Origin of the sequence: Pantoea sp. LMR881 (assembly GCF_027157825.1) — a bacterium.
Taxonomy (GTDB): Bacteria; Pseudomonadota; Gammaproteobacteria; order Enterobacterales; family Enterobacteriaceae; genus Pantoea; species Pantoea haifensis.
This window is the reverse complement of the sequence record NZ_JAPVOK010000002.1, coordinates 1,787,404-1,902,746: the sequence shown is the minus strand read 5'-3', so window position 1 is coordinate 1,902,746 and position 115,343 is coordinate 1,787,404. Positions and strand designations below refer to the sequence as shown.

Annotated in this window: 87 protein-coding genes, 2 tRNA genes and 15 pseudogenes (2 of these 104 only partly in view); 59 read left to right on the top strand and 45 right to left on the bottom strand. The window is 53.3% G+C overall.

What is annotated here, in order from left to right; all coding sequences use genetic code 11:
- Nucleotides 1–144 (bottom strand): annotated as a pseudogene (locus tag O3W44_RS10775) (glutamate synthase-related protein); it reaches 5,387 nt to the left of the window's first position.
- Between the two features lie 888 nt (nucleotides 145–1,032).
- Here O3W44_RS10775 and arcB point away from each other — a divergent pair.
- Together arcB and mtgA are read left to right on the top strand one after the other, a co-directional pair.
- Nucleotides 1,033–3,376 (top strand): annotated as a pseudogene (arcB, locus tag O3W44_RS10770) (aerobic respiration two-component sensor histidine kinase ArcB).
- Nucleotides 3,377–4,245: 869 nt separating this feature from the next.
- A pseudogene (mtgA, locus tag O3W44_RS10765) lies at nucleotides 4,246–4,967 on the top strand (monofunctional biosynthetic peptidoglycan transglycosylase).
- On the opposite strand, the gene npr reads toward mtgA, so the two are convergent.
- From npr to O3W44_RS10710, 11 genes and pseudogenes are all read right to left on the bottom strand, one after another.
- Complete coding sequence (gene npr, locus O3W44_RS10760; protein WP_269293062.1) at nucleotides 4,968–5,240, bottom strand: PTS phosphocarrier protein NPr; 273 nt, start codon at nucleotides 5,238–5,240, stop codon at nucleotides 4,968–4,970. It abuts the pseudogene before it with no gap.
- Nucleotides 5,237–6,091, bottom strand: a complete 855-nt coding sequence (rapZ, locus tag O3W44_RS10755; RefSeq protein ID WP_269293060.1) for an RNase adapter RapZ — start codon at nucleotides 6,089–6,091, stop codon at nucleotides 5,237–5,239. The genes npr and rapZ overlap by 4 nt, the downstream gene beginning before the upstream one ends.
- Nucleotides 6,092–6,138: 47 nt before the next feature.
- Complete coding sequence (ptsN, locus tag O3W44_RS10750; protein ID WP_269294419.1) at nucleotides 6,139–6,618, bottom strand: PTS IIA-like nitrogen regulatory protein PtsN; 480 nt, start codon at nucleotides 6,616–6,618, stop codon at nucleotides 6,139–6,141.
- A gap of 154 nt (nucleotides 6,619–6,772) precedes the next feature.
- The gene (hpf, locus tag O3W44_RS10745; protein ID WP_269293059.1) at nucleotides 6,773–7,060 is read right to left on the bottom strand and encodes a ribosome hibernation promoting factor; all 288 of its coding nucleotides are present in this window, start codon (nucleotides 7,058–7,060) and stop codon (nucleotides 6,773–6,775) included.
- Between the two features lie 21 nt (nucleotides 7,061–7,081).
- Nucleotides 7,082–8,515 (bottom strand): RNA polymerase factor sigma-54, encoded by a 1,434-nt coding sequence (rpoN, locus tag O3W44_RS10740; RefSeq protein WP_269293058.1) that lies wholly within the window; start codon nucleotides 8,513–8,515, stop codon nucleotides 7,082–7,084.
- A 48-nt stretch (nucleotides 8,516–8,563) separates the two neighbouring features.
- A complete protein-coding gene (gene lptB, locus O3W44_RS10735; RefSeq protein ID WP_269293057.1) occupies nucleotides 8,564–9,289 on the bottom strand; it encodes an LPS export ABC transporter ATP-binding protein in 726 nt (241 codons plus the stop codon).
- A gap of 5 nt (nucleotides 9,290–9,294) precedes the next feature.
- Nucleotides 9,295–9,849, bottom strand: coding sequence for a lipopolysaccharide ABC transporter substrate-binding protein LptA (lptA, locus tag O3W44_RS10730; RefSeq protein WP_269293056.1), 555 nt, complete (start codon nucleotides 9,847–9,849; stop codon nucleotides 9,295–9,297).
- Nucleotides 9,818–10,396, bottom strand: a complete 579-nt coding sequence (gene lptC, locus O3W44_RS10725; protein WP_269293055.1) for an LPS export ABC transporter periplasmic protein LptC — start codon at nucleotides 10,394–10,396, stop codon at nucleotides 9,818–9,820. The genes lptA and lptC overlap by 32 nt, the downstream gene beginning before the upstream one ends.
- Entirely contained in the window at nucleotides 10,393–10,959 is a 567-nt protein-coding gene (gene kdsC, locus O3W44_RS10720; RefSeq protein WP_269293054.1) for a 3-deoxy-manno-octulosonate-8-phosphatase KdsC, read from the bottom strand. The genes lptC and kdsC overlap by 4 nt, the downstream gene beginning before the upstream one ends.
- A 13-nt stretch (nucleotides 10,960–10,972) precedes the next feature.
- A pseudogene (kdsD, locus tag O3W44_RS10715) lies at nucleotides 10,973–11,952 on the bottom strand (arabinose-5-phosphate isomerase KdsD).
- A gap of 15 nt (nucleotides 11,953–11,967) precedes the next feature.
- Entirely contained in the window at nucleotides 11,968–12,948 is a 981-nt protein-coding gene (locus tag O3W44_RS10710) for a calcium/sodium antiporter (RefSeq protein WP_269293052.1), read from the bottom strand.
- Nucleotides 12,949–13,174: 226 nt separating this feature from the next.
- Here O3W44_RS10710 and mlaF point away from each other — a divergent pair, with 226 nt between their 5' ends.
- The 7 genes from mlaF to murA all read left to right on the top strand — a co-directional run bounded on the left by mlaF (nucleotide 13,175) and on the right by murA (nucleotide 17,975).
- Nucleotides 13,175–13,990 carry a phospholipid ABC transporter ATP-binding protein MlaF gene (mlaF, locus tag O3W44_RS10705; protein WP_269293051.1) on the top strand — a complete coding sequence of 272 codons (816 nt, stop codon included), beginning with the start codon at nucleotides 13,175–13,177 and terminating at the stop codon, nucleotides 13,988–13,990.
- Between the two features lie 4 nt (nucleotides 13,991–13,994).
- Nucleotides 13,995–14,777: a lipid asymmetry maintenance ABC transporter permease subunit MlaE gene (mlaE, locus tag O3W44_RS10700; protein WP_269293050.1), complete on the top strand. Its 783-nt coding sequence runs from the start codon at nucleotides 13,995–13,997 to the stop codon at nucleotides 14,775–14,777.
- A gap of 4 nt (nucleotides 14,778–14,781) precedes the next feature.
- Nucleotides 14,782–15,324: an outer membrane lipid asymmetry maintenance protein MlaD gene (gene mlaD, locus O3W44_RS10695; protein WP_269293049.1), complete on the top strand. Its 543-nt coding sequence runs from the start codon at nucleotides 14,782–14,784 to the stop codon at nucleotides 15,322–15,324.
- Between the two features lie 15 nt (nucleotides 15,325–15,339).
- A complete protein-coding gene (gene mlaC / locus O3W44_RS10690; protein WP_269293048.1) occupies nucleotides 15,340–15,969 on the top strand; it encodes a phospholipid-binding protein MlaC in 630 nt (209 codons plus the stop codon).
- Between the two features lie 2 nt (nucleotides 15,970–15,971).
- A complete protein-coding gene (gene mlaB, locus O3W44_RS10685) occupies nucleotides 15,972–16,277 on the top strand; it encodes a lipid asymmetry maintenance protein MlaB (protein WP_269293047.1) in 306 nt (101 codons plus the stop codon).
- 113 nt (nucleotides 16,278–16,390) lie between these two features.
- A complete protein-coding gene (ibaG, locus tag O3W44_RS10680) occupies nucleotides 16,391–16,648 on the top strand; it encodes a BolA family iron metabolism protein IbaG (RefSeq protein WP_193405205.1) in 258 nt (85 codons plus the stop codon).
- Between the two features lie 67 nt (nucleotides 16,649–16,715).
- Nucleotides 16,716–17,975 (top strand): UDP-N-acetylglucosamine 1-carboxyvinyltransferase, encoded by a 1,260-nt coding sequence (murA, locus tag O3W44_RS10675; protein ID WP_269293045.1) that lies wholly within the window; start codon nucleotides 16,716–16,718, stop codon nucleotides 17,973–17,975.
- A 102-nt stretch (nucleotides 17,976–18,077) separates the two neighbouring features.
- Here the strand turns inward: murA and O3W44_RS10670 are convergent, their stop codons facing one another.
- Nucleotides 18,078–18,338: a helix-turn-helix domain-containing protein gene (locus O3W44_RS10670; RefSeq protein WP_269293044.1), complete on the bottom strand. Its 261-nt coding sequence runs from the start codon at nucleotides 18,336–18,338 to the stop codon at nucleotides 18,078–18,080.
- Between the two features lie 240 nt (nucleotides 18,339–18,578).
- Nucleotides 18,579–19,550, bottom strand: coding sequence for an octaprenyl diphosphate synthase (ispB, locus tag O3W44_RS10665; protein WP_269293043.1), 972 nt, complete (start codon nucleotides 19,548–19,550; stop codon nucleotides 18,579–18,581).
- Nucleotides 19,551–19,805: 255 nt separating this feature from the next.
- On the opposite strand from ispB, the gene rplU reads away from it, so the two are divergent.
- The 3 genes from rplU to cgtA all read left to right on the top strand — a co-directional run bounded on the left by rplU (nucleotide 19,806) and on the right by cgtA (nucleotide 21,802).
- A complete protein-coding gene (rplU, locus tag O3W44_RS10660; protein WP_269293042.1) occupies nucleotides 19,806–20,117 on the top strand; it encodes a 50S ribosomal protein L21 in 312 nt (103 codons plus the stop codon).
- A gap of 15 nt (nucleotides 20,118–20,132) precedes the next feature.
- Nucleotides 20,133–20,390, top strand: coding sequence for a 50S ribosomal protein L27 (rpmA, locus tag O3W44_RS10655; protein ID WP_017349604.1), 258 nt, complete (start codon nucleotides 20,133–20,135; stop codon nucleotides 20,388–20,390).
- A gap of 242 nt (nucleotides 20,391–20,632) precedes the next feature.
- Nucleotides 20,633–21,802, top strand: coding sequence for an Obg family GTPase CgtA (gene cgtA / locus O3W44_RS10650; RefSeq protein ID WP_269293041.1), 1,170 nt, complete (start codon nucleotides 20,633–20,635; stop codon nucleotides 21,800–21,802).
- 37 nt (nucleotides 21,803–21,839) lie between these two features.
- On the opposite strand, the gene O3W44_RS10645 is transcribed toward cgtA, so the two are convergent.
- Genes O3W44_RS10645 through O3W44_RS10625 form a run of 5 tightly spaced genes read right to left on the bottom strand, consistent with a single transcriptional unit; the run spans nucleotide 21,840 to nucleotide 26,696 of the window.
- Nucleotides 21,840–22,259 (bottom strand): hotdog fold thioesterase, encoded by a 420-nt coding sequence (locus O3W44_RS10645; protein ID WP_269293040.1) that lies wholly within the window; start codon nucleotides 22,257–22,259, stop codon nucleotides 21,840–21,842.
- A 3-nt stretch (nucleotides 22,260–22,262) separates the two neighbouring features.
- Entirely contained in the window at nucleotides 22,263–23,021 is a 759-nt protein-coding gene (gene dhbA, locus O3W44_RS10640) for a 2,3-dihydro-2,3-dihydroxybenzoate dehydrogenase (protein ID WP_269293039.1), read from the bottom strand.
- Nucleotides 23,018–23,872 (bottom strand): isochorismatase family protein, encoded by an 855-nt coding sequence (locus O3W44_RS10635; protein ID WP_269293038.1) that lies wholly within the window; start codon nucleotides 23,870–23,872, stop codon nucleotides 23,018–23,020. The genes dhbA and O3W44_RS10635 overlap by 4 nt, the downstream gene beginning before the upstream one ends.
- 18 nt (nucleotides 23,873–23,890) lie before the next feature.
- The gene (locus O3W44_RS10630) at nucleotides 23,891–25,507 is read right to left on the bottom strand and encodes a (2,3-dihydroxybenzoyl)adenylate synthase (protein WP_269293037.1); all 1,617 of its coding nucleotides are present in this window, start codon (nucleotides 25,505–25,507) and stop codon (nucleotides 23,891–23,893) included.
- Between the two features lie 10 nt (nucleotides 25,508–25,517).
- Nucleotides 25,518–26,696 carry an isochorismate synthase gene (locus O3W44_RS10625; protein ID WP_269293036.1) on the bottom strand — a complete coding sequence of 393 codons (1,179 nt, stop codon included), beginning with the start codon at nucleotides 26,694–26,696 and terminating at the stop codon, nucleotides 25,518–25,520.
- Between the two features lie 219 nt (nucleotides 26,697–26,915).
- Between O3W44_RS10625 and fepB the strand changes: the two are divergent.
- Nucleotides 26,916–27,841: pseudogene (gene fepB / locus O3W44_RS10620) on the top strand (Fe2+-enterobactin ABC transporter substrate-binding protein).
- On the opposite strand, the gene entS reads toward fepB, so the two are convergent.
- Entirely contained in the window at nucleotides 27,836–29,086 is a 1,251-nt protein-coding gene (gene entS / locus O3W44_RS10615) for an enterobactin transporter EntS (RefSeq protein ID WP_269293035.1), read from the bottom strand. The pseudogene fepB and the gene entS sit on opposite strands and share 6 nt — an antisense overlap.
- Before the next feature lie 127 nt (nucleotides 29,087–29,213).
- On the opposite strand from entS, the gene fepD reads away from it, so the two are divergent.
- The 3 genes from fepD to O3W44_RS10600 are packed head-to-tail and all read left to right on the top strand — an operon-like array spanning nucleotide 29,214 to nucleotide 31,995.
- Nucleotides 29,214–30,221 carry a Fe(3+)-siderophore ABC transporter permease gene (gene fepD, locus O3W44_RS10610; protein WP_269293034.1) on the top strand — a complete coding sequence of 336 codons (1,008 nt, stop codon included), beginning with the start codon at nucleotides 29,214–29,216 and terminating at the stop codon, nucleotides 30,219–30,221.
- Nucleotides 30,218–31,198 carry an iron-enterobactin ABC transporter permease gene (gene fepG, locus O3W44_RS10605; RefSeq protein ID WP_269293033.1) on the top strand — a complete coding sequence of 327 codons (981 nt, stop codon included), beginning with the start codon at nucleotides 30,218–30,220 and terminating at the stop codon, nucleotides 31,196–31,198. Before fepD ends, fepG begins: the two co-directional genes overlap by 4 nt.
- Entirely contained in the window at nucleotides 31,195–31,995 is an 801-nt protein-coding gene (locus O3W44_RS10600) for an ATP-binding cassette domain-containing protein (RefSeq protein ID WP_269293032.1), read from the top strand. The genes fepG and O3W44_RS10600 overlap by 4 nt, the downstream gene beginning before the upstream one ends.
- Before the next feature lie 61 nt (nucleotides 31,996–32,056).
- On the opposite strand, the gene O3W44_RS10595 is transcribed toward O3W44_RS10600, so the two are convergent.
- From O3W44_RS10595 to fes, 3 genes are read right to left on the bottom strand one after another with little or no spacing between them, the layout of a single operon-like run.
- A complete protein-coding gene (locus O3W44_RS10595) occupies nucleotides 32,057–35,980 on the bottom strand; it encodes an enterobactin synthase subunit F (RefSeq protein ID WP_269293031.1) in 3,924 nt (1,307 codons plus the stop codon).
- Nucleotides 35,973–36,194 (bottom strand): MbtH family protein, encoded by a 222-nt coding sequence (locus O3W44_RS10590; RefSeq protein WP_269293030.1) that lies wholly within the window; start codon nucleotides 36,192–36,194, stop codon nucleotides 35,973–35,975. Before O3W44_RS10590 ends, O3W44_RS10595 begins: the two co-directional genes overlap by 8 nt.
- 40 nt (nucleotides 36,195–36,234) lie before the next feature.
- Nucleotides 36,235–37,452: an enterochelin esterase gene (gene fes, locus O3W44_RS10585; protein WP_269293029.1), complete on the bottom strand. Its 1,218-nt coding sequence runs from the start codon at nucleotides 37,450–37,452 to the stop codon at nucleotides 36,235–36,237.
- Between the two features lie 242 nt (nucleotides 37,453–37,694).
- On the opposite strand from fes, the gene O3W44_RS10580 reads away from it, so the two are divergent.
- Nucleotides 37,695–39,956, top strand: a complete 2,262-nt coding sequence (locus O3W44_RS10580; RefSeq protein ID WP_269293028.1) for a TonB-dependent siderophore receptor — start codon at nucleotides 37,695–37,697, stop codon at nucleotides 39,954–39,956.
- A 54-nt stretch (nucleotides 39,957–40,010) separates the two neighbouring features.
- On the opposite strand, the gene dacB is transcribed toward O3W44_RS10580, so the two are convergent.
- Nucleotides 40,011–41,444, bottom strand: coding sequence for a serine-type D-Ala-D-Ala carboxypeptidase (gene dacB / locus O3W44_RS10575; protein WP_269294418.1), 1,434 nt, complete (start codon nucleotides 41,442–41,444; stop codon nucleotides 40,011–40,013).
- Between the two features lie 247 nt (nucleotides 41,445–41,691).
- Between dacB and greA the strand changes: the two genes are divergently transcribed.
- Nucleotides 41,692–42,168, top strand: a complete 477-nt coding sequence (greA, locus tag O3W44_RS10570; RefSeq protein WP_269293027.1) for a transcription elongation factor GreA — start codon at nucleotides 41,692–41,694, stop codon at nucleotides 42,166–42,168.
- Between the two features lie 106 nt (nucleotides 42,169–42,274).
- Here greA and yhbY read toward each other — a convergent pair whose 3' ends face one another.
- Complete coding sequence (gene yhbY / locus O3W44_RS10565; RefSeq protein ID WP_269293026.1) at nucleotides 42,275–42,568, bottom strand: ribosome assembly RNA-binding protein YhbY; 294 nt, start codon at nucleotides 42,566–42,568, stop codon at nucleotides 42,275–42,277.
- Between the two features lie 127 nt (nucleotides 42,569–42,695).
- Here yhbY and rlmE point away from each other — a divergent pair, with 127 nt between their 5' ends.
- The 17 genes and pseudogenes from rlmE to O3W44_RS10485 all read left to right on the top strand — a co-directional run bounded on the left by rlmE (nucleotide 42,696) and on the right by O3W44_RS10485 (nucleotide 60,650).
- Nucleotides 42,696–43,325 (top strand): 23S rRNA (uridine(2552)-2'-O)-methyltransferase RlmE, encoded by a 630-nt coding sequence (gene rlmE, locus O3W44_RS10560; RefSeq protein ID WP_269293025.1) that lies wholly within the window; start codon nucleotides 42,696–42,698, stop codon nucleotides 43,323–43,325.
- Nucleotides 43,326–43,438: 113 nt separating this feature from the next.
- Nucleotides 43,439–45,367: an ATP-dependent zinc metalloprotease FtsH gene (gene ftsH, locus O3W44_RS10555; protein ID WP_269293024.1), complete on the top strand. Its 1,929-nt coding sequence runs from the start codon at nucleotides 43,439–43,441 to the stop codon at nucleotides 45,365–45,367.
- Nucleotides 45,368–45,446: 79 nt separating this feature from the next.
- A complete protein-coding gene (folP, locus tag O3W44_RS10550) occupies nucleotides 45,447–46,280 on the top strand; it encodes a dihydropteroate synthase (protein ID WP_269293023.1) in 834 nt (277 codons plus the stop codon).
- Nucleotides 46,281–46,286: 6 nt separating this feature from the next.
- A pseudogene (gene glmM, locus O3W44_RS10545) lies at nucleotides 46,287–47,619 on the top strand (phosphoglucosamine mutase).
- Nucleotides 47,620–47,836: 217 nt separating this feature from the next.
- Nucleotides 47,837–48,172, top strand: a complete 336-nt coding sequence (gene secG, locus O3W44_RS10540) for a preprotein translocase subunit SecG (RefSeq protein ID WP_269293022.1) — start codon at nucleotides 47,837–47,839, stop codon at nucleotides 48,170–48,172.
- A 49-nt stretch (nucleotides 48,173–48,221) separates the two neighbouring features.
- Nucleotides 48,222–48,308 (top strand) — tRNA-Leu (locus tag O3W44_RS10535).
- Nucleotides 48,309–48,367: 59 nt separating this feature from the next.
- Nucleotides 48,368–48,444 (top strand) — tRNA-Met (locus O3W44_RS10530).
- Nucleotides 48,445–48,653: 209 nt separating this feature from the next.
- Nucleotides 48,654–49,106 carry a ribosome maturation factor RimP gene (rimP, locus tag O3W44_RS10525; protein WP_269293021.1) on the top strand — a complete coding sequence of 151 codons (453 nt, stop codon included), beginning with the start codon at nucleotides 48,654–48,656 and terminating at the stop codon, nucleotides 49,104–49,106.
- Nucleotides 49,107–49,130: 24 nt separating this feature from the next.
- A complete protein-coding gene (nusA, locus tag O3W44_RS10520) occupies nucleotides 49,131–50,618 on the top strand; it encodes a transcription termination factor NusA (RefSeq protein WP_269293020.1) in 1,488 nt (495 codons plus the stop codon).
- 17 nt (nucleotides 50,619–50,635) lie between these two features.
- Nucleotides 50,636–53,326 (top strand): translation initiation factor IF-2, encoded by a 2,691-nt coding sequence (gene infB, locus O3W44_RS10515; RefSeq protein WP_269293019.1) that lies wholly within the window; start codon nucleotides 50,636–50,638, stop codon nucleotides 53,324–53,326.
- A 64-nt stretch (nucleotides 53,327–53,390) separates the two neighbouring features.
- Nucleotides 53,391–53,798 (top strand): 30S ribosome-binding factor RbfA, encoded by a 408-nt coding sequence (gene rbfA, locus O3W44_RS10510; protein ID WP_269294417.1) that lies wholly within the window; start codon nucleotides 53,391–53,393, stop codon nucleotides 53,796–53,798.
- Nucleotides 53,798–54,742: a tRNA pseudouridine(55) synthase TruB gene (truB, locus tag O3W44_RS10505; protein WP_269293018.1), complete on the top strand. Its 945-nt coding sequence runs from the start codon at nucleotides 53,798–53,800 to the stop codon at nucleotides 54,740–54,742. The genes rbfA and truB overlap by 1 nt, the downstream gene beginning before the upstream one ends.
- Nucleotides 54,743–54,867: 125 nt before the next feature.
- Nucleotides 54,868–55,137: a 30S ribosomal protein S15 gene (gene rpsO, locus O3W44_RS10500; RefSeq protein WP_269293017.1), complete on the top strand. Its 270-nt coding sequence runs from the start codon at nucleotides 54,868–54,870 to the stop codon at nucleotides 55,135–55,137.
- Between the two features lie 292 nt (nucleotides 55,138–55,429).
- Nucleotides 55,430–57,565, top strand: a complete 2,136-nt coding sequence (pnp, locus tag O3W44_RS10495) for a polyribonucleotide nucleotidyltransferase (protein ID WP_269294416.1) — start codon at nucleotides 55,430–55,432, stop codon at nucleotides 57,563–57,565.
- 129 nt (nucleotides 57,566–57,694) lie between these two features.
- On the top strand, nucleotides 57,695–58,579 hold the full coding sequence (gene nlpI, locus O3W44_RS10490; RefSeq protein WP_269293016.1) for a lipoprotein NlpI: 885 nt from the start codon (nucleotides 57,695–57,697) through the stop codon (nucleotides 58,577–58,579).
- Between the two features lie 105 nt (nucleotides 58,580–58,684).
- Nucleotides 58,685–58,741, top strand: a complete 57-nt coding sequence (gene yrbN / locus O3W44_RS24970; protein ID WP_100229640.1) for a protein YrbN — start codon at nucleotides 58,685–58,687, stop codon at nucleotides 58,739–58,741.
- 16 nt (nucleotides 58,742–58,757) lie between these two features.
- Nucleotides 58,758–60,650 (top strand): DEAD/DEAH family ATP-dependent RNA helicase, encoded by a 1,893-nt coding sequence (locus tag O3W44_RS10485; protein WP_269293015.1) that lies wholly within the window; start codon nucleotides 58,758–58,760, stop codon nucleotides 60,648–60,650.
- A 73-nt stretch (nucleotides 60,651–60,723) separates the two neighbouring features.
- Here O3W44_RS10485 and O3W44_RS10480 read toward each other — a convergent pair whose 3' ends face one another.
- Entirely contained in the window at nucleotides 60,724–61,470 is a 747-nt protein-coding gene (locus tag O3W44_RS10480) for an SDR family NAD(P)-dependent oxidoreductase (RefSeq protein WP_269293014.1), read from the bottom strand.
- Nucleotides 61,471–61,650: 180 nt separating this feature from the next.
- Here O3W44_RS10480 and O3W44_RS10475 point away from each other — a divergent pair.
- Nucleotides 61,651–62,552, top strand: a pseudogene (locus tag O3W44_RS10475) (AraC family transcriptional regulator N-terminal domain-containing protein).
- A gap of 18 nt (nucleotides 62,553–62,570) precedes the next feature.
- Here O3W44_RS10475 and O3W44_RS10470 read toward each other — a convergent pair.
- From O3W44_RS10470 to ubiU, 3 genes are all read right to left on the bottom strand, one after another.
- Entirely contained in the window at nucleotides 62,571–63,542 is a 972-nt protein-coding gene (locus O3W44_RS10470; RefSeq protein ID WP_442954667.1) for a luciferase-like monooxygenase, read from the bottom strand.
- Nucleotides 63,543–63,692: 150 nt separating this feature from the next.
- Entirely contained in the window at nucleotides 63,693–64,577 is an 885-nt protein-coding gene (locus tag O3W44_RS10465; RefSeq protein ID WP_269293012.1) for a U32 family peptidase, read from the bottom strand.
- Between the two features lie 9 nt (nucleotides 64,578–64,586).
- A complete protein-coding gene (ubiU, locus tag O3W44_RS10460) occupies nucleotides 64,587–65,582 on the bottom strand; it encodes a ubiquinone anaerobic biosynthesis protein UbiU (protein WP_269293011.1) in 996 nt (331 codons plus the stop codon).
- Nucleotides 65,583–65,831: 249 nt separating this feature from the next.
- Here ubiU and ubiT point away from each other — a divergent pair, with 249 nt between their 5' ends.
- Together ubiT and O3W44_RS10450 are read left to right on the top strand one after the other, a co-directional pair.
- Complete coding sequence (gene ubiT, locus O3W44_RS10455) at nucleotides 65,832–66,308, top strand: ubiquinone anaerobic biosynthesis accessory factor UbiT (RefSeq protein ID WP_442954666.1); 477 nt, start codon at nucleotides 65,832–65,834, stop codon at nucleotides 66,306–66,308.
- The gene (locus tag O3W44_RS10450; RefSeq protein WP_269293009.1) at nucleotides 66,302–66,808 is read left to right on the top strand and encodes a GNAT family N-acetyltransferase; all 507 of its coding nucleotides are present in this window, start codon (nucleotides 66,302–66,304) and stop codon (nucleotides 66,806–66,808) included. Before ubiT ends, O3W44_RS10450 begins: the two co-directional genes overlap by 7 nt.
- Here the strand turns inward: O3W44_RS10450 and O3W44_RS10445 are convergent.
- Entirely contained in the window at nucleotides 66,801–67,079 is a 279-nt protein-coding gene (locus O3W44_RS10445; protein WP_269294415.1) for a GIY-YIG nuclease family protein, read from the bottom strand. The two genes, O3W44_RS10450 and O3W44_RS10445, sit on opposite strands and share 8 nt — an antisense overlap.
- Nucleotides 67,080–67,173: 94 nt before the next feature.
- Between O3W44_RS10445 and O3W44_RS10440 the strand changes: the two genes are divergently transcribed.
- Complete coding sequence (locus O3W44_RS10440; RefSeq protein WP_442954625.1) at nucleotides 67,174–67,677, top strand: YhbP family protein; 504 nt, start codon at nucleotides 67,174–67,176, stop codon at nucleotides 67,675–67,677.
- Here O3W44_RS10440 and O3W44_RS10435 read toward each other — a convergent pair.
- Nucleotides 67,640–68,161 (bottom strand): type 1 glutamine amidotransferase domain-containing protein, encoded by a 522-nt coding sequence (locus tag O3W44_RS10435; RefSeq protein WP_269293008.1) that lies wholly within the window; start codon nucleotides 68,159–68,161, stop codon nucleotides 67,640–67,642. The two genes, O3W44_RS10440 and O3W44_RS10435, sit on opposite strands and share 38 nt — an antisense overlap.
- A gap of 144 nt (nucleotides 68,162–68,305) precedes the next feature.
- Here O3W44_RS10435 and O3W44_RS10430 point away from each other — a divergent pair.
- A pseudogene (locus O3W44_RS10430) lies at nucleotides 68,306–68,940 on the top strand (NAD-dependent epimerase/dehydratase family protein).
- On the opposite strand, the gene nrdG reads toward O3W44_RS10430, so the two are convergent.
- From nrdG to galR, 3 genes are all read right to left on the bottom strand, one after another.
- A complete protein-coding gene (gene nrdG, locus O3W44_RS10425) occupies nucleotides 68,932–69,399 on the bottom strand; it encodes an anaerobic ribonucleoside-triphosphate reductase-activating protein (protein WP_269293007.1) in 468 nt (155 codons plus the stop codon). The pseudogene O3W44_RS10430 and the gene nrdG sit on opposite strands and share 9 nt — an antisense overlap.
- Nucleotides 69,396–71,534, bottom strand: coding sequence for an anaerobic ribonucleoside-triphosphate reductase (gene nrdD, locus O3W44_RS10420; RefSeq protein ID WP_269293006.1), 2,139 nt, complete (start codon nucleotides 71,532–71,534; stop codon nucleotides 69,396–69,398). Before nrdD ends, nrdG begins: the two co-directional genes overlap by 4 nt.
- A 228-nt stretch (nucleotides 71,535–71,762) precedes the next feature.
- A complete protein-coding gene (galR, locus tag O3W44_RS10415; protein WP_269293004.1) occupies nucleotides 71,763–72,764 on the bottom strand; it encodes an HTH-type transcriptional regulator GalR in 1,002 nt (333 codons plus the stop codon).
- Between the two features lie 189 nt (nucleotides 72,765–72,953).
- Here galR and O3W44_RS10410 point away from each other — a divergent pair, with 189 nt between their 5' ends.
- From O3W44_RS10410 to lplT, 12 genes and pseudogenes are all read left to right on the top strand, one after another.
- On the top strand, nucleotides 72,954–75,227 hold the full coding sequence (locus O3W44_RS10410) for a molybdopterin guanine dinucleotide-containing S/N-oxide reductase (RefSeq protein WP_269293003.1): 2,274 nt from the start codon (nucleotides 72,954–72,956) through the stop codon (nucleotides 75,225–75,227).
- 277 nt (nucleotides 75,228–75,504) lie between these two features.
- Nucleotides 75,505–77,232 (top strand): penicillin-binding transpeptidase domain-containing protein, encoded by a 1,728-nt coding sequence (locus tag O3W44_RS10405; protein WP_269293002.1) that lies wholly within the window; start codon nucleotides 75,505–75,507, stop codon nucleotides 77,230–77,232.
- A gap of 425 nt (nucleotides 77,233–77,657) precedes the next feature.
- Nucleotides 77,658–77,846, top strand: coding sequence for a toxin-antitoxin system HicB family antitoxin (locus O3W44_RS10400; protein ID WP_269293001.1), 189 nt, complete (start codon nucleotides 77,658–77,660; stop codon nucleotides 77,844–77,846).
- 173 nt (nucleotides 77,847–78,019) lie between these two features.
- A pseudogene (locus tag O3W44_RS10395) lies at nucleotides 78,020–79,154 on the top strand (efflux RND transporter periplasmic adaptor subunit).
- Nucleotides 79,155–79,163: 9 nt separating this feature from the next.
- Nucleotides 79,164–82,292, top strand: coding sequence for an efflux RND transporter permease subunit (locus O3W44_RS10390; protein ID WP_269293000.1), 3,129 nt, complete (start codon nucleotides 79,164–79,166; stop codon nucleotides 82,290–82,292).
- Nucleotides 82,282–83,685, top strand: a complete 1,404-nt coding sequence (locus O3W44_RS10385) for an efflux transporter outer membrane subunit (protein ID WP_269292999.1) — start codon at nucleotides 82,282–82,284, stop codon at nucleotides 83,683–83,685. Before O3W44_RS10390 ends, O3W44_RS10385 begins: the two co-directional genes overlap by 11 nt.
- 140 nt (nucleotides 83,686–83,825) lie before the next feature.
- Complete coding sequence (locus O3W44_RS10380; RefSeq protein ID WP_269292998.1) at nucleotides 83,826–85,043, top strand: MdtA/MuxA family multidrug efflux RND transporter periplasmic adaptor subunit; 1,218 nt, start codon at nucleotides 83,826–83,828, stop codon at nucleotides 85,041–85,043.
- A pseudogene (locus tag O3W44_RS10375) lies at nucleotides 85,040–88,260 on the top strand (efflux RND transporter permease subunit). Before O3W44_RS10380 ends, O3W44_RS10375 begins: the two are co-directional and overlap by 4 nt.
- Nucleotides 88,257–91,355 (top strand): annotated as a pseudogene (locus O3W44_RS10370) (efflux RND transporter permease subunit). The pseudogenes O3W44_RS10375 and O3W44_RS10370 overlap by 4 nt, the downstream one beginning before the upstream one ends.
- Nucleotides 91,356–91,358: 3 nt before the next feature.
- Complete coding sequence (locus O3W44_RS10365; protein ID WP_269292997.1) at nucleotides 91,359–92,753, top strand: efflux transporter outer membrane subunit; 1,395 nt, start codon at nucleotides 91,359–91,361, stop codon at nucleotides 92,751–92,753.
- A 64-nt stretch (nucleotides 92,754–92,817) separates the two neighbouring features.
- Entirely contained in the window at nucleotides 92,818–94,968 is a 2,151-nt protein-coding gene (gene aas / locus O3W44_RS10360) for a bifunctional acyl-ACP--phospholipid O-acyltransferase/long-chain-fatty-acid--ACP ligase (protein ID WP_269292996.1), read from the top strand.
- Nucleotides 94,965–96,167 carry a lysophospholipid transporter LplT gene (gene lplT, locus O3W44_RS10355; RefSeq protein ID WP_269292995.1) on the top strand — a complete coding sequence of 401 codons (1,203 nt, stop codon included), beginning with the start codon at nucleotides 94,965–94,967 and terminating at the stop codon, nucleotides 96,165–96,167. Before aas ends, lplT begins: the two co-directional genes overlap by 4 nt.
- A 52-nt stretch (nucleotides 96,168–96,219) precedes the next feature.
- On the opposite strand, the gene ridA is transcribed toward lplT, so the two are convergent.
- The 5 genes and pseudogenes from ridA to argF form a co-directional block, all read right to left on the bottom strand.
- On the bottom strand, nucleotides 96,220–96,606 hold the full coding sequence (ridA, locus tag O3W44_RS10350; RefSeq protein WP_269292994.1) for a 2-iminobutanoate/2-iminopropanoate deaminase: 387 nt from the start codon (nucleotides 96,604–96,606) through the stop codon (nucleotides 96,220–96,222).
- Between the two features lie 73 nt (nucleotides 96,607–96,679).
- Nucleotides 96,680–97,144 (bottom strand): aspartate carbamoyltransferase regulatory subunit, encoded by a 465-nt coding sequence (pyrI, locus tag O3W44_RS10345; RefSeq protein WP_269292993.1) that lies wholly within the window; start codon nucleotides 97,142–97,144, stop codon nucleotides 96,680–96,682.
- 12 nt (nucleotides 97,145–97,156) lie between these two features.
- The gene (gene pyrB, locus O3W44_RS10340; RefSeq protein ID WP_269292992.1) at nucleotides 97,157–98,092 is read right to left on the bottom strand and encodes an aspartate carbamoyltransferase; all 936 of its coding nucleotides are present in this window, start codon (nucleotides 98,090–98,092) and stop codon (nucleotides 97,157–97,159) included.
- Entirely contained in the window at nucleotides 98,085–98,276 is a 192-nt protein-coding gene (locus O3W44_RS10335; RefSeq protein WP_269292991.1) for a hypothetical protein, read from the bottom strand. The genes pyrB and O3W44_RS10335 overlap by 8 nt, the downstream gene beginning before the upstream one ends.
- Nucleotides 98,277–98,362: 86 nt before the next feature.
- A pseudogene (gene argF, locus O3W44_RS10330) lies at nucleotides 98,363–99,369 on the bottom strand (ornithine carbamoyltransferase).
- Nucleotides 99,370–99,531: 162 nt separating this feature from the next.
- Between argF and rraB the strand changes: the two are divergent.
- Complete coding sequence (gene rraB, locus O3W44_RS10325) at nucleotides 99,532–99,948, top strand: ribonuclease E inhibitor RraB (protein WP_269292990.1); 417 nt, start codon at nucleotides 99,532–99,534, stop codon at nucleotides 99,946–99,948.
- A 56-nt stretch (nucleotides 99,949–100,004) separates the two neighbouring features.
- On the top strand, nucleotides 100,005–100,766 hold the full coding sequence (miaE, locus tag O3W44_RS10320; RefSeq protein WP_269292989.1) for a tRNA isopentenyl-2-thiomethyl-A-37 hydroxylase MiaE: 762 nt from the start codon (nucleotides 100,005–100,007) through the stop codon (nucleotides 100,764–100,766).
- Nucleotides 100,767–100,840: 74 nt separating this feature from the next.
- Here the strand turns inward: miaE and O3W44_RS10315 are convergent.
- From O3W44_RS10315 to pepA, 4 genes and pseudogenes are all read right to left on the bottom strand, one after another.
- Nucleotides 100,841–101,346, bottom strand: a pseudogene (locus O3W44_RS10315) (GNAT family N-acetyltransferase).
- An 80-nt stretch (nucleotides 101,347–101,426) separates the two neighbouring features.
- Entirely contained in the window at nucleotides 101,427–104,282 is a 2,856-nt protein-coding gene (locus tag O3W44_RS10310; protein WP_269292988.1) for a valine--tRNA ligase, read from the bottom strand.
- A gap of 5 nt (nucleotides 104,283–104,287) precedes the next feature.
- Entirely contained in the window at nucleotides 104,288–104,746 is a 459-nt protein-coding gene (locus O3W44_RS10305) for a DNA polymerase III subunit chi (protein WP_269292987.1), read from the bottom strand.
- Between the two features lie 175 nt (nucleotides 104,747–104,921).
- Nucleotides 104,922–106,433: a leucyl aminopeptidase gene (gene pepA, locus O3W44_RS10300; RefSeq protein WP_269292986.1), complete on the bottom strand. Its 1,512-nt coding sequence runs from the start codon at nucleotides 106,431–106,433 to the stop codon at nucleotides 104,922–104,924.
- A 265-nt stretch (nucleotides 106,434–106,698) separates the two neighbouring features.
- On the opposite strand from pepA, the gene lptF reads away from it, so the two are divergent.
- Both lptF and lptG read left to right on the top strand, forming a co-directional pair.
- Nucleotides 106,699–107,799, top strand: a complete 1,101-nt coding sequence (gene lptF, locus O3W44_RS10295) for an LPS export ABC transporter permease LptF (protein ID WP_269292985.1) — start codon at nucleotides 106,699–106,701, stop codon at nucleotides 107,797–107,799.
- Nucleotides 107,799–108,875 carry an LPS export ABC transporter permease LptG gene (gene lptG, locus O3W44_RS10290; protein WP_269292984.1) on the top strand — a complete coding sequence of 359 codons (1,077 nt, stop codon included), beginning with the start codon at nucleotides 107,799–107,801 and terminating at the stop codon, nucleotides 108,873–108,875. The genes lptF and lptG overlap by 1 nt, the downstream gene beginning before the upstream one ends.
- Before the next feature lie 60 nt (nucleotides 108,876–108,935).
- Here the strand turns inward: lptG and O3W44_RS10285 are convergent, their stop codons facing one another.
- Both O3W44_RS10285 and O3W44_RS10280 read right to left on the bottom strand, forming a co-directional pair.
- Nucleotides 108,936–110,207 (bottom strand): DUF445 domain-containing protein, encoded by a 1,272-nt coding sequence (locus O3W44_RS10285; RefSeq protein WP_269292983.1) that lies wholly within the window; start codon nucleotides 110,205–110,207, stop codon nucleotides 108,936–108,938.
- A gap of 25 nt (nucleotides 110,208–110,232) precedes the next feature.
- Nucleotides 110,233–111,735 (bottom strand): helicase HerA-like C-terminal domain-containing protein, encoded by a 1,503-nt coding sequence (locus O3W44_RS10280; protein WP_269292981.1) that lies wholly within the window; start codon nucleotides 111,733–111,735, stop codon nucleotides 110,233–110,235.
- Between the two features lie 803 nt (nucleotides 111,736–112,538).
- Here O3W44_RS10280 and O3W44_RS10275 point away from each other — a divergent pair.
- The 3 genes and pseudogenes from O3W44_RS10275 to O3W44_RS10265 all read left to right on the top strand — a co-directional run.
- Nucleotides 112,539–113,267, top strand: coding sequence for a gluconate 2-dehydrogenase subunit 3 family protein (locus tag O3W44_RS10275; RefSeq protein WP_269292980.1), 729 nt, complete (start codon nucleotides 112,539–112,541; stop codon nucleotides 113,265–113,267).
- 38 nt (nucleotides 113,268–113,305) lie between these two features.
- Nucleotides 113,306–115,074, top strand: a pseudogene (locus O3W44_RS10270) (GMC family oxidoreductase).
- 4 nt (nucleotides 115,075–115,078) lie between these two features.
- Nucleotides 115,079–115,343 (top strand): annotated as a pseudogene (locus O3W44_RS10265) (c-type cytochrome); it runs 1,000 nt beyond the window's last position.

Sequence of the window (115,343 nt, the reverse complement as noted above, 5' to 3'; positions counted from 1 at the left end):
TACAGTACAAAGGGCACTATGCGCCATCTGCAGGATCTCATGGGTCTGCTCGCCGTCCTTACGGGTAATGAAACCTACACCACAGCTATCACTCCCTGCTGCTGGGTTATACAAGCCATAGGATTCAGGTTTTTGAATGGACATTGAGGGTCTCCTTAAACTGCTTTTGACATTACCTGCATTGTTTTAAGCACTGAGCGCCACCAGGCGCAGTTCATTTTCATTACCGCGCGCTATGTCGCGGGCGGCGTCACACCGAGCAAATCACGCCAGACATGGGTAAAACGTCCATGATTGAGCTGCTCTTTTATTTCCGTTCTCTTAAAGGAGATGACTTACACCATGCGGGAGTCTTCTTGTTGCATAGATATGCCGAGAGACTGGCCCGTCAGGAAAGCTTTCAGCGGATTCCCAACTTATCGGGAAAGTGTAAAGAGGTCAAATAACGAGACTTGTCAGGGTTATTAGGGCTGTTTTGAATATAATTGCATGAATTTTATGGTTTTTTAGCTTTAATTTGTTGTGGTTAACCGCAACGTTTCCTCCCAGGAAATGTGAACTGTCTCACTGTAGTGCAGCGGCCTGATCTCTGCACCATGCTGGTGATAGCCCCTTTAACAGCATGAAATGCTGTTCAGGACAATTCATGCGCAGGATGTATCTGTTTTTCTTATGTCAGCTTATTTGAATAAAACAGGGGGACGTTATAAGTAAAATTAATCAACAGCGACATGCTTAAAACTGCGCTTAATATGAATGGATATGCAAAAATAAGAGTGAGCCTGTGCAACAGACCGTTGCCAGGGTATTGAATAAACGACAAGCAAATGTAGTGCCATTGAACAGGCGGCCCTACAGATTATTCAGTTAGCACAATTAGTCAAGGGTTTTAATACTCTTGTCATAAACGTCGGCGAACAGCGCGACTGATGCACCAAAACAGAGCATTAGCAGCGATATCTTCCCTGTTCACGGCTTCGCCCACAGGGTATTTACGCTATCATGAGCCTGTTTCTCATTCAGGGAGCTTTTATGAAACAAATTCGCCTGCTGGCGCAATATTACGTTGATCTGATGGTCAAGCTTGGACTGGTGCGCTTTTCGCTGCTTCTGGCCTCGGCATTAGTCGTATTAGCCATGATTGTTCAAATGGCGGTCACAATGGTGCTGCGAGGTCACGTAGAGAGTATCGATATGGTTCGATCGGTATTTTTCGGTCTGCTGATCACGCCGTGGGCCGTTTATTTTCTCTCTGTAGTTGTCGATCAGCTGGAAGAGTCGCGCCAACGGCTGGCGCGGTTGGTCGATAAGCTGGAAGAGATGCGCACCCGCGATCTGGAGCTGAATCAGCAAATGCAGGAGACCATTTCACAGCTCAATCAGGAAATCGCCGACCGTAAAAAAGCGGAGCAGGCGCGCGAGCAGGTAATGGATAAATTGCGCGAAGAAGTTGCCCGACGTGAGCAGGCACAAATCGAACTGGAACAACAGTCATCTTTCCTGCGCTCATTTCTGGACGCCTCGCCCGACCTGGTATTCTATCGCAATATTGATAAGCAATTTTCTGGCTGCAACCGCGCCATGGAATTGCTGACTGGCAAAAGCGAGAAACAGCTGATTGGCCTTACACCGCGCGATATTTATGACGAAGATGCCGCCACCAAAGTATTAGAAACTGACGAAAAAGTATTCCGGCACAACGTCTCGCTGACGTATGAACAGTGGCTGCAATATCCGGATGGACGCAAAGCCTGTTTTGAGATCCGCAAAGTGCCTTATTACGACCGCGTGGGTAAACGCAGTGGGCTGATGGGTTTTGGACGCGATATAACCGAGCGTAAGCGTTATCAGGACGCGTTAGAGAATGCCAGCCGGGAAAAGACGACCTTTATCTCAACAATCAGCCACGAGCTGCGTACGCCGCTTAACGGCATCGTCGGATTAAGCCGCATCTTGCTGGATACCGATCTGAATCAAGAACAGCTCAAGTACCTCAAAACCATCCACGTTTCGGCTATCACGCTCGGTAACATCTTTAATGACGTCATTGAAGTCGACAAAATTGAGCGCCGAAAAGTGCAACTCGATAATCAGCCTCTCGACTTCACCAGTTTCCTGGCCGACCTGAAAACCTCTCTGGCTTGCTGGCGCAGCCGAAAGGACTGAAATTTGTTATGGCGCCTCAGTTACCGCTGCCACATAAAATCTCTACGGATGGCACGCGGCTGCGTCAGATTTTATGGAATTTGATCGGCAATGCCGTGAAGTTTACCCAGCAGGGTGAAATTGTCGTGCGCGTTGCTTATGAGCAGGATGGAACATTGCGTTTCGAGGTGCAGGATTCCGGCCTCGGTATCCGCCAGGAAGAGCAGGATAAAATTTTCGCTATGTATTATCAGGTAAAAGATCAGCATGGTGGAAAACCGGCGACCGGCACAGGTATCGGCCTGGCGGTTTCGCGTCGGCTGGCGCAAGCCATGGGGGCGATATCAGCGTCAGCAGCGCACCGGGTAAAGGTTCCTGCTTCACCGTGGTGATAAAAGCGCCACGTGTTGCCGAAGAGGTTGAAGATGACAGTGTAGATAACAGCCTGCCACTGCCTGCGTTACATGTGCTGCTGGTTGAAGATATTGAACTGAATGTCATTGTGGCACGCTCGGTGCTGGAAAAACTGGGCTGTAGCGTTGAGGTGGCCATGACCGGTAGCGAGGCGCTGAACCTGTTTGATCCATTCGAGTTCGATCTGGTTCTGCTGGATATTCAACTGCCCGATATGACCGGACTGGATGTATCACGCGCTATCCATAAAAAGTACCAAAGCAGCGCGCTGCCACCGCTGGTTGCGCTAACAGCCAACGTGCTTAAAGACAAAAAAGAGTATCTCGATGCCGGGATGGATGATGTGCTGAGTAAGCCACTGGCTGTGCCGGCGCTGACGGCAATTATCAAGAAATTCTGGGATCATCAGGAAGAGCCTGGTGATGAGGTGGAGCGCCCGACAGAAGATAAAACGAGCACGCTGTTGGATGTGCCGATGCTGGAGCAGTATCTCGAATTGGTTGGCCCGGGCCTTATTACCCAGAGTCTGACAATGTTTGAACAAATGATGCCAGGTTATCTGGATGTTTTAGACTCTAACCTGATGGCACGTGACCAAAAGGGCATCGCAGAGGAAGGACACAAAATTAAAGGCGCAGCGGGTTCGGTGGGTTTGCAGCACTTACAAATGTTGGCGAAGCAGATCCAGACACCAGAATTGCCTGCATGGTGGGACAATGTAGTGGAGTGGATTGACGAGTTGAAGCATGAGTGGCGTCACGATGTGCAGGTATTACGTGACTGGGTAGCTGAAAAAGAACGGGCTGGAAAAAAATGACCCCAGCCGAGGCCGGGGTGCGCGAATACTGCGCCAACACCAGGGAAAAAGATACTGCTGCTATGCTTAGCGTATTTGAGTGCAACAGTAGGGTATTGGTTAACACTGACATCACCTTAGCAAATTCGTCTTAACTTGCGACAAGATTCATTAAATTGTGTGATGTTGAGCAGCGTTTAAATACAGAAAACATTAATTTGACAACACAGTCAAGCAAGGAATTAATTTCCGCGATGTATTGCGGAAATTTTGTACAGATGTTCTGTTTTTTGCGCGCTTTTACATCAGAAAGAGAGCTTTGCAGGAAAACCCATCGTGTAAAAAAGCCCTCACAAGAAAAACAGGGCTTTTTTACTATCTAACTTAATGAAAAATAAAGGACTATAGTCATTTATTGGCTTGTTATCCAAAACGTTTTGGAAACGTGAAAGAGAAAATTCGGATCTCAGGCCTTACCAATCAAAACAGGAAAAATAATTGGTTAAATCTTAGACTGTAGACGCTGCAAATTGTAAAGATTGAGTTAAGAAACTGTATGTTACTTAGATTAATCCGATCTCTCAGTGAAAAAGAAATGAGGCGCTCTTTTTTTATAGTTAAATAATGTGAAACATTCAAGGGAGGGCTTATCACGAATCGTTAAGTGTTTATTCGTAAATTATCTTAGTGATACGCATCACTGGAACCGATTCCTTTTCGACGGAAGTGCTTGATGTCATTCGATCTGTTGACGACCCGAATCAGACAGTTAAGGCGCACCGCGTAAAATTCACACAATAAGCGTGTTACTTTTTTCGGCGTAGATAAAATTTTAAGCCGCGGCTGCGAGAACAATTGATTAATGCTTAAAACGAGTAAGAGAAAATTGCATGAGCAAGCATAAAGGAAGCTTTGGGCAACGCATTAAACGTATTGTTATGCGAGGGGTTTTAGCCGTAGCAGGAATCTGGCTGGCAGGTATCGTACTTTTCTCTTTTTGCCGGTGCCCTTTTCGGCGGTCATGGTTGAGCGCCAACTGGGTGCCTGGTTGAGTGGCCGCTTTGATTATGTGGCGCACTCAGATTGGGTAGGGCACGACGCGATCTCGCCGTGGATAGCCTTAGCGGTGATTGCATCTGAAGATCAAAAATTTCCAGAGCATTGGGGTTTTGATGTCGCAGCGATTGAATCTGTACTGGATAACAGCAACGAGAAAATGCGTGGCGCATCAACGTTGTCTCAGCAGACGGCAAAAAACCTGTTTTTATGGGATGGCCGCAACTGGGTACGTAAAGCACTGGAAGCAGGTCTGACGGTGGGTATTGAAACGGTATGGAGTAAACGTCGCATCCTGACGGTTTATCTCAACATCGCCGAGTTCGGCGCTGGCACATTTGGCGTAGAAGCCGCATCACAACGCTATTTTCACAAACCGGCCAGCCGACTTACGATGTCAGAAGCCGCGCTGTTGGCGGCGGTATTACCTAACCCGATTCGTTTTCGGGCTGATGCGCCTTCAGGCTACATCCGACAGCGTCAACAGTGGATCATGCGACAAATGCGCCAGTTGGGCGGTGAAGAATTTCTTCAGCGCAATAAACTGATGATGTAGTTAATCTTCGTCAAAACCCGCTTCAAACAGTTCGATAACGGCTGCCAGTGCCTGGCGTTCTTCCGGGCCGCTGGCCTCAATTTCAATATGGCCGCCCTTAGCAGAATCCAGCATCAATAGCGCGATAACGCTGCTGGCTTCCGCTTCAGTGCCGCTCTCGTTCCGCAGCAGCACTTCAGCATCAAAACTCTGTACCAGCTCAAACAGTTTCATTGCCGGACGTGCATGCATACCCAGCTTATTTTTGATCTCTACAGTTTGTTTGACAGTCATGATTTGCGTTTTTCCAGCGTACGATGACGGGACTGCACATTTTTGCCGCGCGAGCGGAAATAGTCGGCTAACTGTTCCGCGATATAGACCGAACGGTGTTTACCACCGGTACAGCCGATGGCGACGGTCAGATAGCTGCGATTATTGGTTTCAAGCATTGGCAGCCATAGTTCGAGATAGCTGCGTGTCTGATAGATAAAATTATGCACTTCGGTATGGCGATCAAGAAACGCCGCGACAGGGCGATCGAGGCCGGTCATAGGGCGCAGTTTGGGATCCCAGTGTGGATTAGGTAAAAAGCGCACATCAAAGACGTAATCGGCATCAATAGGTATGCCGTGCTTGAAGCCGAACGATTCAAACACCATGGTTAATTCGCGTTCACGTTTACCCAGCAAGCGAGTCCGAAGCATCTCTGCCAGTTCATGAACCGACATTTCAGAGGTATCAATGATCAGATCGGCACGCGAGCGCAGCGGCTCCAGCAGATCATTTTCTTCATCAATCGCACTTTCGAGCGACAAATTTTTGCTGGAAAGAGGATGCAAACGGCGTGTATCGCTGTAACGGCGAATTAGAGTGTTACGGTCAGCGTCAAGAAACAGCAGCTGAGGCGAAAATGCATCAGGCAGATTGTTCAGCGCGGTTTCGAAGATTTCCGGTGACTCTGGCATGTTGCGCACATCAATACTGACGGCCGCAGAGATATTGCGTTCTGCCAGAGAGTTAGCCAGTTCAGGCAACAACACCACCGGCAGATTATCAACGCAGTAAAATCCCATGTCTTCCAGGGCGCGAAGCGCCACTGATTTTCCTGAGCCTGACCGACCGCTAACGATCATCAGCACCATGACCTTCTCTCCCGTTTTAAAACCGGCACGCGGCCGGTAATGACGCTTTAGTGTTCTGGCTGGCCTTCCATGATAATACCGTAGAGTTCTTCATTACTCTGAGCCGCGCGCAGGCGGCGGCAGACGGTTTTATCTGCCAGTCGCTTTGCCACCAAAGAAAGGGTATGCAAATGCGTTTTGCACTGATCAGCGGGGACCAGAAGAGCAAACAACAGATCCACTGGCTGATTATCGACTGCATCAAAGGCAATAGGCTGTTCGAGGCTAATAAATACGCCAACGGCGCGCAGCGTGTCCTCCTCCAGCTTGCCATGAGGAATCGCAATTCCATTGCCTATGCCAGTACTTCCCATACGTTCGCGGGTAAGAATGGCTTCGAAAAGCGTTTGGTGTGGCAGATTGAGCTGCTTCGCCGCCAGTTCGCTGATAATTTCCAGCGCACGTTTTTTGCTCTGGCAGTGTACGCCGCTGCGGGTGCAGTCAGGCGAAAGTACTGAGCTCAATTCCAGTGTCAGATCGTTGTTCATCATCGTTTCACTTGCGAGTTCACATAGCCATTGACGAAAACAGCACGCGTGCGCTGACGTCAGATGACGCTGGCTTAGATGACAAAACGGGGCGGTTAAGTCCGCCCCATCCTGTCCGCTTTAGCGCGACAAGCGCGCCCAGCTAGCATGAAGGTTAGTGTTTTTTCAGCTTGTCTTTATGCTTGTTCAGTTGACGGGTGAGTTTATCAATTAACCCGTCAATGGCCGCATACATATCTTCCGCCTCCGATGTGGCGTGCAGCTCGCCCCCGTTGACGTGTAAAGTCGCTTCGGCAATTTGAGTGACCCTCTCGACTTTCAGAACAATATAAACCTGATTGATACGATCAAAGTAGTGTTCCAGTTTGGCAAATTTACCGCTGACGAAATCACGTAGTGGTTCAGTAACTTCGACGTTTTGCCCAGTGAGGTTTAGCTGCATAGGTCTTCCTTCTCATTTCTGTCAAACCAGCTGTTTACGCTGATTTGATGGCGGGATAGATAAAGACTCGCGGTATTTAGCGACGGTTCGACGCGCCACCATGATCCCTTGTTCAGATAACATGGAGGTGAGTTTACTGTCACTCAAGGGTTTGGCTGGATTTTCCGCCGAGATTAATTTTTTTACCAGTGCGCGAATCGCGGTAGAGGATGCTTCACCGCCACCTTCAGTATTGACGTGACTGGAGAAAAAATACTTCAATTCGAAAATGCCACGCGGACTGTGGAGATATTTTTGCGTGGTAACACGGGAAATCGTGGATTCATGCATTTCTACAGCCTGCGCAATATCTGCCAGTACCATTGGGCGCATGAACTCCTCGCCCTGTTCAAAAAAAGCTTGTTGTTGTTCAACAATACAACGAGTCACTTTCAGCAACGTATCGTTGCGACTTTCCAGGCTTTTAATAAGCCATTTTGCTTCCTGCAAATTGCTGCGAATGAACTGATTATCGCTATCGTTACGCGACGATCCACCCATTGCTGCATACTGCTGATTGATCTTTAAGCGTGGCACGCTATCTGCATTGAGATCAACCGTCCAGCGTGTGCCGACTTTACGAACCAACACATCAGGAATGACATACTCCGGCTCGCCGGTATTCACTGACTGGCCTGGTCGTGGATCAAGAGACTGAATCAATAGCATAGCCTCTTTTAACACGTCTTCTTTGAGCCGCGTCACGCGCATCAGGCTACGAAAATCATGGTTAGCCAGCAAATCAAGATGATTGCTGACAATTAAACGCGCCTCTGCCAGCATCGGCGTCTCCGGAGCGTATTGCGATAACTGAACCAGCAGGCAGTCACGCAGGTCGCGGGCGCCGACACCAATAGGATCAAAGCGTTGGATGCGTTTTAATACTGCCTCAATCTCATCGATTTCCAGTTCTTCATTACCGATACTGTCGAGAATTTCTTCAAGCGAAACGGTTAAATACCCGGTATCGTCAATGGCATCGACAATGGAGGTGGCGATAGCGCGATCAGTATCAGTAAAAGGCGTTAATTCAACTTGCCACATTAAGTAATCTTGCAGCGATTGCGTTGTTTCGCCCTGATAAATCGGCAGTTCATCGTCCTGATAATCGGTGCCGGTACCCGATGGCGTGCCTGCTGTGTAAATTTCATCCCATGTGGCATCTAACGGTAACTCTTCCGGCATCTCTTTTTGTTCAAGTGCCTCGCGGGTATCCAGTGCTTCGCCTTCTGGATAGTCGCGGGAGTCTACTTCGTCGTGCAGGTCGGTCTGTTCAAGCAAGGGATTACTCTCCAGCGCAAGTTGTAACTCTTGCTGAAGTTCAAGCGTGGAAAGCTGCAGCAGACGAATAGCCTGTTGCAGCTGCGGTGTCATTGCCAGCTGTTGGCTCAGCCTGAGTTGTAAACCTTGCTTCATAGACAGGATATAAATTCCTCAGCAAACGTCGGTGTTAGCAACACCTTATCAGAGTCTGAACTCTTCGCCCAAATAAACCCGCTTAACTTGCTCATCCGCAAGTATTTCTTTGGGGGTGCCGTGGGCAATCAGATGGCCCTGACTAACGATATAAGCACGTTCGCATACCGCGAGGGTTTCCCGTACGTTATGGTCAGTAATCAGCACGCCGAGGCCGCTATCACGCAAATGCTCAATGATTTTTTTGATGTCGATAACCGAAATCGGATCGACCCCGGCAAACGGCTCATCAAGCAGGATAAATTTGGGATTCGCGGCAAGGGCGCGGGCGATTTCAACACGACGACGTTCACCGCCAGACAATGCCTGTCCCAGGCTATCGCGCAGATGTTCAATGTGGAACTCTTCCATCAACTCCCTGGCGCGATCCTGACGCTGCTCTTCGGTCAAATCCTCACGGATCTGTAACACGGCCATCAGGTTATCAAACACGCTCAGGCGGCGAAAGATTGACGCTTCCTGAGGAAGATAGCCAATACCGCGGCGCGCACGCGCATGCAACGGCAGAATACTAATATCTTCGTCATCAATAACAATACGGCCTGCATCACGCGGCACAATGCCAACGACCATATAAAATGTTGTTGTTTTACCCGCACCGTTTGGACCGAGCAGGCCGACAATCTCGCCGGATTTCACCTGCAGACTGACATCTTCTACCACGCGACGGCCTTTATATGCCTTCGCCAGGTTTTCTGCGATTAATGTGGCCATAGCTCTCAGTTACTCTTTTTTCCGCTGTTGGACGAACCTTGCTTATCCTGCAACTGCGACGGCACCAGCACGGTTGTAACGCGCTTGCTCTGGCCCTGGCTGTAAGCCTGCATCTTCTGCTCTTTGACTAAATAAGTGATGCGATCGCCTTTAATGTTGCTGTCTTGCTGTTCGATGTAAGCATTGCCAGTGAGTTCAACAAAATCATTTGCCAGCTCATAGTGCAGTTTCGATGCGTGACCCTGCACCGGTTTACCGCTGTCCTGCATCTGGTAGAAGGTGGCTGGCGTGCCGTAAGCATCAACAATAGTTTTATTACTGTCGCCGCCCGGGCGCGTGACCACTACTTTATCCGCAGTGATTTTGATAGAGCCCTGGGTCACAATGACGTTGCCTGTAAAGGTAGCGACGTTACCCTGCAGATCCAGCGCCTGGTTTTGTGAATCGATATTTACGGGTTTATCCGAGTCACCGGTCAAGGCCAGCGCAGGGAGGCTGGTCGCAAGCATAATGCTGGCCAGGAGAAGCTTAAGGCTGTTTTTGTTCATTTTGAATTTCATAAGATGTTTTGACCTTTTCGATTAACTCAGCGTTTTTTGTCCGTAAATTACCGCGCATTTTCATGCCGGTGGAGTTAAAACTGCGGCCATACAACGTCACCTGATCATCTGAGGTAACGTCCTGAGAAACGAGGTTTACCTGAGCATTATCCGTTTTGATACGCTCAAGCTGAGAGTCCTGAGTCAGCGTATTCAGCTCAACATGACCGTACAGGTAAAGCATACGATCTTTAGTCAGTTTTGCTTTATCTGCTCGTACCGACCAGGTTGGCACTTTATTTTCGTCGTAGGTTGTCATCACCGGATTGTCGAACCAGCTCAATTCATCGACAGAAAAATAAGTCACTTTGTCCGATACCAGCTTATAGGCTAACGCACCTTGCGGGTTATACACCACCGTGTTGGAGTCGGCACTGGTATAGGTGGGTGCCTGATCGTTAGTCGCAACGGGTGCGTTAGTGTCATCCTGATTAGTGAGATTCCAGCCGATAAGAACCAGTGCAATCAAGGTCAGAATCAGCGTTATCCAACGCCTGCTTTTACTCATACTGATTGCCCTTTGGCATCCTCAAATTTATCTTGCGCCATTAAGATGAGATCGCAGACTTCACGTACCGCGCCGCGTCCACCCGCAATGCGCGTTACATAATTAGCGCGTGGCAATAATACCGGATGCGCATCAGCAACCGCCACGCTTAAACCGACCTGCGCCATTACCGGCCAGTCGATCAGATCGTCACCAATGTACGCCACCTCTTCGTCGGAAAGAGACAGTTTATCCAGAAGTTCACGATAGGCCAAAAGCTTATCCGATTGCCCTTGATAAAGATGACGAATACCGAGCGTTTTACAGCGATCCTCCATCAACCGGGCATTGCGGCCTGTTATGATAGCCACTTCCACATCCGAGGTCAGCAGGCAGCGAATACCATAGCCATCCCGCACGTTGAAAGCCTTCAGTTCTTCGCCGTTATTGCCCATGTAAATGACGCCGTCAGACATAACACCATCAACATCGCAAATCAGCAGGCGAATTTTGCTGGCGCGTGCCATCACCTCAGCACTTACCGGACCGTAGCACGTATCAATCGTGGCATTTCCCAACTGCATTTTCTTTTCCTGTTCAGACTACGCCCGCGCGCAGCATGTCATGCATATGTACCACACCGAGCAGCCGATCATCCTCGGCCACCAGCAGTGCGGTGATATTTTTGTTTGCATCAAATTCAGGGCATCAACCGCTAACATATTGGGACGAACGCGGATACCGCCACGTGTCATCACTTCTGCGATAGTCGCGCGCTGAAAATCGATCCCCATGTCAAAGATACGGCGTAAATCACCATCAGTGAAAATACCCTCAATTTTCATCTGATCGTCAACGATCACCGTCAGGCCAAGATTCTTGCGTGTGATCTCCAGCAGTGCGTCGCGCAGAGAAGCGTCGCGGCTAACGTGCGGTATCTCCTCGTCGCTGTGCATGATATCGCTGATGTGCAGCAGCAGCTTACGCCCCAAAGCGCCACCGGGGTGCGAAAGGGCAAAATCTTCTGGCGTAAAGCCCCGCGCCTCAAGGAGCGCAACAGCCAGCGCATCACCCATCACCAGTGTTGCAGTGGTGCTGGTCGTCGGGGCAAGCCCGAGGGGGCAGGCTTCCTGTGGCACTTTGATGCACAAATGCACATCCGCAATACGGCCCATGGCACTTTCTGCCCGGCTGGTCATGCAGATAAGCTTGATTTTTTGACGTTTGATGACCGGAATCAGCGCCAGAATCTCATGAGATTCACCGCTGTTGGAAATTGCAATAATGACATCGTCGTGGCCTACCATACCGAGATCACCGTGGCTGGCTTCACCAGGATGAACAAAAAAAGCGGGTGTGCCGGTGCTGGCAAACGTAGCGGCCATTTTTTTACCAATATGGCCCGATTTGCCCATGCCCATCACCACAACTTTGCCTTTGCAGGTGTAAATCATGGCGCATGCGCGCGCAAAATCTTCATTGATGTACTGGTCAAGCTGCTCAAGCCCTTCGCGCTCAATGCGCAGCACCGCTTTTCCCGCTTGCTGGAAATCGAAATCAACTTGCTGATCTGACATGGCAAATCTGTCCTTTTATCCGTCAATAAACGCCGGCTGTAGCCACAGCAGCGTTATCCAGACGATGAAACCGCAGAGTAATATTGTGCCCGCTGTGCGGCCAATTCGTCGACGGCGCAGCAGGCAGAGCAGGGCAAACAGCGCACTTACGCCGAGCATGACCCAGTAATCGCGTGCAAAAGCGTGATAATCAACACCGCCTGGATGAATCAGGGCAGGCAAGCCAGGCACGATAGCAATATTATAAATATTGGCACCAATCAGGTTGCCAATCGCGATATCATCTTCGCCTTTTAAGGCACCGGCGATAACGGTGGCTAATTCTGGCAAGCTGGTTCCTACCGCAATCAGTGTTAATCCCATCACCAGTTCGCTCACGCCAAAGTAGTCAGCAAACACCGTGGCGTTATCAATTACCATACGTGTTGACATAGGCAGTATAATCAGAGCAACCGCCAGCCAGAGAAAGGCGACTGTGTTACCGCTCTCTTCACGCGGCAGCTCCGCCAGTTGCTCACGCGTTAACGTGTCATTGTTATCACGCTCTGCTTTACGCGCGATACGAATCACCACCATCAGGTAAATAGCGGCAATCGCAATCAAACCCAGGCCATCAAGTCGACTAAGATAATTATCAAACAGCATTAAGCCGCTTAATAATGAGACCAACAGCATCAGTGGCAGTTCGCGACGCACTAAATTTGAATGCACCGTTAGCGGATGCAATAGTGCAGCACCGCCTAAAATCAGTAAGATATTGGTAATGTTTGAACCCAACGCGGTGCCGACGGCTAAATCCATCTGTCCGTGTTGCGCGGCGGAAAAGGCGAGGATCATCTCCGGTAACGATGTCCCAATACTGACGACGGTCATGCCGATAATCAACGGTGGAATACCAAAAGAACGACAAAGTATTGAGGCGCTAAACACCAGACGATCGGCACCATAAGCCAGTAAAAGCAGACCGATAATCAGCAGTGCGGTAGCTACGAACATGAAAAATCCTTGCGTGAATATCCATGTCGGCACGCCTTGTCCGACTGGTTTCAGATTCTGTGTGATGAAACAGGCGCTGATTTTGACCGTCTGAGCGACAAAAGTAAATTTTATGCCCATTTTCGCCAAATCTTAGCGGTAAGTTTCTGTAAAGCTATCGTGCATTAAGGTCGAACGAGCTACCATCGTACCCCATGTTTACGCCCGATCTGCATAAGAGGTAATAATGATTCAGCAGCATACGAATCTGGTTGAGGTTCGTGGCGTGAGTTTTTCGCGCGGAGATCGCAAAATCTTCGATGACATTTCGCTCACAGTGCCAAAAGGCAAGGTCACGGCGATTATGGGTCCATCGGGGATCGGTAAAACCACGTTGCTACGTTTGATCGGTGGCCAGCTTCAGCCAGATAGCGGTGAAATCTGGTTTCGCGGCGAAAATATTCCCACGCTGTCGCGCGCTAAATTGTATGAAGCGCGAAAAAAAATGAGCATGTTGTTTCAGTCTGGCGCCCTGTTCACCGACTTAACGGTCTATGAAAACGTGGCCTGGCCGTTGAGAGAACACACACAATTGCCGCCTTCTCTGCTGCACAGCACCGTGATGATGAAGCTGGAAGCGGTAGGACTGCGCGGCGCGGCACAGCTTAAACCTGCTGAACTGTCGGGCGGAATGGCGCGCCGTGTTGCGCTGGCTCGAGCCATTGCGCTGGAGCCAGAGTTGATCATGTTCGACGAACCCTTTGTAGGCCAGGATCCTATCACCATGGGTGTACTGGTTAAATTGATCGATGAGCTGAATCACGCACTGGGGCTAACCTGTATTGTGGTCTCGCATGACGTACCGGAAGTATTAAGCATTGCCGATTACGCTTATATCGTGGCCGGACAAAAAATTATTGCCCAGGGCACGACGCCAGAGTTGCGTGAAAATGCCGATGCGCGTGTACGACAGTTTATTGACGGGGATGCGGACGGACCTGTGCCTTTTCGTTTTCCGGCTGGCGACTATCTTGCCGATCTAACCGGCTCAGGGAGAAAGTAAACTGATGTTATCGAAGGCGCTGGCGTCACTTGGACGTCAGGGAATTGAAACCTGCGCCAGCTTTGGCCGCGCAGGCTTAATGCTGTTTCATGCGCTGGTGGGTAAACCGGCGTTTCGTAAACATGCGCCACTGCTGGTGAAACAGCTTTACAGCGTTGGCGTCCTGTCATTGCTGATCATCGTTGTTTCCGGTTTGTTTATCGGCATGGTGCTCGGTCTGCAAGGCTATTTGGTTCTGACTACCTACGGCGCAGAAACCAGTCTCGGGATGTTGGTGGCGTTGTCGTTACTGCGTGAACTGGGACCGGTGGTAACAGCACTGCTGTTTGCCGGACGTGCTGGCTCCGCCCTGACGGCTGAAATCGGCCTGATGAAAGCCACCGAACAGCTTTCCAGCATGGAAATGATGGCGGTGGATCCGCTGCGTCGCGTCGTGTCACCGCGCTTCTGGGCCGGTTTTATTAGCATGCCATTGCTGGCGCTTATATTTACCGCTGTCGGCATTGCGGGCGGGGCGCTGGTTGGCGTGAGCTGGAAAGGTATCGATCCGGGTTTCTTTTGGTCAGCCATGCAGAACGCCGTCGATTTTCGTAGCGACGTGATCAACTGCATCATCAAAAGTGCCGTGTTTGCGGTAACGGTGACCTGGATCGCCCTGTTTAATGGTTACGATGCGATTCCGACCTCTGAAGGGATCAGTCGCGCGACGACGCGCACCGTGGTGCACGCCTCACTGGCGGTACTCGGTTTGGATTTTGTGCTGACAGCACTGATGTTTGGGAACTGAGGCAATGCAAAGCAAAAAAAGCGAAATCTGGGTTGGCGTATTTATGATTATGGCATTGATTGCCATGCTCTTTCTTTGTCTGCGCGTAGCAGATTTAAAATCACTCGGCACCGAGCCGACCTGGAAACTGTATGCCACCTTCGACAATATCGGTGGTCTGAAAGTTAGCTCGCCGGTCAAAGTAGGTGGCGTGGTAATCGGGCGCGTAACCGATATTGAACTGGAGCCGAAAACGCTGCTTCCTCGCGTGGCGATGGATATCAGCGATCAGTATGCAAATAAGATTTCCGATACCAGCTCACTGGCGATCCGCACGCAAGGCTTGTTGGGCGAACAGTTTCTGGCGCTAAACCTGGGCTTTGACGATCCCGAACTTGGCTCGGCAATGCTAAAAGATGGCGATACGCTGCACGATACTAAGTCGGCGATGGTACTGGAGGACCTGATTGGTCAGTTCCTGTATAAGAGCGGCGACAGTAAAGATAATAACGAAAATAAGGATGCGCAGGGCAGTGTAAGTACGCCTGCGTCACCGGCTCAACCTTAAGAGAGGTCACACACGATGTTTAAACGTTTACTGATGATTGCCATGTTGGTGATCGCGCCGCTGGCGGCTAACGCTGCCGATCAAACCAATCCCTATAAGCTTATGAACGAAGCGGCGCAGAAAACTTTTACGCGCCTGAAAAATGAGCAACCAAAGATTAAGCAGGATCCCAACTATTTGCGTGAAATCGTGCGCCAGGAGCTGCTGCCCTATGTGCAGATTAAATATGCTGGCGCATTAGTACTGGGGCGTTATTATCGCGACTCAACGCCTGCGCAGCGTGAGGCTTACTTCAAGGCGTTTGGGGATTATCTGGCGCAGGCTTATGGTCAGGCACTGGCGCTGTATCATGGCCAGACTTACCAGATTCAGCCTGAGCAGCCGCTCGGCGATGCCAACATCATTGCTATTCGCGTCACCATTCTCGATCCAAACGGCCGTCCGCCGGTTCGACTCGATTTTCAATGGCGTAAAAACAGCCAGAGCGGTAACTGGCAGGCTTACGACATGATCGCTGAAGGCGTCAGTATGATCACTACCAAGCAAAATGAGTGGAGTGATCTGCTGCGAACTAAAGGCATTGATGGCCTGACCGCGCAGTTAAAAAGCTCAGCGGCCCAATCCATCACCCTGGATCAACAGTAACAATGCGCGAATCTTTACGCTGGCAACGTGAGGCCAGTACGCTGTTACTGAGTGGCGAGCTTGATCGCGATACGCTGTTGTCTCTGTGGCAACAGCGTGACACCTTAATCAAAGATGTCGATACCATTGATGTGGCGGCACTGGAGCGCGTAGATTCTGCAGGACTGGCGCTGTTAGTGCATTTGCGCGAGATTGCGCGCGCGCAAGGGATCACGCCTCGTTTCAGTGGGATCAGCAATAAACTGCAATCGCTGATCACGCTTTACAATCTGCAACAGATTATTGTTTCTGCGGATAAAAACGCCTGATTACCTTTTGTTATGCTTAGCCCCTGCTTCAGTCAGGGGCTTTTGCGTATTTAAGAGTCAGCCGCTTTCCTCTAATATGTCAGCCTTATTATTATCAAGCGAAGTTAAAAGCAATGGAAAACAGTGAAATTCAGGCCGTCCTCATGCAGGCGTTGCCTTTAGACGAAGTTCATGTGATGAGCAATGATGGCAGCCACTTCCAGGTTATCGCCGTCGGTGAGCTGTTTGGCGAATTAAGCCGTGTAAAAAAACAGCAGGCGGTCTATGCACCGTTGATGGAATACATCGCGGATAACCGTATTCATGCTGTCTCGATCAAAACGTATACCCCCGCTGAATGGGCGCGTGACCGTAAACTGAACGGTTTTTAAGTCTTCAGCGTGGTGTGCTCGTCTCAGGCGAGCCCGATCTTTAGCTAGTTAATTGAGAGCCGTGTTAATGGACAAATTTCGTGTGCAAGGCCCCACCCGCTTAAGTGGTGAAGTCACCATCTCCGGGGCGAAAAATGCCGCGCTGCCTATTCTGTTTGCTGCATTACTGGCTGAAGAGCCGGTCGAAATTCAGAATGTGCCAAAGCTGCGGGATATCGATACCACTATGAAGCTGCTGAGCCAGCTGGGTGCTAAGGTTGAGCGCAACGGTTCTGTGCATGTCGACGCCAGTGCAGTTGATATTTTTTGTGCCCCTTACGACTTAGTTAAAACCATGCGCGCTTCTATCTGGGCACTGGGTCCGTTAGTGGCGCGTTTTGGTCAGGGCCAGGTTTCTCTGCCAGGCGGTTGTGCCATCGGCGCTCGCCCGGTTGATCTGCACATTACGGGTCTTGAGCAGCTTGGCGCAGAGATCAAACTGGAAGAGGGCTATGTTAAAGCCTCGGTAAATGGTCGTTTGAAAGGTGCGTTGATCGTAATGGACAAAGTCAGCGTTGGCGCGACTGTGACCATCATGAGCGCAGCAACGCTGGCTACCGGCACCACCGTTATTGAAAACGCCGCGCGTGAGCCAGAAATTGTTGATACCGCTAACTTCCTCAATACGCTGGGAGCAAAGATCAGCGGTGCAGGCACAGACAAAATCACCATCGAAGGCGTTGAGCGTCTGGGCGGCGGAGTTTATCGCGTGCTACCGGATCGTATCGAAACCGGCACTTTCCTGGTGGCAGCGGCGATCTCTGGCGGCAAAGTGTTGTGTCGTAACACACAGCCGGACACGCTGGACGCGGTGTTGGCAAAACTGCGTGACGCCGGTGCGGATATTGAAACGGGCGAAGACTGGATCAGCCTCGATATGCATGGCAAGCGCCCCAAAGCGGTTAACGTGCGCACTGCGCCGCATCCGGGCTTCCCGACTGATATGCAGGCCCAGTTTACGCTACTGAACCTGGTGGCTGAAGGCACTGGCGTTATCACCGAAACCATTTTCGAAAACCGTTTCATGCATCTGCCAGAGCTGATTCGCATGGGCGCACACGCGGAAATTGAAAGCAATACCGCTATCTGTCACGGTGTGGAAACGCTGTCAGGTGCTCAGGTCATGGCAACCGATTTACGTGCCTCTGCAAGCCTGGTGCTGGCGGGCTGTATCGCTGAAGGCACGACCATTGTGGATCGTATTTATCACATTGATCGTGGCTATGAGCACATCGAAGATAAACTGAAAGCAATGGGCGCGAACATCGAGCGTATCAGCGGCGAATAGAGTCGCTTATTGCTTCAGTCAGACAAGCCAGCCCCGATTCTCGCGGCTGGTTTTTTTACGACTAAGCTGGTGCTTAAGGCGTTGCAGTCAGAGTTTACTGCGTCAGGATCGGATGCGTTTTTTACGATCCAGCAAGCGGTGGGTGACAGGATCGTAATAGCGGCTTGGCCAAATCTTTGCAGGATGAACATCGATCGCCTCCGCAATGAGCCATTCTCCCTTTGGCCACGGACGCGACAGGGCATTGGCTAACGTTGATGAACTCAGCCCTGCTTTACGCGAGAGTGCAGCCAGTGTCGTACCCCGTTTACGTAAAGCTGCGATAATATCGGCGGGATGCCAGTCTTCACTCCTTCTGTGCATAAACGTGTTCTCCTTTTCCTTGTTAATGCGCCACTTTTTATCGTGTTCCTGGCTTTCCTTTTACTTTAAAACTGGAAAGTTCTGGATGTTTATAGCAAATAAGCGTCATTAATTTCCAGTAATATTCGGCATGTATACGCAGAACAGTGCTGCTCAACGCAAAAACGCTGCAACAAATGTAAGTCGGCTAAGGAAAGGCGTGAAAAAGGGAAGAGGAGCCGTTTCCGGCTCCGAAAGGCGTTAAAAGTCGCGTTGTACTGACATATGCGCAAGCGATTCCAGCGCACTGCGCCAGGGGGTTTCTGGCAGGATTTTCAACGCAGCGATTGCTTTATCCGCTTCTTGCTCAGCGCGGGTTCGCGTCCATTCCAGCGAGCCACACTGGCGCATAGCTTCCAGCACCGGTTCAAGCAAGTGACGTCCATTGCCTTGCTCAATGGCTTCACGGATCATTTTTGCCTGTTCTGGCGTACCGTTTTGCATCGCATGCAGCAGCGGCAGCGTCGGCTTGCCTTCGCTCAGGTCATCACCCGTGTTTTTGCCCAGGGTTTCACCGTCGGCACTGTAATCCAGTAAATCGTCAATTAACTGGAAAGCAGTACCCAGATAGCGTCCATAATCCTGTAACGCTTTTTCCTGCGCGGGTGTGGCCTCGGCAAGAATGGCGGAAGCCTGCGAAGCCGCTTCAAACAGGCGCGCAGTTTTACTGTAAATCACGCGCATGTAACTCTCTTCAGTGATATCCGGATCGTTACAGTTCATGAGCTGCAAAACTTCACCCTCAGCAATCACGTTCACCGCCTCAGACATCAATGCCAGAATGCGCAACGAGCCCATGCTGGTCATCATCTGGAACGCGCGGGTATAAATAAAATCCCCTACCAGCACGCTTGCGGCATTGCCGAACGCGGCATTTGCGGTAGCTTTGCCACGGCGCATATCGGATTCATCCACCACGTCGTCGTGCAGTAGCGTGGCGGTGTGGATAAATTCGATCAGCGCCGCATTGGTGACATGCAGGTTGCCCTGATAGCCCATTGCGCGAGCGGAAAGCACGGCAATCATCGGACGGATGCGCTTTCCGCCGCCACTGATGATGTAATATCCCAGCTGATTGATGAGTGAGACATCTGAATTCAGCTGGTCGAGGATGGTCTGGTTAACGGCAGCCATATCCTGCGCGGTTAATTCATTAATCTGTTCTAAGTTCATTCGTCTTTTCAGCTATGACTCGTTTTATGCCATGGTAAGTGCTTTTACCCAGCCAGCGTTCAGGTAATCTGTTACTGATTGTACTTGAATTTTCAGGATGAGAAACGTTTGCGTTCAGCCTGTGTTTTTTTTCTGCAAGAGAGTGCAAAGTGCTCTTGTCTTCTCCTGGAGTTTTGCGTAGAATTCGCGCCCTATTGTGAATATTTAGCGCGCCGCCTGATGAACTAAAAGGCAAGCGCAGAAGCGGAGTTTTATATGTACGCGGTTTTCCAAAGTGGTGGTAAACAACACCGAGTAAGCGAAGGTCAGACCGTTCGCCTGGAAAAGCTGGACATCGCAACCGGTGAAACCATTGAGTTTGACCAGGTTCTGATGATTGCAAATGGCGAAGACGTGAAAATCGGCGCGCCACTGGTTTCAGGCGGTGTGATCAAGGCAGAAGTTGTTGCTCACGGTCGCGGCGAAAAAATCAAGATCGTTAAGTTTCGTCGTCGTAAGCACTACCGTAAGCAGCAAGGTCACCGTCAGTGGTTCACTGATGTAAAAATCACTGGCATCACTGCCTAAGAGGAGATCTGAGAAATGGCACATAAAAAGGCTGGTGGCTCGACTCGAAATGGTCGTGACTCCAACGCAAAACGTCTGGGTGTAAAACGTTTCGGTGGTGAATCTGTTCTGGCAGGTAGCATCATCGTTCGTCAGCGTGGCACCAAATTCCACGCCGGTACCAACGTAGGCTGTGGTCGTGACCACACCCTGTTTGCTACCGCAGACGGCAAAGTAAAATTCGAAGTTAAAGGTCCGAACAACCGTAAATATATCAGCATCGTTGCTGAGTAAGGTTGTCGTGACGCAGACGGTTAACGTCTGAACGCACGAATTGAAGGCCCCGCAGCTCATGCGGGGCTTTTTACATTCTGCGCTTGATTGCCTTAAAGGCAACGCATCACAAGAGATTGCTGTACACTTTATGTACACACTGGCACATGCCAGCCCTGATTTATCCGCCGCTGGTCAGCGCAGAAGACCCTGGCGGACCCGTTTGCAGCGTGCTGCAAACGATTGTGTGACGGAGAAAGAAAATGAAGTTTGTTGATGAAGCGACAATATTAGTCGTCGCAGGCGATGGCGGTAATGGTTGCGTCAGCTTCCGCCGTGAAAAATATATTCCGAAAGGCGGCCCTGACGGCGGTGACGGTGGCGATGGCGGCGACGTTTATCTGCTTGCTGACGAAAACCTGAACACCCTGATCGATTATCGCTTCGAAAAATCTTTCCGCGCTGAACGTGGTCAGAATGGCCAGAGCCGTGACTGTACCGGTAAACGCGGTAAAGACATCACGATTAAAGTCCCGGTGGGCACGCGCGTTATCGATCAAGGCACCGGTGAAACACTGGGCGATATGACGCGCCACGAACAGAAGCTGATGGTCGCTAAAGGCGGCTGGCATGGTCTGGGTAACACACGTTTCAAATCGTCAGTAAACCGTAGCCCGCGTCAGAAAACCATGGGTACAGCAGGCGAGAAGCGTGATTTACAGCTCGAACTGATGCTGCTGGCAGATGTTGGCATGCTGGGTTTACCGAACGCCGGTAAATCGACCTTTATCCGCGCGGTGTCTGCCGCAAAACCAAAAGTTGCTGATTATCCCTTTACCACACTGGTTCCAAGCCTGGGTGTGGTGCGTATGGATAGCGAGCAGAGCTTTGTCGTGGCGGATATTCCTGGCCTGATTGAAGGCGCTGCTGAAGGCGCTGGCTTAGGGATTCGTTTTCTTAAGCATCTTGAGCGTTGCCGCGTGTTGCTGCACCTGATCGATATCGCGCCGATTGATGAAACCGATCCAGTTGAAAACGCGCGCATCATTCTTGGTGAGCTGGAAAAATACAGCGAAAAACTGTTCAACAAGCCACGCTGGTTAGTGTTTAACAAAACAGACCTGTTGAGCGAAGAAGAAGCGCAGTCGCGTGCTAAAGCGATTGCCGAGGCACTGGGATGGGAAGATAAATATTACCTGATCTCAGCTGCCAGCCGTAACGGCGTCAATGACCTGTGCTGGGACGTGATGAGCTTCATCAACGCCAATCCGAAAGAAGCGGAAGTTGAAGAGAAGCAGCCGGAAAAAGTGGAGTTCATGTGGGATGATTACCACCGTGAAACCCTTGAAAATGCGGTTGAAGAAGATGAAGAGTGGGATGATGACTGGGATGAAGATGACGACGAAGGCGTCGAAATTATCTATCAGCGTTAAGACCACCAAAACTTGCCCCTCTGGGGCAAGTTTCATTTCAGCTCAGCACCGCCACGCTCAGCCGTGCACTACAGCATAATTGATCCCGCTGATTACGAATCTCAATCTGCCACGTTTGATTACGCGAACCAAGATGCAGCGGGCGACAGATGCCGCGTACCTGACCGCTGGAAACGGCGCGATGGTGGCTTGCGCTCACCTCCACTCCCACCACGCTGCTGCCTTCTTCAACGCACAGGTAGCCTGCAATCGACCCCATTGATTCTGCCAGTACCACTGAAGCGCCACCATGCAACAGGCCGAAAGGCTGATGAGTGCGAGCATCGACCGGCATCGTCGCTTCCAGATAATCATCACCGATAACGGTGAAAACAATCCCCAGATGCGCCACCAGCGAGTTTTCACCCAGCGCATTCAGTGCCGCAAGATCGATGGATCGTTTCCAGATTGCTGTCATCCCTTAGGCTCCCAGCGTCGCGCCGCCATCAACCACAATATCCTGTAGTACAACATGGCTGGCAAGATCCGAGGCCAGAAACAGGACGTTAGCGGCAATTTCTTGCGGCTTTGCAATTTTTTTCAACGGGATACCGAGCTTGAACTGCTCCGGAAAGCCGTTAATCATCTCTTGCTCACCGGTGGGTGTGTGCCACAGGCTACGCTGCATATCGGTATCGGTCGAGCCTGGCGAAACGATATTACAACGCACACCGTAAGGTGCCATCTCTAAGCCAACGGTCAGACAGAGGCTGCGCAGTGCCGCTTTTGACGCACCGTAAGCCGACATGCCAATACGCGGCGCGTGCGCTGCGTTTGAGGCAATGGTCACGATGGCACCCGCACGCTGCTCGCGAAATACCGGCAGCGTCTGCTGAAACAGGTTAAACGCGCCGCCAGCATTCACCGCCAGACAGGCTTGCCAGTCAGCGAATGAAAGCTCATCCGTTGCACCAACCCGTAAAATGCCCGCGCCATTCACCAGTACATCGATGCGCGGCTGCGCAGCGAGCAGACGCTGGCAAACCGTTTTGACCTGTTCAGAACTGGCGACATCCATGGTGTGGCAGGCAAACGGATAATCCTGATCGTGAAAATGTCGATCGAATGCTTCCACCTGTGCACCCGCCTGATGAAACGCCAGCGCGGTGTGATAACCAATCCCTTGTCCGGCTCCGGTTACCCAAACAATCTTGCCGCTAAAGTCAAAGGCGTGACTCATTTTGTTGTCTCCCGCGACAGCAACGCCCACCAGCCATCGATAGTTGGATTTTTCGCCAGGCTAACGAAGTCGATATCGCTGTGCACCTGACGCCAGCGTGCCGCCAGTGACATCACACGTACCGAATCGAGGCCGTAATCGATCAGGTTCTCGTCATCTTCGGGCACATCGTCATCTTCCAGCAGCGGCAAAATCATGGCACGCAGATCATCTTTGCTGAGTGGCAGTGGCATTAAATCAGCCGTCATCACAACTTTACCGCTGCGACCTGCGGTATAGGTCAGCGCCATCATGTGCTCTTCGCGAGTAAAATCTGCCAGAGCATCCGCCACCATAAAGGGCTGGATGTTGCGCATAAACGCATCGGTTGCCGTGGTCAGACAGCCAATGTGTGCATACACACCGGTAATGATCAGTTGATCGCGGCCCATTTCCTGCAGGATGGATTCCAGCGGCGAGCGGTGGAATGCGCTGTAGCGCCATTTGGTCAGAACATAATCATCTGCATCGGGTGCCAGCGCCTCAACGATCTTCTGTTGATCGGGATGTTTGTTCAGCCCCGGTCCCCACATATCGTTGAGCAGAGCGCGATCTTCATCGCTTTGCTGATTGGGCTGCGCAGTGTAAAACACCGGAATGCCCTGAGCTTTGCAGTAACGACGCAGACGCGCAATATTTTCAACTACCTGATTAACTAACGGGCTGTTCTCACCCCAGAAGTTCAAAAAATAGGCCTGCATATCGTGGATCAGTAATGCCGCACGGCTGGACTCCAGTGTCCATTTCACTTTGTTGCCCGGCAATTCAGTTGCGGCGGGCAGCGGATATGAGGTTAATTTTGGAATAGCCATAAAAATCTCCAGAACAAATCAGGCTTGCGCTTGTTGATCAGCAAGTTGTTGGCGCAGACGCTTTTTATCCACTTTGCCAACAGGCGTCAGCGGCAGGGCATCTACGCAGATAATACGGTCAGGCAGTTTGAATTCAGCCACGCCCAGTTCACGCAGGTGACGACGCAGCACCACCGGCTTAACCGGCTGGCTGGACACGATAAAAGCACAACTTTTCTCGCCCATCAGCTCATCATTCATTGATACCAGCGCGGCATGAATCACATCCGGGTGGCGCTGAAGCAGATTCTCGATCTCTTCTGCTGCGATCTTTTCACCGCCGCGGTTGATCTGATCTTTTTCGCGGCCCTGCACAATGATATTACCCTCCGGTGTCATTTCGACCAGGTCACCAGAGCAGTAGAACCCGTTCTCATCAAAGCTGGCAGCGTTGTGTTCAGGGCTTTTGTAATAACCACGGAAAGTATAAGGCCCACGCGTCATTAAGCGACCAACGGCACCCACCGGCAATGGATTACCCGCTTCATCAGCAACCCAGACTTCATCATCAGGTGAAATTGGACGTCCCTGCGTGGTGAGAATGGTCTGTTCGTCATCATCCAGACGGGTGTAATTGACTAAACCTTCAGCCATACCAAACACCTGTTGCAGCTTGCAGCCAATCTCAGACTGGATGCGTGCGGCCAGGGCTTCGCCCAGCCTGGCACCGCCAACCTGAATGCGTTGCAACGATGCCAGCTGCTTATTGGTTCCCCACTCCTGAATCGCCTGTAACCACAGGCTGACAGCGGGTGGCACTAAACCGGTATCGGTGATCTGATGCTTTTCAATCAGCGGGAAGCAGAGCGTGGCGCTCGGATCGGCAGCCAGAATAACGTGTCCACCAGCATAAAAAACACCCAGCGCGCCCGGAGAGCTCATCGGGAAATTATGCGCAGCGGGCAGGGCAATGAGATAGCGCGTGTCAGCCGTAACGCCACAAATGACATCACTATCGCGAATACTGTAATAGTAATCGTTATGGGTACGCGGAATGAGTTTCGGCGTGCCGGTACTGCCGCCCGACAACTGAAAGAATGCCACTTCATCGCCCGCTGTTGGCGTTGCGCTAAATGCTTCCGCTGCCTCGGCCAGCATAGCTTCAAGGGAATTTTCAGGCTGAGTATCGTTGCGCAGAATGATGTGTTGCAGCGAGGCATGATCACGGCAGAGCTGTTCAATAAAGTCATCGTTCGCAAACAGTGCATGACTGCGATCGGCAATTAATAGCTTCGGCTCTGTTTGACTGGCATAGGCGCTGAGTTCGGTACGCTGATGGCTGAAAAGCGCATTAACGGGTGCCACGCCGATTTTGAACAGGGCAAACAGCGTCAGGTAAAACTCAGCAACGTTACCCAGTTGCACCAGCGCAGTGTCGCCTTTAGACAGGCCACGTCGCTGTAACGCTGCGGCAAGATTGTCGCTTAATTCGGCCAGCTGACGATAGCTGAACTGGCGTTCGCCATCGGTTACCGCTATGGCATCGCTGTTCTTGTGACGTTCCAGGATGTCGGTCATCGGCACGTCAAGCCAGTAACCTTTTTCACGATATCGCGCAGCCAGATCGTCCGGCCAGCGGCTATAAGGGATTGTCATGATAGTTCCTTTATTGCAGTCCAAATGCGCGAAGCATGGTGTCGAGTTTGACGCCGGTTTCACGCCATTCTGATTCAGGTTGCGAATCGGGCACAATGCCCGCGCCGGCAAAAAGACGGACACGTGCGCCGTTTACCGTACCGCAGCGAATCGTCACCACCCATTCGCCATTGCCTTGCTCGTCACACCAGCCCACGATGCCGCCAAAAAGCTGGCGTTCAAAAGGCTCCAGTGCCTGAATTAAACGCTGCGCGCGCTGATGTGGAAATCCGCTCAATGCCGGAGTCGGATGCAGCAGGCACGCCAGAGACAGGGCATTTTCGCGTTCGTCTAACGCTTCGCCGTCAATTTGCGTCGCCAGATGCCACAGCGTCGCGGTGGTGATCAGCGAGGGCACATCCGGCACCGATAACAAACGGCTGCGCGGTTGCAGCGTGGCGCGCATCGCATCGGTGACTAATTTATGTTCATGACGATCTTTCGTGGATTGCATCAGGGAATCACCCGCCTCGCGATCGCGCTGGCTGTCGGTATCACGACGCGCTGAACCTGCGAGTGGACAGGAACTAAAATCGCGTCCCTGTTTTCGCAGCATTAGTTCCGGACTGGCACCTACCAGCGCGCCGCCCTGCGGTAACGGCAAATGGAAGTGATAGCTATTAGGGTTCTGCGCCACGATGCGCTGCATCAACGCTGCAGTGTCCACGGGCTGCTCGGTAACAATATCCATCAGGCGCGACAGCACCACTTTATCCAGCTCGCCACGTTGCGTTGCTGCCACCGCCTGCGCCACCATATTAGTGAAAACGTCATGTCCGGGCACGGCAGTGCGGCGGCGAACAGAGGGCAGCGGGCCTTCTGTTGCTGTTGAATTTACCCGCAAGTCGGTGCGATTAAAGTATTGATACGATTCGGGGATAAACAGGGCTGAAGGCTGATTAACGTCGAACGGGATGGCGCCCACCAGAATTGGGTTCGTCAGGCCCTGTTTTTTTGCAGAGGCAAAATGGTGCTGCAACTGTTGTTGAAAATCGCCTGTTAACCTTGCGCCATCTTGTACAGGCGTCGTGATAGTCGTGAAACAGCCCTGTGTTGTCAGACTGCGCCACGGAGAGGTAAACAGAAATCCCCGACAGAGCGCGGAAAAATCCTGCAATAAAGGATTTTCAAACGTCAACGTTTCCACCATAATTTTTCACCTATAAATGATAAGATAATTAATAATGATTATCATTTGTATTGTGGCTCTGTAAGCTACGTTGATTAGCCTGGGGTGTCAATAAATTCACGGGTTTTCAACTGAAATTTCGTGCTAATTCAGCATATTCATCAGGGCTTTTAGTAAAGTGAAAGGTGGACTGGATCTTATGTATAAACGTGTTATTTGGACGCTCAGCGCACTCTTTTCATGGGGTTTAGCCTGTTCAGTACAGCCGCTCAGGCTGAAAATGGCTGGCCGCGTACGATCAACGGGGCGAAGGGCAGCATTACATTGCAGCAGGCACCTCAACGTATTGTCTCAACCAGCGTCACGCTCACCGGCTCACTGTTGGCAATTAATGCGCCCGTGATTGCCAGCGGTGCGACTGCGCCCAACAGCCGTCTCGGCGATGCACAAGGCTTTTTTCGCCAGTGGGGCGATGTGGCTAAGCAGCGTGGCGTTCAGCGTTTATATATTGGCGAGCCCGCTGCAGAAGCGATCGCCGCACAAGCGCCCGATCTCATCATCGTGAGTGCCACCGGCAATGATTCGGCGCTTAAGCTGATTGATCAACTCTCAGCGATCGCGCCAACCTTAGTGGTGAATTACGACGATAAAAGCTGGCAACAACTGGTTGGTTTACTGGGCGAAGCAACCGGTCATGAAGCGCAGGCCGCGGCTCGGGTTAAAGCCTTCGACGATCGGGAAAAAGCCTTAAAAAACGCCTGACGTTACCGGCACAGCCTGTTTCTGCCATGGTCTGGAACGCGGATGGCCGCGCGGTGAACCTGTGGACAGCTGAATCGGCACAGGGAAAACTGCTTCAGCAGTTAGGTTTCACGCTGGCGACACTGCCTGCCAGCATTCAGCAAGGGCACAGCATGGGCCAGCGCAAGGATATCATTCAGTTATCGGGTGAAAATCTGGCGGCCGGTCTGAACGGCAACACCTTTATGCTGTTTGCGGCTGATGAAAAAAGCACTGACGCGGTGATGAAAAATCCTTTTCTGGCACAAACGCCAGCAGTGAAAAACAAGCAGGTGTATGCGCTGGGGCTGGATTCTTTCCGCCTTGATTACTACAGCGCCAGCAACTTGCTGGCGCGTCTTGAGCAGTTGTTTGTTAAATCATGATGTCTGTTGCGCCAGCGGGGTTGCTGGCGTCTGATAACGGCGCAGGCGGCCCATTATCAACCACATGAGAATACCCAACAGCGCGGCAGCGAAACCAAACAGACTTGCCGCCTGTTGGGGTTGCAGCAACGATCCCATTGCGCCAATCACTGCTGCGCCAATGGCATCACCCGTGACGTTCTGCGCGGTCCATAAGCTATTAATGCGACCCAGTAAGGCATCCGGCGTCAGGGTTTGAATCATCGAATATTGCACCAGACTGTTAATCGCACTGAAGTAGCCAAACGCCACTAAACAGGCCAGTCCTGATTCATAGCCTGGCATCAGGCTGAACAGGCCCAGCGCCATAAAAGCAGCCACGGCACTTGCCAGTATCAGTATGCCGGGACGCGACGCCTGTGCCAGCCGACCGCTGGTTAACGCACCCACAGCTGCACCCAGCGGCACCGCAGCATACATCAGACCAAGCCGCTCCAGATCAACCTGCCAGTGCGGTGCCAGGGCGGGATAAAGCACGCGTACCGCGCTCGCCAGAGTCACTAATGCGCCAATTAATGCCACCATGCCAACAACCGGGCTGGCAAACAGAAACTGTACGCCCGTGGCTAACGCTTTAAGCGGATGTTCGCGCGGCTGCGGCGGTGGTGGCATTACCGGTAATTTCAACAAGGTTAATACGGTGAGCAGCGTACCGAAGGCGGTCAAACCGTAATTCCACGCGACGCTCCCGTGCGCAATCACCAGGCCAGCAATCGCGGGGGACAGGATCGAGCCGAAGCGCACGGTAAGCATGGTGATAGCGCCCGCTTTCATGATGTTTTCGCGCCCGACCAGGGCTGGAGTGGCAGCCAGCAAAGCCGTAACGCCAATCGCGCCAAAAAAGCCATCCCACAACCCCAGCACAAACACCGCAATAACTGAAGGTTCAGGTAATAACGCATTAACACACAGCGCGACAAAACCTAATCCGCAGGTGGAACGCGCAAATAAAATAAGCCGACGGCGTTCATAGCGATCGGCCAGCACGCCACCGGTCAGCAGACCGATAAACATGCCCGCACCTGCCAGCGTTACTGATAAGCCTACCAGCATCGGCGAATGCGTCAGTTGCTGAATTTGCACCGGAACGGCGACGGCTAACATGCCGAGTGCGACAATTGAAATAAAGCGAGCAATAAACACAGCGCGAAAATCGGGGTGCGTTTTAAGCAGGCTGAGATCGATAAACCAGGAGGGTTTGTTCATTTATTCGCCTTTAGATGCTGATTTTCCTCGCCATACAGCGAATAACTCATGGTAACATACAAAAATAAGAGTAATAACGATAACAAGTATCATTATCAAAGTGACTTGCCCGCAGTGTCGTTGAACAGTGAAGGTTTACTACGTTATGCGCCAACTCTATGCGATAGCAGGTTCAGGGATGCTGCTGTTGCTTCTTCTTGTGCTCAGTTTGATGCTGGGTGCAAAACCGATCGCTTTCCACGATGTTACGCACGCCCTGCTTGCCAGTTGCAGCAGTGCGGATTGCGTAATCGTACGTGAAGCGCGTTTACCTCGCACCTTAGCGGGCTTACTGGCGGGCATGGCGTTAGGGCTGGCCGGTGCGTTAATGCAAAGCCTGACGCGCAATCCCCTTGCCGATCCAGGCATTCTTGGCGTTAACGCTGGTGCCGGATTTGCGGTGGTGATGGGTATTGCGCTGTTTGGCGCAGATTCGCCGATCGACTGGCTCGGCTTTGCTTTTGCCGGTGCGCTGCTTGCTTCGCTGCTGGTTGCGTTAACCGGTGCACTGGGCGGCGGCCGCGTCAATCCGGTTCGTTTGACCCTGGCTGGCGTGGCGCTGGGCGCGGTGCTGGAAGGACTGACCTCGGGTTTATCGCTTCTCAATCCTGACATTTACGATCACCTGCGTTTCTGGCACAGCGGCTCGCTGGATATTCGGAGCTTTGCCATTCTGCGCACCACCTTTCCCGCCGTGCTCATCGGCAGCGTGCTGGCACTGCTGCTGGCGCGCTCTTTAAACAGCCTGAGCATGGGTGGGGATATGGCAACCGCGCTCGGTACTCAGGTCGTACGCACCCAACTCACCGGATTATTAGCGATTGCGCTGTTGAGCGGTGCTGCCACGGCTACTGTTGGCCCTGTTGCCTTCGTTGGCTTAATGGCGCCACATCTTGTACGCGCGCTGACAGGAAACGATCACCGCTGGCTGCTGCCAGGGACGTTGCTGATGACGCCTTGTCTGTTACTGGCTGCGGATATTTTTGGCCGCATCGCTGTGCCGGGCGAACTGCGCGTTTCCATTGTGACAGCGATTCTCGGTGCGCCAGTGTTGATTGTGCTGGTACGGCGTAAGTCGGGAAGAGGGCAGGTATGAATCGGGTGGCGATAAACAGTTTCGCCCTGCTGCTGGCCTGTGCGCTGCTGGCTTTTTTCGGTGTGACGCGTGGCACATTACCGGTTTCGGCAGAGCAGCTATGGCAGGTTATCAACGGCGAGGCGGCGCGCAATATCCAGCTTATTGTGGTTGAGTGGCGCCTGCCGCGCGTGCTGATGGCGCTGCTGATTGGTGCCGCTCTGGGAGTGAGCGGTGCGATTTTTCAGTCACTGCTGCGTAATCCGTTGGGCAGCCCGGATATCCTTGGATTCAATACCGGCGCTTACAGCGGTGTACTGGTGGCGCTGGTGCTGTTTCAGCAAAATATTGAAGGCATGACGCTGGCTGCGCTGCTGGGCGGATTAGCCACCACAGGCGTCGTATATCTGTTCGCCTGGCGTAACGGCGTTAATACTTTTCGTCTGATTATCGTCGGCATTAGCGTACGGGCGCTGCTGATGGCGCTGAACAGTTGGCTGATTATCAGCGCCTCCCTGGAAGCCGCGCTCAGTGCTGGCTTGTGGAGCGCCGGATCGCTTAATGGCATCACCTGGGCAAAAACCAGGCCGGTGATCGTTGTGCTGCTACTGGCACTGTTTGCCACAACGCTGTTAGCGCGACGTATGCGCCTGCTGGAGATGGGAGATGATACCGCGTGCGCCCTGGGCGTACCGGTTGAGCGCAGCCGCATCTGGCTGATGCTGGCTGGCGTGATATTAACGGCTGCGTCAACTGCGCTGGTTGGGCCGATCTCATTCGTTGCGCTGCTGGCACCGCAAATTGCTCGTCGCCTGTGCGGTGGCGTTAAGGGCGCGTTACCCATGGCCGCGTTGTGCGGTGCGCTGTTACTTACGGCAGCAGATTACGCAGCACAGCACTTTTTTCTGCCTTATCAATTGCCGGTTGGCGTCATCACGGTCAGCCTTGGCGGAATTTATCTGATCGCTTTACTGGTGCGGGAGGCGCGACGCCAATGACAGTAACTTCACGGCTCCAGGGTGACGCAATGACGCTCGGCTACGATAAAAAAATCGTGGCGGAAAATCTGTCAGTGACGATACCCGATGGCGAAATGACGGTGATCATCGGGCCAAATGCGTGTGGAAAATCAACGCTTTTACGCACGCTGAGCCGCCTGGCCGCGCCGTTAAAAGGGCAGGTACTGCTGGACGGTGAAGCTATCGCCCGCTACGCCACGAAAGAGGTGGCGCGCCGTTTAGGTTTGTTGCCGCAAAGCTCTAATGCGCCTGCCGGTATTAGCGTCAGTGAACTGGTGGCGCGTGGTCGCTATCCGCATCAGTCATTGTTTGGTCGCTGGCGCGATGAAGATGAAGCGGCGGTTCAGGAAGCGATGCTGGCAACCGGTGTCGCGGACATCGCCAGTCAGCAGGTTGATACCCTTTCTGGCGGACAGCGTCAGCGCGTATGGATTGCAATGGTCCTGGCGCAACAAACGCCGCTTCTGCTGCTGGATGAGCCGACAACCTGGCTGGACATTACACACCAGATTGAACTGCTGGAGCTGATGCAGGATTTGAATCAGCAGCATGGCCGCACGCTGGTCGTGGTATTGCACGATCTCAATCAGGCCTGCCGTTACGCGACCCATTTGATTGCCATGCGCCACGGCAAGATTATTGCTGAAGGGAAACCGAGTGAAATCGTTACGCCCGCGCTAATCGAATCGATTTATGGTCTGCGCTGCGTCATTGTTGACGATCCCGTGGCGCACACACCGATGATTGTGCCGCTGGGCCGACAGCATGCAGGCTAGCCTGTGCGCCTGTCCCGGCCTTTACCCTGAATGAGTAAGGGCCGGGAAGACGCACGGTAACTTAAAACTCAGCCAGCAACTGCTGCAAACGTGGACCAATTTGCTCAAACATGCGCGGTGAAATAATATCGACGTGCGCGCAATCTACTGGCCAGATGTCCAGTTCAGCCACATAGGGCGACCAGGCACGGCGTGCATCCTGGCCAGGTTGCTGAGTCTGCTCTGCAAGAAATAGCGTGGCGCGACCGTTGAAGCGGGCACTGCGCGCCGTGGCTAACAGGCGCACCGAACTGGCGTAGTTAGCTTCGATAGTATTGAACATCGCTTCCATCCCTTCGCCAGCCTGCTGCCGTTGTGCAGCGATAAACTGTTCGCGCTCACGGTTTACCTCTGCCAGCACCGCCGGATCCAGTACATTTTCGCCGCGTTTCTCATCCCAGTTCTGCGTTTCTGGTGGCCAGGTGTCGAGTAAGCCCAGGAAGGCAACCTCTTCCCCTAAAGCGTCCAGCCGCGCCGCGATCCCCTGAGCCAGGGTGCCGCCCAGGGAGTAGCCGATAAAATAGTAAGGCCCGTGCGGTTGCTGTTGACGCAGCGTGGCCAGATGCGCATCACATACGGCATCAAGATGCTGTGCCTGATTAAGCGGGCTGCTGAGATCAGGCGACTGAATGCCCACCAGTGACCAGCGCGCATCCAGATAGCGTTGTAACACGCTGAACTGCCAGGCAAAGCCAGAGGCGGGATGGAAGCAGAACAGGGTTGGGCCATCGCCTTTACGCAGCGGTAGCACAGCTTCAAACCCTGCCTGTCCGGCGTCATCGCCACTGCTTAACAGGGTGGCGAGTTTTTCAACAGTGGAGGCCACCATGATTTGCCCGACGGACACCGGCAGGTTCAGGCTGCGTCTCAACTGTGCTGCCAGGCGCATGGCTAACAACGAGTGACCGCCCAGGGCGAAAAAATCATCCTGTGCGCTGATGCTTTCACGCTCCAGCAGCGCGGAAAAGGCAGCGGCCAGCGTAGTTTCTAATCCAGGATGGGGTGCCCGTCCCGCTTCCACTGCACGGCTTTGCGGCAACGGCAGTGCTTTGCGATCCAGCTTGCCGTTGCTGCTGAGCGGAAACGCCTCAAGCTGGACAAAAGCCACCGGCACCATATGAGCGGGCAACTGTGCCGCGAGGGCATTGCGCAGGGCATCGCCGTCAATTGGCTGGTCGGCAATGAGATAGCCAACCAGCTGACGCGCATCGCCCTGCTGCGCTGCGCTGCCACCCAGCACCGCCGCATGGGTTACGGCTTGCTGAATGCCAGGTAAAGCCGCCAGCGCATGATCAATTTCATTCAGTTCAATACGTTGCCCACGGATCTTCAGCTGATCGTCACTGCGACCCAGATATTCCACCGCACCGTTTGGCAGCCAGCGGGCCACATCCCCTGTGCGGTACATGCGCGTACCATCACCGTAAGGATCGGCGACAAAGCGGCTGGCCGTCAGATCGGGACGATCGAGATAACCCTGTGCTAACTGCACGCCGGTCAGGTAAAGGTCGCCCGCTACTCCGGGTGGCACGGGCTGTAAGCGAGCATCCAGAATGCGTAATCCCGTATTCCAGACCGGGAAGCCAATCGGCACGCTGGCCCCCTCCACGGCGGCCAGTTCCGGCCCAAAAGCGGGATAATAACTGACATCCACCGCAGCTTCGGTTGGCCCGTAAAGATTATGCAGTTCAACCTGAGTCAGGGTTTGCCACTCACGCGATAAGTCAGCGGGGAGTGCTTCACCGCTGCAAAAAACGCGACGCAGGCTGGCGCAGCGCGCCACGGCATCGGCATCCTGTAGTGAGGCAACAAACGCCGCCAGCATTGACGGAACGAAATGCGTTGTGGTGATGCGATAATGGTCAAACAGCTGTTGCAGTGCTTCTGGATCGCGATGAGCTTCCGGCGGAGCCATAACCAACTGCGCGCCCACCATAAGCGGCCAGAAAAACTCCCATACTGAAACGTCGAAGCTGCTCGGGGTTTTTTGTAAAACCACATCGTCAGCGGCAAGCGGATAGTGATTCTGCATCCATAACAGGCGATTGACGATTGCTTCATGGCCCACCAGTACGCCTTTCGGGCGGCCCGTCGAGCCAGAGGTGTAGATAATGTACGCGCCATCCTGCGGACGCGGTGTCTGCGTCATCTCCTCTGTGACCGGCGTGAGCAGCGCGTCGTAAAATAGCGGTGCGACTGGCGAAATGGCGGTTAAACGATCGGCCAAATCACGACAGGTGATGAGTATTTTGGGCGCAGCATCTTCCAGCATCATGTGCAGGCGATCGTCCGGATAGCCGGTATCCAGCGGTAAATAGGTCGCACCCACGCTGACGATAGCCTGTAACGCCAGCGACAGAAATACCGATCGCGGCAGCGCCACGGCAACAATATCACCGCGCTGCACGCCCTTAGCGAGGAGGTGTTGCGCCAGCGCCTGCACCTGTTGCTGCATCTGCTGGTAGTTGAGGTTATGTCGGGCATCTGCCAGTGCCGGCGCATCTGGTGTGCGCTGTGCCTGCTGGCGCAGCAGGCTGCTCAGGGTTTCAGCCGGTAGCGGGACGTGGGTTTGATTGATTTCAGCCAGTTGTTGATGCTCTGCGGGCGTGAGCAGATCCAGCTCGCCACAGGCGGACTCTGGCCGCGCCGCTAACTGCGCCAGCAGCAGCGTAAAGCGGTCAACATGTTGTTTTAGTGTACTTTCACAGTAACGCTCTGCGTTAGCCAACAATTCAAGGGTTAAGTCGCCTTGCTCGCTAATGTAGATGGCGATCTCAAGATCGCGCACCGGGCCGGAAGCCAGTTGATGGGTTATGCCTTCGATCCCGGCGAAATCGAGCTGGTAATCAAACATTTTCAAATTGATCACCGGACCATAAAGCGGATCGCCATCACCGAGGCGGCCCAGATCACGCTGTACCTGCTCGGCATCGAAACGCTGGTGGCGACGCATCTTTTTCACTTCGGTGGCCAGTTGCGCTGCCAGCGCGCTTAAAGGCTGCGACGGATCGTAATGTATCGCCATCGGCAGCACGTTGATAACCGGACCGGTCGCGCACAGCGCAGCCGAGCCGATGCGGCGCATAAAAATGAAACCTGCCGCAAAATCATGTTGACCACTCAGGCGCGCCAGCCATAGCGCCACCAGCGCAAAAGCGGTGTCGGCGGCGCTGAGATGATGAGCCTGCGTATGCGATAACAGCGTCTGAAAACTAGCGCGATCCAACGCCAGCTCAAGCCGGATCAGATCGGTGCTGGCACTTTGTCCGGCCAGCGGTTGTGTCGATAACGAGGCAGGTGGCGGCAGTTGCGCCCCTTTTTCACGCCAGAACTGGCGGTCACGCTGCCAGGTTGAAGAGGCCTGATAACGCTGATACTCCTCGACCACTTCACTGAACGGTACAAACGGTGTCGGTTGCGCGGTTTCTTTTCGCTGCCAGGCAGTGTAAAGATTAGCAATGCGGCGGGTAAGGGCGGTAAAGCTGAAGCCGTCAACCACTAAATGATGGTAACGCTGATACCAGTACCAGTGGCGATCGCCAAGGCGCATTAAACTGTGGTGCCACAGCGGGGCGCCACTCAAGACGCGAAGATCGCCTGACATATCTGTGCGCATCAGGGCACGTGCGGCGGCGGCGGGATCGGCTTCGTGGCGCAGATCGATCACCTCTGGCTCGCTAAAGGCCTGCGGCGCAGGCCACTGCTGTGGTTCGCCGTCCTGTTCGCCAAAGGCCATGTTCAGGGTATCAGCCTCTTTCATACCTGCAACAATGGCTTTCCCCAGCAATGCACTGTTTAACTCGCCGCGCAGCTCAATAAAGTGTGCCACCGCATAAGCGTTGTGATGTTTCGACAGTTGATCGGCGATCCAGATCCCGGGCTGTGCTGCCACCAGAGGCAGGGTGTGTTGTTCAGTGTGGTTTCGGCTCATCAGGGACTCAGACATTGTCGCTCCGGTTTGCATTATCAGTAACCGGACGGATGTCGTGCCAGTTTTCGTTCAACCAGTTCAGGCAGGCTGCCTGCGGTTGCGGACCAAATACTGAGCGCCAACCCACAGGAAGCGCGTTAAAGGCAGGCCATAAGCTGTATTGCTGCTGGTCGTTTTGCAATACATGACAATCCTGTTGTGGATCATCAAACGGGTTCAGGTGTTGCATGTCTGTCTCCTGCTCGTAGAGAACGAGTGAGATAAGCGAATTACAGGTGTTGCCACATTGCTTTCAGTCCGTTCAGCAGGCCACCGCGCCAGCACAGCGCATCATGGCCACCTTCGACCGGGTAATAGCTGACCTGATGTCCGGCATCGGTCAGATCACCCTGAAGTTGTTGATTTGCGGCCAGAATCAGGCGTTCACGCCGTCCGGCTTCTAAGTAAAAATGACGTGGTGGCGCAGCGAGTAAACCTTGTTGTAACTGCTGGGGTAACCAGCCGTTGGCATTGCCGCGTTCTGGCCACCAGAAAGAGCCAGACAAACTGATTGCCGCGCCGAAAGTCTCTGGCCAGCTCAGGGTGGCGTACACCGCAGATAAGCCGCCAAAGCTTTGTCCGGCAATCACCGTGCTGGCGGCTTCGTTGCGGTGCGCAGCCCACGTCTGTACCTGCGGCAATAGCTCTTCCTGGATCGCCAGCCAGAAATCAGCATTGCAGGTGAGCTCCTGCGTCCGGTGCTCGCGGTCGATTATATCGATCATGACATACACAGCCGGCGGCAACGCGCCTGCGTCGGTGAGTTGCTGTAACGGACCGGCAACGGGCATGCTGTTGGCCCAAAACTGTCCGTCTAACAACAGGGCGAGCGGGCGATTTTCCGGTTGCTCATCGCCTGTGGTGTAAATCCAGATCGCGCGTTGATTGCCCAGGCGATCGCTGCGCCAGAGATGTTGCTGTAGCGGTAAGCGTGGCGCACTCCCTTCGTCCACGGCGCGCCAGACCGCCTGATCGGGAGAATGCGGCAGTTGCAACGGCGAAACGCCCATGCCGCGTCCGCCGGACCAGCCGCGCAGGCGGTTAAGCGGGTCGATTTGTGCCAGAGGAAATTTATCGCGCCACCAGCTACGCAGTGCTTGCATATCAGGCTGGCCCTGAAAAGTATCCGACTGGCTGTCAGGCATCAGGCAATAACTGCCGCGCCAGGTGGCGGGCAACGTGGTTTGCCAAAACCAGACATCGGTTTCGGGTAAACGCGTTAAGGAGACAGGGGCAGCTTGCTGATGATGATCGGTGACACCGGTAATATTGATCCAGACGCGCTGCGTCGATGAACGGGACTCATCGCCTTCCGGGTCGCGCCAAAAAAACGTGACCTGACAATCACCGGTTTCACTGATTTCAACAAAGGGTATGCCGCGTTGCTGCTGCTGCTGCCACCAGTGTTCATTGCCGGTCATTTCATTTAACCACGTCATACACGCCATTAGCCGATCGCTGCAAAGAGTTACTTTCATGAATGTTATGAATAATACTATTGATAATTATTTTCATTTGCAATAGGGTGTTTCCGCTCTACAGGGAGCGCGCGCGTTCCGTTTGCCGCATCTGCGCTTAATCAGCCTCTGAATACGGCTCGGTCAGATCTGGAATGCGTTACAGGCAAGGTTAACTACCTTTAACCGGCGCGCCAACCGCCCCTACGGTTGGCAATTCAGGAACCAAAACAATGAAAAAATTATCACGGCTATCAGTGGCCATTCTGATTGACATCGGCTTAGCCGCGTCTTTTGCTCCTGCGGCATTCGCTGCGGAAACATCTACCGAAACCAGCACATCCAGCAACGAATCAGTCGATGCCGACGGCGGCACCATCGTAGTGAACGCGGCGCAGCAGACACTCCAGGCTCCGGGTGTTTCAACCATTACTGCGGATGAAATCAAAAAACGCCCACCGGCGCGTGATGTCTCTGAAATTATCCGCACTATGCCCGGCGTCAATCTTACCGGGAACTCTACCAGTGGTCAGCGTGGTAACAATCGCCAAATTGATATTCGCGGTATGGGCCCGGAAAACACCCTGATTTTAATTGATGGCCGCCCGGTCACCAGCCGTAACTCGGTACGCCTTGGCTGGCGTGGCGAGCGTGATACACGCGGCGATACCAGCTGGGTGCCGCCAGAGATGATCGAACGTATTGAAGTCATTCGTGGTCCGGCGGCGGCACGTTACGGCAACGGCGCGGCGGGCGGAGTAGTCAATATCATTACCAAAAAAGAGACTAATGAATGGCACGGCTCCTGGAATACCTACTTCAACGCGCCGGAACATAAACAAGAAGGCTCGACCAAACGTACCAATTTCAGCCTGTCAGGTCCGCTGGGTGATGATTTCAGCTTCCGCTTATATGGCGGGCTGGCAAAAACCCAGGCTGATGCACAATTCATCAATGAAGGTCATCAGTCGTTGCGTACCGGATCCTATGCAGATACGGTTCCGGCTGGCCGTGAAGGAGTAGAGAACAAAGATATCAATGCGTTGTTGCGTTGGGCCTTTGCTCCCATGCAGACGCTGGAATTCGAAGCGGGTTACAGTCGCCAGGGCAACCTGTACGCCGGGGATACCCAGAACACCAACACCAGTGCGCTGGTGCAAAGTGAATATGGTGAAGAGACGAACCGCCTTTATCGCCAGAACTTTGCCGTAACCTGGACAGGTGCATGGGATAACGGCATCAGCACCAACACCTATGCGCAATATGAAAACACCCGTAACTCGCGTATGAATGAAGGCCTGGCGGGCGGAACAGAAGGCATCTTTTCTGACAGCGGCTTTTCAACTATTCAGCTGGACGATGTGCTGCTGCACAGCGAAGTCAGCATCCCCTTCGAACTGCTGGTTAATCAAACGGCGACAATAGGGACCGAGTGGAATCAACAGCGCATGAAGGATGGCGTTTCTAACAGCCAGGCGCTGTCAGGAGGCAACATTGCGGGTGTCTCCAGCGGTACGCGCAGCCCTTATTCTCAGGCAGAAATCTTTTCGCTATTTGCTGAAGACAACATGGAGCTGACGGACAGCACCATGCTGACGCCAGCGTTGCGCTTTGATCACCACTCAATTGTCGGCAACAACTGGAGCCCGTCGCTTAACCTGTCGCAAGGTTTGGGGGATGACTTCACCCTGAAACTGGGCATCGCACGTGCTTATAAAGCCCCGAGCCTTTATCAGACCAACCCGAACTATATTCTTTACAGCCGTGGGCAGGGCTGTGCTGACAGTTCAGGGGCCTGTTATCTGATGGGTAATGAAGATCTGAAAGCTGAAACCAGTATCAATAAAGAAATTGGGCTGGAGTGGAAACATGAAGGCTATCAGGCGGGTGTTACCTGGTTCCGTAATGATTACCGCAACAAGATCGAATCAGGTTATGTACCAACCGGCACTTCTACCAACGGCTCAACCGACGTTTATAAGTGGGAGAATGTCCCTAAAGCCGTGGTCGAAGGGCTGGAAGGGACGCTGAATATTCCGTTTACCGATACGGTCACCTGGAATAACAACATCACTTACATGCTGCAAAGTAAGAACAAAACAACCGGCGATCGCTTGTCGATCATCCCGGAATATACGTTGAATTCAACACTAAGCTGGCAGGCGACGCAGGATCTGTCACTGCAAACCACGCTGACGTGGTACGGCACACAGACGCCGAAGAAGTACAACTATAAAGGAGAAGCGGTTACCGGCAGTGAGAAGGATGAGGTGAGTCCTTATTCCATTGTTGGCATGAGCGGAACCTATGACATTAACAAGTATGCCAGCATCACGCTCGGTATCGAAAACCTGTTCGATAAGCGTCACTTCCGTGAAGGAAATGCGCAGACGACGGGTAACGCGGCAACGGGCGCTTATATGTATGGCGCAGGCGCGAACACCTATAACGAATCGGGACGGACTTACTATATGAGTCTTAATACGCATTTTTAGTCATAAAAAAACGCAGCGGGTAAAATACCCGCTGCGTCATCTTTCTTTCCCAACTCAGTAATTCTGATTGATGTCGCGATAGAGTCGGCTTTCGAAACGCACCAGTGGAACACGGCGTGAACGCTGATTTTCCGGCGGCACTGCATAGCCCGACAGAAACTGCACAAAAGCGACACGCGCCCCGCTTGAGGTCGTAATAAAGCCTGCTAAATTATAAACGCCCTGCAGAGAGCCGGTTTTAGCTGAGACTTTGCCATCCAGTCCCGCTTCATGCAAACCGCCGCGATAGAGCAACGTACCATCATGCCCCGCCAGCGGTAGCATCGAAATGTAGTCAAGCGTGCTGTCGTTTTTGGCAATGTATTGCAGTACCTGCATCATGGTTTGCGGTGCAATCAAGTCATGCCGTGACAGTCCTGACCCATCGACCTGAATGCTGTTCCCCATATCAACATTGGCTTTTTCGCGCAGAATACGACGAACCGCATCTGAACCGGCCCGGAAGGTGCCCGGTACGTTGAAGTAGTGATGGCCAATGGTACGAAAAACGGTGTCGGCAATCATATTGTCTGATTTCTTCAGCATAGTGTGCAGCAGCGTATGCAGGGGGGCTGATTGCGTTGACGCCAGCACCGTACCCGGCGAAGTCACTTGCGTCTGGCGCACCAGATGTCCGCTGTAGTCAATATCTGCTGCGCGCAGTTCTGATTTCAGAATTTCTCCAGCCCAGGCTGCGCCATCTTGCACGGCAAACGCCAGCGGCAGGGGCTCACTGCGCTGACGCATGCAGCCCGTTAATGTGTAACGGTTCAACTCGCCCGGCACTACGTCCAGTTCGCAATATTGTCCCTCACCGCTGTTGCGGCCAAGTGTGCGAACCTGGCTAAACATATGCGCGGGATAATAGGACGCGATGCGCACAAAGGCGTTTTCGCCCGGCGTGTCGGCGCTGTAGAGCGAAACAGAAAAACAGTTTTTATCCACTATCGCTGCAGCGGGCGGGGCGCTGAAGCACTGGGTGAGATCGTTCCACGGCCAGCCCGGCGCCATGTCATGGCTGGCAAACACAGAGGTGTCGATCACTAAATTGCCTTTAATATGTGTGATGCCCTGCTTTTTCAGCGCGGCAACCATATTGCGCAGATCCTGGCGGCTCAGCGTGGGATCACCAGCAAAGCGGGCGACTAAATCGCCGTTCAGCGTGCCATCAACCAGCGCGCCTTTGGTCTCAAAGGTGGTCTGAAAACGGTAGTCGCCACCCAGTTCCAGCAATGCCGCCAGGGCGGTAATGACCTTCATGGTGCTGGCGGGCAGAGCCATTTGCTTGCCGTGATAATCAATGATGGGCGTTGATGCGCCAACTTTCTGCACCATTAACGCCAGGTTGGCGCCATCTGGCAGATACTGCATATATTCATCAACGGGCGCTGCTTGTGCCTGCAGCATAAACGCACAGGTTAATCCGGTAACAAGTCGTGAAAATCGCATAATCTCGCGGTAACTGGCAGGTGAAGCCGTCAATACTACGTCCCTGGACGGTGGAAAGTAAACGATGACCCGCAGGGAACTCTGGGTTAAAATACGTATCAAATTGCAAAACCCATTTCTGGCCCGGAACCTTCTCTGGGTCAGGATTCTTTGTTTGCAAAACGGGGTAATGCGCCGCAGAACGCTTTTTTCTGCAGTCACCGGTCAGGATGACACCGTTAAACAGGAAAGATGACGAGGAGCTTAAATGAATCAGATTCCGATGACGTTAAGAGGCGCTGAAAGGTTGCGCGAAGAGCTGAACGAGCTGAAAACCGTGAAGCGTCCGCGTATCATTGCCTCAATCGCTGAAGCCCGTGAGCACGGCGATTTGAAAGAAAACGCGGAGTATCATGCTGCGCGTGAAGAGCAGGGCTTTTGTGAAGGCCGCATTCAGGAGATCGAAGCCAAGCTCTCTAATGCCCAGATCATTGATGTTACTCAAATGCCTAAAACCGGGCGCGTGATTTTTGGTGCAACAGTGACCGTGTTGAATCTCGATACCGATGAAGAATCAACCTATCGTATCGTGGGCGACGATGAAGCAGACTTCAGACAAAATCTGATTTCTGTTAATTCGCCAATGGCGCGAGGACTGGTGGGCAAAGAGGCCGATGACGTTGCGATTATCAAAACGCCAGGCGGTGACGTGGAATATGAAATCCTAAAGGTGGAATACCTTTAAGATGTTGCTACGCTTTGAAAAGCGTTGAAGCATAATGTAAAGAAAGGAAAAAGGCCGCGCTGCGGCCTTTTATCCCATGAAAGAGCATGGCACTTTCTTTGCCCAATTAACGTGGCAGAGAAATTTTGCTCTCTTTAGAAGGGCGATACAGCACCAGCGTTTTGCCGATCACCTGTACGTTGCTGGCGCCGGTTTCACGCACGATTGCCTCAACGATCAGCAGCTTGGTTTCACGATCTTCTGAGGCGATTTTTACCTTGATCAATTCGTGATGTTCCAGGGCGTGTTCGATTTCGGCCAGCACACCTTCAGTCAGGCCATTACCGCCAAGCATGACGACTGGCTTAAGCGGATGGGCGAGACCTTTCAGGTGCTGTTTTTGTTTGGTACTTAGATTCATCGTATTTTTTTACTTACTCAGGGATTGAAAACGGTTCATTCTACCGCCATCTCGGGTATATCACCAAATCGACGCAACCCATTGCGTGCAGGTTTATCGCTACGATGACGATTTAGTTGGAAATATTATGACGGGTAAAAAGCGTTCGGCCAGTTCCAGTCGCTGGCTTCAGGAACACTTTAGCGATAAATATGTGCTCCAGGCACAGAAAAAAGGGTTGCGTTCGCGCGCCTGGTTTAAACTTGAGGAAATACAGCAGGGTGACAAGCTTTTCAAACCCGGTATGACCGTGGTAGATCTGGGTGCAGCACCCGGTGGCTGGTCGCAATATGTTGTACAGCAAATAGGTGCAAAAGGTCGGGTTATCGCCTGTGATATTCTGCCGATGGATCCGATTGTTGGTGTCGATTTCCTTCAAGGCGATTTTCGTGAAGAATCGGTGATCAATGCGTTACTCGAACGCGTTGGTGACCAAAAAGTTCAGGTAGTCATGTCCGACATGGCACCGAATATGAGTGGTACACCTGCCGTAGATATTCCCCGGTCGATGTATTTAGTAGAGCTGGCGCTGGAAATGAGCCGGGACATTCTGGCACCTGGCGGTAGCTTTGTAGTGAAAGTGTTTCAGGGAGATGGCTTCGATGAATACCTGCGGGAAATTCGCTCCCTTTTTACGAAAGTGAAAATTCGAAAGCCAGACGCTTCACGTTCACGTTCACGTGAAGTGTACATTGTGGCGACAGGGCGCAAATCATAACCCAATTGCTGGAGAAGTAGGCTAGATCGCTGCGATTCCATGTATGAAGGATATATAGTACCCTACGCTATCTGTTAACACCGTTGTAATATGAGGTTAATCCCTTGAGTGACATGGCGAAAAACCTGATTCTCTGGTTAGTCATCGCGGTCGTGCTGATGTCAGTATTCCAGAGCTTTGGGCCCAGCGAGTCGAATGGCCGTAGGGTTGATTATTCAACCTTCCTGTCGGAAGTGAACCAGGATCAGGTCCGCGAGGCACGTATTAACGGGCGTGAAATTAACGTAATCAAAAAAGACAGCAATAAATACACGACGTACATTCCTGTCAATGATCCCAAGTTGCTCGATAACCTCTTGACCAAAAACGTCAAAGTGGTTGGCGAACCACCGGAAGAGCCGAGCCTGCTGGCTTCGATCTTCATTTCTTGGTTCCCGATGCTGCTGCTGATTGGCGTATGGATCTTCTTTATGCGGCAAATGCAGGGCGGCGGCGGCAAGGGCGCGATGTCCTTCGGCAAGAGCAAGGCCCGCATGCTGACGGAAGATCAGATCAAAACCACTTTCGCGGACGTTGCAGGTTGTGACGAAGCGAAAGAAGAGGTAGGCGAGCTGGTTGAATACCTGCGTGAGCCGAGCCGTTTCCAGAAACTGGGTGGTAAGATTCCGAAAGGTGTGCTGATGGTTGGCCCGCCGGGTACAGGTAAAACCTTGCTGGCGAAAGCGATTGCCGGTGAAGCAAAAGTACCTTTCTTTACTATTTCCGGTTCTGACTTCGTAGAAATGTTCGTCGGTGTAGGTGCATCTCGTGTGCGCGATATGTTTGAACAGGCGAAAAAAGCGGCTCCTTGCATCATCTTTATTGATGAGATCGATGCAGTAGGGCGTCAGCGCGGTGCAGGTTTAGGCGGCGGTCACGATGAACGTGAACAAACCCTGAACCAGATGCTGGTTGAAATGGACGGTTTCGAAGGTAACGAAGGGATTATCGTTATTGCCGCTACTAACCGTCCTGACGTACTGGACCCGGCACTGCTGCGACCTGGCCGTTTTGACCGCCAGGTGGTGGTAGGTTTACCAGACGTGCGTGGACGTGAGCAGATTCTGAAAGTGCATATGCGCCGTGTGCCGCTGGCTACCGATATCGATGCAGCAATCATTGCACGTGGTACGCCGGGCTTCTCTGGTGCGGACCTTGCGAACCTTGTCAACGAAGCAGCCCTGTTTGCTGCGCGTTCGAATAAGCGTGTGGTCTCTATGGTTGAGTTCGAAAAAGCGAAAGACAAAATCATGATGGGTGCAGAACGCCGCTCCATGGTGATGACGGAATCGCAGAAAGAATCTACCGCGTATCATGAAGCGGGCCACGCGATTATTGGTCGCCTGGTGCCGGAACACGATCCAGTACACAAAGTGACCATTATTCCTCGTGGTCGTGCGTTAGGTGTGACTTTCTTCCTGCCGGAAGGCGATGCAATCAGCGCCAGCCGCCAGAAACTGGAAAGCCAGATCTCTACGCTGTACGGCGGTCGTCTGGCAGAAGAGATTATCTACGGTGCTGAACATGTATCTACCGGTGCGTCGAACGATATCAAAGTCGCGACTAACCTGGCACGTAACATGGTTACGCAGTGGGGCTTCTCAGAGAAACTTGGTCCGTTACTCTATGCGGAAGAAGAAGGCGAAGTGTTCCTGGGGCGTTCAGTTGCCAAAGCCAAACACATGTCTGATGAAACCGCACGCATCATCGACCAGGAAGTTAAACACCTGATCGACAGTAACTACCAGCGTGCTCGTCGCATTCTGGGTGAGAACATGGACATCCTTCACGCGATGAAAGACGCGCTGATGAAGTATGAAACTATTGATGCACCGCAGATTGATGACCTGATGGCGCGCCGTGAAGTTCGTCCGCCAGCGGGCTGGGAAGATCCAGGCAGCAGCAATTCTGACAGTAGCGGTACGCCAAAGGCGCCACGTCCGGTTGATGAACCGCGTACGCCGAACCCTGGCAATACCATGTCAGAGCAGCTCGACAAATAAGACGTAGCAGCGTCAAATAAAACCCCGGCTGGTCCGGGGTTTTTACATCCAGACATTGTTCCTCAAGGAGTTCCGCACCATGAAGTTGTTCGCTCGTGATTCCCATCTCGATTTATCATTTCCCCATGTGATGGGTATTTTAAATGTCACGCCGGATTCCTTTTCTGATGGTGGCAAGCATAACGCTCTGGTTGATGCCTTAACGCACACCAATGAGATGGTGAATGCAGGCGCAACCATTATTGATGTTGGCGGTGAATCGACACGTCCCGGCGCGGATGAAGTCAGTGTTGAGGAGGAGCTGGCGCGGGTTATCCCTGTGGTAGAAGCGATTGCGCAACGTTTTGAAGTGTGGATTTCAGTGGACACTTCCAAGCCAGAGGTCATCCGTGAAGCAGCGCGAGTAGGTGCTCACATTATCAATGATATTCGTTCGCTGTCTGAGCCAGGCGCACTTGAAGCCGCTGCTGCCGCAGGTTTACCTGTTTGCCTGATGCATATGCAGGGCGAACCGCGAACCATGCAGCAGGCACCTGAGTACCATAATATTTTAAGCGAAGTGGATGCTTACTTCGCTGATCAGATTGCGCGCTGCGAATCAGCAGGCATCAAAAAAGAGAATCTGCTGCTCGACCCGGGCTTCGGTTTCGGTAAAAATCTCAACCATAACTATGAACTGCTGGCGCATCTCAGTGATTTTCATCACTTTGGCTTGCCGCTGTTAGTGGGAATGTCACGTAAATCAATGATTGGTCAGTTGCTCAATGTTGGCCCCTCACAACGGTTAACCGGCAGCCTGGCGTGTGCCGTGATTGCTGCTATGCAAGGCGCGCAAATCATTCGCGTACATGATGTAAAAGAGACGGTCGAAGCGATGCGTATAGTCGAAGCGACACGGAGAGCAAAAGGATAATAAGGCATGAGTAATCGTAAATATTTCGGTACAGATGGCATTCGCGGCAAAGTAGGCGAAGCCCCTATTACACCTGATTTTGTACTGAAGCTGGGCTGGGCAGCAGGTAAAGTGCTGGCGCGCCACGGCTCAAAAAAAATCATTATCGGTAAGGATACGCGCATTTCAGGTTATATGCTGGAATCGGCGCTTGAAGCCGGTTTGGCTGCAGCCGGCTTAACCGCCGCTTTCACCGGTCCAATGCCAACACCCGCTATCGCTTATCTGACGCGCACTTTCCGCGCAGAAGCCGGGATTGTCATCTCCGCATCGCATAACCCGTTTGATGATAACGGCATAAAATTTTTCTCTTCAGAAGGCACAAAGCTGCCAGATGAAGTGGAAGAGGCGATTGAACTGGAAATGGAAAAGCCGCTCACCTGCGTGGAATCGGCAGAACTGGGACGCGCCAGCCGTATCGTGGATGCTGCCGGACGTTACATTGAATTTTGCAAAGGTACCTTTCCGAGCGAACTCAATCTGAACGGCTTGAAAATTGTGGTCGACTGCGCGAATGGTGCGACTTACCACATTGCACCAAACGTGCTACGCGAGCTGGGTGCGACTGTGATTGCTATTGCGACGCAGCCAGACGGCATGAACATCAACAAAGCATGTGGTGCCACCGATCTTAAAATGTTGCAGCAGCGCGTGCTGGCTGAAAAAGCGGATATTGGTTTAGCCTACGACGGCGATGGTGATCGCATCATGATGATCGACCACCTGGGGAAAAAGTCGATGGCGATCAAATTCTCTATATCATCGCGCGCGAAGCGTTACGCCAGGGCAGTTACGTGGTGGCGTAGTGGGTACGCTAATGAGTAACATGGGCCTGGAATTGGCGCTTAAACAGCTTGGCATTCCTTTTGCGCGTGCCAAAGTAGGCGATCGCTATGTTCTGGAAAAAATGCAGGAAAAGGGTTGGCGTCTGGGTGCTGAAAATTCCGGTCACGTCATCTTGCTGGATAAAACCACCACGGGTGATGGCATCGTAGCAAGTTTGCAAGTGCTAACTGCGATGGTACGCAATCACATGAGTCTGCATGATTTGTGCAGCGGCATGAAAATGCTCCCTCAGGTGCTGGTTAATGTCCGCTTCAACGGCGAACACGATCCATTGCAAAACGACGCAGTGAAAGCAGTAACGGCTGAGGTCGAAAAGGTGCTGGCAGGTCGCGGGCGCGTATTATTGCGTAAATCAGGTACTGAGCCGCTTATCCGCGTCATGGTAGAAGGTGAAAACGAGGCGTTAGTTATCGAGCTGGCCAATCGTATCGCCGATCAGGTGAAGGCGGTTTAACGCTGTAAACAGGGGGCGCTGAGGTGTCGAACCGCCTGCAAAATCACCGGGATGGCGCTTTTTTCCGCAATCAGTCGGCCTGGTGAAAATTGCACTTGCAGAGGTTTGCGCCTTTGGTTAGTATTCACACCCGCTTCTGATGGGTGATGACGACACTGCCCATCAATACTGGTTGAAGCTTTAACTGTACGATTATCGTGCAAGGAACAGGTTGATTATGTACGAAGCTCTTTTAGTTGTTTTCCTTATTGTGGCTATCGCCCTTGTGGGTTTGATCATGCTGCAGCAAGGCAAAGGCGCTGATATGGGAGCCTCATTCGGTGCAGGCGCATCCGGTACGCTGTTTGGTTCTACGGGTTCTGGTAACTTCATGACTCGCATGACCGGCATCTTAGCGGCATTGTTCTTCATCATCAGCCTGGTTCTGGGTAACCTGAACAGTAATAAAACGTCAAAAGGAAGCGAGTGGGAGAATCTTTCTGCGCCGGCACAGTCTCAACAGACTGAGCAGCCAGCGAAACCGGCAACGCCGGGCAGCGATATCCCGCAGTAAGATCGTCAATGCTTGCGACGCAACTGATTCACGTTGCGGTCTGAAAAGTGCCGAGGTGGTGGAATTGGTAGACACGCTACCTTGAGGTGGTAGTGCCCGATTGGGCTTACGGGTTCAAGTCCCGTCCTCGGTACCAAATCTTAGTATTACTTGCATTCTGTGCAGGTTCGGCGTAATATTCGCCACGTTTTCGGACGCGGGGTGGAGCAGCCTGGTAGCTCGTCGGGCTCATAACCCGAAGGTCGTCGGTTCAAATCCGGCCCCCGCAACCACTTTCCCTTAGAGTTCTTTTTCAAATATACTGTGTGCACTTAAGGGCGCATTCGCAGCGAATTTTAAAAAAATTCTTTTGGATTGTGTCCGAGCCGCTTAGCGGCATACAGGGTCCAGTGATAAAAAGCCCCGAATTTTCGGGGTTTTTTGTTATTAGCGAATCGAAATACTGGGCTTTAGGCCCTTTTTTTATGTCTTGGGGGTGGGCTTGTCCACATTAGAGCAAAAATTGACAGAGTTGGTATCGGCTCCGGTAGAGGCGCTCGGCTACGAACTGGTGGGTATTGAATTCGTTCGTGGTCGCACATCAACCCTGCGCATCTATATTGATAGTGAAGATGGCATCAATGTCGATGATTGTGCAGATGTCAGCCACCAGGTGAGTGCCGTTATGGATGTAGAAGATCCCATTACGGTGCCTTACAACCTAGAAGTCTCCTCACCGGGGCTCGATCGTCCGCTGTTTACCGCTGAGCATTACGTGCGCTTTACAGGTGATGAAGTGAGTCTGGTGCTGCGTATGGCCGTTCAGAACCGCCGTAAATGGCAGGGGATCATCAAAGCCGTTGAGGGCGAGATGATTACGGTAAACGTTGAGGGTAACGATGAAGTGTTCGCGCTGAGCAATATTCAGAAAGCGAACCTGGTCCCCCACTTTTAAAAGTCCGGATTGAGGCTAACCAGGATGAATAAAGAGATCTTAGCTGTCGTAGAAGCCGTTTCTAACGAAAAAGCCCTGCCGCGTGAGAAAATCTTCGAGGCGCTGGAGAGCGCGCTGGCTACTGCGACCAAGAAAAAGTACGAGCAAGAAATTGACGTACGTGTGAGCATTGATCGCAAAAGCGGCGATTTCGATACCTTCCGCCGTTGGGAAATCGTAGAAGAGGTGACACAGCCGACGCGCGAGATCACGCTGGAAGCGGCCCGCTACGAAGACGAAGCATTCAATCTGGGCGAATACGTTGAAGATCAGATTGAATCGGTCACGTTTGACCGTATCACCACGCAAACGGCGAAACAGGTTATCGTACAAAAGGTACGTGAAGCTGAGCGTGCAATGGTGGTTGATCAGTTCCGCGAGCAGGAAGGCGAAATCATCACCGGCGTGGTGAAGAAAGTTAACCGTGACAACATTTCCCTGGATTTAGGCAACAATGCAGAAGCGGTGATTCTGCGTGAAGATATGCTGCCGCGTGAAAACTTCCGTCCGGGTGACCGTATTCGTGGCGTGCTTTATTCAGTACGTCCTGAAGCGCGTGGTGCACAACTGTTTGTCACCCGCTCTAAGCCGGAAATGTTGATTGAACTGTTCCGCATTGAAGTGCCAGAAATTGGCGAAGAAGTGATTGAAATTAAAGCCGCAGCCCGCGATCCGGGTTCACGCGCTAAAATTGCTGTAAAAACCAATGATAAACGTATCGATCCGGTTGGTGCCTGTGTCGGGATGCGCGGTGCGCGTGTTCAGGCTGTTTCCAGCGAACTGGGCGGCGAGCGCATTGATATCGTGCTGTGGGACGATAACCCAGCGCAGTTTGTTATTAACGCCATGGCTCCGGCTGATGTGGCGTCAATTGTGGTTGATGAAGATAACCACACCATGGATATCGCTGTAGAGGCTGGAAATCTGGCTCAGGCGATTGGCCGTAACGGCCAAAACGTGCGTTTAGCTTCCCAGTTAAGTGGTTGGGAGCTGAACGTGATGACCGTCGATGATCTGCAGGCTAAGCATCAGGCTGAAGCGCACGCAGCAATCGATATGTTCACTAAACATCTCGACATCGATGAAGAGTTCGCCACCGTACTGGTGGAAGAAGGCTTTTCCTCGCTGGAAGAGTTGGCCTACGTGCCAATCAATGAGCTGTTGGAAATCGACGGCCTCGACGAAGAGACCATTGAAGCCCTGCGTGAACGAGCAAAAAATGCGTTAACCACCCTGGCATTAGCGAAAGAAGAGAGCCTTGGTAATCAGGAGCCCGCTGAGGATCTTCTGAATCTTGAGGGCTTAGATCGTGCGCTGGCTTTCCGTCTGGCGGCGAAAGGCGTCTGCACGCTGGAAGATCTCGCTGAGCAAGGTGTTGACGATCTGACAGATATTGAAGGGCTGAATGATGAACAAGCCGGTGCGCTAATTATGGCTGCACGAAATATCTGCTGGTTCGGCGATGACGCGTAATAACAGGAAGGAACAGCATGACAGATGTAACCGTAAAATCGCTGGCCGCAGAAATTCAGACTCCGGTCGATCGCCTGGTACAGCAATTTGCTGATGCAGGGATCCCTAAGTCTGAAAACGACGCAGTGACCCAGCACGAGAAAGAAACCTTACTGTCTCACCTGAATCGTGAGCATGGTCAGGCCGGTTCAGGCAAGCTGACATTGCAACGCAAAACGCGTAGCACCTTGAATATTCCAGGCACCGGGGGTAAAAGTAAGTCGGTGCAAATCGAAGTCCGCAAAAAACGCACATACGTGAAAGGTGATGCAGAAGCTGAGCAAGCTCAGGCTGAAGCAGAAGCCGAGGCGCAGCGTGAAGCGGAAGAGCAGGCGCAACGCGAGGCTGAAGAAAAAGCCCGTCGCGAAGCTGAACAAAAAGCGCAACGTGAAGCCGAAGAGAAAGCCAAGCGCGAAGCCGCTGAAAAGGCGAAGCGTGCAGCAGCGGAAAATGAGAAAGTGACTAATCAACCTACCGATGACGCGACCAGGGCTGCGCAGTCTGATAAAGCCCGTCGCGAAGCAGAAGCCGCTGAACTGAAGCGTAAAGCTGAAGAAGAAGCGCGTCGTAAGCTCGAAGAGGCGGCTCGCCTCGCAGCTGAAGAAGCCCGTCGTTTAGCCGAAGAGAAAGCGGCTGAATGGGAAAAGCCTGAAGAAGAGGATAAAGGCGACTATCACGTCACCACCTCTACGCATGCTCGCCAGGCAGAAGACGAAAACGACCGTCAGGTCGAAGCTGGCCGTGCGCGTACCCGCAGCACCAAAGCGGCTCGTCCTGCGAAAAAAGGCAACAAGCATTCTGAGGCCAAAACTGACCGTGAAGAAGCGCGTGCTGCGGTTCGTGGCGGTAAAGGTGGCAAACATCGTAAACCAAGCGCACTGCAGCAGGGCTTTAACAAGCCAGCTCAGGCCGTGAACCGCGATGTTGTTATCGGCGAAACCATCACTGTGGCTGAACTGGCTAACAAAATGGCGGTGAAAGGTTCTCTGGTCATCAAAGCGATGATGAAGATGGGCGCTATGGCGACTATCAACCAGGTTATCGATCAGGAAACCGCTCAGCTGGTTGCTGAAGAGATGGGCCATAAAGTTACCCTTCGTCGTGAGAACGAGCTGGAAGAAGCGGTAATGGGCGATCGTGATACCGATGCTGCACAGGAATCTCGTGCACCGGTTGTGACCATCATGGGTCACGTTGACCACGGTAAAACCTCGCTGCTGGACTACATTCGCTCTACTAAAATCGCCTCTGGCGAAGCGGGTGGCATTACCCAGCATATTGGTGCTTACCACGTCGAAACTGAAAACGGCATGGTCACCTTCCTTGACACCCCAGGTCACGCCGCGTTTACCGCCATGCGTGCTCGCGGTGCGCAGGCGACCGACATCGTTATTCTGGTTGTTGCAGCAGATGATGGCGTGATGCCACAAACCATCGAAGCTATTCAGCACGCTAAAGCGGCAAAAGTGCCGGTGGTGGTTGCTGTCAACAAGGTTGATAAGCCAGAAGCCGATCCCGATCGTGTTAAAAACGAGCTGACTCAGTACGGTATCATTCCGGAAGAGTGGGGCGGCGAAAACATGTTTGTTAACGTTTCTGCGAAAGCCGGTACCGGTATTGACGATCTGCTCAATGCTATTCTGCTGCAAGCGGAAGTGCTGGAGTTAACCGCTATCCGTGAAGGTATGGCGAGCGGTGTGGTTATCGAATCGTTCCTCGACAAAGGTCGTGGTCCGGTTGCAACTGTACTGGTACGTGAAGGTACGCTGAACAAAGGCGACATCGTGCTGTGCGGCTTCGAATATGGCCGTGTTCGTGCAATGCGTGATGAATTAGGCCGCGAAGTGCTGGAAGCGGGTCCGTCAATTCCGGTGGAAATCCTGGGCCTGTCTGGTGTGCCAGCAGCCGGTGATGAAGCAACCGTAGTGCGTGACGAGAAGAAAGCACGTGAAGTTGCGCTGTATCGTCAGGGCAAATTCCGCGAAGTTAAACTGGCACGTCAGCAGAAGTCGAAGTTGGAGAACATGTTCGCCAACATGACCGAAGGCGAAGTGTCCGAGCTGAACATCGTGCTGAAAGCCGACGTACAGGGTTCGGTGGAAGCGATCTCCGACTCCTTGCTGAAACTCTCTACCGACGAAGTGAAGGTGAAGATTGTTGGCTCTGGCGTGGGCGGTATCACCGAAACTGACGCAACGCTGGCAGCAGCGTCCAACGCCATCATTCTTGGCTTTAACGTACGTGCTGATGCTTCTGCACGCCGCGTTATTGATGCAGAAAGCGTTGACCTGCGTTACTACTCAGTCATCTATAACCTGATCGACGAAGTGAAAGCCGCAATGAGCGGTATGCTGGCACCTGAGTACAAACAGCAGATTATTGGTCTGGCTGAAGTACGTGACGTGTTCAAATCACCGAAATTTGGCGCTATCGCAGGTTGTATGGTGACGGAAGGTAATATCAAGCGTCACAATCCAATCCGCGTTCTGCGTGACAACGTGGTGATTTACGAAGGTGAACTCGAATCACTGCGTCGCTTTAAAGATGACGTTAACGAAGTGCGTAACGGCATGGAGTGTGGTATCGGCGTTAAGAACTACAACGACGTGCGTACCGGCGACATGATTGAAGTCTTTGAAGTGATTGAAGTTAAACGCACCATCGCTTAAATAACAGCTGATGTGATGCAATTTGGGAGGCCATTGGCCTCCCGAATTATTTGGAGAAAAGATGATGGCGAAAGAATTTGGTCGCCCGCAGCGCGTGTCACAAGAGCTGCAAAAAGAGATCGCAATGATTCTGCAACGCGAAATTAAAGATCCGCGTTTAGGCATGATGGTCACCGTCTCCGGCGTTGAAGTTTCGCGCGATCTCGCTTATGCCAAAGTGTTTGTCACTTTCCTTAATGACAAAGACGAAGAAGCAGTGAAAAACGGCCTGAAGGCGCTGAAAGAAGCTTCTGGTTATATCCGTATTCTGCTGGGTAAAGCGATGCGTCTGCGTATCGTGCCGGAATTAACCTTCTTCTATGATAACTCCCTGATTGAAGGGATGCGCATGTCCAACCTGGTCAGCAGCGTAGTAAAAAATGACGCTGAGCGCCGGGGTACAGATGCAGCAGATGAGGACGAGGAAGCGTAATGAGCCGTCCTCGCCGTCGCGGTCGCGACGTCCATGGCGTATTGCTGCTGGATAAGCCGCAAGGCGCCTCATCCAATGATGTCCTGCAAAAAGTGAAGCGTATTTTCAATGCAAACCGGGCAGGGCATACCGGTGCGCTTGATCCGCTGGCAACCGGCATGCTGCCGATTTGTCTGGGTGAAGCCACCAAGTTTTCCCAGTATCTGCTGGATTCTGATAAGCGTTATCGTGTCATTGCACGCTTAGGGCAACGTACTGATACCTCAGACGCTGATGGCAATGTGGTAGAAACGCGTCCTGTCAGTTTTAATCAGGCGGAACTGGATGCTGCTTTAGACGGTTTCCGAGGCGATACGCTGCAAGTGCCCTCAATGTTTTCAGCGTTAAAACATCAAGGCCGACCACTGTATGAATATGCCCGCCAGGGTATTCATATTGAGCGTGAAGCGCGCCCCATCACTGTGTACGAATTGCAGTTCATTCGTTGGCAGGATGATGAGCTTGAGCTGGAAATCCACTGCTCTAAAGGCACTTATATCCGCACTATCATTGATGATCTCGGTGAGAAACTTGGCTGTGGCGCACACGTCATCATGCTGCGTCGTTTGCAGGTTGCCCGTTATCCCTTTGAAAAAATGGTCACGCTTGAGCATCTCAACACATTGCTGAATGCTGCAACTGAAGCGGGCCTTTCACTCGAAGAGCAGCTTGATCCGCTGCTGCTGCCAATGGACAGTCCGGCATCGGCTTTCCCGGAAGTCAATTTACTGCCTGTTGTTGCTGCCTATTTTAAGCAAGGGCAGCCGGTACAGGCCAGCAATGTGCCAACTGAAGGACTGGTTCGCGTGACCGAAGGTGAAGCGCGCAAGTTTATCGGTATGGCAGAAATTGCCGATGATGGGCGCGTTGCGCCGCGTCGTCTGGTGGTTGAGTTTCAAGATTAAGCCGCGCAGGCCTGCCTGAAGGGATATTTGCGTTGCTATCAGGCGAGGAGTAGAATAGCGCGGCTTTAAAGCGGGATGCTGAATTAGAGATCGGCACCCATACATTCATTTAACTGGAGTTTATTATGTCTCTAAGCGTAGAAGCTAAAGCAGAGATCGTTGCTAAATATGGTCGTGGTGCTAACGACAGCGGTTCAACCGAAGTTCAGGTTGCTCTGTTGACTGCGCAGATCAACCATCTGCAGGGCCACTTCTCTGAGCACAAGAAAGACCACCACAGCCGCCGCGGTCTGCTGCGCATGGTATCTCAGCGTCGTAAGCTGCTGGACTACCTGAAGCGTAAAGACGTTGCACGCTACAGCAGCCTGATCGAAAGCCTCGGTCTGCGTCGCTAAGTCTGAAGAATCTGATCGAGAGTTTGCAAAAAGGCATCTTACGGTCAGATTTGTGCGAGTTTCGCGAAAAAGGGGCCTTTATGGCCCCTTTTTTCGAGCAATCCGCAGCAATCCGTACCAAACTCATGTATTGTTGCTTTAAGTGATCTTTGATTGCAGAGGTTCGCGCGGCTAATGAGAGGCTTTACCGCAGGGGCGGTTAGGGTTGTCATTAGTCGCGAGGATGCAACTGAAGATCGGTAATCAATGGCAGGCTAAAGATGGCTTTGCCCCGAAGTTAAGGATGTTAATTTTGCTGAACCCGATCGTACGCAAATTCCAATATGGTCAGCATACCGTCACGCTGGAAACCGGCATGATGGCACGCCAGGCCACTGCAGCCGTTATGGTAAGCATGGATGACACCGCGGTATTCGTTACCGTTGTTGGCCAGAAAAAAGCTAAGCCAGGCCAGGATTTCTTCCCGCTGACCGTAAACTATCAAGAACGTACTTATGCTGCTGGCCGTATCCCAGGCAGCTTCTTCCGTCGTGAAGGTCGCCCGAGCGAAGGCGAAACGCTGATTGCACGCCTGATTGACCGCCCGGTTCGCCCGCTGTTCCCGGAAGGCTTTGTTAACGAAGTACAGGTTATCGCGACTGTTGTTTCTGTTAACCCACAGGTTAACCCTGACATCGTTGCCATGATCGGTGCGTCTGCTGCGCTGTCACTGTCAGGTATTCCGTTTAATGGTCCAATTGGTTCTGCACGAGTAGGTTACATTAACGATCAGTATGTGCTTAACCCAACGGCAGATGAAATCAAGCAATCGCGCCTGGATCTGGTGGTTGCCGGTACGCAGAATGCGGTACTGATGGTTGAATCTGAAGCTGACGTTCTGACCGAAGAACAAATGCTGGGTGCAGTGGTATTTGGTCACGATCAGCAGCAGGTTGTGATTGAAAACATCAACGCACTGGTTGCTGAAGCCGGTAAACCACGTTGGGACTGGCAGCCAGAAGCAACCAACGATGCGCTGAACGCACGTATTGCAGCCCTGGCAGAAACTCGCCTGAGCGATGCTTATCGCATCACTGAAAAACAGCTGCGCTATGAGCAGGTTAACCTGATCAAAAGCGAAACTACGGCAGCCCTGCTGGCAGAAGACGAAACGCTGGATGAAGGTGAAATCAGCGATCTGCTGCACGCTATCGAGAAAAACGTTGTACGTACCCGTATTCTGAACGGCGAACTGCGTATTGATGGTCGTGAAAAAGATATGATTCGTGGTCTGGATGTACGCACTGGCGTGCTGCCACGTACGCACGGCTCTTCACTGTTTACCCGTGGTGAAACACAGGCGCTGGTTACCGCCACGCTGGGTACTGCACGTGATGCGCAGAACCTGGATGAGCTGATGGGTGAACGTACCGACAGCTTCCTGTTCCACTATAACTTCCCTCCATATTCTGTTGGCGAAACGGGCATGGTGGGTTCGCCTAAGCGTCGTGAAATTGGTCACGGTCGTCTGGCGAAGCGCGGCGTATTAGCCGTTATGCCAAAACCGGAAGATTTTCCTTACACCGTTCGCGTAGTATCTGAAATCACTGAATCAAACGGCTCTTCTTCAATGGCCTCTGTTTGCGGTGCTTCTCTGGCGCTGATGGATGCGGGCGTGCCGATCAAAGCCGCTGTTGCCGGTATCGCAATGGGTCTGGTGAAGGAAGGCGAGAAGTTTGTTGTTCTGTCTGACATTCTGGGTGATGAAGATCACCTGGGCGACATGGACTTCAAAGTTGCTGGTAGCCGTGACGGCGTGACCGCGCTGCAAATGGATATCAAAATCGAAGGTATCACCCGTGAAATCATGCAGGTGGCATTGAACCAGGCTAAGGGTGCGCGTCTGCACATTCTGGGCGTAATGGAACAGGCTATCAGCACGCCACGCACGGAAATCTCCGAGTTTGCACCGCGCATTTACACCATCAAGATCAACTCTGACAAGATCAAAGATGTTATCGGTAAAGGCGGCTCAGTGATTCGTGCTCTGACCGAAGAAACCGGGACTACCATTGAGATCGAAGATGACGGTACGGTGAAAATCGCGGCAACCGATGGCCTGAAAGCCAAAGAAGCGATTCGCCGTATCGAAGAGATTACAGCTGAAATCGAAGTAGGCCGCATTTACAACGGTAAAGTAACACGCATCGTTGATTTTGGTGCCTTCGTTGCGATTGGTGGCGGTAAAGAAGGTCTGGTACATATCTCACAGATCGCTGATAAGCGCGTGGAGAAAGTAACTGACTATCTGCAGATGGGACAGGAAGTACCGGTTAAGGTGATGGAAGTTGATCGCCAGGGCCGTGTTCGTCTGAGCATCAAAGAAGCGACAGAGTCAAAGCCGCAGGCTGAAGAAGCTGCAGCTGCAAGCACGCCTGACGCGGAATAAGTCGTTCCTGATTTGCCTCTCCTTGTATTGCGAGGAGAGGCGTTTGTGTTATCGCGAGGGCGGGAATCCTTGTGCACAGCAGGCGGACGACAGGATGGTTGTCCCAATGTTTGTATTCGGGAGTGGGAAATGAAGCCTTTTTTGCGCTGGTGTTTTGTTGCGACAGCTTTGACGCTGGCAGGATGCAGCAACTCCAATTGGCGTAAGAACGATGTTCTTGCAGTACCTTTACAGCCCACACTGCAGCAAGAAGTGATTCTGGCGCGCATGGAACAAATTCTTGCCAGTCGCGCCCTCACCGATGATGAACGCGCACAGCTGTTATATGAGCGCGGAGTGTTGTATGATAGTTTGGGTCTGAGGGCATTAGCGCGGAACGATTTTTCGCAAGCGTTGTCTATAAGACCTGATATGCCGGAAGTATTTAACTACCTCGGCATATATTTAACGCAGGCGGGCAATTTTGATGCCGCCTATGAAGCGTTTGATTCTGTACTTGAGCTTGATCCAACTTACAACTATGCGCATTTAAACCGTGGTATCGCCCTCTATTACGGCGGTCGATACAAGTTAGCGCAAGATGATCTGCTGGCGTTTTATCAAGACGATCCTAACGATCCTTTCCGTAGTTTGTGGCTCTATCTCGTCGAAAGTGAGATGGACGCTGACAAAGCTAAAGTAACGTTGCAACAGCGTTACGACAAAGCGGTGAAGGAACAATGGGGATGGAATATTGTCGAGTTCTACCTGGGCGACATCAGCGAAAAAACGTTGATGGAAAGTCTTAAGGCGGACGCAACGGATAACACCTCGCTCGCTGAACATCTCAGTGAAACCAACTTCTATTTAGGTAAGTACTACCTAAGTCTGGGGGAGAAGGATGACGCGAAAGCGTTATTCAAACTGGCGGTGGCTAACAACGTGAATAACTTTGTTGAACACCGATACGCATTGTTGGAACTGGCGCAACTCGGCCAGACACAAGACGATTTATCAGAATCTGACCAGCAATAGCTGACGAACTTTTATTGCCTGTAATACCTGTAAAGTCATCATCTTCAGGGATGAGGGCTTTTCTGTTCGTCAAAACTTCTAATTTGAGCCGGTTCACACTTTTTGATGAAAATGACTGAAAATTTTCACGACGAGTTATGTAGACTGGCCGCCGCAATCTAAGAGGCACGTGTACTACATGACTGATATTCAAACCACTTTTGCAGATCTTGGCCTGAACGCTGACATCCTTGAATCACTGAACGGCATGGGCTACGTAAAGCCATCCCCAATCCAGGCTGAGTGTATTCCTCACCTGCTGGCGGGCCGTGATGTGTTAGGTATGGCGCAGACCGGGAGTGGTAAAACCGCGGCCTTCTCTCTGCCGCTGTTAAACAACATTGATCCAACCGTCAAAGCACCACAAATTCTGGTGTTGGCACCGACCCGCGAACTGGCGGTACAGGTTGCTGAAGCTGTTACTGAATTCTCTAAACATATGCGCGGCCTGAACGTTGTAGCCCTTTACGGCGGACAACGTTACGACGTACAGCTGCGCGCACTGCGTCAGGGACCACAAGTAGTTGTGGGTACGCCTGGCCGTCTGCTGGACCACCTGAAGCGTGGCACGTTAGATCTTTCTAACCTGCGCGGCCTGGTGCTGGACGAAGCGGACGAAATGCTGCGTATGGGCTTCATTGAAGACGTTGAAACCATCATGGCTCAGATCCCAGAAGGTCACCAGACCGCTCTGTTCTCTGCAACCATGCCAGAAGCGATTCGTCGTATCACAAAACGTTTCATGAAAGATCCGCAGGAAGTGCGTATCCAGTCAAGCCTGACAACGCGTCCGGACATCAGCCAGTCTTACTGGACTGCATACGGTCGTAAAACTGACGCACTGGTTCGCTTCCTCGAAGCTGAAGACTTTGATGCTGCAATCATCTTTGTCCGTACCAAAAATGCGACGCTGGAAGTTGCTGAAGCGTTGGAGCGTAGCGGTTATAACAGCGCAGCACTGAATGGTGACATGAACCAGGCACTGCGTGAGCAGACGCTGGAGCGTTTGAAAGATGGTCGTCTGGACATCCTGATCGCGACTGACGTTGCTGCACGTGGTCTGGACGTTGAGCGTATCAGCCTGGTTGTTAACTACGACATCCCGATGGATGCAGAATCTTACGTTCACCGTATCGGTCGTACTGGTCGTGCGGGCCGTGCAGGTCGCGCGCTGCTGTTCGTTGAGAACCGCGAGCGTCGTCTGCTGCGTAACATCGAACGCACCATGAAGTTGACGATCCCAGAAGTTGAGCTGCCAAACGCAGAACTGCTGGGTCAGCGTCGTCTGGCTAAGTTCGCGGCTAAAGTTCAGCAGCAGCTGGAAAGCAGCGATCTGGATATGTACCGCGCTCTGCTGTCTAAGATGCAGCCGGAAGAAGAGCTGGATATGGAAACGCTGGCTGCTGCGCTGCTGAAAATGGCACAGGGCGAACGTCCACTGATCCTGCCACCAGATGCACCGCGTCCACAGCGTCGTGAGTTCCGCGATCGTGACGATCGTGATGGTCGTCGTGACTCACGCGATTCACGTGGTCCACGCGAAAGCCGTGATGGCGATCGTCCACGTCGTGAGCGTCGTGATGTTGGCGAAATGCAGCTGTACCGCATCGAAGTAGGTCGTGATGATGGCGTTGAAGTTCGTCACATCGTTGGTGCTATCGCTAACGAAGGCGATATCAGCAGCCGTTACATTGGTAACATCAAGCTGTTCGGCACACACTCAACCATCGAGCTGCCGAAAGGTATGCCGGGTGACGTACTGCAGCACTTCACTCGCACGCGTATTCTGAATAAGCCAATGAATATGCAGCTGTTGGGTGATGCACAGCCGAACGAAGGCCGTGGCGAACGTCGTCCAGGTGGTCGTGACTTCGGTGGCGAGCGTCGTGGCGGTGGTGCCAACCGTGAAGGCGGCCGTCGCTTCTCTTCCGATCGCCCAGGCGGTCGCGAAGGTGGACGTAGCTTCAACCGCGAAGGCGGTCGTGGCCCACGTCGTGAAGACGGTGCTGCACCGCGTCGTCGTGATGCATAAGATTAAGTTGGGCGGAAACGCCCACTAAATCAACTAAAAAGGAAGCCCTGTGGGCTTCCTTTTTTTATGGCGGTTACGCGCCGCCGCTTATCAGCACGCGTTCACCACTGATATAGGCCGCCTCTTCAGAGGCTAAAAACAGCGCAACCTGCGCGACATCTTCTGGCAGGCCAAAACGTCCCAGCGGTGTTGCTGCCAGCAGTTGCGCCTTGAGCTGCGGACTGAGCTTTTTCGCTGCCAGTAATCCCTCGGTCAAAATAATACCTGGCGCCAGGGCGTTAACGCGAATATTTTTCGGGCCCAATTCCCGGGCCAGTCCCTGAGTTAAGCTATCAATTGCCCCTTTCGTCGCAGACCACAGCACGGAGCCTGGCGTGCTGTTCTGACTGTTCAACGCACTCAGATTAATAATCGTGCCGCCGCGCTCTGGAAAATGACGGATGGCATGCTGGCACATCAGTATCGTACCCAGTAAATTTACGTTGATTTGCTGCTGCATCTCGTCGCGCGTCAGCAACGTAAAATCACCGTGATGAAACATTCCGGCGTTGTTAACTACAATATCGGGCGCGCCAAACCGCTCAATGCACGCGGCGAACAGCCGTTCAATATCGCGCTCATGGGAAATATCAGCCTGCACGGCCACGCCTTCACTGCCCAGCGTCATAATGTCACTGACCACATCGACAGCACCGACTTCATCCTGATGATAATTGACGACCACGCGCGCGCCTGCCGCTGCGAATGCAATAGCAATAGCGGCACCGATGCCTTTTGAAGCGCCTGTCACTAGCGCAATCTTGCCTTCAAGTGCTTTCATGTTGTTTCTCCACCTGAGTCATCGCGTGGATAAAATATGCGCGTTGCGTGAAGGAAGGCGGTAATGCAATCCTGCAAGCTTTTTGCACAATCCTGCAAAAGTAACGGGATGGTTGTTATGCGAGTCAGAACTTCAGGTAGTATCAATAAGTTGGCTTGGCGCAGTCAGGAGAAAAAAATAATGACAGAAAAAGAGCGTTGGCAGGCGTTAGCACAGCTTATTGCACGCCACGCGCCTGTAGATGGCCGCCATGCGAGTGCCATTGATTTTCTTTTTTTGGCCGAAGTTCAGCGCCTACCGAGCCGATGCATATTGCCCAATGGGCCAGCTTTGCGCTTGTTGCTCAGGGAGGCAAAGCCCTGCATATCGGTGATGAGGTTTTACATTATGGGCCAGGCGATCTGTTGCTGGTCACGCTGGATATGCCGGTGCGCTCCTGTGTGACCGTTGCCACGCCGGAAAAGCCAAATCTCGGTATTGGCATCGCGATAAATGAATCACGTCTGATGCGCTATCTCGAAAACTTTCCGCCCGATCAGCCGCTGGCAGCAGCGCGCAACGAGCGGGGCATCACCGTGCATAAAATATCGCCTCTGTTAGTCGATGCGGTGATCCGCCTGATTCGCTTACTCGACCACCCTCAGGACATTGCGGCTCTGGCTCCGCTTATCGAGCAAGAGATTTTCTATCGCCTGCTCACCGGACCGGAGGGGGCGCGTATTTTTAATATGGCGCTGGCAGAACGACCCGGTAACCGTGTAGCCCAGGCTGCGCGTTGGCTGCGGGAAAATTTCCACCAGCCACTCAAGATCGACAAGCTCGCCAGCAGCGTTGGCATGAGCATCTCGTCATTGCATCATCATTTCAAAGCGGTAACGGCAATGACGCCAATGCAATATCAAAAGCAGCTAAGGCTGAATGAAGCGCGGCGCTTGATGAGGGTAGAAAAACTCGATGCGGGAACGGCAGGTTATCGCGTGGGTTATCAGAGCGCATCGCAGTTTAGTCGGGAGTACAGCCGCTTTTACGGACAGTCACCAGCACGAGATACTCGTCAACTGGCGGTGGGCACAGACTCCTGACGCCCACCGCCATAGTGATTACAGCGTTTTCGCCGCTTCCATCGCAATGGCAAACGAGCGCAGACGTGCCTGTGAGTCAAAAATCTGACCGTTTACCATGATTTCGTCGGCCTGGGTTTCGCGCATTAATGCGGTCAGCCCGTGACGAACTTTATCGCCATCGCCAACCAGCGACATGCTCAGTGCTTGCTGCACGCCATACTGTTCAGAGGGCGACCACAGGTTATCCATGTTTTCGACGGGTGCAGGCAGCGGACCAGGTTTGCCGCGGCGTAAATTAATGAACTGCTGCTGTTGAGAGGTAAACAGGAAGCGTGCGTCGCGTTCGTTATCGGCAGCCACCACATTAATACATACCATCGCATAAGGCTTCGCGAGACGCGCAGAGGGCTGGAAATTCTCACGATAAAGATGCAGCGCCTGGAATAGCTGATCGGGTGCAAAATGAGAAGCAAAAGCAAATGGCAGGCCCATTCTGGCAGAGAGTTGTGCACTGTAAAGACTGGAACCCAGCAACCATACCGGAATTTTCATACCTAAACCTGGCACAGGCTGGACGGGCGGTTGCTCACCTTCTTCTGCATCAAACCAGCTAATCAGTTCGGCGACATCAGCCGGAAACGTGTCAGCCTGGGCACTGGAAAGATGACGACGCAGTGCCATCATAGTGCGCTGATCCGAGCCAGGAGCGCGGCCTAAGCCTAAGTCGATACGGCCAGGATAAAGCGAAGCGAGCGTACCAAACTGTTCTGCAATCACCAGCGGAGCATGGTTTGGCAGCATAATACCGCCCGAGCCTAACTTCAGCGTTTCAGTATTTGCCGCCAGATAACCAATCAGCACTGAGGTTGCGGCGCTGGCAATGCCGGTCATATTGTGATGTTCAGCCAGCCAGTAGCGTTCAAAGCCTGATTTCTCAGCCTGACGCGCCAGTGCCAGTGAATTATGAAAAGCGTCACGCGGCGTAGAGCCTTGCGGGATCGGGGCCAGATCTAATACGGAAAGGCGAACGTTTTTTTCTCAGACATGGGTACTCCAAAGTGTATGGCGCAGGTGGTAAACCCTGCACCAATCAGTATTACGCATCATTCCCCATATTAAAACTGCTAACATCAGCAGGAATATAGCCTGTATGTGCTTTCATCGCTGTGGTGTAAGCATCATGCCTTCGAGTTTGCGCCAGTAACCGTTGCAGTCACTGCCTTTCGCCAGCATTAACGGTGCCTGGCCCGCTTCGTTGGCGCGAAAGCGTTTGATTTCTGCCAGGGTGTCTGAATTTTGCGGCGACAGGCGCACAATATCCACCCACTGATGCATGTGAACCAGATCGTTGCCGAGGTTGTAGCAATAGCCGCTCATGGTCTGGATACCGTTAAGGACAAACACCTGCTGGCCTTCCTGCGACTTAACGCGGCGACCCGTGGGATATTTTATACAGCAGGTTTCACACTGATCTTTGGCGCGGTTTTCTGAGCGTGCGGTAAAGCAGCGTGCCGACAACGCCAGCGGTAAATAGCCGTAACCCAGCACCTCTACTTCAAATTGCTGACGAATGTTACGGTCAGCGCACTGTTGCAATATTTCTGTCAGCCAGTCGCGCGACATCTCAACCGGCATGCACCAGCGCGTCATGCCTTCTTTAACCAGTAACTGCAACGTATCTGCGTTATAGACGTTAAGCGTTGGCCCGGCGACAAAGGGCAGCTTACGCTCCGCCGCCAGATTGACGGTGCCGAAGTCGTTCGCTTCGATCAGGAACTCGCCATTCTCAACATAGCGTTTGAGTTCTGTAATTTCCGAGGGTGATTGCAGCAATGCCAGTGTACTAAGCACCACCTGCTTACCGCTCGATGCCAGTTCACGCGCCAGATTCATCCAGTCAGCAAAGCCGGTTGCGCGGCGCTTGCTGCACACAGTTTCACCCAGATAAACAATATCTGCGCTGCTGGCGGCAGCGTGTGAATAAAATTGTTGCAGCGTGTCGGTGGGCCAATACCACAACACCGGGCCAAGAGCATATTTCATTATGTCCCCTTACTGCCACGCCCGGTGATAAGCGCCAGGCGTGGTTTGCGATCCTTCTGAAAGCGCATCCAGCGAGGCTGTCCAGTGTGGCGCTACCGCGAACTGTTCGGGCTGCGCAATACAATGGTCAATAGCCTGACGCCAGACGCGTGCGACATCAGCGACATACGCCGGACTGCGCTGGCGTCCTTCAATTTTTACCGATGCCACGCCCGCTTTCAGCAGATCAGGCAGCAGAGCCAGCGTGTTCAGGCTGGTGGGTTCTTCCAGAACGTGATAACGCTGTTCTTCCACCTGATAGCGGCCTTTGCAGAGCGTGGGATAACCCGCGCTTTCATCCGCTGCGTAACGATCGATGAGCACTTCATTCAGGCGTGATTCCATGCCCTGAGGCGTTTGCTGCCAGCGCACAAATTTTGCAGGTGAGCAGGCACCCGCGCTGTTGGGTGATTCGCCCGTCAGCCACGAGGAAAGGTAACAGCGACCTTCCGCCATAATGCACAGGCTGCCAAAGGCAAACACTTCAAGCGGCACCGGCGTATTACGGGCCAGTTGTTTAACCTGATGAAGTGACAACACACGCGGCAGCACTACGCGATGCAGAGCGAAATGACGGTGATAAAAGCGAATGGCTTCAAGATTTGTGGCAGAAGCCTGAACCGATAAATGACGTTCTACCTGGGGATAATGGTGAGCAGCGTATTCCAGCGTGGCGATATCGGCCAAAATCAACGCATCGGCGCCGTTTTGCGCGGCGACATCAATCGCGCGCCGCCAGCGTCCCATTCCTTCAGGATGAGCAAAAGTGTTAATGGCGACATGCAGTTTACGATGATATTGATGCAGATAGCGCGCCGCTTCCGCCAGCTTTTTATCGGTAAAATTCAGTCCAGCAAAATGCCGAGCGTTCGTCTCATCTTTTAACCCGACATAGACTGCATCAGCGCCATTTTCTACCGCAGTGCGTACCGCGGGCAAATTACCGGCAGGACAAAGCAGTTCCATAGTAATCCCTCTCAACATACAGACAGCAGGAGTCTAGGGAGATGTCGCGAACAGGATGTTGATTTAAGGCAGTGAATAACCAAATCGTGATGGTAATCGCCATTTATTCAGCGTGATGGTGTGCGTTTTATTGATCTCGACTGAAGCGCAGATAAAAGGATATGGCAGAATACGTAAAATTTTCTTAAGGGAGAAAAGAGAGTGTCTGAAAGCTTACATGCCCGGCTGGTTAAAAATGTTCATAAAATCATGCGGATACCAGTATCTGTCACGCCATTTTTTATGCAAAAATCTTTTTTGCAACAACTCCTAAACTGGCAATTTCGTCATTCTTTGGCTGAAGGTGAGTTAGACTTCCTCCAGGGGCGCTTTCTGGGTATTGATGTTGGTGATGTCAATCTGCGTTGGATCACCACAATCCAGAACGGCCAACTGGTGGTATTGCAGAATGCCAAAGCCGATGTTTGGTTTCGGGGCAATGCCAATGACTTGTTGCTGGTGGCAGCACGCAAAGCAGATCCCGATATGTTGTTTTTTCAACGCCGACTGGTGATTGAAGGCGACACAGAACTGGGTCTGGAGGTGAAGAACGTAATGGATGCAATTGAACTCGACGCCATGCCCACAATGTTACGCACCGGATTGCAGCAATTGGCTGCTTTTGTAGAGGCAGGAATGAAACTGGACGCGAAAGCCGCACAGGCGCGCGCGGGTGTCTCATGTTGATTCGAACCGAAATTGGTGTCGATGCAGCGGGCATCGACAGTTTGCTTAAACGCTGTTTTAAAACCGCAGCTGAAGCAGAGTTGACCCAGGAGCTGCGTGAAGATGGCTTGCTCACGCTTGGCGTAGTTGCAACAGACGATGAAGGTCAGGTATTAGGCTATGCCGCCTTCAGCCCGGTCACCTTACAAGGGGAAGATCGTGGCTGGGTAGGGCTGGCACCGCTGGCAGTAGATGAAAGCCTGCGGGGCCAGGGCATCGCCAAAAAGCTGATTTACGAAGGCCTGGACACGCTCAATGAATTTGGCTACAGCGCAGTCGTGGTGTTAGGCGATCCCGCTTTGTTTAATCGCTTTGGTTTTGAACCAGCTGCGCGTCATGGCTTACACAGCCGCTGGTCAGGCACCGAGGCTGCTTTTCAGGTTTATCGCCTCGCGGACAACGCCTTTGAAAATACAGAAGGGCGCATCGAGTACGCCGCGCCCTTTAATCGTTTTAGCTAAACCACTCTTCGAGGCTGGCAGGTTGGCAGGCAACTAAATGCAGTTTTTGTTGACGCGTTAACTGCTTAACCTGATATTCCAGCCGCGATGCGCTGGCACGATCGCCCGCTTCGCAGTGAAACACTAAATCAAGGGGACCTTTGCCGCGCAGTGCGCGTGCACCGCGTCCGCATTGATGCTGACTCACGCGACGCGCCACGTCGGTCGTAATGCCCGTGTAAAGGATGCCAGCGGCGGTGCGTACAATATAGAGCTGCCAGCTCTGATTCATATCGGTCATCTCTCTCTGAAGCTTGCCGGGCAGTGTAGCGCGCTTGTTGCATGGCGGCTATCCAGCCTTACTGGTTCATTAACTGGAGTTTACTGTGTCTGACCATGCTCACCTGGTGCGTTACCTGAAAAAACAGCACGTTCTTTCTCTCTGTTGTACGGCTGACAATGAACTCTGGTGCGCCAACTGCTTTTATGTCTTTGATGACGCGCGTATGGCTTTTTGGCTAATGACCGAGCCGGATACCCGCCACGGGCTACTTTTGATGAAGAATGCCCATGTGGCTGGCACGGTGAATGGCCAACCTAAAACAGTTTTATTGATCAAAGGCATACAATATCGCGGGCAGATTACGCAATTAAAGGATGAGGCCGAAAAACAGGCGCGTGAGGCTTACCAAAAACGCTTCCCGGTTTCACGCAAAGTCACAGCGCCGCTGTGGGAAATCCGGCTGGATGAATTAAAGATGACAGATAATGCGTTGGGGTTTGGCAAAAGATTAGCTGGCAGCGCAATGAGATGTAACACTCCCTTCCCCTGGCGGGAAAGAGAGCAGTCGATCAGGCTGCCTGTAAAATACGCAGCGATTCACGATTAAACGCAGGCAGATCATCGGGTGTACGGCTGGTGACCAGCTTATCGTCATCCACCACAACTTCTTTATCGTAGAAGTCGGCACCGGCATTCACTAAATCAACCGCAATAGCTTTTACGCAGGTCATTTTGCGGCCACGCACACCATTGGCGCTGATAAGCAGCTGTGGGCCATGGCAGATAGCAAAGATGGGTTTGCCGCTGGCAACAAACTCTTTGGTGAAAGTCACAAAGCGGTCATCACCGCGCAGTGAATCTGGTGAATGTCCGCCCGGCAACAGCAGTGCATCAAACTCGGCGGGGCTGACATCATCAATGCTGCAATCGATAGTCACTTCCGCCTGACCCTTTTTGCCCTTAATTGTTTTCCCTGCCTGCATTTCAATGGTAACAACATCGAAGCCTGCTTGCTTGTAGGCGTCAGCAGGTGAGGTAAATTCTGAGTCTTCAAATTCATCGGTGATTAAAACCGCTACTTTCTTGCTCATTTTTTCCTCCATATCAACGTGGAGCGCGGATTGCGCTGTTCTGCTTACCCAATAAGCCTGGCTGCCAACAGTAAGATTGCAAGCCAGGCCGCACTATTCGTCTATCTTTTAAACCATGAGCAGAATGTTATTTAGGGAGAGGGGATGAATCGCGTTTTACTGACTGGAGCAACAGGATTAGTCGGATCGCATCTGCTGCGATTGCTGATAGACGATCCGCGTATTGATGAAATTATCGCCCCCACACGTCGTCCGCTGCCGGAGATGCGTAAAGTGGTGAATCCGGTCGAAGCTGATTTAACGGATGTGTTACGCCCGCTGAAAGCCTCGCTCGACACGGTGTTTTGCTGTCTGGGCACGACCCGCAAACAAGCAGGCAGTAAAGAGGCCTTTGTCCATGTGGATTATACGTTAGTGATAGACAGTGGCTTGAGCGGCTTGCGTTTGGGCGCGAAACAGATGCTGGTAGTGAGCGCGCACGGCGCAAATCGTCATTCGCCTTTTTTTATAATCGTGTCAAAGGCGAGATGGAAAATGCGCTGCGTCATCAGGGCTGGCCGCGCCTTACGCTGGTACGACCTTCGCTATTACTGGGCGAGCGAAAGAACAAGCGCGGCGCAGAGCGTTTGCTGGCTCCGATCTTTGGCCTGCTGCCCGGTCACTGGCGTGCCGTACAGGCACGGGACGTGGCGCAGTGTCTGCACGATCAGGCGTTTTTACCGGGCGGCAATAACGTCAATATCATCGAATCGGGAGATATTCCTCGCCACTTACGATAAATACCAGATGTGCTGATTGCGGCTCCCGCGCCAGCGCAGCGTGGCATCTTTTTCCGCTTCGATAAAAGGGCCATCAATCAAGACATCAATAAAGGCCAGCACTTCGCGCTGTGCTGCAGTCAACGCCTGCTTCTCATAACCGGTCCACAGCCAAATATCTTTGCCCACGCACTCCTGCCGCACCCGTTTAACCAGGCGGCGTATGTGCGGCACGTTGTGCGGATGCAGCGGGTCGCCACCGCTCAGGGATAAGCCCCGACGCGGAATGCGCGTATCCTGCAGATCGGCCAGCAGTTGCTCTTCCATGGCTAAAGTAAAGGGCACGCCGGAATCGATCCGCCATGTGCTCTGGTTATAACAGCCGCGACACTGATGCTCGCATCCGGCCACAAACAGCGTGCAGCGCGTGCCGGGGCCATTTATCACATCAAGATCGTAGTAACGATGAATATGCATCATCCCAGCGGTCCGCTGTCGAGGTGTTTAACGCGACGCTGTACTTCTTGCTGTTTCCCGGCATTAAACGGGCGGGCGTCAGGACTGCCGAGATAGCCGCACACACGCCGCGTGACCGAGACGTGCGCCGGATCGTGGTTACCGCAGCTGGGACAGGTAAAGCCGCGGCTGGTACAGCTAAATTCGCCGCTAAAACCACACTCATAACATTCATCAATAGGCGTATTGGTGCCGTAATAAGGTACGCGGTGATAGCTGTAATCCCAGACATCTTCCAGCGCCTGTAAATTGTGCTGCATGTTAGGGTACTCGCCATAACAGATAAAACCGCCATTCGCCAACGCCGGATAGGGCGCTTCAAAGTCAATTTTGTCGTAAGGATTGACCTTTTTCTCTACATCAAGGTGGAAGCTGTTGGTGTAATAACCCTTGTCGGTGACGCCCTTTACTACGCCAAATTCGGCGGCATCCAGGCGACAGAAACGATCGCACAAATTTTCGCTGGGTGTGCTGTAAAGGCTGAAGCCGTAGCCCGTTTCAGCTTTCCACGCCTCTGTCGCATTGCGTAAATGGGTAATGATCGCGATGCCTTTATCACGTAAAGCCGCACTGTCATAAGGATGCTGTGCACCACCGCTCAACGCATTGAGCGTTTCATGCAGGCCGATATAGCCCAACGATAACGAAGCACGTCCGTTGCGAAAAATCGGGCCGATTTCATCATCGGCATTAAGCCGTACACCGCAGGCACCTTCCATATAAAGAATGGGCGCGACACGGGCTTTGGTTTTTTCCAGGCGCGCCACGCGTGTCATCAGGGCTTGTTTTGCCAGCGCCAGACGCTCATCCAGTAGCGACCAGAAACGCGCGTCGTCGCCACCTGCTTCCAGCGCAATACGCGGCAAATTCAGGCTGATTACGCCAATATTATTGCGACCTTCATGGATCTGTTTTCCGTTCTCTTCATAGACGCCCAAAAAGCTACGGCAGCCCATTGGCGTTTTAAACGATCCGGTAACGCTAACCACCTGATCGTAATTAAGGATATCGGGATACATACGTTTACTGGCACACGCCAGCGCCAGCTGTTTAATGTCGTAATTCACATCACCCGCGCGACGATTAATCCCTTCGCGAATGGCAAAAACCAGTTTGGGAAAAACAGCAGTTTTGTGATTTTTCCCCAGACCCGCCAGCCGGTTACGCAGAATGGATTGCTGAATCAAACGCGCAGACCAATCGGTGCCAAGACCAAAGCCAAAGGTAACGAAGGGGGTTTGACCATTGGCGGTATGCAAAGTATTCACTTCATATTCCAGCGACTGAAAAGCGTCATAACACTCTTTTTCAGTCCGCTCACGCGCATAGGCTTCGCTATCTGCAATACACCATTCAGCTGCAATAGCGCGATGCTTGGCCAGGCTCAGCTCAACAAACGGCGCCAGCACTTCATCGATGCGATTGATAGTAGTTCCGCCGTAAATATGGCTGGCAACCTGGGCGATGATCTGTGCAGTTACAGCCGTTGCCGTTGCGATCGATTTAGGCGGTTCGATCTCCGCGTTGCCCATTTTAAAACCGTTGTTCAGCATGCCTTCGAGATCGATCAACATACAGTTAAACATCGGGAAAAAAGGCGAGTAGTCGAGATCGTGATAATGGATCTCACCGCGCTCGTGCGCCTGCACCACATTTCGCGGCAGGATCTGCTGCTGGGCATAATGTCTGGCGACGATCCCGGCGAGCAGATCCCGCTGCGTCGGGATCACTTTGCTGTCTTTGTTGGCGTTTTCATTCAACAGCGCCGCGTTGGTCTGATCCACCAGGCCGCGAATGGCATGATGCAGTTTGCCGCGCTGTTCGCGTGCTACGTCGCGATCGTGGCGGTATTCAATCCAGGCGCGTGCCAGCTGCGGGTAAGGGCCTGACATCAAGGTCTCTTCAACCGCGCACTGAATATCACGAATATCGACTTCCGGGCGATCTGCCAACCGACGACTGACCTCATTCGCCACCTCTGCACACCAGGCTGCGTCGTTAACCTGTGCCGCCTGTGCTGCTGCTGTGACCGCTGATAAAATGCGTTGCGCATCAAAACCTGTACGACAGCCGTCGCGTTTCACCACTACCGTTGCCATTTTTCCCTGACCCCATATGTAGACATGAAAACAAGTCTAATCGCTACATATAGTGATTTCCGCAGAATAGTCAGGTGCAGTTTGACCTACGACAAGGAAGACGGATTCCTGTATGAAAAAGCCGCTCGCCTGAAAAGCGTTTCCTGACGCTGTACAGGCGAACCAGCACGATGAACGGGGTAAGCTGCCGGGAATGCACCACTGGCCGCCGTCTGTAAGGTTGTAAAATCAGGCAGGGCCACTGACAGAGTGACGGCGTACTAACGTCGGACTAAACATGTTTGTCACTTCAGGCAGCGGCTGATCGTTCGCCAGCGCCAGCGCCAGTTCTGCTGCCTGCTGCGCCATAGTGACAATCGGATAGCGCACAGTAGTAAGGCGCGGACGTACATAGCGCGACACCAGCACATCATCAAAGCCAATCAGTGACATCTCTTCCGGCACGCGTACGCCATTATCACTTAAAACCGCCAGCGCACCCGCTGCCATTGAGTCGTTATAACAGGCTACGGCGGTGAAGTGTTTACCGCGTCCCAGCAGCTCGGTCATGGCCTGTTCGCCGCCTGTCTCGTCTGGTTCACCCCAGGCCACCAGCCGATCGTTGCAGGGCAAACCGTGCTCTTTCAGCGCATCGTAATAGCCTTGCAGGCGATCTTCCGCATCGGAAATGGTGTGGGTTGAGCAGACGAAAGCGATATTTTGATGGCCCAGTTGAATCAGATGGCGGGTTGCCAGCCATGCGCCATAGCGATCGTCCAGCGCAATGCAGCGTTGCTCAAAGCCCTTCAGCAACCGATTCAGCAGCACCATGCCCGGCACCTGTTTCATCAACACTTCCAGCTCGGCGTCAGAAATTTTCTTGGCATGAACCACCAGTGCCGCGCAGCGATGGCGCATCAGTTGCTCAATCGCCTGACGCTCTTTTTGCTCGTTGTGGTAACCGTTACCAATCAGTAAAAAGTTGCCGGTTTGTCCCGCGACTTCATCAACCGCTTTCACCATTGCGCCGAAAAACGGATCGGAAACGTCGCCTACGACCAGACCCAGGGTCTCGGTAGATTGCTGCGCCAGGGCGCGTGCATTGGCGTTTGGATGATACTGAAGTTCTTCCATTGCCTGGCCAACGGCCTGGCGTGAACTTTCGCTGGCTTTGGGAGAATTATTAATAACGCGAGAAACCGTCGCGACAGAAACGCCTGCCAGTTTCGCAACATCCTTTATGGTCGCCATGCGTTTACCTGCTTCGGGGAAAACGTTTACACATGACATCAGTGTTACGGAAAAGCGGCCTTACATCAAGCCAACAGAATGCCAGCGTCGTCGCAAAAGAGAGCAAAATCAGGCGTTCCGCCGCGACTTCTGCGGCGAGGGAGTTGCATGGTATGCTGACAGCTTCTTCACCTGCCATGAATGATAACAATGAAAACAAGAGTGCCACATCTGGCGCATTGGGGCGCCTTTACCGCCATTACGGAAAACGATCGTCTGACGGGCTGCGAGCCTTTTTTCGCCGATGCCGATCCTTCGCCGATGCTCAACACCCTGCCTGAACTGGTTTATTCAGACAAACGTATTCGCCAGCCGATGGTACGTCGCTCGTGGTTAAAATCGCGGGAAAACAGCGATCGCACGCTGCGTGGACGCGAAGATTTTGTCGCCGTGGACTGGGAAACGGCGCTGGATTTAGTCGCAGAAGAAAACCGTCGCGTTCGCGATCGTTACGGTGCCTCCGGCATTTTCACCGGCTCGTATGGCTGGTCATCAGCGGGCCGCGTCAACCATGCGCGCACCCTGGTGCGTCGTTTTTACTTTAACGGCGGCGGCGGCGTTGACCAGCAAGGCAACTACAGCTGGGGCGCAGCGCAATTTTTCCTGCCTTATGTTATTGGCACCTATATGCCACTGACCGGCCGCGTAACCGACTGGCCGGAAGTGGTCGAACATGCAGAAATATTTGTCGCCTTTGGCGGGCTGGCGCTGAAAAATGCCCAGGTTGCTTCAGGCGGCGCAGGCCAGCACAGCCTGAAACCGGCGCTGGAACAGTTAGCCGCCAAAGGCACGCCAGTCATTAACATCAGCCCAATGCGCGATGACTGCCCGGCCTTTGTTAACGCTGAATGGATCCCCATTCGCCCCAATACTGACGTGGCGTTGATGATGGCGCTCGGCTATGAAATCAGCCAGCGTGGCGCAGTGGATGAAGCCTTCCTGGCCAGCCACTGCACCGGCTGGCCACAGCTGCGCGCTTATCTGCTGGGTGAAAGCGATGGCGTGGCAAAAACCGCTGGCTGGGCCAGCCGTATCACCGGCATTCCGGCTGAGCGCATTGTGCAACTGGCACAGCAACTGGTGGGTAAACGTAGCTTTATGACCTGTTCCTATTCAGTGCAGCGTGCGCACCGCGGCGAACAGCCCTACTGGATGATGATCGCCCTCTCATCAATGCTGGGTCAGCCAGGCTTGCCGGGAGCAGGTTTTTCGTTTGGTCACGGCTCGATGAACAGCGTCGGCAATCCGCGTCAGGATGGCCCCGCGCCGCTGATGAGTGCGGGCGTTAATCCGTCTGGCTTGTCGATTCCGGTGGCGCGCATCAGCGATATGCTGCTCAATCCTGGCCAGCCTTATACTTTTCAGGGCGAAACGCTGCACTATCCCGACATCCATCTGGTGCACTGGGCGGGCGGCAATCCGTTCCATCATCATCAGCAGCTTAACCGGCTGGTTGAAGGCTGGCAGAAGCCGGACACGGTTGTGGTGCAGGATATTGTCTGGACGCCTGCGGCGCAGATGGCCGACATTGTGTTGCCCGCCACCACCACGCTGGAGCGCAACGATATTGGCGGCTCATCGCGTGACCGCTTTGTTTTTGCGATGCATCAGGCCGTTAAGCCGCAGCATCAGGCTCGCAACGATTTTGATATCTTTGCCGATCTCGCCGAGCGTCTCGGCTATCGCGACACCTTTACCGAAGGGCGCAATGAAATGCAGTGGATCGAGCATCTGTATCAGCAATGTGCCGTGGCGCATGCACACAAAGGCATCGACTTCCCTGAGTTTGCAGATTTCTGGCAGCGCGGCTTTGTTGAAATTCCTGAAGGCGGTAAGCCTTACATCTTTATGGATGATTTTCGCGCCGATCCGGTTGCGCATCCGATTCAAACCGCCAGCGGTAAAATTGAGCTGTTCAGCCAGACCATTGCGGATTACCAGCTGGACGATGTTGCCGGGCACCCGGAGTGGCGCGAGCCGCAGGAGTGGCTGGGCGCGGCCCTCAGCGCCGACTATCCGCTGCACATGATTTCTGTGCAACCGTCAGATCGCCTGCACAGTCAGCTTGATGGCACCGAAACCGTACAGCGCAACAAAACCGCCGGACATGAGACGCTCTATATGCATCCGCAGGATGCCAGCGCACGCGGTATCGCAGAGGGTGATGAGATTGAAGTGAGCAATGCGCGTGGACGAATGCTGGCAGGCGTAAGCCTGACCGACGGCTTAACGCCTGGCGTAGTGATCATTGCGACCGGCGCCTGGTTTGATCCGGGCTTCGGTGGCAAATGGCAGCCCTGGGATCGCGCGGGCAATCCGAATGTGCTGACACTGGACATCGGAACGTCGTCGCTCACTCAAGGCCCTAACGCCATGAGTTGCCTGGTAGAAATCAAAAAACATCCCGTTTGCAAAATAGCGTAAGGATCTCATCGCTGGTTACATTTTGCGGGTAACTGTTGCGTTTGAGTGATGGCAGTCCATCAAGCCGCCTTGCTACATTCAGAGTCCCAGAGGTATTGATGGGTGAACATCAACAGATTTATTTGATTACACCAACCTGCGCAGATGCGCAGGTTTTTTTTGCCCGCAATTCAGCGTCTGCTAACGAACTGATACACAGTTTTCCTGTGTTTTCATAAACGCTTTCTTTATAACTGCTGCCTTAAGCCCTTTTATTCTTTTAGCGCAGCGGAATGCCATGCCCCGGATCAAAAAATTACTGGGAAAAGACCAGATCAAAGCCCCGTTTAACCCTTTTCGATTTCGCCTGATCTGCCTGGGCGTACTGGCCTGCATGGTGATATTGCTGGCACGTGTTGCCGACCTGCAATTTCTTAATCAGCCCATGCTGGAACATGAAGCCGATCAGCGTTCGCTTCGCACCGTAACGCTACCGACCAGTCGCGGCACCTTACTGGATCGCAACGGTGAAGCCGTGGCGCTTAGCGTGCCATCGCGTGACATCATTGCCGATCCGCTGCGCGTGCTGGAAGGAAATCCCGATTTTACCAGCGCCAAATGGGCCTATCTGGCTGCTGCGCTGAACACCCGACCGGAGCAGATCGCTGCGCAAATCACCGCCAATCCTAAACGTCGCTTCCTTTATCTGGGGCGCAAAATTGAGCTGGGAATCGCAAAAGATATTAAAGAACTGCGCCTGAAAGGCATCAGTGAAGTTTATAACGATAGCCGCTTCTATCCCATGAGCGAGGCCTCCGCGCCGCTGATTGGCATTGTGGGTGCCGATAATGTTGGACTGAATGGCCTGGAAAAGGGCTTTGATAAAGTCCTGCAAGGCGTGCCGGGCAAAGAGGTTTACCGTCAGGATGCGATGGGCAACATCATCTCAATGATCAACTATCAGCCGCCCACGCAGCCGCCAACGGTACAGCTCAGCATCGATAAATTTGATCAGTACACGCTCTACAGCAAACTGCGTGATGGTGTGTTGTTAAATAAAGCAGATTCCGGCGCGGCGGTGCTGGTGAAAATTGATACCGGTGAGATTCTGGCGATGGCGTCTTATCCGTCGTTCAACCCCAACAATTACGACGGCGCGACGCCGACGCAAATGCGCAACGCAGCGATCAACGACAGTTACGAACCCGGTTCGACCGTGAAACCGCTGGTGGTGATGGAAGGGCTGGAGCGTCATCTGGTGCGTCCCGATTCCGTGATTGATACCACACCGTATCGCGTCAACGGCCATCTGATACGTGACGTCGGACACTGGCCGCGCCTGACCATGACCGGCATTTTGCAAAAATCGAGTGACATTGGCGTATCGCATATTGCCCTGGCGATGCCCGCAGAAGCATTGGTGAATACCTATCACGCATTTGGCCTGGGCAAGCCAACAGGATTAGGTCTGACCGGAGAGAGTGTCGGCTATTTCCCGCTGCACCGCACGCGCTGGGCGGATATTGAACGCGCTACATTTTCGTTTGGCTATGGGCTACGCGTCACGCCGCTGCAAATAGCCCGTGAATACGCCACGCTCGGCTCTTACGGTATTTATCGTCCCTTATCGATTACCAAAGTCACCCCGCCGGTGCTGGGTAAGCAGGTGGCAAACCCGGAAACGGTAAAAGAAGTTGTGCATATGCTGGAAAGCGATGTCCTGCCTGGCGGAACCGGGATAAAAGCCGCAGTGCCGGGTTACCGACTCGCAACCAAAACCGGTACGGCTGAGAAGATGGGCACCAGCGGCAAGTATGATGGCGGCTACGTCAACTACACCGCAGGCATTGCGCCTGCCAGCCATCCTGAAGTGGCGCTGGTGGTGATGATCAACCACCCAACGGCGGGCGATCACTTTGGTGGCTCGGTAGCGGCACCGGTATTTGGCAACATTATGGGGCCCGTGCTGAAGCATATGAACATTGCACCCGATGCCATCTACACCAGATCTTCAGATAAATCTTAGTTAAATCAAGGTGTAAGAGAGGTGTGGCTTTTTTCACACCTCGTTTCACTTCCCTGCATTCCGTTTCCTTTTCCGCCTGTCCATTCACCGGTCAGGGTGCGAGGATAACCCTCCCAGAGGTATGAATGGGTGTGAAAACGTAACTGCTTCGGCAGTAATACCCGTATCAGGTATTTACCCTGTTATTGCACCAGCCCACGCAGATGCGTGGGTTTTTTTACCTGACATTACCGTTGTAACGGCTGCGCTTAGCTGCTCACACCTCTTAACCCGCTCTTTACGTTTCCCCGCAAACAAAAAAATATTCGCTGTAGTAACCTGGTCATAACGCGCCGTTGTGTCGCATTCCGCGACGGTTCGCCAGTCCTTTACGGTGTGGGTAGCGCCGTAAAGGGCGCTTTTTCACTGTTTAACCGGAACAGGCTATGCCGAAAACAAAAGACAAAACGCCGCGCGGCGAGGGCAGATCAGCGGCATTCCAGCTACGTATTCATCCGCAACTGCATCAACAACTTCGCACTCTGTCTGATGATGAAAACATCACGCTGGCCTGCTGGCTGAAAGATCTGGCGCGACGTGAGTTACGTCGTCGCGGCATCGAACCCATGGGATAACGGCTAGCGCACTAAGCAATACGTGCGAAAGGGCCACACAAAAAGTTTAAGATTTTCGATTCGAAAATATATTTTACGCTTCCTTAACAGCTTACTCTGCGCTGCCCCCCTACAATAAACGACCTTTGAGAGTAATCACTCTCGTTACTTTTACTCTTCTTGTTGAGAAAACTATGCGCATGAAAGTTCTTTCTGCCAGCGTGGTGTTTTTACTGGCAGCTTGTGATCAGGGGCAATGCAGTCTGCCGCCTCAACCACGCCGGAAGTAGGCGTAGTGACGCTCAAAAGCGAGCCAGTAACACTGTTAACCCAGTTGCCAGGCCGAACCACAGCAGTGAAAACAGCCGAAGTCCGTCCTCAGGTCAGTGGCGTCATCCAAAAGCTGCTGTTTACCGAAGGGGAGAAGTCAAAGCGGGCCAGCCGCTGTACCAAATCGATCCTGCCAGTTACAAAGCCGCTTATGACAAGGCGCTGGCAACCTGGCAAAACGACGCGATGATCGCGAAACGCTACAAACCGTTGGCTGCCGCCCATGCCATCAGCCAGCAAACCTACGACGACGCGGTGGCTGCCGAGCGTGAAGCCAAAGCCGATGTCGAAACCGCAAAGGTCAATCTTGACTACACGCTGGTCAAAGCACCGATTACCGGCCATATCAGCCGATCGCTGGTCACTGAAGGGGCGTTAGTCACCAGCGGTCAAACCGACTATCTCGCGACTATTCAGCAACTCAATCCTGTGTATGTTGACGTCAGTGAATCTTCTACCGATCTGCTGCGTCTGCGCCGGGCGCTGACCGAGGGCAAGCTACAGCAAGTAGGCGACAACGCTGCGGCGGTAAAACTGACGTTAGAAGATGGCAGCCATTATGCGCAGCAAGGCAAGCTGGCTTTTTCTGAAGTAAATGTTGATCAAGCCACCGGCACGGTGGTGCTGCGTGCGGTATTCCCGAATCCACACAATGAACTGCTGCCAGGCATGTATGTACACGCCAGCTTCCCGCAAGGCATTCAGCAGCAGGGGATTACGGTGCCGCAGGAAGCCATCATGCATGACAGCAAAGGCCAGCCTTATGTATACGTAGTAAAAGCAGACAGCAGCATTGAGCAGCGCAGCGTAACCACCGGCGAGATGATCAAAGAGAAATGGTTGATCACCAGCGGCCTGCACGAGGGCGAAAAAGTTGTGGTCAATGGCCTGCAAAGCGTACGCAACGGCAGTAAAGTCACAGCCGTGGCAGCCAGCGTGAACGATACGCCTTCTGCTGACAGCGTCAGCCTGACGATGACCGATCCGTCGGCGCAATAAGGAGACGTCATGTCTAAATTCTTTATTGAGCGTCCGATTTTTGCCTGGGTTGTGGCGATTATCGTGATGCTGGTAGGCGCCATCGCCACCCTGAACTTGCCGGTTAATCAATATCCCGATATCTCGCCACCGGCAGTCTCCATCTCCGTGACCTATCCGGGCGCCAGCGCCGAAACCACGCAAAACACGGTGGTACAGGTGATTGAGCAGCAGCTCAACGGCCTTGATGGCTTGCGCTATCTGGAATCAAGCAGCGCCAGCGACGGCAGTGCTCAGATCATCGCTACGTTCAACCAGGGCATTAACCCCGACATTGCACAGGTTCAGGTACAGGACCGCGTTTCGCTGGCGGAGTCGCAGTTGCCAACTGATGTAACCCAGCAAGGCATCCGCATCCGTAAGTACCAGAAAAATTTCATGATGGTGATCAGTCTGATTTCCAGAGATGGCAAGCTGAGCAACGGTGACCTGGCCGATATGCTGGTCTCGAAACTGGAAGATCCGATTTCACGCACCAAAGGGGTCGGTGATTTCATGGTTCTGGGTTCAGAGTATGCGATGCGCATCTGGCTCGATCCCGCCAAACTGTATAAATACAACCTGATGCCGAGCGATGTCAGCAGCGCAATTAATAACCAGAACGTTCAGGTCTCATCCGGCTCGCTTGGCGGTTTACCGACCATCCGCGATGCGAAAACCAACGCCACTATTCTGGGAAAATCGCGCTTCACCAGCGTGAAGCAGTTTGAAAATGTGCTGCTTAAGGTGAACAGCGATGGCTCGCAGATCCGCCTGAAAGATGTGGGCAGCGTGGCATTAGGACCACAAAGTTACACCATCGACTCGACGATGGATGGTAAACCCTCTGCCGGTATCGCTCTGCGCCTGGCAACGGGCGCAAATGAGCTGGATACCGCCAAAGCGGTGCGCGCTACGGTAGCGTCGCTCAAGGATTCGCTGCCGGACAACGTAGAAGTGCAATATCCCTATGACACTTCGCCGGTGGTCAGCGCCTCAATCGAAGAGGTGGTTAAAACCCTGATCGAAGCCATCGTATTGGTGTTCTTCGTGATGCTGATCTTCCTGCAAAACCTGCGCGCCACCTTTATCACCACGCTGGTGGTGCCGGTGGTGCTGCTTGGCACCTTCGGCATTCTTTCCGCCTTTGGTTACAGCATTAACACCCTGACGATGTTCGGCATGGTGCTGGCGATAGGGCTGCTGGTGGATGATGCCATCGTGGTGGTGGAAAACGTCGAGCGCGTGATGCACGAAGAGCAGCTCGATCCAAAAACTGCCACCATTAAATCGATGCAGCAGATTCAGGGCGCGCTGTTTGGTATCGCGCTGGTGCTGTCGGCGGTGCTGTTACCGATGGCATTCTTCTCCGGTTCAACCGGCGTTATCTATCGTCAGTTCTCGATAACTATTGTCTCGGCGATGGCGCTGTCGGTACTGATGGCACTGATTTTCACCCCGGCATTGTGCGCCACGCTACTCAAAGCCTCTTCTGCTGAGCACAAAACTACCGGGCTTGCCGGTTGGTTCAACCGCAAGTTTGACAGCGGCACGCTGCATTACACGCACGGCGTCAGCAAAGTGATTTCGCGCCGTGGGCTGTTTCTGGTGATCTATCTGGTGATTGTCGGTGTCACCGGCTACCTCTTCACACGTGTACCTACCACCTTCCTGCCAGATGAAGATCAGGGCCTGATGATGGTTCAAATCACGCTGCCGGTGAACGCATCGTCACAGCGCACCCAGAAAGTCATCAACGATCTCAATAGCTATCTGCACGATAAGCAGGCCGCCGTGGTCACCACCGTGTTTGCGGCGAACGGCTTTAACTTTGCCGGGCGCGGGCAAAACAGTGCAATGGCGTTTGTGCGGTTAAAAGACTGGAGTGAGCGTACTCAGTCCAGCCAGAGCGTGAAAACCCTGGCCGCTAACATCATGGCGCACTTCGCTAACTATAAAGACGCGAAAATCTTTGCCATGGTGCCGCCTGCAGTTATGGAGCTGGGAAATGCCACCGGTTTTGACTTCTACCTGCAAGATACCGCGGGGCACACCCATCAGGAGATGATGGACGCGACGCATAAATTCCTCGACCTCGCCAATAAAGATCCGCGTCTGAGCGCGGTACGCCTGAACGGCATGGAAGATGAGCCGCAGTATCAGTTGCTGATCAACGATGAGCGCGCCAGCGCACTCGGCTTGAGCATGGCGGACGTCAATGACACTTTATCGGTGGCCTGGGGCTCAAGCTACATCGATCAATTTATGTATAACGGCCGCGTTAAAGAGGTTTACCTGATGGGGAAAGCCGATTCGCGCGTCACGCCTGAAGATCTCAATAAATGGTACTTCCGTAATAGCAGCGGAACTATGGTGCCGTTCTCCGCATTTGCCAGCGGCAAATGGGTCAGCGGTTCACCCCACTACGAGCGTTTCAACGGTATGACAGCGGAAGAGATCCTCGGCTCGCCAGCGGCGGGTTACAGCAGCGGTGAAGCGATGAAAGCGGTGGAGGAGATCGGGGCAAAAATGCCGAAAGGTTTCCGCGTGCAGTGGTACGGCATCTCTTATGAAGAGCAGGCGTCGGGATCGCAAACTACCCAGCTGTACGCTATTTCCGTGCTGGTGGTGTTCCTCTGCCTGGCGGCGCTGTATGAAAGCTGGTCGATTCCGTTCTCGGTGCTGCTAGTGGTGCCACTGGGCGTGCTGGGTACCATCAGCGCGGTGCTGCTGCGTGGTTTGCAGAACGATGTGTTCTTCCAGGTCGGGCTACTTACCACCGTCGGGCTGGCGGCCAAAAACGCCATATTGATTGTGGAGTTCGCCAAAGAGCTTCATGAGCGCGAAGGCAAAACGCTGGTGGAAGCGGCGGTTGAGGCGGCGCGCTTGCGTATTCGTCCGATCATTATGACATCAATGGCGTTTATCCTCGGCGTCTTGCCACTCACGATCTCCAACGGTGCCGGGGCCGGTAGCCAGCATTCAATTGGGACGGCGGTAGCGGGCGGCATGCTCACCGCGACTTTCCTTGCCATCTTCTTTGTGCCGATGTTTTACGTTGTGGTCGCGCAGTTCTTCTCGCGCAAGAAAAAGCCTGAGGTTGTTTACAATGATAACTAAAATCTCCTGGGCGCTGCTGCCTTTGGCAGTCACCCTTGGTTTAACCGGCTGTACGTTACAGCCGAACTATCACCGTCCAGCGATGCCGGTTGATGCACACTATGATCAGGCAACGCCGGTGGGCAATGTGGCTGATCTGCCGTGGCAGAATTTCTTCAATGACGCCACGATGCGCCAGTTGATCGATCTGTCCCTGAAAAACAACCGCGATCTGCGCGTGGCAGCCTTAAATGTCGAACAGGCGCGCGCCTCGGTGCAAATCGATCGCGCTGCGCTGTTGCCATCCATTGATGCTACCGCCAGCCAGACATCGGCCCATGAACCGGCTAACCTGTACAACACCCAGTCAACCGGTGCAGTAACCTATCATGAACTGAATGCGGGGCTGGGCGTCACCTCATGGGAGCTTGATTTCTGGGGGCGTTTGCGTAGCCTGCGCGATCAGGCACAGGAGAGCTACTTATCGACCGCAGCTACGGAACGTGCCACGCGGATTTCATTGATCTCGCAGGTGGCATCGGCCTGGCTGACGCTCTGTTCGGATAACGATCTGCTGCATCTGGCGGAAGAAACGGTGCAGAGTCAGCAAAAATCATATGAACTGACCCGGCTCAGTTACAACGGCGGCGTAAGCAGCGAACAGGATCTGGTGCAAGCGGAAAGCACCGTGCGCAACGCTGAAGCCGATGTGGCGAGCTACACCCGTCAGGTGCGTCAGGATGTGGATGCGTTGCGGCTGCTGGCTGGCACCGATCTGCCCGCCACGCTGTTGAAAAACGCCACGCTCGACAGCAACTGGCAATTCCCGGCAACGCCAGCGGGGCTGCCATCCGATCTGCTCACGCGCCGTCCCGATATCATCGCCGCCGAGCACCAGCTCAAAGCGGCTAACGCCAATATTGGCGCAGCGCGTGCGGCTTTCTTCCCCAGCATCTCGTTAACCGCGTCGGGCGGTTCAACCAGCAGTTCACTAGGCCATTTGCTGGAAGGTGGCACTGCCGCCTGGTCATTTGTGCCATCCATCAATCTGCCGATTTTTGACGGCGGCGTAAATGAGGCCAATCTGGACATCGCTAAAATCGAAAAACGCATTGAAATCGCTAACTATGAAAAGGCGATTCAGACCGCGTTTAAAGATGTTAACGATGCGCTGGCGGGACAGGATACCTGGCAGAACCAGTTGACGGCGCTGCAAAAAGAGGTGGCAGCCACTCAGCGTGATTACGACTATTCTGAATTGCGCTACAAGCAGGGTATAGATAATTATCTCAATGTATTAGTGGCACAACGTTCGCTTTACACTGCGCAGCAGGCGTTGATATCCGCGCATCTGGGCCAGCTGAATCAAAAAATCACGCTGTATGAAGCATTAGGCGGCGGCTGGAAATCATGATGTTTTTAACGAAACCCTTACGGTTTGGCAATGGAATGTCGTAGCAAAAGCAGCCGATAATAAGTGCCGTAGTATCAAAGTTAATAATCCCCTGGTTTACAGGGGATATCCCATTATTTCTTGTTCAATTGAAGAGTTTGATGATTACTAACGCCTCCCGTGCTTCCCGTTCTCGCTGGCTTAAATGGCTGCTTTTGTTCATTGTGATAGTGATTATCGCCGCTGTTGTCTGGCGCATGTTACCTTTTGGTAAAGGCGCGGGCAGGGGAATGCCACCGGGCGGACGTCCGGGCGGGCCGGGAATGATGGCGGGAGGCGGCACAACGCTGGTACACAGCGGCATAGCCAGCACAGCTGACGTGCCGGTTTATCTGAATGCGCTCGGTACTGTCATTCCCAGTGCCAGCGTCACGGTAACCAGCCGCGTCGACGGGCAATTAGAAAAGGTCTGGTTTACCGAAGGGCAGAAGGTTGAAGCGGGTCAGTTACTGGCACAAATCGACCCGCGCAGCTATCAGGCAACCCTCAATCAGTATCAGGGCGAACTGAATGAAAACCAGGCGCTGCTGAAAAGCGCGGAGCTGACGCTGGCGCGCTACCGCAAACTGGCGGCGCAGGACTCCTTATCGCGTCAGGATCTGGATACGCAAATCGCCACCGTCGGGCAATATCGCGGTGCGGTTGCCGCCGATCAGGCGCAGATCGCCAGCGCCAGGCTGAGTATTGAATATGCTCGGATCACTGCGCCAGTCAGTGGGCGCGTGGGATTGCGTCAGGTCGATCCCGGCAATATGGTGCAAACCTCCAGCAGCACCGGCCTGGTGACCATCACTCAAATGCAACCCGCAGCGGTGACCTTTAGCGTGCCGCAGAGCAATATTCCGCTGCTGGTTAAGGCGCTGCACAGCGACCAAAGCCTGCCCGCTACGGCATTCGATCAGGATAATGCTCACACACTCGCAACGGGTGAAGTGAAATTTATCAGCAACCAGATCGACACCAGCACCGGCACCGTTGAGCTGAAAGCCATTTTCCCGAACCAGGACGAGGCGCTGTTTGCCAATCAGTTTGTGAATCTGCGTTTGCAGACCAGCACCCTGAAAGGTGCCACGGTGATCCCGACGCAGGCGTTACAGTTAAGCAGCGACGGCAGCTTTGTATTTATCATCAATAAAGACAACACCGTCACCCGTAAAGCGGTATCCGCAGGTCCGGCGTTCGGCGACGATCTGCAGGCGATTTTACAGGGTGTACAGCCGGGCGATCGCCTGGTAACAGAAGGTATTGATCGCCTGACCAATGGCAGCAAAGTGTCGGTGGCGGATGAGACTGCAAAGAGCACTGCTGAGGCCAAATGAATCCGTCACGCCTGTTTATCCTGCGACCTGTCGCCACCATTTTGTTAATGGCGGGCGTTCTGATCGCCGGGATTTTTGCCTATAAATTCCTCTCTACTTCGGCGCTGCCGCAGGTGGATTATCCGACCATTCAGGTGACGACGCTTTATCCAGGAGCCAGCCCGGATGTGATGGCGTCTTCCGTGACTTCGCCGCTGGAACGCCAGCTTGGTCAGATGGCGGGACTGAGCCAGATGACGTCGACCAGCTCCAGCGGTTCGTCGATCATCACCTTAAAGTTCAGCCTCGATCTGTCGCTGGACGTGGCGGAGCAGGAAGTGCAGGCGGCGATCAATGCCGCTAATAACCTGCTGCCGGACGATCTACCCAACCCGCCAACCTACAAAAGGTCAACCCGGCAGACAGCGCCGTGATCACGTTAGCGGCCAGTTCAGAAAACTTACCGCTGACCCAGGTACAGGATTTGGTTAATACCCGCGTTGCCCTCAAGCTGTCGCAAATATCGGGCGTCGGTATGGTCACGCTGGCAGGCGGGCATCAACCGGCCATCCGCGTTCAGATGGATCCCCGGGCCCTGGCGGCGCACGGCCTGACGCTGGAAGACGTCAATACCTTAATCAGCAACAGCAACGTTAACGGCTCAAAAGGCGGCTTTGATGGTAAATATCACTCCGTCACGATCGATGCTAACGATCAGCTACGCACTGCCGATGAGTACGGCAATCTGATCCTCACTTATCAAAATGGTGCGGCGCTGCGGCTGAAAGATATTGCGCATATCGAGCAGGGGCCAGAAAACAGCTTCCAGTCAGCGTGGGCCAACAACAGTCCGGCGATCGTGATCAGCGTGCAGCGCCAGCCGGGCGCAAATGTGATCCAGGTGGTGGATGGCATCAAAGCACAGCTCCCCTCGCTACAGGCTGCGCTGCCGGACGGCGTGAAAATGACCATTCTGTCTGACCGCACGCAAACCATTCGCGCCTCGATCAGCGACGTGCAGTTTGAACTGATGCTCTCGATTGCGCTGGTGGTAATGGTGACGTTCCTGTTTCTGCGCAACGTGGCGGCAACGCTGATCCCAAGCGTAGCGGTGCCGCTGTCGCTGATTGGCACCTTTGGCGTGATGTATCTGGCGGACTTCAGCCTGAATAACCTGTCACTGATGGCGTTAACGATCGCCACCGGCTTCGTTATTGATGATGCGATTGTGGTCGTAGAAAACATTTCGCGGCGGCTGGAAGAGGGCGAATCACCGATGGAAGCCGCCCTTAAAGGCTCGCAACAGATCGGTTTTACCATCATCTCGTTAACCTTCTCGCTCATCGCAGTGCTGATCCCGCTGCTGTTCATGGGCGACGTGGTGGGACGCTTGTTTCGCGAATTTGCCATCACGCTGGCGGTATCAATTTTAGTGTCGATGCTGGTCTCGCTGACGCTAACACCGATGCTGTGTGCCTATTTGCTGCGCCATATTCCGCCAGAAAAGCAGTCGCGCTTTTCCCGCAAAGGCGGTGAACTCTTCGACAAACTGGTTCGTGGCTACGACCGTCTGCTCACGCTTGTCCTGAACCATCAGAAGCTGACGTTGTTGGTAGCACTGGCAACCTTTGCGCTGACCGCGCTGCTTTATCTGATGGTACCAAAAGGCTTTTTCCCGACGCAGGATACCGGGCTGGTTCAGGGTGTGACGGTGGCGTCACAGGACGTGTCGTTTAGTGAGATGGCGAAGCGGCAACAGGCGCTGGCAAAGGTCATTTTGCAAAACCCATCGGTGGAAAGCGTGTCGTCAACTATCGGTATCGATGGCAACAACACCAGCCTGAACAGTGGCCGACTGCAAATCAATCTCAAATCATTTGACGATCGCGATGACAAAGCAGATGTGGTGATTCAGCAGCTACAGCAGGCAGCGAAACAAGTGGTGGGCATTCAGCTCTATATACAGCCAGCTCAGGATTTAACCGTTAACGATCAGGTCACGCCAAGCCAGTATCAGTTCACGCTTGACGACGCGGACAGTGAAACCCTGGTGCAGTGGTCACCAAAAATGGTGGCGGCATTGCAACAGCGACCTGAATTTAACGGCGTGGTAAGCAATTTGCAGGATCAGGGCCGTGTGGCTTACGTAGAGCTGAACCGCGATAAAGCGGCACGCTATGGCCTTACCGCTTCGGACGTCGATACCGCGCTTTATAATGCGTTTGGTCAGCGTCTGGTTTCCACTATCTTTACGCAGTCGAATCAATATCGCGTGGTGATGGAAGTGGCGCCGAAATATCAACAAGGCCCGGCGTCGTTTGATGATGTCTATCTGCAACCGTCCAGCGATACCGACAGCAGTAATTCTGACAGTAGCACATCGTCAACCAGCAGCACGGCATCGGGCAGCACGGCATCGGGCAGCAGCACAACCAGCAGCAGCGACAGCACAACCCATACCAGTGGCATGGTAAAACTCACCTCAGTTGCCACGATCCACCAGCGCACCGGGTCGCTGATGCACATGCGGCTTAATCAGTTCCCGGCGGTGATGATCTCGTTCAACCTCAATGCGGGCTATTCGCTGGAGGATGGACAGAAAGCAATTACTGCGGTGCGTGAACAGTTGCAACTGCCCTCCAGCATTACGCTGCGTTATCAGGGCGAAACCTCTGCCTTTCAGAGCGCCACAGGGAATACGCTGTGGCTGATTCTGGCGGCGTTGATCACGATGTACGTGGTGCTGGGGATTTTGTATGAGAGCTTTATCCATCCCGTCACCATCCTCTCTACGCTGCCATCGGCCGCAGTTGGCGCGCTGCTGACGCTGATGCTGGCAGGCACCGAGTTCAGCCTGATTGCGCTAATCGGCGTGATTTTGCTGATTGGTATCGTGAAGAAGAACGCGATAATGATGATCGATTTTGCGCTTGAGGCGGAAAACAAACAGCGCCTCAGCCCGCGTGATGCGATTCATCAGGCCTGTTTGCTGCGCTTCCGGCCGATCCTGATGACTACCATGGCGGCACTGCTGGGTGCATTACCTTTAATGCTCGCATCTGGCTCAGGCGCTGAGCTGCGTCAACCGCTCGGGCTGGTGATTGTCGGCGGGTTAATTGTGAGTCAGGTGCTGACGCTCTTCTCCACACCCGTGATCTATCTCTGGTTTGATGGCATTGCACAGCGCGGCAATGCCTGGGTAAAACGTCGCCAGCAGCAGGTGCGGAGCGGGCAATGAATCTGACACGGCTGTTTATTTTCCGTCCGGTCGCCACGCTGCTGCTGACTTTGGCCATTCTGCTGCTGGGCGCGCTGGGCTACCGCTTACTGCCGGTTGCGCCGCTGCCGCAGGTGGATTTCCCCACCATTATGGTGAGTGCCAGCCTGTCAGGCGCCAGCCCGGAAACCATGGCGGCGACTGTGGCGACGCCGCTGGAGCGTGCGCTGGGACAAATTGCTGGCGTCACTGAAATGACGTCAAGCAGTTCGCAAGGCTCCAGCACCATCATTTTGCAGTTTGAACTGGATCGTGACATCAACGGTGCCGCGCGTGACGTACAGGCTGCAATTAACGCGGCCCGTAGTCTGCTGCCAAGCGCAATGGAATCGCTGCCGACCTATCGTAAAGCCAATCCGTCCGATGCGCCGATTGTGATGCTGGCCCTGACGTCTGCCACCCGCACGCCAGGTGAGCTGTATGATCTCGCCGAGAGCAAAATTGAACAGGCGATGGGGCAGGTAAAAGGCGTGGGCGAAGTATCGCTAATGGGCAGCGCCTTGCCCGCCGTGCGCATCGATTTGCAACCGCTGAAGCTGACGCAGTATGGCATCTCGCTGGATACGGTGCGCAGCGCCGTGGCCAACAGCACCACGAATCTGCCGAAAGGGATGTTGCAGAGCAGCAGCCAGTCGTGGGTAGTGGACAGTAACGGGCAACTCGATAAAGCCAAAAGCTACCGCAATTTAATTGTCAGTTATAAAGAGGGCAAAGCGGTGCGGTTGCACGACGTTGCCACGGTTTATGACTCGGTAGAAGATCAGTATCAGGCTGGTTTTCTTAATGCGTCACCCTCGGTGATGATCGGGATTAAACGCCAGGCGGGCGCAAATATGCTCGATACCATTGACGCAATCAAGGCGCAGTTACCGGAGCTGGAAAAAGATCTGCCTGCAGATACCCAACTGAAAGTGGTGGTGGATCGCTCGCCTGGCGTGCGCGCCTCACTTTACGACACGGAAGAAACATTGTTGATCGCGGTGCTGCTGGTAATTGCGGTGGTGTTTGTCTTTCTGCGCAATCTGCAAGCGGTCATCATTCCGGCACTGGCGCTGCCCGTCTCGCTGATTGGCACCTGCGCGGTGATGTATCTGCTCGGATACAGTCTGGATAACCTGTCGCTGATGGCACTGATCATCGCCACCGGCTTTGTGGTTGACGATGCGATTGTCGTGCTGGAAAACATTACGCGCCATATCGAAGAGGGGCTCAGCCCGTTGCGTGCCTCGCTGCGCGGTGCGCAAGAGGTCAGCTTCACCGTTCTGTCGATGACCGTGTCGCTGATCGCGGTGTTTATACCTATTCTGTTAATGGGCAGCATTGTGGGGCGACTGTTCCGCGAATTTGCCGTAACGCTCTGCGTGTCATTGCTGATCTCAATGTTTGTTTCGCTCAGCCTGACGCCGATGCTCTGCTCGCGCCTGCTTAAGCCGAAACCTGACGTCACCAGACGACCACATCCGCTGTATCAGTTTATTGAAAATCAACTGAATCGCCTGCTGGCGGCCTATTCCCGTGGCCTGAGCTGGGTCATGCGCCACCAAAAGCTGACCATGTTCAGCCTGGTGCTGACTGTGCTGCTCAACCTGTTTCTCTATTCAGTGGTGCAGAAAGGCTTTTTCCCTAATCAGGATACCGGGCTGTTGATGGGGGCGCTGCGGGCCGATCAGAACATTTCATTCCAGGCGATGAAGCCCAAAATGTTGATGTTCACCAAAATCATTCAGTCCGATCCGGCGGTAGACAGCGTGATGTCCTCAATGGGCAGCGGTATGTTTGGTTCGCGTAACAGCGCCAACTTTTTGTGCGCCTGAAGGATCTTGATCAGCGCGATGCCACTGCCACAGAAGTGGCGAATCGTCTGAGTATGAAAACCAGCCACATTGCCGGGGCACAAATGTTTTTGATGGCGGCGCAGGATCTGCACATTGGCGGACGCAGCGCCAACGCCAGCTATCAGTACAGCTTACAGGCAGACGATCTTGATCTGCTGCGCACCGACACCAAAAGTGCAGGCGGCACTGGCGGCGATCCCGCAGCTCAACAGCGTAGATTCCGACTCGCAAACCGGGGGCCAGGAGGTGGTGATCAATATTGATCGCGATCGCGCTACCCGGCTCGGCGTGGATGTGCAGATGCTCGATACGCTGCTGAATAATGCGTTCAGCCAGCGGCAAATTGCCACGCTGTATCACACGCTGAATCAGTATCACGTGGTCATGACTTTGCAGGATAGCTACACACGTGATCCGGAAATCCTTAAGCAGCTGTATGTGATTAACGACGACGGTGACCGGATCCCGCTTTCAGCCTTCGCCACCTTTGTCGGCGGCAACGCGCCGTTGTCGGTGGCGCATCAGGGACAGTCAGCAACCAGCACCATTGCCTTCAACCTCAATGATGGCGTCTCGCTGGAGCAGGCGCAGGCGTTGATCAAACAGGCGATGGCGAAACTGGGCCTGCCCTCAACGATTCAGGCTGGCTTTGCCGGTACGGCGGCGGCATTTGCGCAGCTTACTGCCACCATGCCGTGGCTGATTATTGCGGCGCTGGCGGCGGTGTATATCGTGTTGGGGGTGTTGTATGAAAGCTACATTCATCCGCTGACGATTTTGTCGACGCTGCCCTCTGCGGGCGTAGGGGCGCTGCTGCTGCTGCTGCTTACCAACACTCAACTCACGGTGATCGCGCTGATCGGCATCATCCTGCTGATTGGCATCGTGAAAAAGAATGCGATCATGATGATCGATTTTGCCATCGATGCTGAACGTCGTCTGGGCATGACGCCGCAGCAGGCGATTACTCAGGCCTGCCTGATGCGCTTCCGCCCAATCATGATGACCACACTGGCAGCCTTTTTCGGTGCCTTGCCGCTGGCACTGGGCAGCGGCGGCGACGCTGACCTGCGCAGTCCGCTTGGCATCGCTATCGCTGGCGGCCTGGCGCTCAGTCAGTTACTGACGCTGTTCACCACCCCGGTTATTTATCTCTGGCTCGATCGTGTGAGCCGCGCAAGTAAAGGTTACTGGCGCCGCTTGCGCCATGCGGAATCATAATTAATGAAAATTTTTACCCCCGTTATGCTGGTGCTGCTGCTGAGCGGCTGTACCCTTGGCCCCGATTATCAGCGACCAGCAATAGCAATGCCGGTGCACTACAAAGAAGCCAAAGGCTGGCAGCAGGCTACGCCGCTGGATGAGCAGCAAAAAGGTGAGTGGTGGGCGGTCTATCACGACGCCACACTGAGCAGCCTGTTAAGCCAGGTGACGATTTCCAACCAGAATGTTGCCAACTATGCGGCACAGTATCGCCAGGCACAGGCGCTGGCGTCGCAGTCACGCGCTGAATTGTTTCCGTCGCTCGGCTATGACGGCAGTGTGTCGCGCAGCGGCAGCTATGCGACAACAACCAACAGCAATCAACGCACCACCAGCAGCAGCCATCAGGCAGAGCTGAGTGCCAGTTGGGAACTTGATTTATGGGGCAAGCTGCGTCGCACGCTGGAAGAAAATCGGGCCAGTGCGCAGGCGAGTGCCGCAGAACTGGCAAATATCACGCTAAGCGCACAGTCTGAACTGGCGCAGGATTACTTTCAGCTGCGCATCATGGATCAGAAGATCGCGCTGTATCAGCGGAGTATTGCCGCGTATCAGCGTTATCTGACGGTGATTGAAAACAAATATCAGACTGGCAGTGAATCACGCGCCACCTTAGCGCAGGCGCAGATGCAGCTGGAAAGCGCGCGCGCCTCAGCCCAGGATTATCAGTGGCAGCGCGCCCAGATGGAGCACGCTATTGCCCTGCTGGTGGGGAAAGCGCCCGCTGATTTCAGCCTGCCAGTGGCGAAGCTGGAGGCCACGCTGCCTGCGATTCCGGCGGCGCTGCCAACGCAGCTGCTACAGCGTCGTCCTGACATCGCGTACGCCGAACGTAACGTGGCGGCGGCCAATGCCGCAGTGGGCGTAGCAATTGCCGGTTACTTCCCCGATCTGACCCTCAGCGCCAGCGGTGGCGTCAGCTCATCGTCACTACATAATCTTTTCTCCTTGCCTAACCGCGTCTGGTCGCTTGGGCCGGAATTAAGCGGCACGCTGCTCGATTTTGGCGCCACTTCCGCGCAGGTTGATCAGGCGCGTGCCTCCTATGACGCCAGCGTGGCCAGTTACCGCCAAACGGTGCTGGAGGCATTGCAGGAAGTCGAAGATGAACTGGTTGAGCTGAACACCTTACAGGGCGAGATCGCTTCACAGCAGCGCGCCACCGACGCAGCACAGGAGTCAGCGCGCGTTACCCGTAATCAGTATGATGCCGGCATGATCGATTACCTTGACGTGGCAACCACAGAAAACAGCAGCCTGAGCGAGCAGCAAAATCTGCTGTCGTTACAAAGCACCCAGTGGGTGAGTAGCGTGGCGCTGATTGCGGCTTTGGGCGGTGGATGGTCACATAATTAGGTTGTCGAACACGCTCAAATCCTGCATCGTGAAGACCCTTTTTTGACGATGCTATGGAGCTGGCATGTTACTCACATTTTTACGTCTGGTTTTCCGCCTGCTATGGCGCGTTGAGCTGCGTGGCGACGTTGCGGAACTGCATAAACAGAAGGTGCTGATTACACCTAACCACATGTCATTTCTTGATGGCGTCTTGCTGGTTCTGTTTTTGCCGATCAAACCGGTGTTCGCGGTCTATTCCACTATCAGTGAAAAGTGGTTTATGCGTATTCTGCGGCCGATGATTGAGTTCGTGCCGCTCGATCCCACGAAGCCGATGTCACTTAAGCATCTGGTTCAGGTGATTAACAGCGGCCGTCCGGTAGTGATTTTCCCGGAAGGCCGCATCACGGTTACCGGATCGCTGATGAAGATTTACAGCGGCGCGGGATTTGTTGCAGCGAAGTCCGGCGCGAACGTGGTGCCGATGCGCATTGAAGGCGCAGAATATACGCCGTTTGGTCGTCTGGCGGGCGTCTTTAAGCGTCGGCTGTTTCCGCGTATTACCCTCAGCATTTTACCCGCCACGCGCATCCCGATGCCCGACGCGAAACGTGCGCGTGAACGCCGCACGCTGGCAGGCGAACATTTGCACCATGTGATGATGGAAGCGCGCATGGCGGTTCGCCCGCGCGAAACGCTGTTTGAGGCTTTCCTCAACGCGCGAACCCGCTACGGCGCGTTTAAACGCTGCATCGAAGATATTAATTTTACCCCTGACAGCTACACCGGATTGCTCAAGAAGACGCTGGGTGTGGGGCGTATTCTGGAGCGTTACAGCCAGCAAAACGATTATGTTGGCTTGCTGTTGCCCAATGCAACAGTGACGGCGGCGGCAATTCTGGGCGCATCAATGCGTGGCCGCGTACCGGCGATGCTCAACTACACCGCAGGCGTTAACGGCATGCGTGCCGCGCTGACCGCTTCGCAGGTGAAAACGGTATTTACCTCGCGCCAGTTCCTCGACAAAGGAGACTTGTGGCATCTGCCAGAAGGGCTGAGTGAGGTGAAATGGATCTTTCTGGAAGATTTGAAAGAGACCGTGACGTTAAAAGATAAGCTGTGGATCCTCGCGCATTTACTGATGCCGCATCGTGCGCAGGTAGCGCAACAACCCGAAGATGCTGCAATGGTGCTGTTTACTTCCGGCTCAGAAGGCAATCCAAAAGGCGTGGTGCATTCTCACAAAAGCCTGCTGGCTAACGTCGAGCAGATTCGCACGGTAGCGGATTTCACCCCACGCGATCGCTTTATGTCGGCGCTGCCGCTGTTCCACGCATTCGGCCTGACGGTGGGATTGTTTACGCCGCTGATGACCGGCGCGCAGGTGTTTCTCTATCCCAGCCCGCTGCATTACCGCATCGTGCCTGAACTGGTCTATGACCGAAACTGTACCGTGCTGTTTGGCACCTCGACTTTTCTGGGCAACTATGCGCGCTTCGCTGCGCCTTACGATTTCGCCCGCCTGCGTTACGTCGTCGCCGGTGCGGAGAAATTGCAGGAAAACACCCGCCAGCTTTACGCCGACAAGTACGGTATTCGCATCCTGGAAGGTTATGGCGTGACGGAGTGCGCGCCGGTCGTGGCGATCAACGTGCCGATGGCAGCGAAAGCGCATACTGTGGGGCGCATTTTGCCGGGGATGGACTCGCGTCTGATGTCGGTGCCAGGCATTGAAAAGGGAGGGCGCTTGCAGCTACGCGGGCCGAACGTGATGAAAGGGTATCTGCGCGTTGAGAATCCGGGCGTGCTGGAAACGCCAGCGGCAGATAACGGTGAAGGGCAGCTGGAAGCCGGTTGGTACGACACGGGCGACATCGTCAGCTTTGATGAGGCCGGCTTCTGTCAGATTGAGGGCCGGGCCAAACGCTTTGCCAAAATCGCCGGTGAAATGGTCTCGCTGGAGAAGGTTGAGCAGATTGCGCTAAAAGCCTCGCCGGATAAGCAGCATGCCTCCTCACTGCGCCCGGATGGACAGCGTGGCGAAGCGTTAGTGCTGTTTACTACCGACAGCGAACTGACGCGCGAGCGGCTGCAAAAAGCGGCGCGAGAGCTGGGCGCGCCAGAACTGGCGCTACCGCGTGATATCCGCGTATTAAAACCGCTACCGCTGCTGGGTAGCGGTAAGCCTGATTACGTCACCCTGAAGAAAATGGCGGAAGAGGAGCAGGCATGAGTGCTGCATCAGAAATGAATGTCCCGCTTATGTCGCGCGGCATGTTAGCGGTGATCGTGGCGCAGTTTTTCTCTGCGTTTGGCGATAATGCCTTGTTGTTTGCCACCCTGGCGGTGCTGAAAAGTCAGTTTTATCCCGACTGGAGCCAGCCAGTCTTGCAGATGCTTTTCGTCGGCACTTACATCTTGCTGGCACCCTTTGTCGGACAGATGGCGGACAGCTTTGCCAAAGGGCGCGTGATGATGTTTGCCAATAGCCTGAAGCTGCTGGGTGCGCTGGTGATCTGCTTTGGCTTTAACCCGTTTTTGGGCTATACGCTGGTCGGCGTAGGCGCAGCGGCTTATTCACCGGCGAAATATGGCATCCTGGGGGAAATTGTCCTGGGTGAAAAGCTGGTCAAAGCCAACGGATTGATGGAAGGCTCTACTATCGCCGCGATTCTGCTTGGTTCGGTAGCTGGCGGATTTTTAGCGGACTGGAACCTGATTGCGGCGTTAGCGGCCTGCGCCCTGACTTACGGCATTGCAGTCGTGGCTAACCTGTTTATCCCGAAGTTACAGGCGGCGCGTGCGGGTCAAAGCTGGCACTTCGTCGCGATGTTGACCAACTTCAGCTCTGCCTGCCGGGTGCTGTGGCATAACGCCGAAACACGCTTTTCCCTGCTTGGCACCAGTTTGTTCTGGGGCGCAGGCGTTACGCTGCGTTTTCTGCTGGTGCTGTGGGTGCCAGTGGCACTGGGGATCAGCGATAACAAAACGCCGACCACGCTGAATGCGATGGTGGCGATCGGTATCGTTATCGGTGCAGCGGCGGCGGCCAAACTGGTGACGCTGGAAACGGTGCGTCGCTGTATGCCTGCGGGTGTACTGATTGGCGTGATGGTGGTGATTTTCTCTGTGCAGCAGAGTTTGATGCACGCTTATCTGCTGCTGATGGTGATCGGTGCACTGGGTGGCTTTTTTGTGGTGCCGCTCAATGCGCTGTTACAGGCGCGCGGCAAACGCAGCGTGGGATCGGGGAATGCAATTGCGGTGCAGAATCTTGGGGAAAACAGCGCGATGCTGGTGATGTTAGGACTGTATACGCTGGCGATTAAAGCTGGCGCGCCGGCCGTTGCAACCGGTGTTGGCTTCGGCACCCTGTTCGCGCTGGTTATTGCCGCGCTGTGGGTGTGGCGTCCGTCTGAACAACGGGCCTGATACCGTCACCCCGGTTTTCGCCCATCCACTGAACGAAAACCGGGGAGTAGCCTTAGCGGCGAACGGCAATCGCCTCGATCTCAATTTTCACATCTTTCGGCAGGCGAGCCACTTCCACACACGAACGCGCCGGGAAGCTGGCGTCGTGCTCGGTAAAAAAGGCTTCATAGGTCGCATTCACGGTAGCGAAGTCATTCAAATCCTTCACGAACACGGTGGTTTTTACAATGTCGCCGACTTTCAGACCAGCCGCTTCAACAATCGCCTTCACATTTTCCAGAGACTGACGCGCCTGCGCTGATACGTCATCTGCGACTGCACCCGTGGCAGGATTAACCGGGATCTGACCAGAGGTAATAATCATGCTGCCAAGGTCAACGCCCTGGACGTAAGGGCCGATTGCAGCGGGTGCTTTTTCCGTACTGATTTCGCGAGACATTTTAGCTCCTGAGTTTTGGCACGAAGGCGGCACTACGCCGCCGAAAAAATCATTATAAAGGTGACAAGAGTGATTACCAGTGACCAAGCACCACGTGGCGTGCGAACTCTTTCTCGCAATATTTACACTTCAGATGCACATCATCAGCGCGCTGTTTTACCGCAAAGCTGGAGAACACCGGTTCACTGCGGCTGATGCAGTTGCTGTTCGGGCAGGTCAGGATACGTTCGATACGTTCCGGCAGCGTTGGGGCAATTTTTGCGACCACTTCATACTCATCAATGCGGTTCACTGTGGCGTGTGGTGCATAGACCGCCAGCTGATTAACCTGATCGTCAGTAAGAAAAGTGTTCTCAATTTTGATCAGATCTTTGCGGCCCATTTCACCCGACGGCAGGTTTAAACCAATAGTGATGCGCTGTTCCGTTTCAGTCAGGCGGAACAGAGACAATAGCTTAAAGCCAACGTGCGCGGGAATGTGGTCGATGACCGTGCCGCGTTTGATTGCTTCGACCTGTAACTTATTATCGTGAGTCATCGTGATTGCTCCTTACAGGGCGAGTTCGCTGTTGAGGACTAATGCCAGCAGAGCCTGGCGCGCATAGATGCCGTTACCGGCCTGTTGGAAATACCAGGCGTAGGGCGTTTTGTCGACATCGGTGGTGATTTCGTCAATACGAGGCAGCGGGTGCAGCACTTTCATGTTGTCACGCGCACCGGCCAGATCGGCAGCGCGTAAGATAAACTGCGCTTTCACATTGGCATATTCAGAGGGGTCGAGACGCTCTTTCTGTACGCGCGTCATGTAGAGAATATCCAGCTCCGGCATCACCTCTTCAAAGCTGTCATGGCGTGACCAGGCGATATTCTGCTCGTCTAACATGTCGGTGATATAGGCCGGCATTGCCAGCGCATCGGGCGCGATAAAGAAGAAGCGGTTGCCATCAAACTTAGCCAGCGCCTGCGTCAGTGAGTGCACGGTGCGGCCATATTTCAAATCACCCACCATCGCCACGTTGAGATGATCGAGGCGACTTTGTGTTTCGCGAATGGTAAACAGATCGAGCAGCGTTTGGGTCGGATGCTGATTCGCGCCATCACCGGCGTTCAGAATCGGGATACCGCCAGAAAATTCCGTTGCCAGACGCGCTGCGCCTTCTTGCGGATGGCGCATCACAATCGCATCCACATAAGTGCTAATGACGGAAAGGGTGTCAGCCAGGGTTTCGCCTTTTTTACCCAGCGAGGTATTGCTGCCGTCGGCAAACCCCACCACAGAGGCACCGAGACGATGGATAGCGGTTTCAAATGACAGACGTGTACGGGTCGAGGCCTCAAAGAAACAGCTTGCGATAACGTTGTGTTTCAGTAGCTCCGGCTGCGGGTTGGCTTTGAGCTGCGCGGCGGTATGCAGCACCAGCTCAAGCTCGTCACGGCTGAGATCGTTAATTGAAATAATGTGCTTGCGATATAGCGGGTTAGCCATAGCTCTCTCCTCTGCGCGGCCGGATGACAGGCAAAAAAAGCCCCTGCATAAGGGGCTTTTTTAAGATCGGGTCGATGACGGAAAGAAACACGCCGCCTGCATTCAGGCGAGATTGAGCGTCAAATTGTCCGCTGCACTGTTGCATGTTTCCTCCGGCAAATTGTGGCGCATTATACGCATCCATTAATTTGCTTCAAGGATAAATCGCACGCAAGGAAAACGTTTGCGCCTGCGCTCATAGTATCTGCAACCTGATGAATAACGGTTAAATTAACGCTGACCCAGCGTGGCGACCATTACCGCTTTAATGGTGTGCATGCGATTTTCAGCCTGGTCAAACACAATGCTGTGTGAGGATTCAAATACCTCGTTACTGACTTCCATACCGTTATGCAAACCGTACTGTTCCGCCATCTGACGACCCAGCGTGGTTTGATCATCGTGGAAAGCGGGCAGGCAGTGCAGGAACTTCACCTCAGGGTTGCCGGTCTGCGCCAGCATCGCGCTGTTGACCTGATAGCCGCGCAGTAACGCGATGCGTTCTTCCCAGACCGCTTTGTCTTCGCCCATCGATACCCAAACATCGGTATAGATGAAGTCGGCATCTTTTACGCCTTCAGCAATATTTTCGGTCAGGGTAATTTTAGCGTGGGTTTGCTCCCCTGCCTGACGGCAATGCGCAACCAGCTCCTCTTCTGGCCAGCAGCCTTTTGGCGCCACCAGACGCAGATCCAGGCCTGTCAGCGCCGCGGCTTCCAACATGCTGTTACCCATGTTGTTACGTGCATCACCGACATAGACCAGCGTCATCTCATTCAGCTTTTTAGCGGGCAGATGTTCCTGCATCGTGAGCAAGTCGGCGAGCAGCTGAGTCGGGTGAAACTCCGTGGTTAAACCGTTCCAGACCGGTACGCCAGCATGCTCAGCCAGAGTTTCAACCAGCGGCTGGCCGTAACCGCGATACTGAATGCCGTCATACATGCGGCCCAGCACGCGCGCGGTATCTTTCATCGACTCTTTATGACCAATCTGGCTGCCACTTGGGCCAAGATACGTCACGTTAGCGCCCTGATCGTAAGCGGCAACTTCGAAAGAGCATCGTGTACGGGTCGAGTCTTTTTCGAAGATGAGCGCAATGTTTTTGCCTTTCAGATACTGCGTTTCGCTCGCATTTTTTTAGCACGTTTTAATTCAGCAGAAAGGGTCAGTAAATAATCGATTTCGGCAGGGGAAAAATCCATCAGCCTAAGGAAATGGCGTTGATAAAGCTGACTCATACAGCACTCCATGTAACCATACTAAATGAATTAAAATTCAATCTAACCGTATGAATATGCATTTTCAACCCCAGCGCGAATAAACTTTTCGTTTTGTGTAGTGGCGCGCCGGGCAGTGTGGGAAAATAATTGTTTATTGCCGAACTCAGAGAGGACATCGCCATGGCATATGAAGCATTGTTGGAAGAGCAGCGTGAAGAGACGCGCCTGATCATTGAAGAGCTGCTGGAGGATGGCAGCGATCCCGACGCGCTCTATACCATTGAGCATCATCTCTCCTGCAACAACTTCGATTCGCTGGAAAAAGCGGCGGTTGATGCCTTTAAGCTGGGTTACGAAGTGACCGAGCCGGAAGAGCTGGAGCTGGAAGATGGCAGTACGGTGATGTGCGTCGATATCCTCAGCGAAGCCGCGCTGAACCCGGAACTGATTGACGCGCAGGTTGAACAACTGGTGAATCTGGCCGGTAAATACAATGTCGATTACGACGGCTGGGGAACCTATTTTGAAGACCCCGACGCTGAAGATGAAGACGATGGCGAAGCCATTGACGATGAGGATGATGGCATCCGCCACTAATTTAGCAGGCGGAGCATGCTCCGCCTTTCTCTCTTTTCCAGTCACGTTTTAATTCGATGAACTACGCACTTTTACTTGAACCTGTCCTTCAGTTCCTTCGCTGCCGTACCCCACAAGCCTGGATTGACGAGGCGCGCAAGCCGGAAAACCTGACGCTGTTACTGACCGATCATTTGGTCTGTGAGCTAAAAGCAGCGCAAACCGCTGTCTGGCTGATCCGCAAATATGTGGCTGACAAGCCGAGCGGCGACGCCATTCTGGCCTGGCTGAAGCCGTATGAAAATTTCATCTTCCGTGAGGATGGTGACAGCAATTTTATCAACGCGCACAAGAACCTGACCAAAAGCATCATTGTTCGTAATGAACTGCCGTGGGCGGATGATCTGGTCGAAAAAATGGTGTTGTTGATTAAAGAAGAGCTGCACCATTTTTATCAGGTTTGGGAAATTATGCAGTCACGCGGGCTGGTTTACCAAAAAATCACCTCCAGCCGCTACGCCAAATCGCTGCTGCGCGAAGTGACCACGCATGAGCCGGATACGCTGGTGGATAAACTGATTTGTGGTGCCTATATCGAAGCGCGATCCTGCGAACGTTTTGCCAGCCTGGCGCCTTATCTGGACAGTGAGCTGGAGAAATTTTATATCTCGCTGCTGCGTTCGGAAGCGCGCCACTATCAGGATTACTTAGCACTGGCTGCGCAGATTTCGCCGAAGGATATCGCACCGCGTGTAAAGGCGATTGGAGAAACAGAAAGGCAGTTAATCACTGAACCCGATAACGAGCTGCGTTTCCACAGCGGCGTCCCGGCTTTTTAATCTCTTCTGTGGCCATGCATGATGTTCTCCCCCTAAACGGGGAGAAACGGGAAAAAGAGATGGCGAGCATTCTCTCAGAGAGCTTTTAACATCCGTACTTCACAGTCGTTATGTCCGGTGCAGCCCATCGCGTTGTCTGTCAGCTCAAAACCCAGCGATTCGTAGAGTTTAACCGCGCGCGTCAGGCTGGCTGTGGTTTCCAGATAGCAGCGACGAAAGCCCCGCTGGCGCGCATGTTCCATTGCACACATCGCCAGTTCACGCGCTAAACCCAGCCCGCGCACTTCCGGCAGGAAATACATTTTTGCAGTTCACAAATATCGGGGGCGCTACAGGCCAAAGGAGCGACACCGCCACCGCCCATGACCTTGCCCTGATATTCAATAATCCAGTAGGCGCTGTGTTCCGCGCGGTACAGCTCAAACAGCCGATCGAGGTCAGGATCGGAAACGGTATAACCTTTATCGGCAGTTAGCCCAAACTCTGCGGAAACATCGCGGATAACCTGTGCAATATGCGGATTGTCGGCAGCAGCGATTGGGCGCACGATAAGATCGTGTCGCGTTGCGGTAGTCTTCATTATCTTTTCCAAATCTTTCTCAAATAAATGAAAAAAGCCGGGCTAGCCCGGCTTGATAATTAAGCGATCAGACTAAACGTTTACAATGCCGCAATCACGCCTTGCTGTTCAATCAGTTTTGCTTTCGATTGCTCCAGATCGGCCATGCGCTCACGCTCTTTCACTACCACCGCTTCCGGGGCGCGGGAAACAAAGCCTTCGTTCGCCAGCTTAACCTGAATCTTATCGATTTCTACGTCCAGCTTAACCAGCTCTTTCGCCAGACGCTCCAGTTCAGCGGCTTTATCCACTAAATCTGCCATCGGAATTAACAGCTCAGCGCCTTCCACGATTTTGGTGACGGAAACCGGGCCTTTCTCGCCCGCAGGCAGAACGGTCAGGCTCGCCAGACGCGCCAGGCGCGACAGGAAGTTGCGGTTGTCTTCAACGCGACGCAGCGCAGCCGGTGACGCATCGCGCAGCAGAACATCCAGTGGCTTGCTCGGCGCAATGTTCATTTCAGCACGAATGTTACGCACCGCCACGATCGCCTGTTTCATCCAGTCGATGTCCGCTTTTGCCTCGGCATCCTCTTTCGCCGCCTCATACTGCGGGAAAGGCTGCAGCATGATGGTGTCGTCGCTGATGTTTTTCAGCACTTTCACACGCTGCCAGATGGTTTCAGTGATAAAAGGAATAATTGGATGCGCCAGGCGCAGCAGGGCTTCCAGAACATGTACCAGCGTATGACGGGTGCCGCGCAGTTCAGATTCGCTGCCGCTGTTCATCACTGGCTTGGTCAGCTCCAGATACCAGTCACAGAACTGGTTCCAGGTGAAGTCATACAGCAGGTTGGCTGCAATGTCGAAACGGTAGCTGTCCAGCGCCTCACGGTAGGCTTTCACCGTGCTGTTGAACTCAGTCAGGATCCAGCGATCCGCCAGCGACAGCGTCATTTCGCCACCGTTCTGGCCGCAATCCTGCTCTTCGGTGTTCATCAACACAAAGCGGCTGGCGTTCCACAGCTTATTACAGAAGTTGCGGTAACCTTCGAGACGCTTCATGTCCCAGTTGATATCACGACCGGTAGAGGCCAGCGCAGCAAGCGTGAAGCGCAGCGCATCGGTGCCTGACGGCTCAATGCCGTTCGGGAACTGCTTCTCGGTGCGCTTACGGATTTTTTCAGCCAGCTGCGGCTGCATCATGTTACCGGTACGTTTTTCCAGCAGCGCATCCAGTGAAATGCCGTCAACCATATCCAGCGGATCAATCACGTTGCCTTTGGATTTTGACATCTTCTGGCCTTCTTCATCACGGATCAAACCGGTCATATAGACGGTTTTGAATGGCACCTGCGGCTTGCCATTTTCATCTTTAATGAAATGCATGGTCAGCATGATCATGCGGGCAATCCAGAAGAAGATGATGTCAAAGCCACTGACCAGCACGCTGGTGGGGTGGAAGGTGCGCAGTGCTTCTGTGTTTTCCGGCCAGCCCAGCGTAGAGAAGGTCCACAGGCCAGATGAGAACCAGGTATCAAGCACATCGTCATCCTGACGCAGCGCGACATCAGCGGCCAGGTTGTTTTCGCTACGCACTTCCTCTTCGGTGCGTCCGACATAGACGTTGCCGTCGTTGTCGTACCACGCCGGAATGCGGTGTCCCCACCACAGCTGGCGTGAAATACACCAGTCCTGAATGTCACGCATCCAGGAGAAGTACATGTTTTCATACTGCTTCGGCACAAACTGGATATCGCCGTTTTCCACCGCTTCGACCGCCACTTTTGCCAGCGGGGCAGTGCGCACATACCACTGGTCAGTCAGCATCGGTTCGATCACTACGCCACCGCGATCGCCGTAAGGGACGGTGAGATCGTGCGGTTTGATTTCGTCCAGCAAACCGAGTTCGTCAACCGCTGCCACAATCGCTTTACGCGCAGCAAAACGCTCCATTTTCTGGAACTGCGCCGGGATCTCATCGGAACAGACGTCGGTGACTTCGCCATTGGTGTCATAAACCTGGGCGCGTTCGCGGATATCGCCATCAAACGTCAGGATATTGATCATCGGCAGCTGATGACGACGCCCTACTTCGTAGTCGTTAAAGTCATGCGCTGGGGTGATCTTCACGCAGCCAGTGCCTTTTTCCATGTCGGCGTGCTCATCGCCAACGATCGGGATCAGGCGATTAACCAGCGGCAGCATGACAAATTTGCCGATCAGATCTTTATAGCGCGGATCTTCCGGGTTAACCGCGACGCCGGTATCGCCCAGCAGGGTTTCCGGGCGGGTGGTCGCAACCACCAGATAATCTTTGCCGTCAGCGGTTTTTGCGCCGTCTGCCAGCGGATAGCGGATGTGCCACATTGAGCCTTTGCTCTCGCGGTTTTCCACTTCGAGGTCGGAGATAGCGGTGCGCAGTTTTGGATCCCAGTTCACCAGGCGCTTGCCACGGTAAATCAGGTTCTCTTTATACAGGCGAACAAACACTTCTTTCACTGCATTGGACAGCCCTTCGTCCATGGTGAAACGCTCGCGCTCCCAGTCAACCGAGTTGCCGAGACGGCGCATCTGACGGGTGATGGTGCCGCCTGATTCCGCTTTCCACTGCCAGATTTTGTCGATGAAGGCATCACGACCGTAATCCTGGCGCGTTTTGCCTTCTTCAGCCGCAATCTTGCGCTCAACCACCATCTGCGTGGCGATGCCCGCGTGGTCCGTACCCGCTTGCCACAAGGTATTTTTACCCTGCATACGCTGGTAGCGGATCATGGTGTCCATGATGGTTTGCTGGAAGGCGTGACCCATGTGCAAGCTACCGGTAACGTTCGGCGGCGGGATCATAATGCAAAAGCTTTCCTGGCTGGTGTCGCCATTCGGTTTGAAGTAGCCCTGCTTTTCCCAATGCTCGTAAAGCGGCTGCTCGATATCTTGCGGGTTATATGTCTTTTCCATTTCTGCTATGTCGTTTGCGGCTGTGGTGGCGTTGCCGTATTCAATTGGAAACCAACGCTGCGGTACGCTTTATAGCGGTCGCGCGCCAGCTGTTTGAGAGATTCTTCGTAAGGAACGAAGTCTATCACTTCATGGAAAGCAGTAGCAAAATCTGCGAACTGCGGCAGCAGGCTAATTAACAGATCGCGCGGTGAACTGCCGCGCCGCTGTGGCCAGGCCAGCTCAACCGGTGCGCCGTAACGCGGCCCTTCGCCCGCGAGATTATGCGGCACGAAGGCGTTGGCCGGACGTTGCCACAGCGCCTCGTCCAGACGAATCGCTTGCTGCTCATTTTCACAGGCGATCAGCACGCGCTTGCCTGCCCGCCAGCGCGTTTCTGCCAGATCGCAGACCAGGGCTTCGATGGCGCTCAGGCCGTCACTGGCTGCATCGGTTTCCATCACGTAGAAGGTTGCGTTTTTCATGAGGATGCCTTGTGAATGGTCAAGGTGCTCGCTGCGTCGCTCCTGGTAAGATGCGCGCCGATGCCCTTATCCCGGCTCTCTTCCACAGAAAGAGAAACGCTGCTCTGTGCGCCTTTCTGGCCGGGCAAAAGCAGCGTCTTTCTCCTCCGCGTGGAGCAGGAGAGCGTGGGGAAAACTAGTCGTCGCCGTTCAGGCCGGCACGATTCAACAGAAACTGCGACAGCATCGGCACCGGACGACCGGTTGCGCCTTTCGCTTTGCCTGAGCGCCATGCAGTACCCGCGATGTCGAGGTGCGCCCAGTTATATTTGCGCGCAAATCGAGCCAGGAAGCAAGCAGCAGTAATGGCACCACCAGGGCGGCCACCAATGTTTGCCATATCAGCAAAATTAGATTCCAGCTGATCCTGATATTCATCCGCCATTGGCAGACGCCACGCCCGGTCACCCGACTGCTCTGATGCGCCGATCAGCTCGTGCGCCAGCGGATTGTGGTTCGACAGCAAACCGCTAACGTGATGACCCAGCGCAACCACACAGGCACCCGTCAGGGTCGCGACGTCAATCACCACTTCCGGCTCGAAACGCTCAACATAAGTCAGCGCATCGCACAGCACTAAACGGCCTTCCGCATCGGTATTCAGCACTTCAACAGTCTGGCCTGACATTGTCGTCAGAACATCGCCTGGGCGCATTGAACGCCCATCTGGCATGTTTTCACAGCCTGCCAGCACACCGACTACATTAAGCGGCAGATTCAGTTCCGCCACCATACGCATCACGCCGTAGACCGAAGCCGCACCGCACATGTCGTACTTCATCTCATCCATGCTGTCGGACGGTTTGATAGAAATACCGCCGGAGTCGAAGGTCAAACCTTTACCCACCAGCACGATAGGACGCGCTTCCGGATCGGGGTTACCTTTGTATTCAATTACCGACATCAGTGATTCGTTTTGTGAACCGGCACCGACCGCCAGATAGGCGTTCATGCCCAGCTCTTTCATCTGCTGCTCGCCAATCACACGGGTGGTCACGTTCTTGCTGAATGCGTCAGCCAGTTGACGTGCCTGTGAAGCCAGATAAGCCGCATTACAGATGTTTGGCGGCATATTGCTCAGATCTTTTGCCGCCTTAACGCCCGCCGCGACGGCTAATCCGTGCTGAATGGCGCGCTCACCGCTGGTCAGCTCACGGCGCGTCGGTACGTTGAATACCAGTTTACGCAGCGGGCGACGCGGCTCGGCTTTGTTACTTTTCAACTGATCGAAGTTGTAAAGTGCCTCTTTGGAGGTTTCTACCGCCTGGCGTACTTTCCAGTAGGTGTTACGTCCTTTAACGTGCAGCTCTGTCAGAAAGCAGACCGCCTCCATTGAACCGGTATCGTTTAAGGTATTGATGGTTTTCTGAATGACCTGTTTATACTGACGCTCATCCAGCTCACGCTCTTTACCACAACCAATCAGCAAAATACGTTCGGACAGGATGTTTGGCACATGATGCAGCAGCAGCGTCTGGCCCACTTTCCCTTCCAGCTCGCCGCGGCGCAGCAGGGCACTGATATAGCCGTCACTGATTTTATCCAGCTGTTCAGCAATTGGTGAGAGACGACGCGGTTCGAAAACACCAACAACAATGCAAGCACTGCGTTGTTTTTCCGGGCTTCCGCTTTTTACACTGAACTCCATGCACACTCCTGAATCTTAAAGACAACGGCCGCTGCTCTCGCTAGAATGTAGCGCGCTCGTGACATAATTAAGCGTAGCAACATGACATTTCACGACCAAAGGTCATAATGAATCGGGGTGACAAGATGTTGTTTTTTCACCACCCAAACGCAATTGTCATACAATTTTAGCTGTGACGACGGCCATTGATGAAGAAAAATGGCGAATAAGCGTTGAAACTATCGATTTTCCTGCAAAAAGACAAGTTTTCACAGGCGTACTAAGCGTGATCATCATTAGATATCTGGTTCGGGAAACGCTCAAAAGCCAGTTGGCTATCCTCTTCATCCTGCTATTGATCTTCTTTTGTCAGAAGTTAGTCAGGATTTTAGGCGCCGCGGTGGATGGCGAAGTCCCGACAAACCTCGTTCTGACTCTGTTAGGACTTGGTGTGCCTGAAATGGCACAACTTATTCTTCCCTTGAGTCTGTTTCTGGCGATTTTAATGACGCTTGGGCGGCTCTATACGGAAAGTGAAATTACCGTTATGCATGCCTGTGGCCTGAGCAAAGCGGTGTTGGTGAAGGCTGCCATGGTCCTGATGTTGTTTACGTCGCTGGTAGCGGCAGTGAATGTCATCTGGCTCGGGCCCTGGTCGTCGCGCTATCAGGACGAAGTGACGCAGAATGCCAAAGCTAACCCGGGTGCCGCTGCCCTGGCTGCCGGGCAGTTCCAGACCTCCAGCGACGGGAACGCGGTGCTGTTCATCGAAGACGTAAAAGGCAATCAGTTTGGCAACGTCTTCCTGGCGCAGTTGCGTCCAAAAGGCAACGCGCGTCCATCGGTAGTGTTAGCTGACAGCGGCCATATGGATCAACGTCCCGACGGCTCGCAAGTGGTGACGCTGGATAAAGGCACGCGCTTTGAAGGCACCGCCTTGCTGCGTGATTTCCGTATCACGGATTTCAATAACTATCAGGCGATTGTTGGCTACAAAGAGGCCACGCTCGATCCGAACGATGCTGAGCAGTCGAGCTTCACCGGCCTGTTCCAGAATGACACGCCAGCGTTCCGCTCGGAGCTGCACTGGCGCATTACTTTGGTGTTCTCGGTGTTGGTGATGGCGCTGATGGTGGTGCCGCTCAGCGTGGTGAATCCACGTCAGGGGCGCGTGTTGTCAATGCTGCCCGCGATGCTGCTTTATCTGATCTTCTTCCTGCTGCAAAGCTCATTGAAATCGAGCGGCTCAAAAGGCCGTCTCGATCCGGCTATCTGGATGTGGGTGGTTAATATCAGTTACCTGCTGTTAGCGGTAATGCTTAATCTGTGGGATACGGTACCGATGCGTCGCGTTCGCGCCCGCTTTACACGCGGAGGGTCGGTCTGATGTTTCGCGTTCTTGACCGCTATATCGGTAAAACGATCTTTAACACCATTATGTTGACCTTGTTCATGCTGGTGTCACTTTCCGGCATCATCAAGTTTGTCGATCAGCTACGCAAAACCGGGCAGGGTGCGTATACCGCAATCGATGCGGGTTACTACACCTTGCTTAGCGTGCCGAAAGATATCGAAATCTTCTTTCCCATGGCGGCGTTGCTGGGGGCGTTGTTAGGCCTGGGGACGCTGGCGCAGCGCAGTGAGCTGGTGGTGATGCAGGCAGCGGGCTTTACCCGCATGCAGGTCGCGTTGTCGGTAATGAAAACGGCGATTCCGCTGGTGCTGCTGACCATGGCAATCGGTGAGTTTGTGGCACCGCAGGGCGAACAGATGGCGCGCAACTACCGTGCGCAGCAACTCTATGGCGGTGCGCTGGTCTCCACACAAAATGGTTTGTGGGCCAAAGATGGCAACAGCTTTATCTATATTGAGCGCATCAAAGGCGATAACGAGATCGATGGCGTCAGCATCTATAACTTCAACGATCAGCGTCGCTTACTGAATGTGCGTTACGCGGCCAGTGCCACCTGGGATGCAGAGAAAAAGCGTTGGATGCTGTCGCAGGTCGATGAATCAGACCTGAAAGATCCGACGCAGATTACCGGCTCGCAAAGTCTGGGAGGGGAATGGAAAACTAACCTGACGCCAGACAAGCTGGGCGTGGTGGCGCTTGATCCCGACGCGCTGTCGATTCGCGGCCTGTATAATTACAGTAAATACCTGAAGCAGAGTGGACAGGAATCGGGACGCTATTTGCTCAATATGTGGAGCAAAATCTTCCAGCCGATTTCTGTGGCGGTGATGATGCTGATGGCGCTCTCGTTTATCTTTGGCCCGCTGCGTAGCGTGTCGATGGGTGTGCGCGTCGTCACGGGTATCAGCTTCGGCTTCCTGTTTTACGTACTCGACCAAATCTTTGGCCCGCTCAGCCTGGTTTATGGTTTACCGCCGATCATGGGCGCGATTCTGCCAAGCTTCGCCTTCTTCGCGATCAGTCTGTTTATGTTGATCAAGCGGCGATAGACCCGGTTACAGCACAAAAAAAGCCGCAGCGATGCGGCTTTTTTATTATCAAAAAACGGCTTACCCAGGCAACCATGTCGGGACTTGTGACAGTAAAAAAAGAATCAATCCAATCGTGCCTCCCACCAGCGTACCGTTGATGCGGATAAACTGCAGGTCTTTGCCAATGTTCAGCTCAATCTGCTGCGACATATCGCGTGCATCCCAGCTTTTCACCGTATCGCTGATGTGGCGCGTCAGGAAGCTGGCAAACTCCGGGGCGACACTGCGCGCCGCATCTTCCAGATGTTGATTCATCGAATGGCGCAACGCCTGATCGGCTGCCAGGGTTTCGCCCAGCCATAAGGCGGCAAGGCGCACTTTTTCCTGTACGCGCGAGTCGTCACTACTCAGATCGGCTTTCAGCCAGGCTCGCAGATCGTTCCACAGCTCGCCGATATAGCGATTAAGCGACGCATCCTCTTTCAGCCAGCTTTTTATCACTTCTGCGCGCTCGGCCATCTCAGGATCGTTCTTCAGCTTATCAATCAGGCGATCAACGGCACGGTTAAAACCAAGGCGCAACTCATGCCCCTGATCGGCTGCCACATCATCCAGCAGGGAATCCACTGCATTCGCCACTAACTCCGCACTGTGTTCGCCAAGCCATTCGGTTGGCAGCATTTTGGCCTTAATCGGGTGCTCGCGCTTCAGCCAGCGTACGATTTGCAGTGCGATAAATTCACGCGTGCCGGGTTTATGCAACAGACGCAGGAGCTGTTCCACTGCCGCATCCAGCAGTTCCTGATGGCGATTATTTTTGGTCAGGCTCTCCAGCAGTAGCGCGCTGGTCTGGCTGAGATCGACCTTATCAATTGCACGATGCACCGCACGACGCATAAAGTTCTGGATCCGCGCATCGTCAGTGAGATCGAGAAAGCCGCGCATCACCTGCAACAGATGGCGCCCCACCCGGTCAGCGTTGCCCGGCGCATTCAGCCAGTCCGCTAACATGCGCGAGGGATCGTGACGACGAATTAAATTCAGCAGCGAGTCAGTATCGAGGAACTTCTCCTGCACAAAACGACCCAGATTGTCACCAATGCGATCTTTGTTGCGCGGGATAATTGCCGTGTGGCGAGAAATAAAGGGCACCGGAACGCGACGAAACAGCGCAACGACGGCAAACCAGTCCGCCAGCGCACCGACCATCGCGGCCTCGGCTATCGCTTTTACGCCGCTGACATAAATAGTGGGCGGAAGAAAAAGTGTGATGATAAAAGTGGCGGCAGCCAGCAGTAACAGCAGCAGCGCCAGACGTTTGGTCCGTGTTAGTTCGCGTTGTTTATCCATGTTGTGATCTTAGCAGAGACGAAAGTTAGCGTCGGCGACCGCCCAGTAAACTGCCCAGCACGCCGCGAATAATTTGATGCGTAATTTGTCGCGTGGCGCTTTTTGCCATGGTGTGTACTATGCCATCACGCTTACCCCCACGCGGGCCGGTGCTGCCAAATAAAATATCCTTCAGGCCTCCCAGAATACCGTTATCGACCGCCACCTTATTGCCTTTGGCTTCAGGGGCATTGACGTTTTCGCTGGCTGCCTGCACACCCTGCTGTAGCCGTTCAAAAGCCGATTCCCGGTCGACTTCGCTGTCATATTTGCCTGACAGGGGAGAATGATTGATTAAGCCGTTACGCTCGTCAGTACTCACCGGCCCCATGCGTGAACCGGGAGCAATGACCATTGCCCGCTCAACCACTGACGGGCTGCCCTTTTCATCGAGCAGGGAGATCAGGGCTTCACCCGTGCCGAGAGCCTGTATCGCCTCAACGGTATTAAAGGCAGGATTAGCGCGCAGCGTTTCAGCGGCGGTTTTCACCGCTTTCTGATCTTTTGGCGTAAAGGCGCGCAACGCATGCTGAACGCGGTTGCCAAGCTGGCCAAGCACGCTGTCAGGAATATCCGCTGGGTTTTGTGTCACAAACCAGACGCCCACGCCTTTAGAGCGGATCAGGCGGATCACCTGTTCGATTTTTTCCAGCAGCACAGGCGGCGCATCGTTAAACAGCAGGTGCGCTTCATCAAAAAAGAAAACCAGTTTTGGCTTATCCAGATCGCCCGCTTCTGGCAGATGCTCATACAGTTCTGCCAGCAACCACAGCAGGCTGGTGGCGTAGAGTTTCGGCATTTGATAAAGCTTTTCTGCCGATAAGATATTAATAAAGCCTTTGCCTTCGCTGTCTGTGCGCATCCAGTCGGCAATTTCGAGCATTGGCTCGCCAAAGAAGTGCTCTGCACCCTGCTGCTCCAGCGCCAGCAGCCCGCGCTGAATCGCCCCCACCGAGGCGCTGTTGATATTACCGTATTGGGTTTGAAAAGCCTTCGCGTTGTCGCCGATATACTGCGTTATGGCGCGCAGATCTTTGAAATCCAGTAGCAATAATCCCTGGTCGTCCGCGATGCGGAAAATAATCTGCAATACGCCGCTCTGTACTTCATTCAGATTAAGCAGGCGCGCCAACATTAAAGGTCCAAGATCGGAAACGGTAGCGCGTACCGGGTGGCCTTTCTCGCCAAAAATATCCCACAGCATTACCGGATTACGCTGCGGTTGCCACTCTGTCACCCCGATCTTTGCCAGCCTCTGCTGTAACTTTTCACTACTTTGTCCTTCAGCAGCGATGCCGGTAAGATCGCCTTTCACGTCAGCCATGAATACCGGGACGCCAGCTGCCGAAAACGATTCAGCCAGTTTTTGCAGGGTGACCGTTTTGCCGGTGCCGGTGGCACCGGTAATCAAACCGTGGCGATTAGCCATTTGCGGCAAAAGATGAAGCTGTAGATCAGGGGTCTGGGCAATCAGCAGCGGGGAGGTCATGATTTTCCACTCTCAGGCGACAGGTTATCTCTGAAGAATAGCAAGCGGTGCGCAGCAGAGCAGAAGAGATTTGCCTGAAAGCCAGCAGCCGTAACGCTTCCCTCTGCAATGCCGCGCCTGGGAGAAAACGACTGAATAGATTAACCGTTACCCGCGACTGAAATTGACTTCTCTGCGCGTCTTTCTGTCACGCTGTCTCGGCCAGTTTAATCATGACCGGGCAGTTTATTACTTACCGAGATTAATTTGTGCATTTTTTGCACCACGGGATAAATAACAGAACTATTCTGATTTGGCACCGTAAATAACATTTTTCATTTGCGGCAGGATAAAAGTAAATATAATGTTGCCAATGAGAATAATTCTCTTGTATGGAAGTATGATATTTTTTTATCGGTTATTTTTCGCAATTATTACTTTGCGTAAATAATATTGTCGATTAATTCAGCAATAAATATCTCACCCCCGATAATCATAAGGATTTAGGCCAAATTTCCCGTATTCTTGATTGTTACCTCGCTGTAACCTATTAGCAACACGATGATAAACTTTCACTATAAAACATCTCCTCTCTAATTTTTACATTTAGAAATATTTATATCCCTAAGATTGCCACGTTATTAACCGATATGTTTCTTCATTCACATAAATATTACTTTACCCGCTATTTTTTTGCGCTGCAGGTACGCTGACTGCGCTCATTTATGTTGGTCGCTTATTACTGGGCGCTGGCGAAGAGCTGGTCGGTCGTTTTCTGACAACGTGAAAGATTAAGGTAGTTATTAGATGAGAGTCGTGCGGCTATGCTTCTTCAAAAACCCACCACCAGGCGTAAATTTTTGCTGGGCTCTTTACTGGCATTGCCATTAAGTGACCTGGTATTTAAAGGAATAACTGCAGCACAAGCAGCGGAAATGGCAGCGCCAGAATTAGCTGACTATAAACCGATCTTTTTCAGTGCCGAAGAGTGGCAATTTATTTTGGCGGCAACCGATCGTTTGATTCCGGCTGGCGGCAATGGTAAAGCGCCGGGCGCCCTGGAAACCAACGTGCCGATCTTTATCGACCAGCAGCTGCATAGCGAAGAGTTTGGCAGCGAAATTTACCTGCAAGGTCCGTTTAATGTCAGCGCACCGGCCACCATGGGCTATCAAATTCCTTTCCGGCCACAGCAGATGTACCAGACCGGCATCAGGCTGGTTAATCAGTGGACGCAGAGCACGTATCAAAAACCGTTCCATGCACTGACGCAGCAAGAAAAAGACGACGTACTGACCAAAGTGAATAAAAACGAGGTCGACTTCGCCGCATCAGGCGAAGCGAATATGAAAGCGTCGCAGTTCTTCAGCCAACTGCTTTCCGATACCAAGCACGGTTACCTCGCGGACCCTATGTACGGCGGCAACAAAGGCATGAAAGCCTGGATTGCCATCGGCTTCCCGGGCGCGCGTGCCAGCTTCACCGAATGGGTGAAACAGCACAACGTTCCGTATCCGCTCGGCCCGGTCAGTGTGAAGGGCGAACGCGCTTAACCGCGCATTCCCAATCAGGTATTTGAAACAGGATTATCATGGCACAGGTTACTAAAAAAGAAGTCGACGTTGTCGTCTGCGGCCTCGGTTGGGCCGGCTCGTTAATGAGCATTGAACTCGCGCTGGCTGGACTCGAAGTTCGCGCTTTAGAACGCGGCGGCGATCGCGATTACGATGAATTTGCTTACCCAAAACCGGCAGATGAATATGCTTACGCAGTGCGTAATAAAGTGTTTGCTACCCCGGCAGAAGCAGCCGTAACGGTTCGCTACAACACCAGCCAGACGGCGCTGCCAACCCGTAAATGGGGCGCGTTTGCGCCAGGCACCGGCGTAGGGGATCGGGTCTGCACTGGACAGCGGTTCTGCTGCGTCCTACCCCAACCGATATCAAACTGAAAACCTACGTGGATGAGGCGTACAAGCCGGGCATCCTGCAGGAAGATATGCGCGTGATGGACTTCCCGTTTACCTGGGATGAGATCGAACCTTACTTCTACAAGTTTGAGCTGATTTGCGGTCAGTCCGGTAACACCGGCAACCTGCGCGGTAAAATCCTTGAGGGTGGCGATCCGTTTGAAGGTCCACGTTCTGAGCCGTATCCGCTGCCTGCCCTGGACGATACGCTGAACAACGTGATGTTCAAAGAAGCCGCAACCAAACTCGGCTATCACCCGTTCCCGAACCCGTCTGCATGTGTATCACGTGCGTGGAAAAACCCTTACGGCAACCAGATCGCGCCGTGTAACTACTGCGGCTATTGCAGTAAATATCCATGCCTGAACTACTCCAAAGCCTCACCGCAGACGGCTGTAATGGATGCGCTGAAGCGTATGCCTAACTTCTCTTATGAAGTGAATGCAGAAGTAATCAAGGTGGTGCTGAACGACGACAAGAAGACCGCTAAAGGCGTGATCTACATCGACGGTCAGGGCAATGAGTGCTTCCAGCCAGCGAAAATCGTGGTACTGAGCAGCTTCCAGCTCTACAACGTGCGTTTAATGCTGCTGTCCGGTATTGGCAAGCCTTACAACCCGATCACAGAAGAAGGCGTTGTCGGGCGTAACTACGCCTTCCTGTCGAACGGCGGCGCAACGCTGTTCTTCAAAGATAAAAACTTCAACCCGTATGCAACCGCAGGGGCGACTGGCCAGATGTTCAACGACATCTCGCCGGGCAACTTTGATGGCCCTTCGCTCGGCTTCCTTGGTGGCGCGAAGATCCACAGTTCGCAGGCAACCGGTACGCCAATCAGCACCGCACTGCCAAAAGGCACGCCCACCTGGGGCGCCGGCTGGAAAGAGGGTCTGGAAGAGTGGTATGGCCATTCCATGAAGATCAGCATCACGACGACCTGTCAGTCATACCGTGACATCTATCTGGATCTCGATCCTAACTATAAGGATCATCACGGTTTGCCGCTGCTGCGTATGACCTTCAACTGGAAAGAGAATGAGTTGAAACTGCAGCAATACCTGAAAGGGATCGTGGGCAACATCAGTAAAGAGTTGAATCCAGACAGCATGAGCATGAGCTTCCTGCCAATGGGCGCTGACTTTGACCTGACCAAATACGTTTCTACCCACAACGTGGGCGGTGCGGTGATGGGCGATAACCCGAAAACCTCAGCACTGAACAAGTACTTGCAGAGCTGGGACGTGCATAACGTGTTTGTACCAGGCGGTAACGCATTCCCGCAGAACTTCCAGGCGAACCCGACCGATACCATCGGTGCGATTACCCTGATGGCGGCACAGGCGATCAAAGATCAGTATCTGAAAAACCCCGGTCCACTGGTACAGGCATAAGCGCATGAACAAGCTGAATTTAAAATCATTGTTACTCGCCAACGCCGTGCTGCTGGCCAGCGGTTTTGCGGTTCAGGCGCACGCAGAAGATGAATCTCAACTGATCAAGCAGGGCGAATATTTATCGCGTCTTGGCGACTGCATGGCGTGTCACTCGGTTGCAGGCAAGCCGGATTACGCGGGCGGTTTAGCGATTGAGTCGAATCTGGGCACTATTTTCTCAACCAACATTACGCCAGATAAAGTGCACGGTATCGGTAACTATAGCG

Coding starts and splice junctions, on each gene's coding strand:
- O3W44_RS10445 (WP_269294415.1), bottom strand. CDS start 67,079: ATGAATCAGAGCTGGCAGCTCTATATTGTACGCACCGCCGCTGGCATC.
- mlaC (WP_269293048.1), top strand. CDS start 15,340: ATGTTTAAACGTTTACTGATGATTGCCATGTTGGTGATCGCGCCGCTG.
- truB (WP_269293018.1), top strand. CDS start 53,798: ATGAGCCGTCCTCGCCGTCGCGGTCGCGACGTCCATGGCGTATTGCTG.
- infB (WP_269293019.1), top strand. CDS start 50,636: ATGACAGATGTAACCGTAAAATCGCTGGCCGCAGAAATTCAGACTCCG.
- npr (WP_269293062.1), bottom strand. CDS start 5,240: ATGACTGTCAAACAAACTGTAGAGATCAAAAATAAGCTGGGTATGCAT.
- O3W44_RS10380 (WP_269292998.1), top strand. CDS start 83,826: ATGATTACTAACGCCTCCCGTGCTTCCCGTTCTCGCTGGCTTAAATGG.
- O3W44_RS10580 (WP_269293028.1), top strand. CDS start 37,695: ATGAAAAAATTATCACGGCTATCAGTGGCCATTCTGATTGACATCGGC.
- O3W44_RS10385 (WP_269292999.1), top strand. CDS start 82,282: ATGATAACTAAAATCTCCTGGGCGCTGCTGCCTTTGGCAGTCACCCTT.
- O3W44_RS10405 (WP_269293002.1), top strand. CDS start 75,505: ATGCCCCGGATCAAAAAATTACTGGGAAAAGACCAGATCAAAGCCCCG.
- hpf (WP_269293059.1), bottom strand. CDS start 7,060: ATGCAGCTAAACCTCACTGGGCAAAACGTCGAAGTTACTGAACCACTA.
- dhbA (WP_269293039.1), bottom strand. CDS start 23,021: ATGAGTCACGCCTTTGACTTTAGCGGCAAGATTGTTTGGGTAACCGGA.
- greA (WP_269293027.1), top strand. CDS start 41,692: ATGAATCAGATTCCGATGACGTTAAGAGGCGCTGAAAGGTTGCGCGAA.
- rraB (WP_269292990.1), top strand. CDS start 99,532: ATGGCATATGAAGCATTGTTGGAAGAGCAGCGTGAAGAGACGCGCCTG.
- O3W44_RS10670 (WP_269293044.1), bottom strand. CDS start 18,338: ATGCACAGAAGGAGTGAAGACTGGCATCCCGCCGATATTATCGCAGCT.
- O3W44_RS10365 (WP_269292997.1), top strand. CDS start 91,359: ATGAAAATTTTTACCCCCGTTATGCTGGTGCTGCTGCTGAGCGGCTGT.
- mlaE (WP_269293050.1), top strand. CDS start 13,995: ATGTTATCGAAGGCGCTGGCGTCACTTGGACGTCAGGGAATTGAAACC.
- cgtA (WP_269293041.1), top strand. CDS start 20,633: ATGAAGTTTGTTGATGAAGCGACAATATTAGTCGTCGCAGGCGATGGC.
- O3W44_RS10335 (WP_269292991.1), bottom strand. CDS start 98,276: ATGGATGCGTATAATGCGCCACAATTTGCCGGAGGAAACATGCAACAG.
- ispB (WP_269293043.1), bottom strand. CDS start 19,550: ATGAACTTAGAACAGATTAATGAATTAACCGCGCAGGATATGGCTGCC.
- pyrB (WP_269292992.1), bottom strand. CDS start 98,092: ATGGCTAACCCGCTATATCGCAAGCACATTATTTCAATTAACGATCTC.
- ftsH (WP_269293024.1), top strand. CDS start 43,439: ATGGCGAAAAACCTGATTCTCTGGTTAGTCATCGCGGTCGTGCTGATG.
- rbfA (WP_269294417.1), top strand. CDS start 53,391: ATGGCGAAAGAATTTGGTCGCCCGCAGCGCGTGTCACAAGAGCTGCAA.
- lptB (WP_269293057.1), bottom strand. CDS start 9,289: ATGGCCACATTAATCGCAGAAAACCTGGCGAAGGCATATAAAGGCCGT.
- folP (WP_269293023.1), top strand. CDS start 45,447: ATGAAGTTGTTCGCTCGTGATTCCCATCTCGATTTATCATTTCCCCAT.
- O3W44_RS10710 (WP_269293052.1), bottom strand. CDS start 12,948: ATGTTCGTAGCTACCGCACTGCTGATTATCGGTCTGCTTTTACTGGCT.
- O3W44_RS10645 (WP_269293040.1), bottom strand. CDS start 22,259: ATGACAGCAATCTGGAAACGATCCATCGATCTTGCGGCACTGAATGCG.
- O3W44_RS10280 (WP_269292981.1), bottom strand. CDS start 111,735: ATGACCTCCCCGCTGCTGATTGCCCAGACCCCTGATCTACAGCTTCAT.
- O3W44_RS10635 (WP_269293038.1), bottom strand. CDS start 23,872: ATGGCTATTCCAAAATTAACCTCATATCCGCTGCCCGCCGCAACTGAA.
- nrdG (WP_269293007.1), bottom strand. CDS start 69,399: ATGATGCATATTCATCGTTACTACGATCTTGATGTGATAAATGGCCCC.
- nrdD (WP_269293006.1), bottom strand. CDS start 71,534: ATGGCAACGGTAGTGGTGAAACGCGACGGCTGTCGTACAGGTTTTGAT.
- nlpI (WP_269293016.1), top strand. CDS start 57,695: ATGAAGCCTTTTTTGCGCTGGTGTTTTGTTGCGACAGCTTTGACGCTG.
- ridA (WP_269292994.1), bottom strand. CDS start 96,606: ATGTCTCGCGAAATCAGTACGGAAAAAGCACCCGCTGCAATCGGCCCT.
- ubiU (WP_269293011.1), bottom strand. CDS start 65,582: ATGGAACTGCTTTGTCCTGCCGGTAATTTGCCCGCGGTACGCACTGCG.
- O3W44_RS10480 (WP_269293014.1), bottom strand. CDS start 61,470: ATGAAAGCACTTGAAGGCAAGATTGCGCTAGTGACAGGCGCTTCAAAA.
- O3W44_RS10285 (WP_269292983.1), bottom strand. CDS start 110,207: ATGGATAAACAACGCGAACTAACACGGACCAAACGTCTGGCGCTGCTG.
- ubiT (WP_442954666.1), top strand. CDS start 65,832: ATGCGGATACCAGTATCTGTCACGCCATTTTTTATGCAAAAATCTTTT.
- mlaF (WP_269293051.1), top strand. CDS start 13,175: ATGATTCAGCAGCATACGAATCTGGTTGAGGTTCGTGGCGTGAGTTTT.
- kdsC (WP_269293054.1), bottom strand. CDS start 10,959: ATGCAGTTGGGAAATGCCACGATTGATACGTGCTACGGTCCGGTAAGT.
- rpsO (WP_269293017.1), top strand. CDS start 54,868: ATGTCTCTAAGCGTAGAAGCTAAAGCAGAGATCGTTGCTAAATATGGT.
- dacB (WP_269294418.1), bottom strand. CDS start 41,444: ATGCGATTTTCACGACTTGTTACCGGATTAACCTGTGCGTTTATGCTG.
- pepA (WP_269292986.1), bottom strand. CDS start 106,433: ATGGAGTTCAGTGTAAAAAGCGGAAGCCCGGAAAAACAACGCAGTGCT.
- O3W44_RS10600 (WP_269293032.1), top strand. CDS start 31,195: ATGACAGTAACTTCACGGCTCCAGGGTGACGCAATGACGCTCGGCTAC.
- O3W44_RS10435 (WP_269293008.1), bottom strand. CDS start 68,161: ATGAGCAAGAAAGTAGCGGTTTTAATCACCGATGAATTTGAAGACTCA.
- fes (WP_269293029.1), bottom strand. CDS start 37,452: ATGGCGTGTATGACGTGGTTAAATGAAATGACCGGCAATGAACACTGG.
- lplT (WP_269292995.1), top strand. CDS start 94,965: ATGAGTGCTGCATCAGAAATGAATGTCCCGCTTATGTCGCGCGGCATG.
- O3W44_RS10410 (WP_269293003.1), top strand. CDS start 72,954: ATGAAAACAAGAGTGCCACATCTGGCGCATTGGGGCGCCTTTACCGCC.
- ibaG (WP_193405205.1), top strand. CDS start 16,391: ATGGAAAACAGTGAAATTCAGGCCGTCCTCATGCAGGCGTTGCCTTTA.
- nusA (WP_269293020.1), top strand. CDS start 49,131: ATGAATAAAGAGATCTTAGCTGTCGTAGAAGCCGTTTCTAACGAAAAA.
- rlmE (WP_269293025.1), top strand. CDS start 42,696: ATGACGGGTAAAAAGCGTTCGGCCAGTTCCAGTCGCTGGCTTCAGGAA.
- lptA (WP_269293056.1), bottom strand. CDS start 9,849: ATGAAATTCAAAATGAACAAAAACAGCCTTAAGCTTCTCCTGGCCAGC.
- O3W44_RS10485 (WP_269293015.1), top strand. CDS start 58,758: ATGACTGATATTCAAACCACTTTTGCAGATCTTGGCCTGAACGCTGAC.
- O3W44_RS10465 (WP_269293012.1), bottom strand. CDS start 64,577: ATGAAATATGCTCTTGGCCCGGTGTTGTGGTATTGGCCCACCGACACG.
- miaE (WP_269292989.1), top strand. CDS start 100,005: ATGAACTACGCACTTTTACTTGAACCTGTCCTTCAGTTCCTTCGCTGC.
- secG (WP_269293022.1), top strand. CDS start 47,837: ATGTACGAAGCTCTTTTAGTTGTTTTCCTTATTGTGGCTATCGCCCTT.
- yhbY (WP_269293026.1), bottom strand. CDS start 42,568: ATGAATCTAAGTACCAAACAAAAACAGCACCTGAAAGGTCTCGCCCAT.
- rpmA (WP_017349604.1), top strand. CDS start 20,133: ATGGCACATAAAAAGGCTGGTGGCTCGACTCGAAATGGTCGTGACTCC.
- O3W44_RS10625 (WP_269293036.1), bottom strand. CDS start 26,696: ATGGTGGAAACGTTGACGTTTGAAAATCCTTTATTGCAGGATTTTTCC.
- rapZ (WP_269293060.1), bottom strand. CDS start 6,091: ATGGTGCTGATGATCGTTAGCGGTCGGTCAGGCTCAGGAAAATCAGTG.
- rplU (WP_269293042.1), top strand. CDS start 19,806: ATGTACGCGGTTTTCCAAAGTGGTGGTAAACAACACCGAGTAAGCGAA.
- O3W44_RS10310 (WP_269292988.1), bottom strand. CDS start 104,282: ATGGAAAAGACATATAACCCGCAAGATATCGAGCAGCCGCTTTACGAG.
- mlaD (WP_269293049.1), top strand. CDS start 14,782: ATGCAAAGCAAAAAAAGCGAAATCTGGGTTGGCGTATTTATGATTATG.
- aas (WP_269292996.1), top strand. CDS start 92,818: ATGTTACTCACATTTTTACGTCTGGTTTTCCGCCTGCTATGGCGCGTT.
- lptG (WP_269292984.1), top strand. CDS start 107,799: ATGTTTCGCGTTCTTGACCGCTATATCGGTAAAACGATCTTTAACACC.
- O3W44_RS10450 (WP_269293009.1), top strand. CDS start 66,302: ATGTTGATTCGAACCGAAATTGGTGTCGATGCAGCGGGCATCGACAGT.
- ptsN (WP_269294419.1), bottom strand. CDS start 6,618: ATGAACAACGATCTGACACTGGAATTGAGCTCAGTACTTTCGCCTGAC.
- O3W44_RS10630 (WP_269293037.1), bottom strand. CDS start 25,507: ATGACAATCCCTTATAGCCGCTGGCCGGACGATCTGGCTGCGCGATAT.
- galR (WP_269293004.1), bottom strand. CDS start 72,764: ATGGCGACCATAAAGGATGTTGCGAAACTGGCAGGCGTTTCTGTCGCG.
- rpoN (WP_269293058.1), bottom strand. CDS start 8,515: ATGAAGCAAGGTTTACAACTCAGGCTGAGCCAACAGCTGGCAATGACA.
- entS (WP_269293035.1), bottom strand. CDS start 29,086: ATGAACAAACCCTCCTGGTTTATCGATCTCAGCCTGCTTAAAACGCAC.
- fepG (WP_269293033.1), top strand. CDS start 30,218: ATGAATCGGGTGGCGATAAACAGTTTCGCCCTGCTGCTGGCCTGTGCG.
- O3W44_RS10590 (WP_269293030.1), bottom strand. CDS start 36,194: ATGCAACACCTGAACCCGTTTGATGATCCACAACAGGATTGTCATGTA.
- pyrI (WP_269292993.1), bottom strand. CDS start 97,144: ATGACTCACGATAATAAGTTACAGGTCGAAGCAATCAAACGCGGCACG.
- O3W44_RS10390 (WP_269293000.1), top strand. CDS start 79,164: ATGTCTAAATTCTTTATTGAGCGTCCGATTTTTGCCTGGGTTGTGGCG.
- mlaB (WP_269293047.1), top strand. CDS start 15,972: ATGCGCGAATCTTTACGCTGGCAACGTGAGGCCAGTACGCTGTTACTG.
- O3W44_RS10305 (WP_269292987.1), bottom strand. CDS start 104,746: ATGAAAAACGCAACCTTCTACGTGATGGAAACCGATGCAGCCAGTGAC.
- murA (WP_269293045.1), top strand. CDS start 16,716: ATGGACAAATTTCGTGTGCAAGGCCCCACCCGCTTAAGTGGTGAAGTC.
- O3W44_RS10595 (WP_269293031.1), bottom strand. CDS start 35,980: ATGTCTGAGTCCCTGATGAGCCGAAACCACACTGAACAACACACCCTG.
- O3W44_RS10400 (WP_269293001.1), top strand. CDS start 77,658: ATGCCGAAAACAAAAGACAAAACGCCGCGCGGCGAGGGCAGATCAGCG.
- O3W44_RS10275 (WP_269292980.1), top strand. CDS start 112,539: ATGCTTCTTCAAAAACCCACCACCAGGCGTAAATTTTTGCTGGGCTCT.
- lptC (WP_269293055.1), bottom strand. CDS start 10,396: ATGAGTAAAAGCAGGCGTTGGATAACGCTGATTCTGACCTTGATTGCA.